103 protein-coding genes and 1 tRNA gene (2 of these 104 only partly in view) are annotated in these 115,343 nt (G+C 56.8%); 69 read left to right on the top strand and 35 right to left on the bottom strand.

Annotation, left to right across the window (positions count from 1 at the left end; genetic code table 11):
• The 3 genes from araE to GVO84_RS18205 all read left to right on the top strand — a co-directional run.
• A protein-coding gene (araE, locus tag GVO84_RS18215) for an arabinose-proton symporter AraE (protein WP_159514840.1) crosses the window boundary here: on the top strand, nucleotides 1-33 show its final stretch. It extends 1,383 nt beyond the left edge of the window; 33 of the gene's 1,416 nt are visible here — the last part of the coding sequence; its start codon lies off the left edge, out of view; the stop codon is at nucleotides 31-33.
• A gap of 217 nt (nucleotides 34-250) precedes the next feature.
• Nucleotides 251-1,375 (top strand): LPS O-antigen length regulator Wzz(fepE), encoded by a 1,125-nt coding sequence (gene wzz(fepE), locus GVO84_RS18210; RefSeq protein WP_159514839.1) that lies wholly within the window; start codon nucleotides 251-253, stop codon nucleotides 1,373-1,375.
• Between the two features lie 90 nt (nucleotides 1,376-1,465).
• Nucleotides 1,466-2,158, top strand: coding sequence for an aspartate/glutamate racemase (locus GVO84_RS18205; protein WP_159515664.1), 693 nt, complete (start codon nucleotides 1,466-1,468; stop codon nucleotides 2,156-2,158).
• Here the strand turns inward: GVO84_RS18205 and GVO84_RS18200 are convergent.
• Complete coding sequence (locus tag GVO84_RS18200) at nucleotides 2,153-3,079, bottom strand: LysR family transcriptional regulator (RefSeq protein ID WP_121424575.1); 927 nt, start codon at nucleotides 3,077-3,079, stop codon at nucleotides 2,153-2,155. The genes GVO84_RS18205 and GVO84_RS18200 overlap by 6 nt on opposite strands.
• A gap of 121 nt (nucleotides 3,080-3,200) precedes the next feature.
• Between GVO84_RS18200 and lysA the strand changes: the two genes are divergently transcribed.
• Nucleotides 3,201-4,463: a diaminopimelate decarboxylase gene (gene lysA, locus GVO84_RS18195; RefSeq protein ID WP_159514838.1), complete on the top strand. Its 1,263-nt coding sequence runs from the start codon at nucleotides 3,201-3,203 to the stop codon at nucleotides 4,461-4,463.
• On the opposite strand, the gene GVO84_RS18190 is transcribed toward lysA, so the two are convergent.
• The gene (locus GVO84_RS18190) at nucleotides 4,433-5,470 is read right to left on the bottom strand and encodes a LacI family DNA-binding transcriptional regulator (RefSeq protein WP_159514837.1); all 1,038 of its coding nucleotides are present in this window, start codon (nucleotides 5,468-5,470) and stop codon (nucleotides 4,433-4,435) included. The genes lysA and GVO84_RS18190 overlap by 31 nt on opposite strands.
• A 300-nt stretch (nucleotides 5,471-5,770) precedes the next feature.
• On the opposite strand from GVO84_RS18190, the gene GVO84_RS18185 reads away from it, so the two are divergent.
• The 4 genes from GVO84_RS18185 to GVO84_RS18170 all read left to right on the top strand — a co-directional run bounded on the left by GVO84_RS18185 (nucleotide 5,771) and on the right by GVO84_RS18170 (nucleotide 9,855).
• The gene (locus tag GVO84_RS18185) at nucleotides 5,771-7,096 is read left to right on the top strand and encodes a PTS sugar transporter subunit IIC (protein ID WP_024909305.1); all 1,326 of its coding nucleotides are present in this window, start codon (nucleotides 5,771-5,773) and stop codon (nucleotides 7,094-7,096) included.
• A gap of 7 nt (nucleotides 7,097-7,103) precedes the next feature.
• On the top strand, nucleotides 7,104-8,531 hold the full coding sequence (locus GVO84_RS18180) for a glycoside hydrolase family 1 protein (protein WP_159515663.1): 1,428 nt from the start codon (nucleotides 7,104-7,106) through the stop codon (nucleotides 8,529-8,531).
• A 77-nt stretch (nucleotides 8,532-8,608) separates the two neighbouring features.
• Entirely contained in the window at nucleotides 8,609-9,382 is a 774-nt protein-coding gene (locus tag GVO84_RS18175) for a GntR family transcriptional regulator (RefSeq protein ID WP_024909303.1), read from the top strand.
• A complete protein-coding gene (locus tag GVO84_RS18170; protein ID WP_159514836.1) occupies nucleotides 9,379-9,855 on the top strand; it encodes a GNAT family N-acetyltransferase in 477 nt (158 codons plus the stop codon). The genes GVO84_RS18175 and GVO84_RS18170 overlap by 4 nt, the downstream gene beginning before the upstream one ends.
• On the opposite strand, the gene galR is transcribed toward GVO84_RS18170, so the two are convergent.
• Nucleotides 9,816-10,832 carry an HTH-type transcriptional regulator GalR gene (galR, locus tag GVO84_RS18165; RefSeq protein ID WP_121424570.1) on the bottom strand — a complete coding sequence of 339 codons (1,017 nt, stop codon included), beginning with the start codon at nucleotides 10,830-10,832 and terminating at the stop codon, nucleotides 9,816-9,818. The two genes, GVO84_RS18170 and galR, sit on opposite strands and share 40 nt — an antisense overlap.
• A gap of 624 nt (nucleotides 10,833-11,456) precedes the next feature.
• On the opposite strand from galR, the gene aas reads away from it, so the two are divergent.
• Nucleotides 11,457-13,616 carry a bifunctional acyl-ACP--phospholipid O-acyltransferase/long-chain-fatty-acid--ACP ligase gene (gene aas, locus GVO84_RS18160; protein ID WP_159514835.1) on the top strand — a complete coding sequence of 720 codons (2,160 nt, stop codon included), beginning with the start codon at nucleotides 11,457-11,459 and terminating at the stop codon, nucleotides 13,614-13,616.
• The gene (gene lplT / locus GVO84_RS18155; RefSeq protein ID WP_159514834.1) at nucleotides 13,609-14,802 is read left to right on the top strand and encodes a lysophospholipid transporter LplT; all 1,194 of its coding nucleotides are present in this window, start codon (nucleotides 13,609-13,611) and stop codon (nucleotides 14,800-14,802) included. The genes aas and lplT overlap by 8 nt, the downstream gene beginning before the upstream one ends.
• 94 nt (nucleotides 14,803-14,896) lie before the next feature.
• Here lplT and GVO84_RS18150 read toward each other — a convergent pair whose 3' ends face one another.
• The 3 genes from GVO84_RS18150 to mutH form a co-directional block, all read right to left on the bottom strand.
• Nucleotides 14,897-15,937, bottom strand: a complete 1,041-nt coding sequence (locus GVO84_RS18150; protein ID WP_038417288.1) for an NADP(H)-dependent aldo-keto reductase — start codon at nucleotides 15,935-15,937, stop codon at nucleotides 14,897-14,899.
• 131 nt (nucleotides 15,938-16,068) lie between these two features.
• Complete coding sequence (locus GVO84_RS18145) at nucleotides 16,069-16,287, bottom strand: YgdI/YgdR family lipoprotein (RefSeq protein ID WP_008499668.1); 219 nt, start codon at nucleotides 16,285-16,287, stop codon at nucleotides 16,069-16,071.
• 128 nt (nucleotides 16,288-16,415) lie between these two features.
• Complete coding sequence (mutH, locus tag GVO84_RS18140) at nucleotides 16,416-17,108, bottom strand: DNA mismatch repair endonuclease MutH (RefSeq protein WP_159514833.1); 693 nt, start codon at nucleotides 17,106-17,108, stop codon at nucleotides 16,416-16,418.
• Nucleotides 17,109-17,791: 683 nt separating this feature from the next.
• Here mutH and rppH point away from each other — a divergent pair.
• The 12 genes from rppH to recD all read left to right on the top strand — a co-directional run bounded on the left by rppH (nucleotide 17,792) and on the right by recD (nucleotide 36,121).
• Complete coding sequence (gene rppH, locus GVO84_RS18135; RefSeq protein WP_013098553.1) at nucleotides 17,792-18,322, top strand: RNA pyrophosphohydrolase; 531 nt, start codon at nucleotides 17,792-17,794, stop codon at nucleotides 18,320-18,322.
• 12 nt (nucleotides 18,323-18,334) lie between these two features.
• A complete protein-coding gene (ptsP, locus tag GVO84_RS18130; protein WP_159514832.1) occupies nucleotides 18,335-20,581 on the top strand; it encodes a phosphoenolpyruvate--protein phosphotransferase in 2,247 nt (748 codons plus the stop codon).
• Nucleotides 20,582-20,774: 193 nt separating this feature from the next.
• A complete protein-coding gene (lgt, locus tag GVO84_RS18125) occupies nucleotides 20,775-21,650 on the top strand; it encodes a prolipoprotein diacylglyceryl transferase (protein WP_023309046.1) in 876 nt (291 codons plus the stop codon).
• Nucleotides 21,651-21,656: 6 nt separating this feature from the next.
• Nucleotides 21,657-22,451 carry a thymidylate synthase gene (gene thyA, locus GVO84_RS18120; protein WP_014885081.1) on the top strand — a complete coding sequence of 265 codons (795 nt, stop codon included), beginning with the start codon at nucleotides 21,657-21,659 and terminating at the stop codon, nucleotides 22,449-22,451.
• A gap of 184 nt (nucleotides 22,452-22,635) precedes the next feature.
• Entirely contained in the window at nucleotides 22,636-23,097 is a 462-nt protein-coding gene (locus GVO84_RS18115) for a prepilin peptidase-dependent protein (RefSeq protein WP_121424567.1), read from the top strand.
• A complete protein-coding gene (locus GVO84_RS18110; protein ID WP_159514831.1) occupies nucleotides 23,091-23,651 on the top strand; it encodes a prepilin peptidase-dependent protein in 561 nt (186 codons plus the stop codon). Before GVO84_RS18115 ends, GVO84_RS18110 begins: the two co-directional genes overlap by 7 nt.
• Nucleotides 23,648-24,049 carry a DUF2509 family protein gene (locus GVO84_RS18105; protein WP_159514830.1) on the top strand — a complete coding sequence of 134 codons (402 nt, stop codon included), beginning with the start codon at nucleotides 23,648-23,650 and terminating at the stop codon, nucleotides 24,047-24,049. Before GVO84_RS18110 ends, GVO84_RS18105 begins: the two co-directional genes overlap by 4 nt.
• Complete coding sequence (locus GVO84_RS18100) at nucleotides 24,034-24,357, top strand: prepilin-type N-terminal cleavage/methylation domain-containing protein (RefSeq protein ID WP_159514829.1); 324 nt, start codon at nucleotides 24,034-24,036, stop codon at nucleotides 24,355-24,357. Before GVO84_RS18105 ends, GVO84_RS18100 begins: the two co-directional genes overlap by 16 nt.
• A gap of 12 nt (nucleotides 24,358-24,369) precedes the next feature.
• On the top strand, nucleotides 24,370-27,744 hold the full coding sequence (recC, locus tag GVO84_RS18095; RefSeq protein WP_159514828.1) for an exodeoxyribonuclease V subunit gamma: 3,375 nt from the start codon (nucleotides 24,370-24,372) through the stop codon (nucleotides 27,742-27,744).
• 138 nt (nucleotides 27,745-27,882) lie between these two features.
• Nucleotides 27,883-30,765: a pitrilysin gene (gene ptrA / locus GVO84_RS18090; protein ID WP_159514827.1), complete on the top strand. Its 2,883-nt coding sequence runs from the start codon at nucleotides 27,883-27,885 to the stop codon at nucleotides 30,763-30,765.
• Nucleotides 30,762-34,304 carry an exodeoxyribonuclease V subunit beta gene (gene recB / locus GVO84_RS18085; RefSeq protein WP_159514826.1) on the top strand — a complete coding sequence of 1,181 codons (3,543 nt, stop codon included), beginning with the start codon at nucleotides 30,762-30,764 and terminating at the stop codon, nucleotides 34,302-34,304. The genes ptrA and recB overlap by 4 nt, the downstream gene beginning before the upstream one ends.
• A complete protein-coding gene (recD, locus tag GVO84_RS18080) occupies nucleotides 34,301-36,121 on the top strand; it encodes an exodeoxyribonuclease V subunit alpha (RefSeq protein WP_159514825.1) in 1,821 nt (606 codons plus the stop codon). The genes recB and recD overlap by 4 nt, the downstream gene beginning before the upstream one ends.
• A gap of 34 nt (nucleotides 36,122-36,155) precedes the next feature.
• Here the strand turns inward: recD and argA are convergent, their stop codons facing one another.
• A complete protein-coding gene (gene argA / locus GVO84_RS18075; RefSeq protein WP_159514824.1) occupies nucleotides 36,156-37,487 on the bottom strand; it encodes an amino-acid N-acetyltransferase in 1,332 nt (443 codons plus the stop codon).
• A gap of 227 nt (nucleotides 37,488-37,714) precedes the next feature.
• Here argA and amiC point away from each other — a divergent pair, with 227 nt between their 5' ends.
• Nucleotides 37,715-38,968 (top strand): N-acetylmuramoyl-L-alanine amidase AmiC, encoded by a 1,254-nt coding sequence (amiC, locus tag GVO84_RS18070; protein WP_029740496.1) that lies wholly within the window; start codon nucleotides 37,715-37,717, stop codon nucleotides 38,966-38,968.
• Nucleotides 38,969-39,056: 88 nt separating this feature from the next.
• Here amiC and GVO84_RS18065 read toward each other — a convergent pair.
• Nucleotides 39,057-39,133 (bottom strand) — tRNA-Met (locus GVO84_RS18065).
• A 208-nt stretch (nucleotides 39,134-39,341) separates the two neighbouring features.
• On the opposite strand from GVO84_RS18065, the gene mltA reads away from it, so the two are divergent.
• Together mltA and tcdA are read left to right on the top strand one after the other, a co-directional pair.
• Nucleotides 39,342-40,439: a murein transglycosylase A gene (mltA, locus tag GVO84_RS18060; protein WP_121424558.1), complete on the top strand. Its 1,098-nt coding sequence runs from the start codon at nucleotides 39,342-39,344 to the stop codon at nucleotides 40,437-40,439.
• Nucleotides 40,440-40,514: 75 nt separating this feature from the next.
• Nucleotides 40,515-41,321, top strand: coding sequence for a tRNA cyclic N6-threonylcarbamoyladenosine(37) synthase TcdA (gene tcdA, locus GVO84_RS18055; protein WP_008499651.1), 807 nt, complete (start codon nucleotides 40,515-40,517; stop codon nucleotides 41,319-41,321).
• On the opposite strand, the gene csdE is transcribed toward tcdA, so the two are convergent.
• On the bottom strand, nucleotides 41,312-41,758 hold the full coding sequence (gene csdE, locus GVO84_RS18050; protein WP_047060010.1) for a cysteine desulfurase sulfur acceptor subunit CsdE: 447 nt from the start codon (nucleotides 41,756-41,758) through the stop codon (nucleotides 41,312-41,314). The two genes, tcdA and csdE, sit on opposite strands and share 10 nt — an antisense overlap.
• Nucleotides 41,758-42,963 carry a cysteine desulfurase CsdA gene (gene csdA / locus GVO84_RS18045; RefSeq protein WP_159514823.1) on the bottom strand — a complete coding sequence of 402 codons (1,206 nt, stop codon included), beginning with the start codon at nucleotides 42,961-42,963 and terminating at the stop codon, nucleotides 41,758-41,760. Before csdA ends, csdE begins: the two co-directional genes overlap by 1 nt.
• 192 nt (nucleotides 42,964-43,155) lie before the next feature.
• On the opposite strand from csdA, the gene GVO84_RS18040 reads away from it, so the two are divergent.
• The 4 genes from GVO84_RS18040 to rlmM all read left to right on the top strand — a co-directional run bounded on the left by GVO84_RS18040 (nucleotide 43,156) and on the right by rlmM (nucleotide 46,178).
• A complete protein-coding gene (locus tag GVO84_RS18040; protein ID WP_008499648.1) occupies nucleotides 43,156-43,383 on the top strand; it encodes a YgdI/YgdR family lipoprotein in 228 nt (75 codons plus the stop codon).
• Between the two features lie 349 nt (nucleotides 43,384-43,732).
• On the top strand, nucleotides 43,733-44,650 hold the full coding sequence (gene gcvA / locus GVO84_RS18035; protein WP_023309032.1) for a glycine cleavage system transcriptional regulator GcvA: 918 nt from the start codon (nucleotides 43,733-43,735) through the stop codon (nucleotides 44,648-44,650).
• Between the two features lie 39 nt (nucleotides 44,651-44,689).
• Nucleotides 44,690-45,085 (top strand): DUF423 domain-containing protein, encoded by a 396-nt coding sequence (locus tag GVO84_RS18030; protein WP_023309031.1) that lies wholly within the window; start codon nucleotides 44,690-44,692, stop codon nucleotides 45,083-45,085.
• Nucleotides 45,078-46,178 carry a 23S rRNA (cytidine(2498)-2'-O)-methyltransferase RlmM gene (gene rlmM, locus GVO84_RS18025; protein WP_121424556.1) on the top strand — a complete coding sequence of 367 codons (1,101 nt, stop codon included), beginning with the start codon at nucleotides 45,078-45,080 and terminating at the stop codon, nucleotides 46,176-46,178. The genes GVO84_RS18030 and rlmM overlap by 8 nt, the downstream gene beginning before the upstream one ends.
• A gap of 109 nt (nucleotides 46,179-46,287) precedes the next feature.
• On the opposite strand, the gene xni is transcribed toward rlmM, so the two are convergent.
• The 5 genes from xni to queF all read right to left on the bottom strand — a co-directional run bounded on the left by xni (nucleotide 46,288) and on the right by queF (nucleotide 52,722).
• Complete coding sequence (gene xni, locus GVO84_RS18020) at nucleotides 46,288-47,043, bottom strand: flap endonuclease Xni (protein WP_159514822.1); 756 nt, start codon at nucleotides 47,041-47,043, stop codon at nucleotides 46,288-46,290.
• 112 nt (nucleotides 47,044-47,155) lie between these two features.
• Nucleotides 47,156-48,523 (bottom strand): L-serine ammonia-lyase, encoded by a 1,368-nt coding sequence (locus GVO84_RS18015; protein ID WP_159514821.1) that lies wholly within the window; start codon nucleotides 48,521-48,523, stop codon nucleotides 47,156-47,158.
• 65 nt (nucleotides 48,524-48,588) lie between these two features.
• A complete protein-coding gene (locus GVO84_RS18010; RefSeq protein WP_024909280.1) occupies nucleotides 48,589-49,884 on the bottom strand; it encodes an HAAAP family serine/threonine permease in 1,296 nt (431 codons plus the stop codon).
• Nucleotides 49,885-50,398: 514 nt separating this feature from the next.
• Nucleotides 50,399-51,763 (bottom strand): nucleotide 5'-monophosphate nucleosidase PpnN, encoded by a 1,365-nt coding sequence (ppnN, locus tag GVO84_RS18005; protein ID WP_159514820.1) that lies wholly within the window; start codon nucleotides 51,761-51,763, stop codon nucleotides 50,399-50,401.
• A 116-nt stretch (nucleotides 51,764-51,879) separates the two neighbouring features.
• Complete coding sequence (queF, locus tag GVO84_RS18000) at nucleotides 51,880-52,722, bottom strand: NADPH-dependent 7-cyano-7-deazaguanine reductase QueF (protein ID WP_159514819.1); 843 nt, start codon at nucleotides 52,720-52,722, stop codon at nucleotides 51,880-51,882.
• A gap of 69 nt (nucleotides 52,723-52,791) precedes the next feature.
• Between queF and syd the strand changes: the two genes are divergently transcribed.
• The 8 genes from syd to GVO84_RS17960 all read left to right on the top strand — a co-directional run bounded on the left by syd (nucleotide 52,792) and on the right by GVO84_RS17960 (nucleotide 61,144).
• Nucleotides 52,792-53,337 carry a SecY-interacting protein gene (gene syd / locus GVO84_RS17995; protein ID WP_159514818.1) on the top strand — a complete coding sequence of 182 codons (546 nt, stop codon included), beginning with the start codon at nucleotides 52,792-52,794 and terminating at the stop codon, nucleotides 53,335-53,337.
• Between the two features lie 631 nt (nucleotides 53,338-53,968).
• On the top strand, nucleotides 53,969-54,298 hold the full coding sequence (locus GVO84_RS17990) for a YqcC family protein (protein ID WP_023309024.1): 330 nt from the start codon (nucleotides 53,969-53,971) through the stop codon (nucleotides 54,296-54,298).
• Complete coding sequence (gene truC / locus GVO84_RS17985; protein WP_159514817.1) at nucleotides 54,295-55,071, top strand: tRNA pseudouridine(65) synthase TruC; 777 nt, start codon at nucleotides 54,295-54,297, stop codon at nucleotides 55,069-55,071. Before GVO84_RS17990 ends, truC begins: the two co-directional genes overlap by 4 nt.
• A gap of 24 nt (nucleotides 55,072-55,095) precedes the next feature.
• Entirely contained in the window at nucleotides 55,096-55,545 is a 450-nt protein-coding gene (locus GVO84_RS17980; RefSeq protein WP_121424550.1) for a flavodoxin, read from the top strand.
• 333 nt (nucleotides 55,546-55,878) lie between these two features.
• Nucleotides 55,879-57,234, top strand: coding sequence for a galactarate/glucarate/glycerate transporter GudP (gene gudP, locus GVO84_RS17975; RefSeq protein WP_023309021.1), 1,356 nt, complete (start codon nucleotides 55,879-55,881; stop codon nucleotides 57,232-57,234).
• Entirely contained in the window at nucleotides 57,234-58,574 is a 1,341-nt protein-coding gene (locus GVO84_RS17970) for an enolase C-terminal domain-like protein (protein ID WP_159515662.1), read from the top strand. The genes gudP and GVO84_RS17970 overlap by 1 nt, the downstream gene beginning before the upstream one ends.
• Nucleotides 58,575-58,589: 15 nt before the next feature.
• The gene (gene gudD, locus GVO84_RS17965; protein ID WP_159514816.1) at nucleotides 58,590-59,927 is read left to right on the top strand and encodes a glucarate dehydratase; all 1,338 of its coding nucleotides are present in this window, start codon (nucleotides 58,590-58,592) and stop codon (nucleotides 59,925-59,927) included.
• A gap of 77 nt (nucleotides 59,928-60,004) precedes the next feature.
• Nucleotides 60,005-61,144 (top strand): glycerate kinase, encoded by a 1,140-nt coding sequence (locus GVO84_RS17960; protein WP_159514815.1) that lies wholly within the window; start codon nucleotides 60,005-60,007, stop codon nucleotides 61,142-61,144.
• Nucleotides 61,145-61,233: 89 nt separating this feature from the next.
• On the opposite strand, the gene barA is transcribed toward GVO84_RS17960, so the two are convergent.
• Nucleotides 61,234-63,993 (bottom strand): two-component sensor histidine kinase BarA, encoded by a 2,760-nt coding sequence (gene barA / locus GVO84_RS17955; protein WP_121424547.1) that lies wholly within the window; start codon nucleotides 63,991-63,993, stop codon nucleotides 61,234-61,236.
• Between the two features lie 57 nt (nucleotides 63,994-64,050).
• Here barA and rlmD point away from each other — a divergent pair, with 57 nt between their 5' ends.
• From rlmD to eno, 5 genes are all read left to right on the top strand, one after another.
• Entirely contained in the window at nucleotides 64,051-65,349 is a 1,299-nt protein-coding gene (gene rlmD, locus GVO84_RS17950) for a 23S rRNA (uracil(1939)-C(5))-methyltransferase RlmD (protein WP_121424546.1), read from the top strand.
• A 51-nt stretch (nucleotides 65,350-65,400) separates the two neighbouring features.
• The gene (relA, locus tag GVO84_RS17945) at nucleotides 65,401-67,632 is read left to right on the top strand and encodes a GTP diphosphokinase (protein WP_023309015.1); all 2,232 of its coding nucleotides are present in this window, start codon (nucleotides 65,401-65,403) and stop codon (nucleotides 67,630-67,632) included.
• A 69-nt stretch (nucleotides 67,633-67,701) separates the two neighbouring features.
• The gene (mazG, locus tag GVO84_RS17940) at nucleotides 67,702-68,493 is read left to right on the top strand and encodes a nucleoside triphosphate pyrophosphohydrolase (protein WP_159514814.1); all 792 of its coding nucleotides are present in this window, start codon (nucleotides 67,702-67,704) and stop codon (nucleotides 68,491-68,493) included.
• A 223-nt stretch (nucleotides 68,494-68,716) separates the two neighbouring features.
• A complete protein-coding gene (gene pyrG / locus GVO84_RS17935; protein ID WP_023309013.1) occupies nucleotides 68,717-70,354 on the top strand; it encodes a glutamine hydrolyzing CTP synthase in 1,638 nt (545 codons plus the stop codon).
• Between the two features lie 82 nt (nucleotides 70,355-70,436).
• Nucleotides 70,437-71,735, top strand: coding sequence for a phosphopyruvate hydratase (gene eno, locus GVO84_RS17930; RefSeq protein WP_023309012.1), 1,299 nt, complete (start codon nucleotides 70,437-70,439; stop codon nucleotides 71,733-71,735).
• 53 nt (nucleotides 71,736-71,788) lie between these two features.
• Here the strand turns inward: eno and GVO84_RS17925 are convergent, their stop codons facing one another.
• Together GVO84_RS17925 and GVO84_RS17920 are read right to left on the bottom strand one after the other, a co-directional pair.
• Nucleotides 71,789-72,898, bottom strand: a complete 1,110-nt coding sequence (locus GVO84_RS17925; RefSeq protein WP_159514813.1) for an SDR family oxidoreductase — start codon at nucleotides 72,896-72,898, stop codon at nucleotides 71,789-71,791.
• Between the two features lie 358 nt (nucleotides 72,899-73,256).
• Nucleotides 73,257-74,081, bottom strand: a complete 825-nt coding sequence (locus GVO84_RS17920) for a MurR/RpiR family transcriptional regulator (RefSeq protein WP_159514812.1) — start codon at nucleotides 74,079-74,081, stop codon at nucleotides 73,257-73,259.
• Nucleotides 74,082-74,246: 165 nt separating this feature from the next.
• Here GVO84_RS17920 and GVO84_RS17915 point away from each other — a divergent pair, with 165 nt between their 5' ends.
• From GVO84_RS17915 to queE, 3 genes are read left to right on the top strand one after another with little or no spacing between them, the layout of a single operon-like run.
• Nucleotides 74,247-75,806 carry a PTS transporter subunit EIIC gene (locus GVO84_RS17915; RefSeq protein ID WP_033146417.1) on the top strand — a complete coding sequence of 520 codons (1,560 nt, stop codon included), beginning with the start codon at nucleotides 74,247-74,249 and terminating at the stop codon, nucleotides 75,804-75,806.
• Entirely contained in the window at nucleotides 75,806-76,513 is a 708-nt protein-coding gene (locus GVO84_RS17910) for an N-acetylmannosamine-6-phosphate 2-epimerase (protein WP_033146416.1), read from the top strand. Before GVO84_RS17915 ends, GVO84_RS17910 begins: the two co-directional genes overlap by 1 nt.
• Before the next feature lie 54 nt (nucleotides 76,514-76,567).
• Nucleotides 76,568-77,239 (top strand): 7-carboxy-7-deazaguanine synthase QueE, encoded by a 672-nt coding sequence (queE, locus tag GVO84_RS17905; protein ID WP_023309006.1) that lies wholly within the window; start codon nucleotides 76,568-76,570, stop codon nucleotides 77,237-77,239.
• Between the two features lie 28 nt (nucleotides 77,240-77,267).
• Here the strand turns inward: queE and queD are convergent, their stop codons facing one another.
• A complete protein-coding gene (gene queD, locus GVO84_RS17900; RefSeq protein WP_159514811.1) occupies nucleotides 77,268-77,630 on the bottom strand; it encodes a 6-carboxytetrahydropterin synthase QueD in 363 nt (120 codons plus the stop codon).
• A 306-nt stretch (nucleotides 77,631-77,936) separates the two neighbouring features.
• Here queD and cysJ point away from each other — a divergent pair, with 306 nt between their 5' ends.
• The 3 genes from cysJ to cysH all read left to right on the top strand — a co-directional run bounded on the left by cysJ (nucleotide 77,937) and on the right by cysH (nucleotide 82,265).
• Nucleotides 77,937-79,742: an NADPH-dependent assimilatory sulfite reductase flavoprotein subunit gene (gene cysJ / locus GVO84_RS17895; RefSeq protein WP_159514810.1), complete on the top strand. Its 1,806-nt coding sequence runs from the start codon at nucleotides 77,937-77,939 to the stop codon at nucleotides 79,740-79,742.
• Complete coding sequence (cysI, locus tag GVO84_RS17890) at nucleotides 79,742-81,454, top strand: assimilatory sulfite reductase (NADPH) hemoprotein subunit (RefSeq protein ID WP_159514809.1); 1,713 nt, start codon at nucleotides 79,742-79,744, stop codon at nucleotides 81,452-81,454. Before cysJ ends, cysI begins: the two co-directional genes overlap by 1 nt.
• A gap of 76 nt (nucleotides 81,455-81,530) precedes the next feature.
• Nucleotides 81,531-82,265, top strand: coding sequence for a phosphoadenosine phosphosulfate reductase (cysH, locus tag GVO84_RS17885; protein ID WP_121424539.1), 735 nt, complete (start codon nucleotides 81,531-81,533; stop codon nucleotides 82,263-82,265).
• Nucleotides 82,266-82,382: 117 nt separating this feature from the next.
• Here cysH and GVO84_RS17880 read toward each other — a convergent pair whose 3' ends face one another.
• Nucleotides 82,383-83,426, bottom strand: coding sequence for an aminopeptidase (locus GVO84_RS17880; protein ID WP_159514808.1), 1,044 nt, complete (start codon nucleotides 83,424-83,426; stop codon nucleotides 82,383-82,385).
• 237 nt (nucleotides 83,427-83,663) lie between these two features.
• On the opposite strand from GVO84_RS17880, the gene cysG reads away from it, so the two are divergent.
• The 13 genes from cysG (at nucleotide 83,664) to rpoS (ending at nucleotide 94,752) form a co-directional block, all read left to right on the top strand.
• A complete protein-coding gene (gene cysG, locus GVO84_RS17875) occupies nucleotides 83,664-85,022 on the top strand; it encodes a siroheme synthase CysG (protein WP_029741543.1) in 1,359 nt (452 codons plus the stop codon).
• Nucleotides 85,023-85,031: 9 nt separating this feature from the next.
• The gene (cysD, locus tag GVO84_RS17870) at nucleotides 85,032-85,940 is read left to right on the top strand and encodes a sulfate adenylyltransferase subunit CysD (protein ID WP_006811770.1); all 909 of its coding nucleotides are present in this window, start codon (nucleotides 85,032-85,034) and stop codon (nucleotides 85,938-85,940) included.
• A gap of 9 nt (nucleotides 85,941-85,949) precedes the next feature.
• Nucleotides 85,950-87,374, top strand: coding sequence for a sulfate adenylyltransferase subunit CysN (gene cysN, locus GVO84_RS17865; protein ID WP_126329619.1), 1,425 nt, complete (start codon nucleotides 85,950-85,952; stop codon nucleotides 87,372-87,374).
• Nucleotides 87,374-87,979, top strand: coding sequence for an adenylyl-sulfate kinase (gene cysC, locus GVO84_RS17860; RefSeq protein ID WP_159514807.1), 606 nt, complete (start codon nucleotides 87,374-87,376; stop codon nucleotides 87,977-87,979). The genes cysN and cysC overlap by 1 nt, the downstream gene beginning before the upstream one ends.
• A 58-nt stretch (nucleotides 87,980-88,037) precedes the next feature.
• The gene (locus tag GVO84_RS17855) at nucleotides 88,038-88,364 is read left to right on the top strand and encodes a DUF3561 family protein (RefSeq protein WP_008499610.1); all 327 of its coding nucleotides are present in this window, start codon (nucleotides 88,038-88,040) and stop codon (nucleotides 88,362-88,364) included.
• 166 nt (nucleotides 88,365-88,530) lie between these two features.
• A complete protein-coding gene (gene ftsB / locus GVO84_RS17850; RefSeq protein ID WP_008499609.1) occupies nucleotides 88,531-88,842 on the top strand; it encodes a cell division protein FtsB in 312 nt (103 codons plus the stop codon).
• Between the two features lie 19 nt (nucleotides 88,843-88,861).
• Nucleotides 88,862-89,572, top strand: a complete 711-nt coding sequence (gene ispD, locus GVO84_RS17845) for a 2-C-methyl-D-erythritol 4-phosphate cytidylyltransferase (protein WP_121424534.1) — start codon at nucleotides 88,862-88,864, stop codon at nucleotides 89,570-89,572.
• Nucleotides 89,572-90,051: a 2-C-methyl-D-erythritol 2,4-cyclodiphosphate synthase gene (gene ispF, locus GVO84_RS17840; RefSeq protein ID WP_029741541.1), complete on the top strand. Its 480-nt coding sequence runs from the start codon at nucleotides 89,572-89,574 to the stop codon at nucleotides 90,049-90,051. The genes ispD and ispF overlap by 1 nt, the downstream gene beginning before the upstream one ends.
• Complete coding sequence (gene truD, locus GVO84_RS17835; protein WP_159514806.1) at nucleotides 90,048-91,097, top strand: tRNA pseudouridine(13) synthase TruD; 1,050 nt, start codon at nucleotides 90,048-90,050, stop codon at nucleotides 91,095-91,097. Before ispF ends, truD begins: the two co-directional genes overlap by 4 nt.
• Entirely contained in the window at nucleotides 91,078-91,839 is a 762-nt protein-coding gene (gene surE / locus GVO84_RS17830) for a 5'/3'-nucleotidase SurE (protein ID WP_023308990.1), read from the top strand. Before truD ends, surE begins: the two co-directional genes overlap by 20 nt.
• Nucleotides 91,833-92,459: a protein-L-isoaspartate(D-aspartate) O-methyltransferase gene (locus GVO84_RS17825; RefSeq protein WP_023333224.1), complete on the top strand. Its 627-nt coding sequence runs from the start codon at nucleotides 91,833-91,835 to the stop codon at nucleotides 92,457-92,459. The genes surE and GVO84_RS17825 overlap by 7 nt, the downstream gene beginning before the upstream one ends.
• Before the next feature lie 116 nt (nucleotides 92,460-92,575).
• Nucleotides 92,576-93,700: a murein hydrolase activator NlpD gene (gene nlpD / locus GVO84_RS17820; RefSeq protein WP_029741538.1), complete on the top strand. Its 1,125-nt coding sequence runs from the start codon at nucleotides 92,576-92,578 to the stop codon at nucleotides 93,698-93,700.
• A 59-nt stretch (nucleotides 93,701-93,759) separates the two neighbouring features.
• On the top strand, nucleotides 93,760-94,752 hold the full coding sequence (gene rpoS, locus GVO84_RS17815; RefSeq protein WP_008499600.1) for an RNA polymerase sigma factor RpoS: 993 nt from the start codon (nucleotides 93,760-93,762) through the stop codon (nucleotides 94,750-94,752).
• 52 nt (nucleotides 94,753-94,804) lie between these two features.
• On the opposite strand, the gene GVO84_RS17810 is transcribed toward rpoS, so the two are convergent.
• Together GVO84_RS17810 and GVO84_RS17805 are read right to left on the bottom strand one after the other, a co-directional pair.
• Nucleotides 94,805-95,182, bottom strand: coding sequence for a DUF4440 domain-containing protein (locus GVO84_RS17810; protein WP_159514805.1), 378 nt, complete (start codon nucleotides 95,180-95,182; stop codon nucleotides 94,805-94,807).
• On the bottom strand, nucleotides 95,179-96,381 hold the full coding sequence (locus GVO84_RS17805) for an MFS transporter (RefSeq protein ID WP_159514804.1): 1,203 nt from the start codon (nucleotides 96,379-96,381) through the stop codon (nucleotides 95,179-95,181). Before GVO84_RS17805 ends, GVO84_RS17810 begins: the two co-directional genes overlap by 4 nt.
• A gap of 108 nt (nucleotides 96,382-96,489) precedes the next feature.
• On the opposite strand from GVO84_RS17805, the gene GVO84_RS17800 reads away from it, so the two are divergent.
• Nucleotides 96,490-97,371: a LysR family transcriptional regulator gene (locus GVO84_RS17800; protein WP_159515661.1), complete on the top strand. Its 882-nt coding sequence runs from the start codon at nucleotides 96,490-96,492 to the stop codon at nucleotides 97,369-97,371.
• A 1-nt stretch (nucleotide 97,372) separates the two neighbouring features.
• Here GVO84_RS17800 and GVO84_RS17795 read toward each other — a convergent pair whose 3' ends face one another.
• Complete coding sequence (locus GVO84_RS17795) at nucleotides 97,373-97,780, bottom strand: MarR family winged helix-turn-helix transcriptional regulator (protein WP_159514803.1); 408 nt, start codon at nucleotides 97,778-97,780, stop codon at nucleotides 97,373-97,375.
• Nucleotides 97,781-97,951: 171 nt separating this feature from the next.
• Here GVO84_RS17795 and GVO84_RS17790 point away from each other — a divergent pair, with 171 nt between their 5' ends.
• From GVO84_RS17790 to GVO84_RS17780, 3 genes are read left to right on the top strand one after another with little or no spacing between them, the layout of a single operon-like run.
• Nucleotides 97,952-98,554 carry a non-oxidative hydroxyarylic acid decarboxylases subunit B gene (locus GVO84_RS17790; protein WP_159514802.1) on the top strand — a complete coding sequence of 201 codons (603 nt, stop codon included), beginning with the start codon at nucleotides 97,952-97,954 and terminating at the stop codon, nucleotides 98,552-98,554.
• The gene (locus tag GVO84_RS17785) at nucleotides 98,544-99,971 is read left to right on the top strand and encodes a non-oxidative hydroxyarylic acid decarboxylases subunit C (protein WP_023308982.1); all 1,428 of its coding nucleotides are present in this window, start codon (nucleotides 98,544-98,546) and stop codon (nucleotides 99,969-99,971) included. The genes GVO84_RS17790 and GVO84_RS17785 overlap by 11 nt, the downstream gene beginning before the upstream one ends.
• A gap of 10 nt (nucleotides 99,972-99,981) precedes the next feature.
• Complete coding sequence (locus GVO84_RS17780; RefSeq protein ID WP_033146398.1) at nucleotides 99,982-100,203, top strand: non-oxidative hydroxyarylic acid decarboxylases subunit D; 222 nt, start codon at nucleotides 99,982-99,984, stop codon at nucleotides 100,201-100,203.
• A 140-nt stretch (nucleotides 100,204-100,343) separates the two neighbouring features.
• Here the strand turns inward: GVO84_RS17780 and mutS are convergent, their stop codons facing one another.
• Nucleotides 100,344-102,905 (bottom strand): DNA mismatch repair protein MutS, encoded by a 2,562-nt coding sequence (gene mutS / locus GVO84_RS17775; protein ID WP_159514801.1) that lies wholly within the window; start codon nucleotides 102,903-102,905, stop codon nucleotides 100,344-100,346.
• Between the two features lie 113 nt (nucleotides 102,906-103,018).
• Nucleotides 103,019-103,249, bottom strand: a complete 231-nt coding sequence (locus GVO84_RS17770) for a SymE family type I addiction module toxin (protein WP_121424526.1) — start codon at nucleotides 103,247-103,249, stop codon at nucleotides 103,019-103,021.
• Between the two features lie 175 nt (nucleotides 103,250-103,424).
• On the opposite strand from GVO84_RS17770, the gene GVO84_RS17765 reads away from it, so the two are divergent.
• Nucleotides 103,425-103,769, top strand: coding sequence for a nitrous oxide-stimulated promoter family protein (locus GVO84_RS17765; RefSeq protein ID WP_024909244.1), 345 nt, complete (start codon nucleotides 103,425-103,427; stop codon nucleotides 103,767-103,769).
• Nucleotides 103,770-103,774: 5 nt separating this feature from the next.
• Here GVO84_RS17765 and GVO84_RS17760 read toward each other — a convergent pair whose 3' ends face one another.
• The 10 genes from GVO84_RS17760 to hypA form a co-directional block, all read right to left on the bottom strand.
• Nucleotides 103,775-104,995, bottom strand: coding sequence for an MDR family MFS transporter (locus GVO84_RS17760; protein ID WP_159514800.1), 1,221 nt, complete (start codon nucleotides 104,993-104,995; stop codon nucleotides 103,775-103,777).
• Between the two features lie 16 nt (nucleotides 104,996-105,011).
• Nucleotides 105,012-105,773: an ABC transporter ATP-binding protein gene (locus GVO84_RS17755; protein ID WP_159514799.1), complete on the bottom strand. Its 762-nt coding sequence runs from the start codon at nucleotides 105,771-105,773 to the stop codon at nucleotides 105,012-105,014.
• A complete protein-coding gene (locus GVO84_RS17750) occupies nucleotides 105,773-106,810 on the bottom strand; it encodes a FecCD family ABC transporter permease (RefSeq protein ID WP_159514798.1) in 1,038 nt (345 codons plus the stop codon). Before GVO84_RS17750 ends, GVO84_RS17755 begins: the two co-directional genes overlap by 1 nt.
• A complete protein-coding gene (locus GVO84_RS17745) occupies nucleotides 106,810-107,808 on the bottom strand; it encodes an ABC transporter substrate-binding protein (RefSeq protein ID WP_159514797.1) in 999 nt (332 codons plus the stop codon). Before GVO84_RS17745 ends, GVO84_RS17750 begins: the two co-directional genes overlap by 1 nt.
• A gap of 152 nt (nucleotides 107,809-107,960) precedes the next feature.
• On the bottom strand, nucleotides 107,961-110,033 hold the full coding sequence (flhA, locus tag GVO84_RS17740) for a formate hydrogenlyase transcriptional activator FlhA (protein ID WP_159514796.1): 2,073 nt from the start codon (nucleotides 110,031-110,033) through the stop codon (nucleotides 107,961-107,963).
• Between the two features lie 63 nt (nucleotides 110,034-110,096).
• A complete protein-coding gene (gene hypE / locus GVO84_RS17735; RefSeq protein ID WP_159514795.1) occupies nucleotides 110,097-111,107 on the bottom strand; it encodes a hydrogenase expression/formation protein HypE in 1,011 nt (336 codons plus the stop codon).
• Nucleotides 111,104-112,225, bottom strand: coding sequence for a hydrogenase formation protein HypD (hypD, locus tag GVO84_RS17730; RefSeq protein WP_121424519.1), 1,122 nt, complete (start codon nucleotides 112,223-112,225; stop codon nucleotides 111,104-111,106). Before hypD ends, hypE begins: the two co-directional genes overlap by 4 nt.
• A 3-nt stretch (nucleotides 112,226-112,228) precedes the next feature.
• A complete protein-coding gene (locus GVO84_RS17725; protein ID WP_159514794.1) occupies nucleotides 112,229-112,501 on the bottom strand; it encodes a HypC/HybG/HupF family hydrogenase formation chaperone in 273 nt (90 codons plus the stop codon).
• Nucleotides 112,492-113,355 carry a hydrogenase nickel incorporation protein HypB gene (gene hypB, locus GVO84_RS17720; protein WP_159514793.1) on the bottom strand — a complete coding sequence of 288 codons (864 nt, stop codon included), beginning with the start codon at nucleotides 113,353-113,355 and terminating at the stop codon, nucleotides 112,492-112,494. Before hypB ends, GVO84_RS17725 begins: the two co-directional genes overlap by 10 nt.
• Before the next feature lie 3 nt (nucleotides 113,356-113,358).
• Nucleotides 113,359-113,709 (bottom strand): hydrogenase maturation nickel metallochaperone HypA, encoded by a 351-nt coding sequence (gene hypA / locus GVO84_RS17715; RefSeq protein WP_048979273.1) that lies wholly within the window; start codon nucleotides 113,707-113,709, stop codon nucleotides 113,359-113,361.
• A gap of 211 nt (nucleotides 113,710-113,920) precedes the next feature.
• Here hypA and hycA point away from each other — a divergent pair, with 211 nt between their 5' ends.
• The 3 genes from hycA to hycC form a co-directional block, all read left to right on the top strand.
• A complete protein-coding gene (gene hycA, locus GVO84_RS17710) occupies nucleotides 113,921-114,385 on the top strand; it encodes a formate hydrogenlyase regulator HycA (RefSeq protein WP_159514792.1) in 465 nt (154 codons plus the stop codon).
• 70 nt (nucleotides 114,386-114,455) lie between these two features.
• Entirely contained in the window at nucleotides 114,456-115,064 is a 609-nt protein-coding gene (locus GVO84_RS17705; protein ID WP_029739531.1) for a 4Fe-4S dicluster domain-containing protein, read from the top strand.
• A protein-coding gene (gene hycC, locus GVO84_RS17700; RefSeq protein WP_159514791.1) for a formate hydrogenlyase subunit 3 crosses the window boundary here: on the top strand, nucleotides 115,061-115,343 show its beginning. Its footprint extends 1,532 nt past the window's final position; 283 of the gene's 1,815 nt are visible here — the first part of the coding sequence; its start codon is at nucleotides 115,061-115,063; the stop codon falls past the right edge of the window. The genes GVO84_RS17705 and hycC overlap by 4 nt, the downstream gene beginning before the upstream one ends.

The raw sequence follows: 115,343 nt of genomic DNA, 5'->3' as shown, positions 1-115,343 counted from the left end.
GCTGGGGAAAAACTGCGGAACATCGGCGTGTGATGTTTTTGCCCGTCCGAAGGCTGGAATACATGGCGTGACTGGAAAGGGAAAGGTGGCTTAATCACAGTAATAATGTGACTGAGATCACTACTAACTCGGGTAGGGAGTAGACACAGAGAGGGTACTGGCATTAGGATTTTTCTTAGATTGTTGAATTGTCTGGCTACAGCTATCAATTGAGCAAAGGCGCGTCGCATCCGGAAAAAGAAAAATCACTATGTCAGAAATGGATTTAAAAAAAAGCACGGACCTCGACTTTCCCCGTTATGCCGTCCCGGCTGTAAGCGCAAAAGAGATAGATCTTCTGGGACTGTTTGAGGTCCTTCTGGCGGCGAAAAAACGTATCGTCGCCATTATCTTTACTTGCGCGCTGGTGGGGCTGGCCGTTTCATTTTTACTGCCGCAGAAATGGACCAGTAAAGCGGTGATCACCCCGGCAGAACAGCTGCAGTGGAACCCGCTGCGCCAGATGATGGTGGCGTTACAGGTGCTTGATGTGGACGTGAAGATTACCCGTTCGCAAGTCTTTGACCTGTTTATTAAAAAGTTCCAGTCACAGTCATTGCTCGAAGAGTATATGACAACCTCTCCTTACGTAACGTCGCAGCTGCAGGGCACCGAGGTGGATCCGCTTGAACTGCATCGGGCGATAGTGAACATTTCAGACCGAATGAAGGCGGTGAATAACGCTCAGGGAAAAGAGGCGGATAAAACACCTTACGTTTCATGGACATTGAGCTTCTCTGCGCCGACAGCAGACGATGCGCAAGCCGTCCTGGAAGGATACATCGATTATATTGCGGCTATTGTTGAAAAAGAGACGGTGCAGAATATCCGCAACCAGATTGCCCTGAAAACGAACGTCGTTGAGCAGCAGCTGGAACTGGATCGCGTCCGTCTGACCACTATTCACAATACCAACCTGCAGCGGCTGAATTATTCGCTTGAAGTGGCAAATGCCGCTGGCATAAAGAGGCCGGTTTACAGCAACGGGCAGGCCGTAAAAGATGACCCGGATTACTCCGTTGCCCTCGGAGCGGACGGTATCGCGCAGAAGCTGCAGATAGAAAAAAATCTCAAGGACGTGACCGAGCTGAATTCGGATTTCCAGAACCGGGAATACTATCTGGCGCAGCTGAAAAAGCTCTCCTTTGCCGATGTTAAGCTTGAGCCATTCAGGTACCAGCTTTCTCCCTCCATGCCGGTGAAAAAGGATGGCCCGGGCAAGGCCCTGATTGTCGTTCTGGCGGCGCTCCTGGGAGGACTGTTTGCCTGCGGTAGCGTTTTACTGCGCGAGGCGATGCTCACCCGTACTTCGCCGCCAGAGCCGGTGGCGAAATAAAAACTGCAGTTGAAAAAAGGCGCTGAACAGAGCGCCTTTTTTTATGCGCATCGGTTATGTTAAAAAAGAGACCAAAGATAAGGAGGGATGATGAAAACGATCGGCCTGTTAGGTGGAATGAGCTGGGAATCGACAATCCCTTATTACCGCCTGATTAACGAAGGGGTAAAGCAGCGTCTGGGTGGTCTGCACTCCGCAAGCCTGTTGCTGCACAGCGTTGATTTCCATGAGATCGAAGCCTGCCAGTCGAGCGGCGAGTGGGATAAAGCCGGGGAGATCCTGGCCCAGGCGGCGCTGGGGCTGGAGCGCGCCGGCGCAGAGGGTATCGTGCTCTGTACCAATACCATGCACAAAGTGGCGTCGCATATTGAGGACCGCTGCGCGCTGCCGTTTCTGCATATCGCGGACGCGACCGGGCGGGCGATTGCGGCATCCGGAATGCGCCGCGTAGCGCTTTTGGGTACACGCTACACCATGGAACAGGATTTTTATCGCGGACGTTTGCACAGTGAATTTGGGATCGAAAGCCTGATCCCTGATGAAGACGATCGGGCGCGCATCAATCAGATTATCTTTGACGAGCTCTGCCTCGGTACCTTCAGCGACTCTTCCCGGGCGTATTACGTCAGCGTCATCGATAAACTCGCGCAGCAGGGGGCCGAAGGGGTGATATTCGGCTGCACCGAGATCGGTTTGCTGGTGCCCGTCGAGCGAAGCCCCGTCCCGGTGTTCGATACCACCGCCATCCATGCCGCGGATGCCGTGGCGTTTATGCTTTCATAACGGGTTTTGCAGGTCAGGTAAGCGAAGCGCCACCTGACGCGCGTGCTCCTTTAAGTGTTCGGTGAACGCGTCCACCAGCGCGGAGGCCGGACGGTGCAGCGGGCGGATCAGGCTCACGGTGAACGGGACGGAGACGCTAAAGCGACGGATGACGATCCCGCTTCCGGCATAGTCCAGCGCCGTGAGCGGATTCACCACCGCGACGCCGACGCCTGCACGCACCATCGCGCAAATCGAAGCCGCGCTGTGCGTTTCCACCACCATTCGCCGTTTGACCTGATGCTCGGCAAACAGCGTATCCAGCAGCTGTCTGTAGCTGTCGGTCTGCGACAGGCTAATGTAGTTTTCCCCGTGGAAATCCTCCGGTGTGAGCACCGCCTTACCGGCAAGCCGATGTCCGGCGGGCAGAACGCACACTTCATCTAACGAGAGCAACTCCGTGCGCGCCGTTCCCGCTGGCGTGGAGAGGGTCTCGGTCAGGCCTAAATCATGGCGCTGAGCCGAAAGCCACTCTTCAAGCAGGGGGGATTCCTGAGGCACGATGGTGAGGTTGACCTCCGGGTATCGGGCCAGAAAGGGTTGAAGCAGCATCGGCAAAAAAGATTGCGAAAAGACGGGCAGGCAGACGATCGACAGCTCGCCCTGGCGAAACTCGCGCAGGCTTTCCGCAGCGCTCACTATTCTGTCCAGTCCGTACCAGGAGCGCTGAACTTCCTCGAACAGGCGTAACCCCTGCACCGTTGGGTGAAGCCTGCCCCGGGTGCGTTCGAACAGCTTCAGCCCCAGCACTTTCTCGAAGCGCGCCAGCTCGCGGCTCACCGTCGGCTGCGAGGTATGCAGCATCTGCGCGGCTTCGGTGAGATTGCCGGCGGTCATCACGGCGTGAAAAATCTCGATATGGCGTAAATTGACGGCGGGCATAGGGCACCTGAAAGCAGATTACTATCCATATCATTTTTGCATAGACTCGCGATAAAACGATATTTTTTATTCTCTTCGTGCTGTGGCGTAATCATGAAAACGCATTTATCCGGAGAAGACCATGCCACGCCCGCTGAACCAGACTGATACCGATTTGAACGCCGACAACCTGCTGCGCCTGCCCGCCGAGTTTGGCTGCCCGGTGTGGGTCTACGACGCGCAGATCGTTCGCGAGAAGATCGCCGCCCTGCATCAGTTTGACGTGGTGCGCTTTGCCCAGAAGGCCTGCTCCAATATCCATGTTCTGCGCCTGATGCGTGAGCAGGGCGTGAAGGTCGACTCCGTCTCACTGGGCGAAATCGAGCGTGCGCTGGCGGCCGGATTCGATCCGAAAGCCGACGGCGACGCGATCGTCTTTACCGCCGACGTGATCGACGATGCGACGCTTGCGCGCGTCCACGAGCTGCAGATCCCGGTGAACGCCGGTTCTGTGGATATGCTGGAGCAGCTGGGTCAGGTTTCTCCCGGCCATCGCGTCTGGCTGCGCGTGAATCCGGGCTTTGGTCATGGTCACAGCCAAAAAACCAATACCGGCGGCGAAAACAGCAAGCACGGGATCTGGTATGCCGATATGCCCGCCGCGTTGGAGGTATTACAGCGCTATAGCCTGAAGCTGGTGGGTATTCATATGCACATTGGATCTGGCGTCGATTACGGCCACCTGGAGCAGGTGTGCGGCGCGATGGTGCGCCAGGTTATCGACTTCGGTCAGGATCTGGAGGCGATCTCTGCCGGTGGCGGCCTCTCCATTCCCTATCGCGAAGGCGAAGAGGCGATCGATACCGATCACTATTACGGTCTGTGGAGCGCCGCGCGCGATCAAATTGCCGCGCATCTTGGTCACGCGGTGAAGCTGGAAATTGAGCCGGGTCGTTTCCTGGTGGCGGAAGCCGGTGTGCTGGTTTCGCAGGTGCGCAGCGTGAAAGATATGGGGTCTCGCCACTTCGTATTGATTGACGCAGGCTTTAACGACCTGATGCGTCCGTCCATGTACGGCAGCTATCACCACATTACCGCCCTGGCTGCCGACGGCCGCGACTTAACGCAGGCGCCGCGGGTTGAGACGGTCGTTGCGGGACCGCTGTGCGAATCGGGTGACGTGTTCACTCAGCAGGAAGGCGGCAAAGTGGAGACCCGCGCGCTGCCAGAGGTCAAACCGGGTGATTATCTTGTGCTGCATGATACCGGTGCCTACGGGGCGTCGATGTCATCTAACTACAACAGCCGCCCGCTGCTGCCGGAAGTGCTGTTTGATAACGGCAAGGCACGGCTGATCCGTCGTCGCCAGACCATTCAGGAACTGCTGGCTTTAGAACTCATCTGATGAAAGTACGGCCCCGTTGTGACCGAATCGCGTAAGACCAGCGTGCCGGTAAACGGCGGGATGGCATCGACCGGCTGGTTTTTTGCCAGCCGGATCGCCTGATCGATGGCCGTGACAATCATATTGTCGATGGGCAGATAAACCGACGAGAGCGCAGGCTCCAGCCATTTCGCGCTTGGGGCATCGTCAAAGCCGAACAGTGAAATATCCTGCGGAATTTTAAGCCCCGCCTGGTGTAACGCTTTGGACGCACCCAGCGCCATATCGTCGTTACAGGCAAACAGGGCGCTAAACGGCACGCCGTTGGCAATCAGCTCCTTGCATAGCTCGTATCCCTGCGTCATACCCGCATCACCGTACTTTATTCGACGCTCGTCCAGGCGGATGCCGTGCTTTTCCAGCGCCTTGCGATAGCCCATCAGCCTCGCTTTCCCGGTTGGGGTATGGATCGGAACGGTGATACAGGCGATCTCCCGATGTCCCTGGCCGATCAGGTAATCCACGGCCTTAAACGCGGCATCCTGCTGTTCGAAGAACACACAGCGATCCGGCGCCTGGCTCACTTCACGGTTAATGACCACCAGCGGCGTTTTCACGGTGTCCATCAGTTTGACGATCGCTTTCTCGCTCATGTAGCGCGTGTAAAGCACGATGGCATCGCACTGGCGATCGGCCAGCATCTGCACCGCCTGTTCTTCCTGCTCCGGCGCGTCGTGGCCATCGGTGACGATCAGCTGTTTCCCGTGGGTTTCGGTCTGCCGCGACGCCTGCTGGAGAAGGCGGCCAAAGTAAAAGCCGTCGAAGGTGGAGACGACCAGACCAATGCTGTTGCTGGTCTGGTTAGCCAGCGAGCGCGCGAGAAAGTTTGGGCGATAGCCCAGCTCTTCCATCGCCGCAAACACCTGCTGACGCGTGCTCTCTTTAACCTGACCCGTGCCGTTCAGCACGCGCGATACCGTGGCCTTCGACACGCCCGCACGCAGTGAGACATCCAGCATTGTTGCCATTCTACATTCCTGCTTCCACGTAATGGTCTGCAGTTTAACACAGACCTCACGGCGTATAAGCGATGCGGGAAGCGCAAAAACTCCGCCACGATCACGCTTTTTGGCAACGACCTGACAGCACGGAATTTTCGTCGTTAAGTGGCATGCCAAAATGGTCAAAAATACTCATCTGGAATACCTCTTGCTCCGTTGAGAGCTTAATCACAGAACGGAAAGCCCCATAAAGCTATTTTTGGTATGCCAATAGTATCCGGCTGTACACCTTATTCAATAAAAGCCCTTTTACTGAGGTATTACCCTATGGCATTACAGGAAAAACTGATCGACGCTCTGGGCAGTTTTGCCACCAAATTCAACAGCTATCGCTACATCATGGCGATCAAGTCTGCCTTTATTACCTTAATGCCGGTCATCATCGTTGGGGCATTCTCCGTGCTGATCTCCAACATGGTGTTGGATCCGAAAAACGGCCTGGCGAGCTTCCAGTCGCTGTCGTTTCTCGCCGCGCTAAAGCCGATCACCAGTGCGCTAAATTACGCCACGCTTAACTTCCTCAACATCGGCGCGGTGTTTTTGATTGGCGTGGAGCTGGGACGGATTAACGGGATCAAATCCTTGTTCCCCGGCCTGCTGGCGGTGATCTGCTTCATCTGCGTGACGCCGACCACGGTGGAAATGCTGGTGGACGGCGAAATGCACGTGGTGAAAGACGTGCTGCTGCGCCAGTTCTCCGACACCCGCAGCCTGTTCCTCGGCATGTTTATCGCCATTCTCTCCGTCGAGGTCTACTGCTGGCTGGAAAACCGTAAGGGGCTGAAGATTAAGATGCCGGATACCGTACCGCCTAACGTGGCGGCATCGTTCTCGGCCCTGATCCCGGCGATTATCACCACCACGGCGATTGCCACGTTTGGCTTCGTTTTCCACCAGCTTACCGGCATGTATCTCTACGACGCGGTCTACCAGGTGGTGCAGCAGCCGCTGGAGCGCGTGGTGCAAAGCCTGCCGGGCATTCTGCTGCTGATGTTTGTCGCCCAGCTATTCTGGGTGATTGGAATTCATGGCAACCAGATGATCAAGCCGATCCGCGAGCCGCTGCTGCTGGGGGCGATCACCGTTAACATGAGCGCCTTTGAGCAGGGCAAAGAGGTGCCGAACATCATCACTATGCCGTTCTGGGACGTGTATATGAGCATCGGGGGGTCAGGGCTGACCATCGGCCTGCTGATCGCGGTGATGATCGCCACCAAACGTAAAGAGATGAAGGAGATCGCCAAGCTCTCTATTGGCCCCGGCATTTTCAACATTAACGAGCCGGTGATCTTCGGTATGCCAATCATGCTCAACCCGATCCTTGCCATTCCGTTCATCATTACGCCGCTGGTTACTGGCTCTATCGGTTACTTTGCGACGGTAACCGGTTTTGCCGGCAAAGCCGTCGTGATGGTGCCGTGGACCACACCGCCGCTGATTAACGCCTGGCTTTCCACCGCAGGCTCAATGGGGGCAGTGATAACTCAGCTTATTTGCATTGTCACTGCCGTCATTATCTATCTGCCGTTTGTGAAGATTGCCTCACGCCGTGCGGATCAGGCCGCGCTGCAGCAAGCTACCGATAACGCCTGAGGTGATGATGAGCATAAAAAAGATAACCCTGCCGCAGGATTTTATTCTCGGCGCAGCGGCGTCAGCCTGGCAAACCGAAGGCTGGAGCGGCAAAAAACCGGGCCAGGATTCGTGGATCGATCTCTGGTACAAAAACGATCGTCACGTCTGGCACAACGGCTATGGGCCGGCGGTGGCGACCGATTTTATCAACCGCTTCCGCGAAGATGTAGCCCTGATGAAGCAGGCGGGGCTGACGCACTACCGGACCTCGATAAACTGGTCACGGTTTTTGACCGACTATGAAGACGTGACGATAGATGAGGAGTACGCCGCGTATTACGCCGCCCTGTTCGATGAAATGCACCGCCAGGGTATTGAACCGATGATCTGCCTGGAGCATTACGAGCTTCCAGGCGTGCTGCTTGAGAAATACGGCGGCTGGGCGTCGAAGCACGTGGTTGAACTGTTTGTCCGCTACGCGGAAAAGGTGTTTGAACGCTTTCACGGCAGCGTCACCCGCTGGTTTACCTTCAATGAGCCGATTGTGGTGCAGACCCGCGTTTATCTGGATGCGCTGCGCTGGCCGTACGAGCAGAACACCGGCACCTGGATGCAGTGGAATCACCACAAGGTGCTGGCGACGGCGAAGGTTGTGAAGCTGTTTCGGGAGAAAGGGTATGACGGTTCCGTAGGCTGTATTCTCAACCCGGAAGTAACCTATCCGCGGTCGCGTGCGCCGCACGACGTGCGGGCGGCGGAGATGTACGATCTCTTCTACAACCGTGTCTTTCTCGACCCGCTGGTGCACGGGCGCTATCCGCAGGCGCTCTTTACCCTGCTGGAGCAGCACCAGGTGCCGTGGACCTATACGGATGACGAACTGGCGCTGATTGCCGACAACACCGTCGACGAATTAGGGATCAACCTCTACTACCCGCACCGGGTGAAAGCGCCTTCCCGCGCCTGGCATCCGGAGACCCCGTTTCACCCGGCGTACTACTACGAGCCGTTTGAACTCCCGGGGCGACGGATGAACAGATCCCGCGGCTGGGAGATTTATCCGTGCATTATCTACGACATGGCGATGCGAATTAAAAAGGAGTACCGCAATATCGACTGGTTCGTGGCGGAAAGCGGAATGGGCGTTGAAAACGAAGCGCAGTTCCGCAGCCGTGACGGCGTTATCGAAGATACGTACCGGATCGATTTTATCAGCGAGCACCTCTACTACACGCTGCTGGCGCGCGAGGAGGGGGCGAACTGCCACGGCTATATGCTCTGGGCCTTTACCGACAACGTCTCGCCGATGAACGCCTTCAAAAATCGCTATGGTCTGATTGAGATTGATCTGGAGGATAACCGCGCCCGGCGCGCCAAAAAATCGGCATCCTGGTTCCGTCAGCTGCGCGATGAGCGCGTCCTGACGCTCAGCGTTGACGATGAATGGAAGTAAGCGTTCTGATAAAATAGCGTACAAACTGGCCGGGAGGACGCCCGGCCTGCGCATTAACTGAAAAAACAGGTGAAAACGTGGATAAGGCTGTCATCCTGCCGGAAAAAAAACAGTACCAGGAAATTGGCGAGGATTTACGGGCGCAAATTATCCAGGGGCATTATCCCGTTGGGTCGCGCCTGCCGCCGGAGCGCAACATTGCCGAGACCTATGGCGTAAGCCGCACTATCGTGCGCGAGGCGCTGCTGATGCTGGAGCTGCAGGGCACGGTGGATATCCGTCAGGGCTCGGGTGTTTACGTCATGCGCATCCCCGACGAACATGAAAATGAGGAAGAGCGTTTCCTTAACAGCGACGTGGGCCCGTTTGAGATTTTGCAGGCTCGCCAGCTGCTCGAAAGCAACATCGCAGCCTTTGCCGCCAAAATGGCGACGCGGGCGGATATCGATAATCTGCGCCGCATCATCGAGCAGGAGCAGCGCGCCATTGCCGCGGACGACAACAGCCAGGACAACAACAAGATGTTCCACCTGGTGCTGGCGGGCGCAACGCAAAATCAGATGCTGCTGGCAACAGTGGAAAGTATCTGGCACCACATGGACAGCAGCCCGCTGTGGCAGCAGTTTAACGTCCATATTGCCAGTCGTGCGTATCGCCTGAAGTGGCTCGGCGACCGGCAAACCATTCTTGCTGCCCTGCGCCGTCGCGACGTGATGGGGGCCTGGCAGGCCATGTTCCAGCATCTGGAAAATGTGAAAAAAAGTTTGCTGGAGCTGTCTGATGAAGATGCGCCGGATTTCGACGGTTATCTGTTTGAGTCAGTTCCTCTTTTTCAGGGGAAACTGATATGAAGATCCTCCCGCTGTACGCCGCGCCGCAGTTTGCGGAGCAGGTGATCGACTGGATCTGGCAGGCCTTCGGTGACGGCCTGCCGCGTGAATTTTTCCAGAGCGTTATCGATCACAGCCAGACGCCTGAAGCGCTGCCGATAACGTTTATTGCCGTTGAGGATGAACGGCTTCTGGGCACCGTCGGATTATGGCGCTGCGATCTCATCACGCGTCAGGATCTTTATCCCTGGCTGGCGGCGCTGTACGTGGATGAGGCGGCGCGAGGAAAAGGACTCGCGGGGAAGCTTCAGGAGCATGTTATTGCGTATGCCGCGCAGGCCGGGTACACCGAGCTGCATCTGTGGTCTGCCTGCCGCGACTTCTACGAACGTTACGGCTGGCAGTATATCGGTGATGGGCTGGAATACCCCAACACGCGGGTTCACCTCTACCGTTATTCGCTTTGCGCTTCCGCAAGAGAGGCAACGGAGTGACGGCGAACCAGCGTAGGGCTAAACAGATGCGTAATATCCGGCGGCTGGCGCTGTTCAGCCAGCGCTAACGCCAGCTCGGCGGCCTGCGTTGCCATGGTGATAATCGGGTAGCGCACGGTGGTCAGACGCGGGCGCACGTAGCGAGAGACCAGCACGTCATCGAAGCCAATCAGCGAAATTTCTGCCGGTACCTCAATCCCGTTGTCATTCAACACCCCCATTGCCCCTGCGGCCATCGAGTCGTTATAGCTGGCAACCGCCGTGAAATTCCGTCCGCGACCCAGCAGCTCGGTCATGGCCTGTTCACCGCCGCTTTCATCCGGTTCACCGTAGGCCACCAGGCGATCGTTACACGGCAGTCCGTTTTCGCGCAGAGCATCGTAGTAGCCCTGCAGGCGGTCTTCTGCATCAGAAATAGGGTGATTGGAACAGAGATAGCCAATCCGGGTGTGGCCCTGCTGAATCAGATGACGCGTCGCAAGCCACGCGCCGTAGCGGTCGTCGAGCGCCACGCAGCGTTTTTCAAATCCGGGAATTATGCGGTTGATGATGACCATCCCGGGGATCTGCTTCATCAGATGAATCAGTTCGGCATCCGGGATCATTTTGGCGTGAACCACCAGCGCCGCACAGCGGTGGCGGATCAGCTGCTCAATAGCCTGGCGTTCTTTTTGTTCATTATGATAGCCATTGCCGATCAGCAAAAAATTGCCTGTCTGATAAGAAACCTGTTCAACGGCTTTCACCATCGCGCCGAAAAAGGGATCGGAGACATCTCCCACCACCAGACCAATGGTTTCTGTGGACTGCTGGGCGAGCGCGCGGGCATTGGCATTAGGATGATAATTCAGGGATTCCATGGCGGTTTGTACCGCCTGGCGCGATGCGTCACTGGCTTTCGGTGAGTCGTTAATCACGCGGGAGACGGTTGCCACCGACACTCCTGCCAGACGGGCCACATCCTTTATTGTCGCCATTCATTACCTTCTTATTGGGGGTAAGCGTTTACACACCAATTAGTGTTGCGGAAAAGCGGCGCGCATTCAAGGGGAGCGGATTTCCGCTCTCCACAAACGTGACGCAGGACAACCCTGGCGGTGTAATCGTTACACGCGCAGTCATGTCTGAAGAATGTCAATCTGAACCTTTGGTTACACTTTGCCTCAGGCTGTTGCGATTGTCCGATGGCGGTGACGTCAAAGAGGTTGATACAGTCGAGATCCCAGAGGTATTGATAGGTGGAATCAACTCCGGTTGATTAACACGCTTTACACCAACCTGCGTTTTTACGCAGGTTTTTTTTTGCCTGACAGTTCAACCTGTAACAGCAACAGAGAATATTCACACCTGGTTGCACTTCGGCTCATTCCCTTGCGTTTTCCTGCTGGCGAAGCGCAGGGTGAACGGCCAGAATCAAGATCCCAGAGGTATTGATTGGTGAGAATTCTTAGTACGGTTTCGTACTCATCTCTTGCACCAACCTGCGCGGATGCGCAGGTTTTTTTTCGCCTCCACTTTTGCTGTCGCTCCCGTATCACTTCTCGTGTAATCTGCCACCATTTACTATCAACCCTCCACACTGGCTGGCAAAGGGAGTTGAGATGCTATTTGGGTTCTTCCGTACACTATTCCGTATTCTCTTTCGCATCCGCGTCACTGGCGATGCCCAGGCGCTTCGCGGCGAACGCGTTCTTATCACACCAAATCATGTTTCCTTTATAGATGGCATCCTGCTGGCGCTGTTTCTGCCCGTGCGCCCGGTGTTTGCGGTCTATACCTCTATTAGCCAGCAGTGGTACATGCGCTGGCTCACGCCGCTGATTGATTTTGTGCCGCTCGATCCGACAAAGCCGATGATGATTAAACATCTGGTGCGTCTGGTCGAGCAGGGACGTCCGGTGGTCATTTTCCCGGAAGGGCGTATTTCAGTGACCGGTTCGCTGATGAAAATCTACGACGGCGCGGGGTTTGTCGCGGCGAAGTCAAAAGCGACCGTGGTGCCGCTGCGCATTGAAGGCGCAGAGCTGAGCCATTTCAGCCGTCTGAAGGGGCGGGTGAAGCAGCGTCTGTTCCCAAAAATCACGCTGCACATTCTGCCGCCAACGTCGTTACCGATGCCGGACGCGCCGCGTGCCCGCGATCGCCGTAAAATCGCCGGAGAAATGCTGCACCAGATTATGATGGAAGCGCGCATGGCCGTGCGTCCGCGCGAAACGCTGTACGAATCTCTCCTTTCCGCGCAGTACCGCTATGGCGCGAAGAAAAACTGCATCGAAGACATCAACTTTACCCCGGATACGTATCGTAAACTGCTGACCAAGACCCTGTTTGTGGGCCGCATTCTTGAGAAGTACAGCAAAAAGGGCGAGAAAATTGGCCTGATGCTGCCTAACGCGGGCATCAGCGCGGCGGTGATTTTTGGTGCGGTTTCCCGGGGGCGCATCCCGGCCATGATGAACTACACGGCGGGCGTGAAAGGGCTGACCAGCGCCATCACCGCGGCCCAGATTAATACCGTCTTTACCTCTCGTCAGTTCCTGGACAAAGGCAAGCTCTGGCATCTTCCCGAGCAGCTCACCCAGGTGCGCTGGGTCTTCCTGGAGGATCTGAAAGCGGACGTCACCACCGGCGACAAGCTGTGGATTTTTGCTCACCTGCTGATGCCGCGTCTGGCCCAGGTCAAACAGCAGCCGGAAGATGACGCGATTATCCTCTTCACGTCGGGATCGGAGGGCAACCCAAAAGGCGTCGTCCACAGCCACAAGAGCATTCTGGCGAACGTTGAGCAGATTAAAAGCATCGCCGACTTTACCGCGGATGACCGTTTTATGTCTGCGCTGCCGCTGTTCCACTCCTTTGGCCTGACGGTGGGGCTGTTTACGCCGCTGCTGACCGGCGCAGAAGTGTTCCTCTATCCAAGCCCGCTGCATTACCGCATTGTGCCGGAGCTGGTGTATGACCGTAACTGCACCGTCCTGTTCGGCACCTCAACGTTCCTCGGCAACTACGCGCGTTTCGCCAATCCGTATGACTTCTATCGCGTGCGGTATGTGGTGGCCGGTGCGGAAAAACTGCAGGAGAGCACGCGTCAGATCTGGCAGGACAAGTTCGGCCTGCGCATTCTCGAAGGCTATGGCGTGACCGAGTGTGCTCCCGTGGTCTCGATTAACGTACCGATGGCGGCGAAGCCGGGTACGGTGGGCCGAATTCTGCCGGGAATGGATGCGCGTCTGCTGGCCGTGCCGGGCATTGAGGACGGTGGCCGTCTGCAGCTGAAAGGGCCAAACGTGATGAACGGTTATCTGCGCGTGGAAAACCCAGGCGTGCTGGAGGTCCCGACGGCGGAAAACGTCAACGGCGAGATTGAAACCGGCTGGTACGACACCGGTGATATTGTCCGTTTTGATGAACAAGGCTTTGTTCAGATTCAGGGACGTGCGAAACGCTTCGCCAAAATCGCCGGTGAAATGGTCTCTCTGGAAATGGTTGAGCAGCTGGCGACGGCCGTGTCCGCAGATAAGATGCATGCGACGGTGGTGAAGAGCGATGCCAGCAAAGGCGAGGCGCTGGTGCTGTTTACGACCGACGGCGAGCTTAAGCGCGACAGGTTACTGAGCTATGCGCGTGAACACGGTATCCCTGAACTGGCAGTGCCGCGCGATATTCGCTTCCTGAAGCAGCTCCCGGTGCTGGGGAGCGGGAAGCCCGATTTCGTGACCCTGAAAGGCATGGTTGAAGAGGCGGAACAGCAAAATGCGTGAGTCAGTACACACTAACACATCGCTCAGATCGAAAGGCATGATGGCCGTTATCGCCGCACAGTTTCTCTCTGCGTTTGGTGATAACGCGCTGCTGTTTGCCACTCTGGCGCTGCTGAAAGCCGAATTTTACCCCGACTGGAGCCAGCCGATCCTGCAGATGGTGTTTGTGGGCGCTTACATTATCTTTGCACCGTTCGTCGGGCAGGTGGCAGACAGCTTCCCTAAAGGCCGGGTGATGATGTTTGCCAACGGTCTCAAGCTGCTGGGTGCCGCCAGCATTTGTTTTGGCTTTAATCCGTTTATTGGCTACACGCTGGTGGGCATTGGTGCCGCCGCTTACTCCCCGGCGAAGTATGGCATTCTCGGCGAGCTGACTACGGGCGATAAGCTGGTGAAAGCCAACGGCCTGATGGAGTCGTCAACCATTGCCGCTATCCTGCTCGGCTCTGTGGCGGGAGGCGTGCTGGCGGACTGGCATGTGCTGGCGGCACTGGGCGTATGCGCGGCGGTGTATGGCGGCGCGGTCGTGGCGAACCTTTTTATTCCCAAACTGCCTGTGGCTCGCCCGGGGCAATCCTGGCGCTTTAAACCGATGACCGGCAGTTTCTTTACCGCCTGTCGCGTGCTGTGGCGTAACGGAGAAACGCGTTTCTCACTGATGGGAACCAGTATGTTCTGGGGCGCGGGCGTCACGCTGCGCTTCCTGCTGGTGCTGTGGGTGCCCGTGGCGCTGGGGATTACTGACAACGCGACGCCGACCTATCTGAATGCGATGGTGGCTATCGGCATTGTGATGGGGGCAGGCGCGGCGGCGAAGCTGGTGACGCTCGAGACGGTAGCACGCTGCATGCCCGCAGGGATCCTGATTGGCGTTGTGGTGCTGATTTTCTCGCTGCAACATGCGTTATTGCCTGCGTATGTCCTCCTCATCCTGATTGGTATTCTGGGCGGTTTCTTCGTGGTGCCGCTGAACGCGTTGCTGCAGGAGCGTGGCAAGCAGACCGTCGGGGCGGGGAATGCTGTCGCCGTACAAAACCTGGGCGAAAACCTGGCGATGCTGCTAATGCTGGGGCTCTACTCGCTGGCGGTGAAAGTTGGCGTGCCGGTGGTGGGGATTGGCGTCGGGTTTGGTGGGCTGTTCGCGCTGGCGATTGCGGGATTGTGGATCTGGCAGCGTCGGCGTTGATATATATAGCCGGGTGGCGGCTTCGCCTTACCCGGCCTACGTTTGCGCACCTGTAGGCCCGGTAAGCGCAGCGCCACCGGGCAAAAGCATCAGGTTACGGCGCAGGGTACGTATAAACCTGATGCACCGCTTCAATCTCCGCTAACACCTCTTCACTCAGGTTCAGGTGGAAACTCTCAATATTGGTTTTCAACTGTTCCATCGTGGTCGCGCCCAGCAGGGTGCTGGCAACAAACGGCTGACGACGCACGAAGGCCAGCGCCATCTGCGCAGGGTCAAGGCCGTGACGCTTTGCGATGTCCACATAGGCTGCAACGGCTTTTTGCGTCTGCTCGCCGCTGTAGCGGGTAAAGCGGCTAAAGAGAGTATTTCGCGCCCCGGCCGGCTTCGCGCCGTTCAGGTATTTCCCCGTCAGAGTGCCGAAGCCGAGACAGGAATAGGCGAGCAGTTCCACTTCTTCATATTGCGTCACTTCGGCCAGACCCACCTCATAGCTACGGTTAAGCAGGCTGTACGGGTTCTGGATGGTGACGATACGCGGCAGATCGTGTTTATCGGCAAGGTGCAGATAGCGCATTACGCCAAAGGCCGTTTCGTTAGAGACGCCAATGTAGCGGATTTTTCCCGCGCGCTGGCACTCGGTCAGCGCTTCCAGCGTTTCCAGCAGCGTTACGGCGGGGGCGCTCTCATTCCAGCTGTACCCGAGCTTACCAAAGCAGTTGGTTGGCCGCTGCGGCCAGTGCACCTGATACAGGTCGAGGTAGTCGGTTTGCAGGCGCTTCAGGCTGGCGTCCAGTGCGGCGCGGATATTCTTGCGATCGAGGATCTGATTCGGGCGGATCCCGGTATCGTTGTTGCGCGCGGGGCCACTGACTTTTGAGGCAATCACCAGCTTTTCGCGGTTGCCGTGTTTTGCCAGCCAGTTACCGACGTAGGTTTCGGTGAGTCCCTGCGTTTCCGGACGGGGAGGAACAGGGTACATCTCCGCGACATCAATCAGGTTAATCCCCTGGCTGACGGCGTAATCGAGTTGTGCATGGGCATCGGCTTCGCTGTTTTGTTCACCAAATGTCATCGTGCCCAACCCCAGTTGGCTAATTTCCAGAGCGCTGTGGGGGATACGGTGATAATGCATAGCCGGCTTCCTCAGTAGACTTATAGACCGCGTCAGGGCGTGCCCGACAAAGGAATATAAACATGGCAGAGGGGAAGCAAAAGGGGAAGAAAAAAATCAAAAAGGCCAGCAAGCGACTGACCTCTCTCTGTTTATCGCTCGATAATTTGCGACACTTCGTCGCGATTGATCTGCATTTTATTGCCTTCCTGGTCGCGGTAGCTGACCAGACCGGTATCATCGTCGACTTCGGGTTTGCCGTCGGTCAGGATCATTCGACCGTCTTTTGTCGCCATAACGTAATCGCTGCTACAGCCCGATACGGCAAACGCTAAACCGACTGCTGAAACTAACACTGCCCATTTTTTCATCGTTATCGTCCTCATCTGGCGCGTATCAAATCATAATCTAGTATTAACCCGATATGGCGACTTGAGGAAGCGGTAAAATCTTAAAAAGCAGTCGATTATGTTTGAGAGCTCGCAAAATAAGTAAAAAACTATGTTTTTAAGAGGAAATGACGTGCCAGGAGTGCGCCGGTAAAATTCTTTTTGAGATAAAAACCGCGCGGCAACGTCAGTATCGGCTCGCCCTGCGCGCCGATTGCCTCGGTAAGCGCTTTACTGTTGGCCGCTTTCGGGCGCAGTTGTAATACTTCTCCGTGTCGGGCGGTGATGCGCTCTACCTGCCCAAGCACAATCATGTCCATCAGCTCCTCCCAGTCCAGCCGCAGCTGATGCTCTTCTTCGTCGTTCGGGCTCCAGAGCAGCGGTGCGCCAACGCGACGCTCAGCCAGGGGGATCTGACGCTCACCTTCAACAGGTACCCACAGCACGCGCTTCAGCTTGTGGCGAACGTGGCTGGTTTCCCACGTCACGCCGGTGTTGCCGGTTAATGGCGCAACGCAGACGAAGGTGGTCTCAAGGGGCTTGCCCTGGCGGTCTACAGGGATGGTTTTTAACTCCACGCCAAGCGCTGCAAAATCCTGCTCGGGTTTGCTCCCTGCGCTGGCGCCCAGCCACAGTTCAAGCAGCATGCCGATCCAGCCTTTATCCCTCTTCAGATCCTTCGGGATCTGAAGCCCTGCCATTGCCGCCAGTTCGCCAAGCGAAAAGCCTGCCAGACGCTGTGCCTGCTGTAGCAACTGGCCTTCGCTGGACGGCGGTGAGAGCAAGGGTGTAAGCGGATGCATGAAGGTAACCTTTTGATTAAAAAATAAACGAAGAAATTGTCCCCTGTGGATAGAGTTTAACTATTTCTGTACCAATATTCCATGTCTATGATTTATAGGTTTTTTTATTGGTTTGAAATCGTTTCACCTGAATCAGAAAACCGGTTGTTCAAATCTGGTCACTGACAATGAACAGGATCTTACACCATGTTATCCACAGAAAAATGGGATAACTGGGCATAACCCTAACTACTGTTTCAATTTACAGCCTTGACGTGCGATGAAAATCGAATTTTCAAACAAATTGTGACTAACTTATTGGCACAATCTGTGGATAAAACCGACGCTGTTCGATCTTTCATCAGCACGACGAACCCTGATGTGACGATCGTCACGCTATTCTGTTTTGTGTTCATGGATATACATTTAACTATATGAAAATAAGTGCATTATTGAATTCAGGTAAAAGAGGGGACTCGGCGGTGTTTCAGGTTGTTCATCGGTAATCAGACACTTCTTCACAACTATATCCACAGAAAAGGTGAATAAAATTCCCTTCGCTGACGCTCATCTGTTTATAACTCAGCACTTATTTGTGAGTTATTCAAATGTTATTAGGTTGCAGCCCTGTAAGAGAGTGGTTTACCGCCTCCCTGTAGTGTGAAACAATCATTCATATATAAGGTTTAGTTTGGGGTAGTCCGGTGATTGATGACGATGGCTACCGCCCGAACGTAGGAATAGTAATTTGTAATCGTCAGGGCCAGGTAATGTGGGCCCGGCGATATGGTCAGCACTCCTGGCAGTTCCCGCAAGGCGGGATCAATCCGGGAGAGTCCCCAGAACAAGCGATGTACCGGGAGCTTTTTGAAGAGGTCGGTTTAAGCCGAAAAGATGTTCGCATCCTGGCTTCGACCCGCAACTGGTTGCGTTACAAGTTACCGAAACGTTTGGTGCGTTGGGACACAAAGCCGGTTTGTATCGGCCAGAAACAGAAGTGGTTTCTGTTGCAGTTGGTGGGCAACGATTCAGACATCAATATGCAAACCAGCAGTACGCCGGAGTTCGATGGCTGGCGCTGGGTGAGCTATTGGTATCCTGTTCGTCAGGTCGTGTCATTTAAACGCGATGTTTACCGTAGGGTGATGAAAGAGTTTGCAAGTGTGGTAATGCAGCTTCAGGAGATCCCGCCTAAGCCGCAGAGCGCACCTGCATGGCGACGTAAAAGAGGTTAAGCTACGCAAATCATGCTCACCCGCTTGCGAGAAATAGTCGAGAAGGTGGCCAGTGCTCCGCGTCTGAATGAGGCGCTGAATATTCTGGTCACTGACATCTGTCTTGCGATGGAGACCGAGGTCTGTTCGGTGTATCTGGCCGACCACGATCGGCGCTGCTATTACCTGATGGCGACCCGTGGTTTGAAAAAACCACGTGGACGCACCGTAACGCTCGCCTTTGATGAAGGTATCGTCGGTCTGGTTGGTCGGCTGGCGGAACCCATCAACCTTGCTGACGCGCAAAAACACCCCAGCTTTAAATACATCCCTTCCGTAAAAGAAGAGCGCTTCCGCGCTTTCCTTGGCGTGCCGATTATCCAGCGCCGCCAGCTGCTCGGCGTGCTGGTCGTCCAGCAGCGCGAGCTACGTCAGTACGATGAAAGCGAAGAGTCTTTCCTCGTCACGCTGGCCACGCAGATGGCGGCGATCCTCTCCCAGTCTCAGCTTGCCGCGCTTTTTGGTCAGTATCGCCATACGCGCATTCGCGCTCTTCCTGCATCGCCAGGCGTGGCGATAGCGGAAGGCTGGATGGACGCCACCCTGCCGCTAATGGAGCAGGTTTACGAAGCCTCAACGCTTGATGAAGCGCTTGAGCGCGAGCGTCTTACCGCCGCGCTGGAAGAGGCGGCGAATGAATTTCGTCGTTACAGCAAGCGCTTTGCCGCAGGCGCACAAAAAGAGACGGCGGCCATCTTCGACCTCTATTCGCACCTGCTCTCCGATGCGCGTCTGCGTCGTGAGCTTTTTGCGGAAGTGGACAAAGGCTCGGTCGCGGAATGGGCGGTTAAGAAGGTCATCGAAAAATTTGCCGATCAATTTGCGGCACTGACCGACGGTTACCTGAAAGAGCGGGCTGGCGATCTCCGCGCCCTGGGACAGCGCCTGCTGTTCCATCTCGATGACACCATTCAGGGGCCGAATGCCTGGCCAAAACGGTTTGTTCTGGTCGCCGATGAACTCTCGGCAACGACGCTGGCTGAGTTGCCTCAGGACCGGCTGGCCGGTGTGGTGGTGCGCGATGGTGCCGCCAACTCACACGCCGCCATTATGGTGCGCGCGCTGGGTATTCCAACCGTTATGGGCGCGGATATCCAGCCGTCGGTACTGCACCGCCGTACGCTGGTGGTTGACGGCTATCGCGGTGAGCTGCTGGTCGATCCTGAGCCGGTTCTGCTCCAGGAATACCAGCGTCTTATCAGCGAAGAGAATGAATTAAGCAAGCTGGCGGAAGATGACGTTAACCTCCCCGCACAGCTGAAGAGCGGTGAGCGGATCAAAGTCATGCTCAACGCCGGTTTAAGTCCCGAGCACGAAGAAAAGCTTGGCAGCCGCATCGACGGTATTGGCCTGTACCGTACTGAAATCCCGTTTATGCTGCAGAGTGGTTTCCCCTCCGAAGAGGAGCAGGTGGCGCAGTATCAGGGCATGCTGCAGATGTTTAACGACAAACCTGTCACCCTGCGAACGCTGGACGTCGGGGCGGATAAACAGCTGCCCTATATGCCGATCAGCGAAGAAAACCCGTGCCTGGGCTGGCGTGGGATCCGCATTACGCTCGACCAGCCGGAGATCTTCCTGATCCAGGTGCGTGCGATGCTGCGTGCCAACGCGGCGACGGGCAATCTCAGCATCTTACTGCCGATGGTCACCAGCATTGATGAGATCGACGAGTCCCGGCGACTGATCGAACGTGCCGGCCGTGAAGTGGAAGAGATGATCGGCTACGCGATCCCGAAACCACGTATCGGGGTGATGCTTGAAGTGCCGTCAATGGTCTTTATGCTGCCTCAGCTGGCAAACCGTGTTGATTTTATCTCTGTCGGCACGAACGACCTGACGCAATATATCCTGGCCGTCGACCGTAACAATACCCGTGTCGCCAGTATCTACGACAGCCTGCATCCGGCGATCATTCGCGCCTTAGCGATGATTGCCCGAGAAGCGGAGCAGTACGGCATTGATTTACGCCTGTGCGGCGAAATGGCGGGGGATTCAATGTGCGTTGCGATCCTGATTGGTCTGGGATTCCGCCATCTGTCGATGAACGGTCGCGCCGTCGCCCGCGTGAAGTACCTGCTGCGGCATATCGACATCAATGATGCCCGCGAGCTGGCTGAACGCAGCCTTGACGCGCAGCTGGCAGCTGAGGTTCGTCATCAGGTCGCGGCGTTTATGGAACGACGCGGTATGGGTGGACTGATCCGCGGTGGCCGCTAATCGTCTTTCGCCCTCTCCCTGTGGGTGAGGGCGCCAGCGCGCATAAAACCCTATACACATCTTTTACATCTCTGGCGCATCCTCCGCGCCCGCCTTATGCTATGATTCGCAACTTTGGAGCCTCTGCTTACAGCAGAATCGCATTTCTACCGCTGTCCACTTTCAGCGGAATAACAACATTTTGTGGTGACAGATGAACAGTGGTTATCTGCATTTTCCGGAATTTGATCCGGTCATTTTCTCAGTAGGACCTGTTTCGCTTCACTGGTACGGTCTGATGTACCTGGTGGGCTTCATTTTTGCCATGTGGCTCGCTGGTCGTCGCGCCAGCCGTCCGGGCAGCGGCTGGACTAAAAACGAAGTTGAAAACCTGCTTTATGCGGGCTTCCTCGGCGTGTTCCTCGGTGGCCGTATTGGGTATGTGCTGTTCTATAACTTCCCGGTATTCCTGAATGATCCTCTCTATCTGTTCCGCGTCTGGGACGGCGGCATGTCCTTCCACGGCGGCCTGATTGGGGTGATCCTGGTGATGGTGATTTTTGCCAAACGCACCAAACGCAACTTCTTCCAGGTTTCAGATTTTATCGCACCGCTGATCCCGTTTGGTCTCGGCGCTGGCCGTCTGGGCAACTTTATCAACGGTGAGCTGTGGGGCCGCGTCGACCCGAGCGTGCCGTATACGATGCTCTTCCCGGGCTCTCGCGCAGAAGATATCGCGCTGCTGCCATCACATCCGGAGTGGCAGTCCATTTTCGATACCTACGGCGTGCTGCCGCGCCATATGTCTCAGCTGTACGAGCTGGCGCTGGAAGGCGTGGTGCTGTTTATCATCCTCAACCTGTTTATCCGCAAACCGCGTCCGATGGGTGCTGTCTCCGGCCTGTTCCTGATCGGCTACGGCGCATTCCGTATTATCGTCGAGTTCTTCCGTCAGCCAGATGCACAGTTTACCGGCGAGTGGGTACAGTACATCAGCATGGGGCAGATCCTCTCCATTCCGATGATTGTCGCGGGTGCCATTATGATGATTTGGGCGTATCGTCGCCGTCCACAGCAACAAATTTCCTGAGGAACCATGAAACAGTATCTTGAATTGATGAAAAAAGTGCTCGATGAGGGCACGCCGAAAAACGACCGCACCGGTACCGGTACGCTCTCCATTTTTGGCCACCAGATGCGCTTCAATCTGCAAGAAGGCTTCCCGCTGGTGACGACAAAGCGCTGCCACCTGCGCTCAATCATTCATGAACTGCTCTGGTTCCTGCAAGGCGATACCAACGTTGCGTATCTGCACGAAAATAACGTCTCAATCTGGGACGAGTGGGCAGATGAAAACGGCAACCTGGGCCCGGTTTACGGCAAGCAGTGGCGCGCATGGCCAACGCCTGATGGCCGCCATATTGACCAGATCACGACCGTGATGAACCAGCTGAAAAACGATCCGGACTCGCGCCGAATCATCGTTTCCGCCTGGAACGTCGGGGAGCTGGATAAAATGGCGCTGGCACCGTGCCACGCGTTCTTCCAGTTCTATGTGGCGGATGGAAAGCTTTCCTGTCAGCTCTACCAGCGCTCTTGTGACGTGTTCCTCGGCCTGCCGTTTAACATTGCCAGCTATGCGCTGTTAGTCCACATGATGGCGCAGCAGTGCGACCTCGAAGTGGGTGATTTTGTCTGGACCGGTGGGGATACCCATCTTTACAGCAACCATATGGAACAGACGCATCTCCAGCTGACCCGCGAACCGCGAGCGCTGCCGAAGCTGATTATCAAACGCAAACCGGCATCAATCTTCGACTACCGCTTTGATGATTTCGAGATTGAGGGTTACGACCCGCACCCTGGCATCAAAGCGCCTGTCGCTATCTGATGCGATAAAGCGTGACACAACCGGTGCTGTTTAGCGCCGGTTTTTTTTTGCCTTTATCTCGTTTCCCGAAGCGCTATCCACAAAGCGTGCAACGCGCTGCAACTCTCCCAATTCTCCTGATAACGCCTCGTAAAACGAGGATCCGTCGCTCGTCATCTTCACGGCGCTTCGCCACACTTCCGGTATGAAAAAAGAGAACGGTTTTACGCTTATCGAAACGCTGGTCGCGGTTTCTCTTGTCGTTATCCTCAGCGCCTCAGGACTGTACGGCTGGGACAGCTGGCAACGGCAGCAGCGGCTGTGGCAAACCGCCAGCCAGGTGCGAGATTACCTGCTGTTTTTGCGCAACCATGCCAACCGCCACAACCGCGACCATCTAATTACCCGTCAGCGAGTGGGAGACCAGGACTGTCTGGCGAGCTCAGCCGTGCAGGGCTGTGATAAGGGCAGTCCCTTTGTGCTGATTCCGCTCTGGCCTGAGGTCGAGGTCAGTGAGGTCACGCCGTCGCTGGCGTTCTATGGATTAAGGGATACGGCATGGGCGGGGCGGATACGCGTTCAAAGCCGTGCCGGAGCATGGCTGATTGTTGTCTCAAATGGAGGACGCATCAGGATGTGTAAGGTCTCGGAGGGCGGTTCATGTTGATGAGGCAGCGCGGTTTCTCACTGACTGAAGTTTTGATTGCCACGGCGATAAGCAGCCTTTTGCTGATAAGCGCATCGCGTTTTTTACCCGGATTGCAGCGGGTAGTTTTACTGCAATCCGACCAGAGAGAGCTGGAGGAAGAGGTCTGGCAACACCTGTTTGCCCTGGGCAAGCAGCTTCAGCGTGCGGGGTACTGTGCGGGAAACTGTCAGGGACAGGCGCTGGTGACCGCGAGGACTGGAGGCTGCGTCATCGTGCGGTGGGATGCCAACAGTAACGGCAACTGGGATAACACGGCATCAGAAAATGACAGCACCGGTTTTCGTCTGGAATCTGGCGCGCTGGAAACCCAGCGTGGAGCGACGTCGTGTGAAGGAAAAGGATGGGAAAAGCTCACCGACCCGGACAGGCTTACGATCGCGCATTTTGTGGTGAGGAAAGTGGAGCATGCCGGTTTTGCGCCAGAGGTGACTATCGAACTGGCCGCGATGCGTAAAGGCGGACAAGGGGAGCCCTGGCAGGCTTCTTATACGGTTACGGGGTATAACCTGTGAATCGTCAACGCGGAATGTCTTCCCTGGCACTGGTTCTGCTTTTGCTGGTGCTCGGTACCCTGATCCTCACGGGGTTCAATCAGCAGCTCACAACGTTTAGCGCGCTCGTTGGCGGCGAGAGGCGCTCGCTTCAGCAGCAGGCGACGGTACAGTCCGCGCTTGAGTGGGGGCGGGTTCAGAGCTGGTCGTTAGAGCCACAGGTTCAGTGCAAAAAGACATCGGCGTGGCGAGTGTGTTTGCGCCAGCTGAGTGAGGCGCGCGTGCTGCTGATTGCCGGAGACAGCGGCATGCTGCTCTGGCGAGCAGGAGAGATTGTCGACGGGAAAATTCGCTTTTCACCTCACGGCTGGAGTGATTTTTGTCCCCTTAAGGAGAACGCGCTATGTCAGCTGCCGTGAGCAGAGAAAAAGGGTTTAGCATGGTGGAGGTCCTGCTGGCGATGATGCTGCTGGTGATGGTCGTGACGGCTCTGTCGGGTTATCACCGGGCGCTGGCGGCACGGTTTAGCGTGTTTAACCAGTATCGCCAGCTCTGGCACCATGCCTGGAATCAGTCTCAGCTCTCAACAAATGTTCTCCCCGCAGGCTGGCAGGCCAGTCGGGGGCAGACAACGCACGCAGGATGTGTCAGCATCACGGTTACACTTATTTCTCCTCTGGGGCGGCGCGGTGAGATAACGCGTCTGCATTGCCCGGTTAGTCAGTAGTCGGGAGCGTCTATGTTAAGGGTCTACCACTCAAATCGTCTGGACGTGCTGGAAGCACTGATGGAGTTTATCGTTGAGCGCGAGCGGCTTGACGATCCTTTTGAGCCCGAAATGGTGCTGGTGCAGAGCACCGGTATGGCACAGTGGCTGCAAATGTCGCTTTCCCGTAAATTTGGCATAGCCGCGAATATTGATTTCCCGCTGCCCGCGAGCTTTATCTGGGACATGTTCGTTCGCGTGTTGCCGGACATCCCGGAGCAGAGCGCTTTCAACAAGCAGAGCATGAGCTGGAAGCTGATGGCGCTGCTGCCGGACATGCTGCAGCGCGATGAATTCGCCATGCTGCGCCACTACCTCAATGACGATACCGATAAGCGCAAGCTGTTCCAGCTGGCGTCGCGCACCGCCGATCTCTACGACCAATACCTTGTTTACCGTTCTGACTGGTTAATTCGTTGGGAAGCGGGTGAGTTGATTGAAGGGCTACCGGAGGCGCAAATATGGCAGGCACCGCTGTGGAAAGCGCTGGTAGCGTATACGGAGAAACTTGGCCAGCCAAAGTGGCACCGTGCCAATCTTTACGATCGGTTCATCTCGATACTTGAAAATGCGTCGGAGCGCCCGGCCCGACTGCCGTCACGCGTCTTTATCTGCGGGATATCCGCATTACCCCCTGTCTACCTGAAGGCGTTACATGCGCTGGGTAAGCATATTGATATCCATATTTTGTTTACCAACCCTTGCCGACAATACTGGGGGGATATCCTCGACGAACGTTGGCTTGCGCGGCTGGTAACTCGCCAAAGAAAGCGCCTTTTTGAAGAACGTTCCATCCCGCTGTTTAAAGACGGCTCGACTGCCGGGCAGCTTTTTGATGAAGACGGTATCCAGAACCTGCCCAATCCGCTGCTTGCCTCGTGGGGGAAGCTGGGGCGTGACTACATTCACATGCTCTCAGACATCACTTCATCAGGTGAAGGCGACGTGGATGCCTTTGTCGAGATTACCCCCGATAGCCTGCTTCACCATATTCAGCTGGATATCCTGGATCTGGAAAACCGTGCCGTGATGGGCGTAACGGCGAACGAGTTCGAACGTAGCGACAGCAAGCGGAAGCTGGACGCTGACGATCGCAGCATTACGATCCATGTTTGCCATAGCCCACAGCGTGAGGTCGAAGTGCTTCACGACCAGCTGCTGGCGATGCTGCAGGACGATCCCGAACTGACGCCACGCGATATTGTGGTGATGGTGGCGGATATCGATAGCTACAGTCCCTTTATTCAGGCCGTCTTTGGCAGTGCGACGGGCGAGCGATACCTGCCTTACGCTATCTCGGACCGTCGTGCCCGCCAGTCGCATCCGGCACTGCAGGCATTTATCACTCTGCTTTCACTGCCGGATAGCCGCTTTATCTCCGAAGATGTCCTGGCGTTACTGGATGTTCCCGTGCTGGCTGCACGCTTCAACATCAATGAAGAGGGTCTGCGCTACCTTCGCCAGTGGGTGAATGAGTCCGGCGTTCGCTGGGGGATCGATGACGATAATGTTCAGGAATTCGAACTCCCCCCAACCGGGCAGCACACGTGGCGATTTGGCCTGACGCGTATGCTGCTGGGCTACGCCATGGAGAGCAGCCAGGGCGAGTGGAACGAGGTGCTGCCTTACGATGAGTCCAGCGGGTTAATTGCTGAGCTGGTGGGGCATTTAGCGTCACTCCTGATGCAGCTTAACCGCTGGCGACACGAGCTGCTGCAGCCGCGTCCGCTTGACGCGTGGCTTCCGGTTTGCAGGGCGTTGCTTAATGATTTCTTCCTGCCAGACAGTGACACCGAAGCGGCAATGGCACTGATTGAAACGCAGTGGCAGGCGATCATCGATGAAGGCGTGAATTCCCACTATCAGGAGGCCATCCCGCTGTCGCTGTTGAGGGATGAGCTGACGCAGCGGCTCGATCAGGAGCGAATCAGCCAGCGTTTCCTGGCTGGCCCCATCAATATCTGCACCCTGATGCCAATGCGTTCTATCCCGTTTAAAGTGGTCTGCCTGCTTGGCATGAACGACGGCGTTTATCCGCGCGCGCTGGCGCCGTTGGGGTTCGATTTGATGAGCGCAAATCCAAAACGGGGCGATCGTAGCCGCCGTGATGATGACCGCTACCTCTTCCTTGAGGCGCTCATTTCTGCCCAGAATAAGCTCTATATCAGCTATATCGGCCGTTCTATTCAGGACAACAGCGAGCGTTTTCCCTCCGTTCTGGTGCAGGAGCTGGTGGACTATATCGGCCAGAGCCACTATCTGCCGGGGGATGAAGAGCGCAACTGCGATGAAACCGAGCAGAGGGTGAAAGCCCATATCACCTGTTTCCACAGCCGCATGCCGTTTGACCCGGTGAACTACACGGCCAGCGAGCGCCAGAGCTATGCACAGGAGTGGCTACCGGCCGCGAAAAAGGAGGGGAATGCGCACACGGATTTCATTCAGACGCTTGACCCGCTGCCCATTAAAACCCTGACCTTCGAACAGCTTCAGCGGTTTTGGGCGCATCCGGTGCGTGCCTTCTTCCAGCAACGATTGCAGGTCAACTTCCGTTCTGAAGAGAGCGAAATTCCGGATGCAGAGCCTTTTACGCTGGAAGGGCTGGAGCGCTATCAGCTAAACCTCCAGCTGCTGAATGCGCTGGTTGAAGAGGAAGATGCTAACAAACTTTACCGCCGCTACCGTGCTGCAGGGCAGTTGCCCTATGGCGCGTTCGGGGAAATTGTCTGGGAGGCGCAGTGTCAGGAGATGACCGCCCTGGCAGAGCGGGTGAGAGCGTGTCGGCAGCCGGGCAAAAGTATTGAAATCGATCTCAACTGCAGTGGCGTAGAGCTCACGGGCTGGTTAACTCAGGTTCAGCCGGACGGGCTGCTGCGCTGGCGGCCCTCTATGCTGAGCGTTTCACAGGGGGTGCAACTCTGGCTGGAACATCTTGTCTACAGTGCGGGTGGTCATAAAGGTGAAAGCCGGATTTTCGTGCGCAAAGAGGGCGAATGGCGCTTCCCGCCGATGGAGTCTGAACAGGCGTTACGCTATCTGTCTTTGTACATTGAGGGCTACCGTCAGGGAATGAACAAACCGCTCCTGTTACTGCCGGAAAGTGGCGGAGCGTGGATAAAAGCCTGTTATGACGCGCAGAATGATGCGATGTTAACGGATGAGGCTTCGCTGCAGAAAGCACGCAGTAAATTCATGCAGGCCTACGAAGGTAACATGATGGTGCGTGGCGAAGGTGAAGATGTGTGGTATCAGCGCTTATGGCGAACCCTTGAGCCAGAGTACTTCGAGGCAATCACGGAAGAGGCGCAGCGCTACCTGCTGCCGTTGTTTAAATTTAATCAGTCCTGAGTGCTGTATAAAAATTGCGCAGCATGGGGTGTTCATTTATGATGCACTTCTTATCACGGACTGATGTACCCAATAAAGAGATGTTGGCGTGTCCAGCACGCAATGTGTTAATGATGTAGCCGTGATAAAGAGGTCGTAATGCCAGGCAGCACCTTGTTTAAAGCGTTTGTTTTGTTTGTCGCCCTCTGGGCACCTGTCACTCAGGCAGACTCCGGTTGGCAACCCGTTCAGGAAACTATTCGTAAAAGCGAAAAAGATACCCGTCAATATCAGGCTATTCGTCTTGATAACGGCATGACCGTACTGCTGGTTTCCGATCCGCAGGCGGTGAAATCCCTTTCGGCATTAGTGGTGCCGGTTGGATCGCTGGAAGATCCTGACGCTCATCCTGGGCTTGCACACTATCTGGAACATATGACGCTGATGGGGTCAAAAAAATACCCGCAGCCAGATAGCCTGTCCGAATTTCTGAAAATGCATGGCGGCAGCCACAATGCCAGCACGGCACCGTACCGCACGGCCTTTTATCTTGAAGTCGAAAATGATGCGCTGGAAGGCGCGGTCGATCGCCTTGCTGATTCCATCGCCGCCCCCTTGCTGGATAAAAAATATGCCGATCGTGAACGCAATGCGGTGAATGCCGAACTGACAATGGCCCGCACGCGAGACGGTATGCGCATGGCCCAGGTCAGCGCTGAAACCATCAACCCTGCGCACCCGGGTTCGCGTTTCTCCGGCGGTAACCTGGAGACGTTAAGCGACAAACCGAACAGCCCGGTGCTTGATGCCCTGCACGCGTTTCGCGATAAATACTACTCTGCCAACCTGATGAAAGCGGTCATCTACAGCAATAAACCGTTGCCAGAACTGGCAGGCATGGCGGCTAAAACGTTTGGCCGGGTGCCGAATAAAAATATCGATCTGCCGCAGATAGACGTACCGGTTGTCACGGACGCGCAAAAAGGGATCGTTATCCACTACGTACCGGCGCTGCCGCGCAAAGTGCTGCGCGTGGAATTCCGCATCGATAACAACACCGCACAGTTTCGCAGTAAAACCGATGAGCTGGTGACCTACCTGATAGGTAACCGTAGCCCGGGTACGCTTTCTGACTGGCTGCAAAAACAGGGGCTGGTGGAAGGTATTCGCGCCGATTCCGATCCGGTTGTGAACGGCAATAGCGGTGTGCTGGCGATCTCCGCCACCCTGACCGACAAAGGGCTGGCAAACCGTGATGAAGTGGTGGCGGCGATCTTCAGCTACCTCTCTCTACTGCGTGAAAAAGGCGTCGATAAGCGCTATTTTGATGAACTCGCCCACGTGCTGGATCTCGATTTCCGTTACCCGTCCATTACCCGCGACATGGATTACGTAGAGTGGCTGGCGGATACTATGATCCGCGTGCCGGTGGAACACACCCTCGACGCGGTGAATATTGCCGACCGGTATGACGCCGAGGCGGTAAAAACCCGCCTGGCGATGATGACGCCGGAGAATGCCCGCATCTGGTACATCAGCCCGAATGAACCGCATAACAAGACGGCGTATTTTGTCGATGCCCCCTATCAGGTGGATAAAATCAGCGCGCAGACCTTCGCCGACTGGCAGAAGAAGGCCGGGGAGATTGCGTTGAAGCTGCCGGAGCTGAACCCCTATATTCCGGATGACTTCTCGCTGACCAAAACGACTCAAGATTACCCGCACCCGGCGCTTATCATTGATGAGCCGACGCTGCGCGTGGTGTATACCCCCAGCCGCTATTTCGCAAGCGAGCCAAAGGCCGATGTCAGCGTGGTGCTGCGTAACCCGAAAGCGATGAACAGCGCCAAAAATCAGGTGATGTTCGCGCTCAATGACTATCTCGCCGGGATTGCGCTCGATCAGCTTAGCAACCAGGCGGCCGTGGGCGGCATCAGTTTCTCCACCAACGCCAACAACGGTTTGATGCTCAATGCAAACGGCTATACCCAGCGTTTGCCTCAGCTGTTCCAGGCGCTGCTGGAAGGATATTTCAGCTACACGCCGACGGAAGAGCAGCTTGAGCAGGCCAAATCGTGGTATGCGCAGATGATGGATTCTGCGGAGAAGGGTAAAGCTTACGATCTGGCGCTTATGCCGGCGCAAATGCTGTCGCAAGTTCCTTATTTCCAGCGAGAAGACCGCCGCGCGCTGTTGCCTTCGATCACCTTAAAAGACGTGCTGGCTTACCGTGACGCGCTGAAAACCAACACGCGTCCGGAATTCCTGATCGTCGGCAACATGAGTGAGGATCAGGCCAAAACCCTGGCGGAGAATGTGCGCACTCAGCTCGGTTCGAAAGGCGACGAGTGGTGCCGCAACCAGGACGTGCTGGTTGAGAAAAAACAGAACGTGATTTTTGAAAAGACAGGTAACAGCACGGATTCCGCGCTGGCCGCGGTATTTGTGCCAACGGGCTATGATGAATTCGCCAGCTCCGCGCAGAGCGCCGTTCTGGGACAGATTATTCAGCCTTGGTTCTATAACCAGCTGCGCACTGAAGAGCAGCTTGGCTATGCGGTATTTGCTTTCTCGATGAACGTGGGCCGTCAATGGGGGCTGGGTTTCCTGCTGCAAAGCAGCGATAAACAGCCGGCGTATCTCTGGCAGCGTTACCAGGCCTTCTTCCCGCAGGTGGAAGCAAAACTGCGCGCCATGAAGCCGGAAGAGTTTGCTCAGATCCAGCAGGCCGTCATCGCACAGGTGATGCAGCCGCCGCAGACGCTGGGCGAAGAAGCCTCGCAGCTGAGCAAAGATTTCGATCGCGGTAATCTGAAATTTGATTCGCGTGATAAAGTAGTGGCCGAGATAAAACAGCTGACGCCGCAGAAGGTTGCCGACTTCTTCCATCAGGCGGTCATTAAGCCGCAGGGGATCACCATCCTGTCTCAGGTTTCTGGTAGCCAGAACGGGAAAACGGAGTACGTGAACCCGAAAGGCTGGAAAGTCTGGAAGAGCGTCAGCGCGCTGCAGCAATCTATGCCCTGGAGTAAGAAAGAATGACCGATACCGCTGAGTCCCTTGATCCCTTACGTTTACCTCTGCAGGGTGAACGATTGATTGAAGCCTCAGCGGGAACGGGAAAAACCTTCACCATTGCCGCCCTCTATCTGCGTCTGCTGCTGGGGCTTGGCGGCAACGCCGCTTTTCCACGCCCTTTGAGCGTGGAAGAGCTGCTGGTGGTTACCTTCACCGAAGCTGCCACCGCTGAGCTGCGGGGCCGTATTCGTACCAATATCCACGAGCTGCGCATCGCCTGTCTGCGTCAGAGCACGGATAACCCTCTCTATGCGAGCCTGCTGGAAGAGATTGCCGATAAGCAACAGGCAGCCCAGTGGCTGCTCCTCGCCGAACGGCAGATGGATGAAGCGTCCGTCTTTACCATTCACGGTTTTTGCCAGCGCATGCTGAGCCTGAATGCGTTTGAATCCGGCATGCTGTTTGAACAGCAGCTTATAGAAGATGAATCCGTGCTTCGCTATCAGGCCTGCGCGGATTTCTGGCGTCGCCACTGCTACCCGTTACCGCGCGATATCGCCGAAGCGGTACATGCGTTGTGGAAGGGCCCGGAGGCGCTGCTGCGCGCTATCGATCGTTATCTGCAGGGGGAAGCGCCGGTCATCAAATCCCCGCCGCCTGCGGATGAAACCCTGGCCTCACGGCATGAAAAAATCATCGCGCAGATTGCCGACATCAAGCAAAAATGGATTGAGTCCGTTGGCGAGATTGACGCAATCATCGAGAATTCCGGGATTGACCGACGCAAGTTTAACCGCGGCAACCAGGGGAAATGGATCGACAAGATCAGCGCCTGGGCGCAGGAAGAGACGCGAGGCTATCAGCTCCCGGACGCGCTGGAAAAATTTTCCCGACGTTTCCTGGTTGAGCGGACCAAAGCCGACGGCATTGTGCCTGAGCATCCCCTGTTTGTGGCGATTGAAACCCTGCTGGCTGAGCCCTTAACGCTCAACGATCTGATAATCACTCGCGCCATGACCGAAATTCGCGAAGCCGTCGCGCGTGAAAAACGCCGCCGGGGTGAGCTGGGGTTCGACGATATGCTGAGCCGCCTCGATGCGGCGCTGTGCAGTGAGAACGGCGAAGCGCTTGCCGCCGCGATTCGCACCCGTTTCCCGGTGGCGATGATTGACGAATTTCAGGATACCGACCCTCAGCAATACCGCATTTTCCGCCGTATCTGGCGCCAGCAGCCCGGCACCGCGCTGTTGTTAATCGGCGATCCGAAACAGGCCATTTACGCCTTCCGCGGTGCGGATATTTTCACCTACATGAAAGCCCGCAGCGAGGTTGACGCGCACTACACGCTCGACACCAACTGGCGCTCCTCTCCCGGCATGGTGGAAAGCGTCAACGCACTCTTCAGCCGTATGGATACGGCGTTTATGTTCAGGGAGATCCCGTTTCAGCCGGTAAAATTCGCCGAGAAAAATGCCTCGTTGCGCTTCGAGTTCAACGGCGCGACGCAGCCTGCCATGAACTTCTGGCTGCTGGACGGGGAAGGCTGCGGCGTTGCCGACTATCAAAATGCCATGGCCCAGCACTGTGCCGCGCAAATCCGTGACTGGCTCAGTGCGGGCGCGCGCGGTGAAGCGCTGCTGTGGAAAGGGGATAAATCTGCCCCGGTAAAGGCATCCGATATTACGGTACTGGTGCGCAGCCGTCAGGAGGCCGCGCTCATCCGCGACGCCCTGACGTTACTGAATATCCCCTCCGTCTATCTCTCGAACCGCGACAGCGTCTTTGAAACGCTGGAAGCGCAGGAGATGCTGTGGCTGCTGCAGGCCGTGCTGGCCCCAGAGCGGGAAAGCACGCTGCGCAGCGCACTGGCCAGCGCAATGCTCGGGCTGAACGCGCGTGACATTGATGCGCTCAACAATGACGAAGCCGCGTGGGATGCCGTGGTGGAAGAGTTTGTTCGCTACCGCGAAAAATGGCAGAAGCGCGGCGTGATGGCGATGGTGCGCGAGCTCATGGCACAGCGCCACATTGCGGAGAATATGCTGGCGACAGCGGGCGGCGAGCGCCGTTTGACCGATATTTTGCACATCAGCGAGCTGCTGCAGGAGGCGGGTACGCAGTTGGAGAGCGAGCACGCCCTCGTGCGCTGGCTGGCGCAGCAGATTGCCGACCCGAACAGCAATTCGTCCAGCCAGCAGATGCGCCTTGAGAGCGATAAACATCTGGTGCAGATCGTCACCATTCACAAATCGAAAGGCCTGGAATATCCGCTGGTCTGGCTGCCGTTTATTGCCAATTACCGCGTGCAGGATCAGGCCTTTTACCACGATCGCGAGTCTTTTGAGGCGGTGCTCGATCTCAGCAACGCGGAGTCCAGCGTTGAGCTGGCAGAGGCTGAACGTCTGGCGGAAGATTTACGCCTGCTCTACGTAGCGCTGACCCGTTCGGTCTGGCACTGTAGCCTGGGCGTTGCGCCGCTTTTCCGGCGTCGGGGCGAAAAGAGCGGGGAGAGCGATTTTCATCTGAGCGCGCTGGGGCGGCTTATTCAGCACGGCGAACCCAAAGACGCGGCGGGCCTGCGCCAGTGCATCGAATCACTTTGCACAGAGCATGTTGCCCTGCATATTCCGTCGCAGCCCGACACTAGCCGCTGGCAGATGCCGGAGCTGCGTGAGTCAGCGCTCCATGCCCGCCAGGTTGTGCGTACCATTGCCGACGACTGGCGCGTCACCAGCTACTCCGGTTTACAGCAGCACGGGCAGAGCATTGCGCAGGATCTGATGCCAAAACTGGACGTGGATGCCGCAGGAGCCGGTAGCGTACCCGTTGAGCCGGTGCTTACCCCGCACCAGTTCCCGCGCGGCGCTTCGCCGGGCACGTTTTTGCACAGCCTGTTTGAAGAGCTGGATTTTACCCAGCCGGTTTCCGAAGAGTGGGTGCTGAAAATGTTACAGAGCGGCGGCTACGACGCACAGTGGCAGCCGGTTCTCACCGACTGGATCCGCGCTGTACTGCACGCGCCGCTCACAACGCAGGGGATCTCGCTGAGTCAGTTGACCGCCAAAGATAAGCAGGTGGAGATGGAGTTTTATCTCCCCATCGCCAGCCCGCTCAGAGCCGAGGCGCTTGATGCGCTGATCCGCGAGTACGATCCGTTATCCGCCGGGTGCCCGCCGCTGAACTTCCGCCAGGTACAGGGGATGCTCAAAGGCTTTATCGACCTGGTTTTCCGCCACGAAGGGCGCTACTACCTGCTGGATTACAAATCGAACTGGCTGGGTGAAAGCAGCGAAGCCTACACGCAAGACGCGATGGCCTCTGCCATGCAAATGCATCGCTACGATCTGCAGTACCAGCTTTACACTCTGGCACTGCACCGTTACCTGCGTCATCGCATGGCCGATTACCGCTACGAAGCGCATTTTGGCGGCGTCATTTACCTGTTCCTGCGCGGAGTGGATGCTAGCGACCCGCGTTCCGGCGTCTTTAGTACGCGTCCGGCTGCGGAACTGATTGAAAAAATGGATAACCTGTTTGCTGCAAGCACGGAGGAGGTGGCATGACGATGCAGGCACTACTGCTGGACGCGGTTGAACAACGATTACTGCGCCACCTGGATGTGCAGTTCGCCATGATGGTGGCAGGTGAGGAGCCTGCCGTCATGCTTGCCGCCGCCATTCTGAGCAAAGACGCGGGGGAGGGGCACGTGTGTCTGCCGCTGTCGCGTCTGGCGGTGGATGAGAAGATGCCTCCGGCTTTACGGGCGTGTTTCGCGCTGCTGGGTGACGCAGTGGACTGGCAGGAGATATTACTCGGCTCGCCTGCCGTGAGCGGAGCCGATACCGGGACGCCGATGATCCTTGTCGGCGAACGTTTGTATCTTAACCGGCTGTGGCGTAACGAACTGACGGTTGCGCGTTTTTTCAGCGAGACCAACGCCCCGCTTCCCTGCGATGAAGCACGGCTCCGGCAAACGCTGGATACGCTGTTTACCTCTGACGACGAGACAGACTGGCAGAAAGTGGCGGCAGCCGTGGCCTTAACGCGACGGATCTCGGTGATTTCTGGCGGCCCGGGCACCGGGAAAACGACCACCGTGGCAAAACTGCTTGCCGCGCTGATTCAGCTATCGGGTGAGCAAAAGTGCCGAATTCGCCTGGCGGCCCCCACCGGTAAAGCGGCGGCACGTTTGACGGAATCGTTAGGCGGCGCGCTGCAAAAACTGCCGCTAACCGGGGATCAGCTTGCGCTTTTCCCCAATGAAGCCAGCACGCTGCACCGTTTGCTTGGCGCACAGCCGGGTAGCCAGCGTTTGCGCTATCATGCCGGTAACCCGCTGCACCTTGATGTGCTGGTGGTGGATGAAGCGTCGATGATTGACCTGACGATGATGTCGCGTTTGATTGATGCGCTCCCGCCGCACGCGCGGGTTATTTTCCTCGGCGATCGCGACCAGCTTGCCTCCGTAGAGGCCGGGGCCGTGCTGGGGGATATCTGCACCTATGCCAGCCTGGGATATACAGCTGAGCGCGCTCAGGAGCTGGCCCGTCTCACCAGATGTTCGCTCACCTCTGAAAACCATTCTCTTGCAGGGGCGCTGCGCGACAGCCTGTGTCTGCTGCAAAAAAGCTACCGTTTCGGCAGCGACTCCGGCATCGGCCAGCTTGCGGCAGCGGTGAACCGGGGCGACCGGCGCACCACCGCGGCGGTATTTGACGGAACCTTTACGGATATTGAGAAAAAATCGCTGCAAAGCGGGGAAGAGTATCAGGCGATGCTTGATGACGCCCTGCAGGGGTATCAGCACTTTCTGGCGGGCGTACAACAGCAAAGTACGCCGGAGCAGGTCATTGCCGCGTTTGGTGAATACCAGCTGCTCTGTGCGCTGAGGGAAGGCCCGTTTGGTGTCCGGGGTCTGAACGACAGGCTGGAACAGCTGCTGGCGCAAAAACGCAAAATTAACCGTACCCCGCACTCGCGATGGTATGAAGGGCGACCGGTGATGATCTCCCGCAACGACAGCGCGCTGGGGTTGTTTAACGGGGATATCGGGATTGCGCTAGACTGCGGCCAGGGCCTGCGCGTCTGGTTCCAGATGCCGGACGGGAGCGTGAAGTCTTTCCAGCCCAGCCGTTTGCCCGAGCATGAAACCGCCTGGGCGATGACGGTGCATAAATCCCAGGGCTCCGAGTTTAACCATGCGGCGCTGATCCTGCCCACGCAGCTTTCACCCGTCATTACCCGCGAGCTGATCTATACCGCCATTACGCGCGCGCGTCAGCGCCTGTCTCTGTATGCCGATGAACGGGTGCTGGTGCAGGCGATCGCCACCCGAACGGAACGCCGAAGCGGGCTGAGCGCGATATTTGAGTCCCTCTGAACGAAAGCCCTCGCCGGACGGTGAGGGCGCCGTATCATCCCAGATCGGCCATCAGCACTTTTGAACGACGCTGATAGTTGTACATCTCTTTCTTCGTTTCCGGCAGAGAATCGATATCCACCGGCGTGAATCCGCGCTCCTGGAACCAGTGAATGCTGCGCGTCGTCAGGACGAACAGCTTGCTTAGCCCCATCTGGCGCGCCTGTACCGCCACGCGCTCGAGCAGCATTTCGCCGCGTGAAGAGCTGCGGTAATCAGGATGCACCGCCACGCAGGCCATTTCACCGATCTTCTCTTCCGGGAACGGATAGAGCGCGGCGCAGGCAATGGTCAGGTTATCGCGCTGAATAATGGTGAATTTGTCGATCTCCATCTCCAGCTGTTCGCGTGAGCGACGCACCAGAATACCCTGCTGTTCCAGCGGGCGGATCAGTTCCAGAATGCCGCCGATGTCGTTGATGGTGGCGCGGCGGATCTGCTCCGCACTCTCCATCACAATCTGTGTACCAATACCGTCGCGGGAGAACAGCTCCTGCAGCAGGGCCCCGTCTTCCTGATAGCTGATCAGATGGCTGCGGCGTACGCCGCTGCGGCACGCCTTCACGGCGCCACGCAGGAAGCGGACGGTGCCGGAGTGGTAATCGCCTTCGGCTTCCAGCGCCTCCACGCGAGCCTGGGCTTCGTTCGGGAAGAGTTCCGGTACGATTGTTCCTTCAGCGTTCACGACGCCCTGGGAGGAGCAGAACCCAATCATTTTTTCCGCCTTCAGCTTGATCGCCAGCTGCGTGGCAATCTCTTCGGACGTCAGGTTAAAGCTTTCGCCGGTCACGGAAACGGCAACCGGGCCCATCAGCACGATGGCACCGCTGTCCAGCTGGCGATGAATAGCTTCCTCATCAATACGACGAATGCGGCCGCTGTGGCAGTAATCCACGCCATCGTCCACGCCGAGCGGCTGGGCAATGATAAAGTTGCCGCTCACGACGTTGATATGCGCCCCCTGTAGCGGCGTATTGTTCAGGCTCATGGACAGGCGAGCAGTAATATCCAGCTGCAGCAGACCCGCCGCCTGTTTCACCAGCTCAAGGGTTTTGGCATCGGTAACGCGGGTATGCTTGTGGTAAATCGGCTCGTGGTGGTGAGCGGCCAGGTTGGCGTCGATCTGCGGACGCGCGCCATACACCACCACCAGGCGGATCCCGAGGCTGTGCAGCAGGCCAATGTCATTGACGATGCTGGAAAAATTTTCATGCTCAATGGCTTCGCCGCCAAGCATGATGACAAACGTTTTTCCCCGATGGGCGTTGATATAGGGAACAGAATGGCGGAATCCCTGGACCAGTTCGGTTCTACGTTCCTTCACCATGGCACAACCCTTAATGAATGTTTATTCGTAATTTCTGTATTTTTATTCGATTGTGGTCGCGTGTGCAAGCGCAAATTTTCTGCGACCCACAGAAATTGGTAAGTAATCCGTGCGTTAGCGTATGATTGTTTACCCTTTTATAGATGACAGTTTATGCGTCATTCGTTAAAGTTTTCGGTCAATTTGGACATTTTGTATATCAGTCAGTGTTCTTGCTCGGGAGAAGCATGTCGGGATCCAATTCAGCAATAAGCCGCCGCCGTTTGTTAAAAGGGGCCGGGGCAATGTGGTTGCTTAGCGTCAGTCAGGTCGGTCTTGCCGCCACGAGTCAGGTGGTGGCGGTGCGCGTCTGGCCGTCGTCGACCTATACGCGCGTGACGGTCGAATCCAACCGCGTGCTGAAATATAAGCAATTTGCCCTCAGCAACCCTGAACGCGTGGTGGTGGATCTCGAAGGCGTTAACCTCAACTCCGTGCTGAAGGGGATGGCGGCGCAGATCCGCGGCGACGATCCGTTTATTAAATCGGCGCGCGTCGGGCAGTTTGATCCGCAAACCGTGCGCATGGTGTTTGAGCTTAAACAGAACGTTAAGCCGCAGCTGTTCGCCCTTGCGCCCGTTGCGACGTTTAAAGAGCGTCTGGTGATGGATCTCTACCCGGCTAATGCGACGGACATTCAGGATCCGCTTCTTGCCCTGTTGGAGGATTACAACAAGGGCGATTTGCAGCGTCAGGTTCCACCTGCGCAAAGCGGTCCGCAGCCTGGGAAAGCAGGGCGCGATCGTCCGATTGTGATCATGCTCGATCCAGGTCACGGCGGCGAAGACTCCGGCGCGGTGGGGAAATACCGCACGCGTGAAAAAGACGTGGTGCTGCAAATTGCCCGTCGTCTGAAGGCGTTGATTGATAAAGAAGGCAATATGCGCGCCTATATGACGCGCAATGAAGATATCTTTATTCCGCTGAAGGTCCGGGTAGCGAAAGCGCAGAAGCAGCGCGCCGATTTGTTCGTGTCGATCCATGCGGATGCGTTTACCAGCCGCCAGCCAAGCGGCTCGTCGGTGTTTGCGCTCTCAACCAAAGGCGCGACCAGTACCGCAGCAAGATTTCTGGCTGACAGCCAGAACGCCTCTGACCTGATTGGTGGCGTGAGCAAAAGCGGCGACCGCTACGTCGACCACACTATGTTCGATATGGTGCAGTCGCTGACCATTAACGACAGCCTGAAGTTTGGTAAAGCGGTGCTGGGCAAGCTGGGCAATATCAATAAGCTGCATAAAAACAGCGTTGAACAGGCCGGATTTGCGGTACTCAAGGCACCGGATATCCCGTCGATTCTGGTCGAAACCGCGTTTATCAGTAACGTTGAAGAGGAGCGCAAGCTCAAGACGGCAAAATTCCAGCAGGAAGTGGCGGAGTCGATTCTGGCGGGGATACGGGCGTATTTCTCAGACGGGGCGACGCTGGCGCGACGCGGGTAAATCTTTCAGCCGGGTAAACGCCCGGCAAATTGACAAACGACAGATACAAAAAAACACCCTTAAGGGTGTTTATTGTTTTTAGAAGTATTGGTTGCGGGGGCCGGATTTGAACCGACGACCTTCGGGTTATGAGCCCGACGAGCTACCAGGCTGCTCCACCCCGCGTCCGTGGATGCGCACTATACTCGGATAGGTTTGTGATGCAACCCCTTTTTCACATAAATCATGATTTTGTATGCAAATTGAACGACATGGCTTTGTTTGGACTATTTTTTGCGCAAAATTTGCCAAAGGGCATGCGATCGCATTTCATTAGCCCTGGCGGTTTGTTATCTTCATCACGCGGAAATGGGCAACTTAAAGACGAGATATAATGAAAGGACGTTGGGCGAAGTATCTGATGGCGGGCGCAATGGTAGCGATTCTTGCGGCCTGTTCTTCCAAACCGACCGATCGCGGTCAACAGTATAAAGACGGGAAGTTATCCCAGCCTTTCTCTTTAGTTAATCAGCCTGATGCTGTCGGCGCACCGATTAATGCCGGTGATTTCTCCGAGCAGGTCTACCAGATCCGCAACGCGTCGCCGCGTCTGTATGGTACCCAGAGTAGCGTGTATAGCGCGGTCCAGGACTGGCTGAAAGCAGGCGGCGACACGCGCAACATGCGCCAGTTTGGTATCGATGCCTGGCAGATGGAAGGAGCCGATAACTACGGCAACGTTCAGTTTACCGGCTATTACACCCCGGTTATCCAGGCACGACACTCCCGTCAGGGCGAGTTCCAGTATCCTATTTACCGTATGCCGCCAAAACGCGGTCGTCTGCCGTCTCGTGCTGAGATCTACGCCGGTGCGCTGAGCGAAAACTACGTTCTGGCCTACAGCAACTCCCTGATGGATAACTTCATCATGGACGTTCAGGGCAGCGGCTACATTGATTTTGGCGACGGTTCGCCGCTTAACTTCTTCAGCTATTCCGGTAAAAACGGCCACGCCTATCGCAGTATTGGCAAGGTGCTGATCGACCGCGGCGAAGTGAAGAAAGAAGATATGTCGATGCAGGCTATCCGCGAGTGGGGCGAGAAACACAGCGAAGCCGAGGTGCGTGAACTGCTGGAGCAGAACCCGTCGTTCGTCTTCTTCAAACCGCAAAACTTCGCGCCGGTGAAAGGGGCGAGTGCCGTTCCGCTGATTGGCCGCGCGTCGGTAGCATCGGATCGTTCGATTATTCCTGCTGGCACCACGCTGCTGGCTGAGGTCCCTCTGCTGGACAACAACGGCAAGTTCAACGGCCAGTATGAGCTGCGCCTGATGGTGGCGCTGGACGTCGGCGGGGCGATTAAAGGCCAGCACTTCGACATCTATCAGGGTATTGGCCCTGACGCAGGCCATCGCGCGGGCTGGTATAACCACTACGGACGCGTGTGGGTACTGAAGGCGGCGCCGGGTGCTGGAAACGTATTCAGCGGCTGATTGTGGTATTCTGAGCGCAATACGGATTACTGTTCAGGGTGAGGAAAACCTCACCCTTTTTACATTTGAGGTTTTATGTCTGTGGTAATCAGCGATGCCTGGCGCCAGCGTTTTGGCGGAACGGCACGTTTATATGGTGAAAAAGCCCTGCAGCTGTTTGCGGATGCGCATGTCTGCGTCGTGGGCATTGGTGGTGTGGGGTCGTGGGCGGCAGAAGCGCTGGCGAGAACCGGTATTGGCGCAATCACGCTGATTGACATGGATGACGTTTGCGTCACCAACACCAACCGTCAAATCCACGCCCTGCGCGATAGCGTCGGTCTGGCGAAATCTGAGGTCATGGCGGAGCGTATCCGTTTGATCAACCCGGAGTGCCGCGTGACGGTGATCGACGACTTTGTGACGGCAGATAACGTCGCGGAGTACATGAGCAAAGGCTACAGCTATGTGATTGACGCCATCGACAGCGTACGGCCAAAAGCGGCGCTGATCGCCTACTGCCGTCGCTACAAGGTGCCGCTGGTCACGACGGGCGGCGCGGGCGGGCAAATCGATCCGACGCAGATCCAGGTGGCCGATCTGGCGAAAACCATTCAGGATCCGCTGGCTGCCAAGCTGCGCGAACGCCTGAAGAGCGACTTTAACGTGGTAAAGAACAGCAAAGGCAAGCTGGGCGTCGACTGCGTGTTCTCAACCGAAGCGCTGGTCTACCCGCAGGCGGATGGGTCAGTCTGCGCAATGAAGAGTACGGCGGAAGGGCCAAAACGAATGGATTGCGCCTCCGGGTTTGGTGCGGCCACCATGGTGACCGCCTCCTTCGGCTTTGTGGCGGTGTCTCACGCCCTCAAGAAAATGATGGCGAAGGCGGAACGTCAGGCCTGAGCCTGACGTGCGGCATCCAGTACCGCGTCGCTGAGCGCGATCAGCCCCTGACCGCGCGAGGCGCTGAGCTGCGCGCGCAGCCCAAGCTCATCAAATAATGCCAGCGGCGAATGTGCCAGCAATTCCGCCGCGCTTTTCCCTTCCACAGCGGTCAACAATACGGCCAGCAGGCCCCTGACGATGCGGCCTTCGCTGTCGCCGAAGAAGTGCAGCTTCTCGCCGGAGACGCTCACGCCCAGCCAGACGCGGTTTTCACAGCCTGCGATCTCTTTCGCCTGCGCTTTGAGATCGTCTGAAAGCGCAGGAAGCTGTTTACCCAGAAGGATCAGCTGTCGATATTTATCTTCCCACTGCTGGAGCGGGGCGAAGGTCTGTCTTAGGGTCTCTTCTGTGATGACCGTGCCAAACGGATGTCCGGCTAAAGCAGCGCTAGTCATTAATCCACCAGTATTTCAAGGGCGCGGTCAACGGCGGCAACCAGCGCGTCGACATCGCTTTGGGTATTATACGGCGCAAACGAGGCGCGCAGCGTACCGTTAACGCCGAGCGCCGCCAGCAGCGGCTGGGCGCAGTGCTGTCCGGCACGCAGGGCAATGCCGTACCCGGCCAGCAGCGTCACCATGTCGCTATGATGAACGCCCGCAAAATCAAAGGCGAGCAGGCTGGAGTCCTGAACGCGGAACGAGCGGAAGCCCGGGCGCTTTTTGAGTTCTTCCTCTGCCAGCGTCGCCAGCCCCCGGCTCCAGCTTTCAGCCTGGACAATGTCGGTTTCTGCCAGCCACTCCAGCGCCGCGCTTAAGCCAATCACCCCTGCCACGTTCGGCGTACCGGCCTCCAGACGATAGGGAACATCCTGCGTTTTGAATCCATCGAACGACACTTCGGTAATCATTTTGCCGCCACCGAGCCACGGCGTCATTTTTGCCAGCAGTTCTGGCTTGCCGTACAGCGCCCCTATACCGGTTGGACCGTAGAGCTTATGTCCCGAGAAGGCATAGAAGTCGATATCAAGCGCCTGCACATCAGCGGGGAAGTGCACCACGCCCTGAGCGCCGTCGACCATCACCACCATCCCGCTGGCATGGGCGATGCGAATGGCCTGAGCCAGATCCGGGCAACCACCTGTGACGTTCGACATCTGTCCGAGCGCCAGAATGCGGCTGCGGGGAGTAATCAGCTCGGGGAGACGGGCCACATCGGGCAGAAGGTCTGCACCCAGTGGGAGTTTCACCACGCGCGCACCCGTTTGCTCGGCCACCATCAGCCATGGCACCAGGTTGGCGTGATGTTCCGCTTCGCTGACGATGATCTCATCGCCTGGCTGAAGCTGCGGGCGCGCGTAGCACTGGGCCACCATATTGATGGCCTCGGTTGTGCCGCGCGTCCAGACGATGTTTTTCCCGCTTTCGGCATTGATCAGGCGCGCGACCTGATCGCGTGCGGCTTCGTAGCGCGCGGTTAAACGCTGCGCTTCGGCAAACTGGCTGCGATGCACGTTCCCGGCGCTCAGGCTGTAGAACTGCTGCGTGGCCTCAATCACCGCCTGTGGCTTAAGGGCGGTGGCGGCGCTATCCAGATAAATACCGGCATCGGCCAGGGCCGGGAACTGTGCGCGGAACTGCGCAGGACTGAAAGCGTTCATGGGATTCCTCATTTCAATATAGCGATCGTCGCGCAATTTCAGCGGCAGGGCAAGGAGGTTGATATCTATCAGAATTGTCTGCTTATCCTTACGACCTCAAAAAAGCAGGTTATGCTAAATAGTGTTAGGCGGATGTTTTAGCCTGTTATAAATCGAGGTTTGAATAGCATTAATTGCTAAAGGAGAATAATCATGAATAAGACAGCTGCAATCATTTCTGCCTGTGCGTTTACTTTTGCCCTGAGCGCGTGTTCTGGTAACAACTACGTGATGCACACCAACGATGGTCGTTCTATCGTTTCGGAAGGGAAACCGACTACCGATAATGATACCGGGATGATTTCGTACAAAGATGCTAACGGGAACAAGCAGCAGATCAACCGCACGGACGTGAAAGAGATGAAAGAGATCGAGCACTAACGGATCGCAGGCGAAAAAAAAGCACCGCAAATTGGCGGTGCTACATTAATCACTATGGACAGACAGGGTAAATGTACAGGAAGTGAAAAATTGGTAGCGTTGCTACCGTGGTCTGAATCGCAGACCAATTGCAAACACAACAACACAACATCACAACCGTAAGCCAAAAGCCCTTCAGAACACGCATTCCGAAAAAAGCTCTTCGTTCCGGCTCAGGAAGTGCCGCCACTATAGGTATTTGCTGGTAGTTCCTCAACGGACAAATTATAATGGCTCAGATAAAAAAAACTAATAGGTTAAACGTTGTTTCCTGTTTGTTAAAATCCGTTAACATCTAAGCCAGATAACCATGTCAAAGCGATTGCCACCCCTCAATGCATTACGTGTTTTTGATGCAGCAGCACGTCACCTGAGCTTTACCCGCGCAGCAGATGAGCTTTTTGTGACACAGGCCGCAGTAAGTCACCAAATCAAGTCTCTGGAGGATTTTCTGGGCCTTAAGCTGTTTCGTCGACGCAACCGTTCGTTGCTGTTGACCGAAGAGGGGCAGAGCTATTTTCAGGATATTAAAGAGATTTTTTCCCAGCTTACGGAAGCCACGCGTAAGCTGCAGGCTCGCAGTGCAAAAGGTGCCCTGACTGTCAGTTTATTGCCCAGTTTTGCCATTCATTGGCTGGTGCCCAGACTCTCAAGCTTTAACTCAGCTTATCCGGGGATCGACGTTCGAATCCAGGCGGTAGATCGCCAGGAGGACAAGCTGGCCGATGACGTGGATGTCGCCATTTTTTATGGTCGCGGTAACTGGCCGGGCTTGCGTGTTGAGAAATTATACGCAGAATATCTCCTGCCGGTCTGTTCTCCCCTGCTGTTAACAGGTGAAAAGGCGCTGAAGTCACCCGCTGACCTGGCTCAGCATACGCTTTTGCATGATGCCTCTCGCCGCGACTGGCAAACTTATACCCGTCAATTAGGTCTTACACATATAAACGTGCAGCAGGGACCCATCTTTAGCCACAGTGCGATGGTGTTACAGGCTGCCATTCACGGGCAGGGCGTGGCGTTGGCGAACAACGTCATGGCGCAGTCCGAAATTGAGGCAGGCCGCCTGGTTTGCCCTTTTAATGATGTACTGGTCAGCAAGAATGCGTTTTATCTGGTTTGTCATGACAGTCAGGCAGAACTGGGTAAAATAGCCGCTTTCCGGCAGTGGATACTGGCGAAAGCGGCAACCGAGCAAGAAAAATTCCGCTTCAGGTATGAGCAATAACGTTTGTGTGCCGGGCACGCATCAATTCAGGACTTAAACATGACCAGCCGATTCATGCTGATTTTTGCCGCGGTGAGTGGCTTTATTTTTGTTGCACTGGGCGCCTTTGGCGCACATGTATTAAGCAAGTCTTTGGGCGCAGTAGAGATGGGCTGGATCCAGACCGGCCTTGAATATCAGGCGTTCCACACGTTGGCTATTTTTGGGCTGGCGGTGGCGATGCAGCGTCGTATCAGTATCTGGTTTTACTGGAGCAGCGTGTTTATGGCGCTGGGTACCGTGTTGTTCAGCGGTAGCCTGTACTGCCTTGCGCTCTCACATCTGCGCCTGTGGGCGTTCGTTACACCTGTCGGCGGCTTCAGCTTCCTGGCGGGTTGGGTATTAATGTTTATCGGAGCTATCCGTCTGAAACGCAAGGGCGTTGTTCATGAATAAGGTTGTTTTATATTGTCGCCCGGGGTTTGAGAAAGAGTGCGCCGCGGAAATTACCGATAAAGCGGCGAAGCGCGAAGTCTTCGGCTTTGCCCGCGTAAAAGAGAACGCGGGCTATGTGGTATTTGAGTGCTATCAGCCTGAAGACGCCGACAAGCTGGCGCGCGAGCTGCCGTTCAGCTCGCTGATCTTCGCTCGCCAGATGTTTGTTGCGGGTGAGCTGCTGAAGGATCTTCCGCCGGAAGACCGCATCACGCCAATTGTCGGCATGCTGCAGGGCGTGGTGGAGAAGGGCGGCGATCTGCGCGTTGAAGTGGCGGATACCAATGAAAGTAAAGAGCTGATGAAGTTCTGCCGTAAGTTCACCGTGCCGCTGCGTGCGGCGCTGCGTGATGCGGGCGTGCTGACGAACTACGAAACGCCGAAGCGTCCGGTGGTGCATATCTTCTTTATCGCACCGGGCTGCTGCTATACAGGCTATTCGTACACCACCAACAACTCTCCCTTCTTTATGGGCATCCCGCGTTTGCGCTTCCCGTCCGATGCGCCAAGCCGTTCCACGCTCAAGCTGGAAGAGGCGTTCCACGTCTTTATCCCGGCAGATGAGTGGGATGAGCGTCTGGCAAACGGCATGTACGCCGTCGACCTTGGCGCGTGTCCGGGCGGCTGGACCTATCAGCTGGTGAAACGCAATATGTGGGTATCGTCCGTTGATAACGGTCCAATGGCGCAAAGCCTGATGGACACCGGACAGGTCACCTGGCTGCGTGAAGACGGTTTCCGCTATCGCCCGAACCGTAACAACATCTCGTGGATGGTGTGCGATATGGTTGAGAAACCGGCAAAAGTCGCCGCGCTGATGGCCTCCTGGCTGGTGAACGGCTGGTGTCGTGAGACCATTTTCAACCTCAAGCTGCCGATGAAAAAGCGCTATGAGGAAGTGTCGCAGAACCTGGCGTACATTCAGGAACAAATGGACGAAAACGGTATTAACGTGGAGATCCAGGCGCGTCAGCTGTATCACGACCGTGAAGAGGTGACGGTGCATATTCGTCGCTGGTGGGCTGCGGTCGGCGGACGTCGCGACGAGCGATAGTGCGCTGATTGCCCCTCACCCCGGCCCTCTCCCCAAAGGGGCGAGGGGGAAAAGACCGCACCGTGCAGTTCCCTCTCCCCCATGGGGAGAGGGTTAGGGTGAGGGGATATTAACGCTCTAATCTCAGCTGCTGTAAATTCCCGTCCAGCTGTAAATCCGTCTGTAGCGTTGCGATTTCCCGGCAGATAAAGGCCATCTCTTTATGCGCCTCCAGCTTCTTGCGCCACTTTTCTGGCACCTCATCCAGACGGGCGTAAATCCCTTCCAGACTCTGAAAATCGGTCAGCAGCAGTGCGGCGCTCTTCGGCCCAATACCGGCGACACCCGGCACCTTAGAGCTGCTGATGCCTGCCAGCCCCCAGTAATCCGGCAGTTGCTCAGGCGAGACGCCGAACTCGCTGGCGATAAACGGCGCGTCCAGCCAGCGTTTTTGAAAATAGTCGCGAATGCGGATAGTCGGGGAGAGCAGCTGGCAGTAGCCTTTGTCAGTTGAAACGATAGTGGCCTGATACCCGGCACTTGCCACCTTTACGGCGAGGGTGGCCGCGAGATCGTCGGCTTCGTTTCCGTGTGCGCCCCAGCAGGGGACGCCCCGCTGTTCAAATGCAGCGCGCAGCATGGGCAATTCAGCGTGAAGATCGTCCGGCATCGGTGCGCGTCCGGCTTTGTAGTCCGGCAGACGCTGGTGTCGCCAGCCCGTGTTGCGGGCTTCGTCATCAAATACCGCGACCGCGTGGGTGGGCTCACTGTGGCGAATAAGCTGTTCCAGCGCGTGCAGGCAGGTGTCTTTACAAGGCGTCCCCTGTACCGCATGGATACGGCGAATCAGGTTAAGAGCATCGACGATAAGTAAATGAACGGCCACAGATAATCTCCCTTCTATCTCATGCGTGAAGGGTAACACTGTCAGCAGCGTGAAACTATGAATGGTGGGGAAAACAGGAAGAAGCCTCGCAAAACGAGGCTTCCTGAGAGGCTTAATCGCAGGTTACGATCTTCATCGCCAGGCCGCCGCGAGAGGTTTCGCGGTATTTGGCGTTCATATCTTTACCGGTTTCGTACATGGTTTCGATAACCTTATCGAGACAGACGCGCGGCTCGCTGGTGCGGCGCAGCGCCATACGTGCCGCGTTCACCGCCTTCACGGAGGCAATCGCGTTACGTTCGATGCACGGCACCTGTACCTGTCCGGCAACCGGGTCACAGGTCAGTCCCAGGTTATGTTCCATGCCGATTTCCGCAGCAATGCACACCTGTGTCGGGCTTGCGCCCAACAGTTCGGCCAGACCCGCAGCCGCCATGGAGCACGCCACGCCGACTTCACCCTGACAGCCCACTTCCGCACCGGAAATGGACGCGTTCATCTTGTACAGCGAACCAATCGCACTGGCGACCAGCAGGTAGCGTGCCAGTGAGTTCGCGTTTACTTCACGGATAAACTTGTCGTAGTACGCCAGCACCGCCGGAACGATACCGCAGGCACCGTTAGTCGGCGCGGTGACCACACGGCCCCCTGCGGCGTTCTCTTCGTTCACCGCCAGTGCGAACATGTTGATCCAGTCTACGACGGCCATCGGGTCCGTTGTCGTTTTGTCGGTGCTCACCAGCATACGGCGCAGCGCTGCCGCACGGCGAGGTACCCGCAATTTGCCCGGCAGAACACCTTCAGTGGTGATCCCGCGCTCGATACCGCCGCGCATCACGTCCCAGACGTTTGCAAAGTGCTGTTCCAGCTCTTCTTTGCTGTGCAGCGCCAGTTCGTTTTTCATCATCAGGCCGGAAAGGGACAGGCCCGTCTCCTGGCAGTGACGCTGCAAATCCGCCGCATTTTTGTACGGATAAGGCACAGCAACAGCGGAATTGTTGGTTTGACCAAAGTGGTCTTCGTCGACAATAAAACCGCCGCCGATAGAGTAATACGTCTGGCTGTATACCGCTTTGTCGCCCGCCAGCGCGGTAATACGCATGCCGTTTTCGTGCAGCGACAGGTTGTCCGCATGGAAATTCATGCAGCGATCAACCGGAAATTCAACCTCATGCTCACCGTTCGCCAGCAGCAGGCGACCGTGGGTGTTCACATCCTGGATGAAGCCAGGGATCGCATCAATATCAACGGTATCCGGCAGATTTCCCGCCAGGCCCATGATAATGGCGATATCGGTATGGTGGCCTTTCCCGGTCAGGGAAAGCGAGCCGTATACATCGACAACCACGCGGGTAATGTCATGCAAGATGCCGCGTGCAATCAAGTCATCCGTGAACTGCTTACCAGCTTTCATTGGTCCGACGGTGTGAGAGCTGGAAGGACCAATACCGATTTTGAAGATATCGAATACGCTAATCATGATGCGTCCATTGCTTTCAGTCAGAGAGGGAGGAGTGCGCCGTCCGAAGACGGCGCGGGTGATAATCAGAACATGGTGTACAGGGAGTAGAAGATCGCAGAGATTGCGATAAGACCCATGATAACCACAAAGACGTTGCTCACATGACCGCTGTACTTGCGCATAGCAGGGACTTTCTGAATCGCGTACATCGGCATCAGGAACAGAATCATCGCGATGACCGGGCCGCCCAGGGTTTCAATCATGCCCAGGATGCTTGGGTTCAGCGTTGCTACCGCCCAGGTGGTGAGCAGCATGAACAGTGCAGTGATTTTGTTCAGCTTGTTGATTTCAATGCTCTTGCCTTTACCGCGCAGAGATTTAATCACCATACCGTTGAAGCCTTCACGTGCGCCGAGGTAGTGGCCCAGGAAGGATTTTGTGATGGCGATAATCGCGATGATAGGTGCCATCCACGCAATGACCGGTGCGTTAAAGTGGTTCGCCAGGTAAGACAGAATAGAGATGTTCTGCTCTTTCGCTGCCGCCAGATCCGCAGGGGAGAGGCTCAGTACGCAGCTGAAGACGAAGAACATCACGGTCAGTACCATCATGATGTGAGCGCGTGCCAGGATGCTGGAGCACTTCTTCTCTGCGCCATTACCGTACTCTTCACGTTTCGCAACGGCGAAAGAGGAGATGATTGGGGAGTGGTTGAAAGAGAACACCATCACCGGAATCGCCAGCCAGAGGGTCATCAGCAGGCCGTTACCGGTTGCCGATGCGCTGCTCAGGGACAGGGTTTCCAGCGCTGCGCCGTTCCACTGTGGGATCAGGTAGCAAGCCAGCACCATCAGAGCAATAACGAACGGGAAGACCAGTACGCTCATTGCTTTCACAATCATCTGCTCACCGAAGCGCACGATGGTCATCATGCCCACAATCAGGATCAGAGACAGAATCGCACGCGGAGGCGGCGTCATGTGCAGCTGGTGCATCATGAAGCTTTCAACAGTGTTGGTGATCGCCACGCTGTAGACCAGCAGAATAGGGTAAATCGCGAAGAAGTAGAGCAGGGTAATCAGTTTACCTGCGCCAACGCCGAAATGCTCTTCAACAACTTCAGTGATGTCTTCGCCCGGGTTTTTACCGGACAGCACGAAGCGGGTCAGACCGCGGTGTGCAAAGAAGGTCATCGGGAAAGCAATGATAGCCATAATGATCAGCGGGATCAGACCGCCGACGCCTGCGTTGATAGGAAGGAACAGTACACCAGCGCCGATTGCCGTGCCGTAAAGGCCAAGCATCCACATGGTATCCGTTTTGCGCCAACCACTTCGGGATTCAATCGAAGCAACGGTGCTGGTTTGAGTGGTTTCCATCTATATCTCCTGGAGGAAGCGAATTGTCAGGTTTTTTAGTCAAATCCGATGAAAAAGTGCCTGACGGTAATATGAAATTCGTTCAGTGACGGTTTTTTAATAATTTTCGCCCGTAACTATTGGCGGGCGGAAAGATACATTCTAGTTATGAATCTATCAGTGATCCTGATCCCAAATGCAATAATCCACTTATGATGTGGGCATCTTTAGACCATTTATCTGTTAAAAAAACATCAAAGAGAATTTACGGGCGCGAAGGCTACCATCAACGACATGTGAGCTGAAAGACCGGCCCGTGATATAGGTGTCTTTAGCTGTAAAGATTTGGGTTTTTAGGATTTTCTGGCGGGTAATTTGGATTAAGGCTGATAACTTACGGTTGTAAAAATGAGGTAATCGTTTGCGTTTGTGAATAGTTTGTAAAAGACATAAGTGATGCCTATGAATTGCTTCGGTAAAAAAAAACCGGGACGCGCGAGAGGGCGACCCGGTTTTGATGAGACGCTGCTAAGCGTTAGGTGCAGATTTCGTAGCAAGGAATGTAGGCGGAGCCTGGCAGCTTCATGCGGTGCTGAGCGACGAAGCCCTGCAGCATGTCGTCCATACGGCGCATCATCTCCGGGTCGCCGTGGATCTTGTACGGACCGTACTGTTCAATGGCGCGGATGCCCATCTCTTTGACGTTGCCCGCCACAATCCCGGAGAAGGCACGACGCAGATCGGCCGCCAGGACTTCCACAGGCTGGTCCGGGTAGAGTTTCAGGTTCGCCATATTTTCATGCGAAGGCTCGAACGGGATCTGCAGGTCCGGCGCAATGCGAATCGACCAGTTAAAACTGTACGCATCGCCGGTATCGCGACGGTTCTCTTTCACCAGCGGCATCGCTTTTTTCATCTGGCGCGCCACCTCTGCGGCATCGTCAATGATGATGCGATAGTGACGACGCGCGGCTTCACCCAGCGTGTGCACGATAAACTCGTCCAGCACGCGGAAGTAGTCGGCGCTCTCTTTTGGCCCGGTCAGGATCAGCGGCAGAACCTGATCTTTGTTGGCCGGATTCATCAGAATACCCAGCAGGTAGAGCAGCTCTTCCGCTGTCCCCACGCCGCCCGGGAAGATGATAATGCCGTGGGCGATACGGACAAACGCCTCAAGACGCTTCTCGATATCCGGCATGATAATCAGCTCGTTAACCAGTGGGTTAGGCGGCTCAGCGGCGATAATTGACGGCTCGGTCATGCCGATAAACCGCCCCTCTTTATAACGCTGCTGCGCGTGTCCCACTGCGGCACCTTTCATCGGCGCTTCCATCGCACCCGGACCGCAGCCGGTACAGATGTTCAGCTCGCGCAGGCCGAGCTGCGTTCCTACCCGACGGGCATAAAGGTATTCGGTTTCGTTAATGGAGTGACCGCCCCAGCAGACGACCATGTTCGGCGCTTCGCCAACGTGCAGGGCACGGGCGTTACGCAAAATAGAGAACACCAGGTTGGTAATATGGACCGAGCTTTCCAGGTCGAGATGCTGGAAACGGCCTGCGTTGTGGATCTGCCCGTTAACGAACAGAATGTCGCGCAGCACGGCAAACAGGTTAGCCTGAAGTGAACGAATGATGCGCCCGTCGACAAAGGCCTCTTCCGGCGGGTTGATGACTTCAAGCTTCACGCCACGCTCGCGGCGCAGCACGTTGATATCAAAGCTTTCGAAGCGGGACAGCAGTTCTTTACTGTTATCTGTCAGGCTTCCGGAGTTCAGTACGGCAAGTGAACAGTTACGAAACAGTTGATAAAGATCGCTGCTGGCCGTGCGCTTAAGCATGTCCACTTCCAGCTGCGACAACATATCCATTGAGCCAAGCGGGCTAATATGTGTAATCAAGTGAGCTCCTTACGGGACGATTATCGTCTTTCCCTGTTGATTACAATAGCCCTGGCGCGTGACGTTTCACAACCTAAAGCGCGGAAGATACCGCGCATATTGTGAAAATATTTATATTATTGACGCACCAGCCGTCCCGTCGCAGGCACAAAATCGGTGTTGGTGCGCCACGGGTTAATGTCCAGACCGCCGCGGCGGGTGTAGCGCGCATAAACGCTCAGTTTTTCTGGCTGGCAGAAACGCTGAATATCGCTAAAGATACGCTCCACGCACTGCTCGTGGAATTCGTTGTGATGGCGGAACGACACCAGGTAGCGCAGCAATTTTTCCCGGTCGATTTTCGGGCCGCGATACTGGATCTGCACCGAGCCCCAGTCCGGCTGGTGGGTGATCAGGCAGTTGGATTTCAGCAGATGGCTGACCAGCGTCTCTTCGACTACCTTTCCGCTCGCCGCGTTTTCGAGGTAATCGGCGCTGAATTCATAATTCTCTACCTCGATATCCTGATCGTCGATGCAGGTCCCGTTGAAGTGGGCGACCGGCTGCCCTTCCAGCTCGTGCAGGCGATACAGTGAAACGCTTACCTTTCCCTGCGCGCAGGCGCTTAAATCACGCTCCAGGGTGTGCTGAACGTCGTCCCAGCTGTTGAATTTTGTCTGGTTAAAACTGTTGAGATAAAGCTTAAAGCTTTTGGACTCGACGAGATTAACGCTGGCGTAATCCAGCTCAACGTGGCCCACCGCCACCTGCGGCAGACCGCGTGCGTTGAGCCAGGAGAGTTCGTACAGCGTCCAGATATCGCCGCCGACAAACGGCAATGCGTCCGCATGCAGACCCAGAGGATCGCGATTCAGGCTGCGCGGCACGCCCTGCAGCAGGCCTGCATCGTAGGTATCGCGGTAATCGGTCGATTTACCCAGCGTTAAGCCAGTTAACGCCTGATGATTTTCGTAAGACATGTTTCATAGCCACTTTACAGGTACACTTATGGGCTGAGTTTATCCTGTCTGACAAGAAGAGAGAAATCGGTGGACATCGAAACTGCAAATGCCCTCACTACCTTCACGACCCGCTATTGCGACGCATGGCATGAAAAGCAGGGCTCGTGGCCGCAAAGTGCTGATTTATATGGCGTACCCTCGCCGTGCATTATCTCTTCGCTCGACGACTACGTTATCTGGCAGCCGAAGCCCAATACCGGCGAGCAAAATGTAAATGCGGTTGAACGGGCAATGGACATTGTGGTACAACCAGCGGTTCACGCGTTTTATACCACGCAGTTCGCAGGGGATATGCCCGCGCGCTTTGCTGATATCACGCTGACGCTGTTGCAGACCTGGAGCGAAGACGATCTGCAGCGTGTTCAGGAAAACCTGATTGGTCATCTGGTCACGCAAAAACGCCTTAAGCTTTCTCCGACGCTCTTTATTGCCACGCTGGACAGCGAACTGGATGTGTTATCCGTCTGTAACCTGTCAGGTGAAGTGGTTAAAGAGACTATCGGAACCCGCAATCGCGAGATTCTCGCCCCCTCTCTTGCGGATTTCCTCACCCGACTTGAGCCACTTCTGTAATCCATGATGCTATCGCGCGTGTGAGAGATCTCTTACAAGGTTTGTGAGAGATCGCTGGAACATTCAGTATTACCTTATTTAATTCAGATTAATATCACTCTATTTTTCAATGAATTAGTGGTTCATTGCATCGTTTTTAGGGATTTCTTACGGCTTACAACCCTGAAAGGGTGGGTTGTAAGACGAAGCGGAATAGCGGATTCTATCTCCGTCGACAGGACGCCGACACGAGAAACGAACATCAGGATGATGGCGTATCTCACTCAGGACTCGTCAGGATGGCGCTGCAGGAAGGCTTCAGGATGAAGCGAAGTGGATAACGCAGGATGCGTAAGGGACACCTCCAGGAAGGAGAACGAGAGCCGGTCAGGATGGTCGGTGGGTCAGGAAGGCCAGGACGTTTCAGGATGAAACAAACACGTCAGGAAGATGTGTGCAGGATGCAACGGTTTACGGATGACCAGGCCTTCGGGCTTCAGGAAAAGTTGTCACGGATGAGCAGGGAGCACGAATTGTAGCTGGAATGCTGCGGAACGAACCGGGAGCACTGTTTTTACAGTGCTCCCTTTTTTTATTTCTGCCTTCCGCAATGCTATGCTGCGCGCCGTTCACTTTTTCAGTTGAGGTTACTATGACGCAACACGATAGCGTTCGTGCCCAGTTGCACGCCATCGAAGCCCTTTTGCGCCAACATCAGCTGTGGCAGGAGACCGCGCCGCAGCCAGAAGCGTTCGCGAGCACCCAGCCCTTCTGCCTGGATACGCTGGCCCCGTTTGAGTGGCTGCAGTGGGTGTTAATTCCGCGCATGCACGCCCTGCTTGAGGGCGGTCACCCGCTGCCGCAGGCGTTTGCTGTCTCTCCCTACTATGAAATGGCGCTCGAGGCGACGCACCCTGCGCGCGACGTGATGCTGGTCGAACTGGAAAAACTGGATGCCCTGTTTGCCGGTGAAGATGCATGACGCTTGAGATCATCTATCAGGACGAGTGGCTGGTGGCGGTGAATAAACCGTCAGGCTGGCTGGTGCACCGCAGCTGGCTCGATCGTGATGAGAAAGTGGTGGTGATGCAGACCGTTCGCGACCAGATTGGTCAGCATGTTTTTACCGCCCATCGTCTCGACAGGCCGACCTCCGGCGTGCTGCTGATGGGGCTTTCCAGCGAGGCGGGACGCCTGCTGTCACAGCAGTTCGAACAGCATCAGATGCAAAAGCGCTACCACGCGATCGTCCGCGGCTGGCTGACGGAAGCCGCCACGCTGGACTACCCGCTGGTGGAAGAGCTGGACAAAATCGCCGATAAATTTGCCCGCGATGACAAAGGCCCGCAGCCCGCCGTGACGGATTATCGCGGCATGGCGACGACCGAAATGCCGGTGGCAACCAGCAAGTTTCCGACCACACGCTACAGCCTGGTTGAGCTTTTGCCTAAAACCGGGCGCAAGCACCAGCTGCGACGCCACCTTGCGCACCTGCGCCACCCGATTATTGGCGACAGCAAGCACGGTGATTTGCGCCAGAACCGCAGCGCGGCCGAACACTTTGGCTGCCATCGTCTGATGCTGCACGCCAGCGAGCTGAGCCTGACGCACCCGTTTACTGGCGAGCCGCTGACTATTCGTGCTGGGCTGGACGACGTCTGGATGCAGGCGCTGTCACAGTTTGGCTGGCTGGGACAACTCCCCGAAAATGAAAGGGTTGAGTTTGTATCGGGCAACGTTCAGGATGAACGGTAAACGTATTCATTATGGGAAAATATCATGGCTGAAGTAGGCATTTTTGTCGGCACAATGTACGGCAACTCGCTGCTGGTAGCGGAAGAGGCTGAGGCAATACTCGCCAGCCAGGGCCATAAAGCCACGGTCTATGAAGACCCGGAACTGGCGGACTGGCAAAAGTATCAAGATAAGTACATTCTGGTGGTGACCTCCACCACCGGGCAGGGCGATCTGCCGGACAGCATCGTGCCGCTGTTCCAGGGCATTAAAGACCAGCTTGGCTATCAGCCGAACGTGCACTACGGCATCATTGCCCTGGGCGACAGCTCTTACGCCAACTTCTGCGGCGGCGGCAAGCAGTTCGATGCGCTCCTGCAGGAACAGAGCGCCCAGCGCGTCGGCGAGATGCTGCTGATTGATGCCGGGGAGCACCCGGAGCCAGAAAGCGAATCAAACCCGTGGGTGGAGAACTGGGCCTCACTTCTCAAATAACCCGCTGCCCGGCGGCGCTTCGCTTGCGCGGGCCTACGGGTTTTCCAGGCCGGGTCAGGCGTAGCCGCCACCCGGCAACGAAGCCGCAGCAAATCCTCAATTCCGTGAACCACCTTCCACTCCCTTGGGCTTATGCCATAAACAACCTCTCATACACTCTTCAATACTGTGTTTCTGCACGGTGAGGTGAAGAGGCACTCCTTCATATACTTTCCCGGTCACTATAAAACGGCGTCAGGCCGTACCAAAACGACAAAACTAATCTCATTCTGATTACCCTACCGGTGCTGTACAGAATGAACCTGGCGAAAGCTATGTTTCAGGAGTGCAACAATGAGTACATTAAGCCACGCAGCGAGCAGCGCTGAAAAGCGCACCAACGCCCGCTACTGGATAGTGGTGATGCTGTTTATCGTCACGTCCTTTAACTATGGTGACCGCGCCACGCTGTCGATTGCCGGTTCGGAAATGGCAAAAGATATCGGCCTTGATCCCGTGGGCATGGGTTACGTTTTCTCCGCATTCTCATGGGCCTACGTCATCGGGCAAATTCCTGGCGGCTGGCTGCTGGACCGTTTTGGATCTAAACGCGTCTATTTCTGGTCCATCTTTATCTGGTCGATGTTTACCCTGTTGCAGGGTTTCGTCGATATCTTCAGCGGCTTCGGCATTATCGTGGCGCTCTTCACGCTGCGCTTCCTGGTAGGCTTAGCGGAAGCACCTTCTTTCCCGGGCAACAGCCGAATTGTGGCGGCATGGTTCCCGGCGCAGGAGAGGGGAACGGCGGTGGCGATTTTCAACTCCGCACAGTACTTCGCAACGGTGATCTTCGCGCCAATCATGGGCTGGCTGACGCATGAGGTAGGCTGGTCACACGTCTTCTTCTTCATGGGCGGGCTTGGGATCGTCATCAGCTTCGTCTGGCTGAAAGTGATCCACGAACCCAACCAGCATCCTGGCGTGAACAAAAAAGAGCTGGAGTACATCGCGGAAGGCGGAGCGCTGATCAACATGGATCAGAAATCCGCAAAAGCAAAAGTCCCGTTCAGCCAGAAATGGGCGCAGATCAAGCAGCTCGTCGGCTCGCGCATGATGATCGGCATCTATCTGGGCCAGTACTGTATTAACGCCTTAACCTACTTCTTCATCACCTGGTTCCCGGTGTACCTGGTGCAGGCTCGCGGCATGTCGATTCTGAAAGCGGGATTTGTTGCCTCGGTCCCGGCAATCTGCGGCTTCGTCGGCGGCGTGCTCGGCGGGGTGATTTCCGACTGGCTGATGCGCCGCACGGGGTCACTGAACATCGCGCGTAAAACGCCGATTGTGCTCGGCATGCTGCTCTCCATGACCATGGTGTTCTGTAACTACGTCAATGCCGAATGGATGATTATCGGCTTTATGGCGATGGCCTTCTTCGGCAAAGGCATTGGCGCGCTGGGCTGGGCGGTAATGGCGGATACGGCACCGAAAGAGATCAGCGGCCTGAGCGGCGGTCTGTTCAACATGTTCGGCAACATCTCCGGGATTGTGACGCCAATCGCTATCGGCTACATCGTTGGCACCACCGGCTCCTTTAACGGTGCGCTGATTTATGTCGGGGTACATGCGCTGGTGGCGGTGCTGAGTTACCTGGTGCTGGTGGGGGATATCAAGCGCGTCGAACTTAAACCTGTAGCGGAGCGTGGATGATGACAACGCAATCGAGTCCAACCGTCACGGAGATGAAGGTCATCCCGGTGGCCGGGCAGGACAGCATGCTGCTCAATATTGGCGGTGCGCATAACGCCTGGTTTACCCGTAATATCGTCGTGCTGAAAGACAGCGCAGGGAATACCGGCGTGGGCGAGGCCCCCGGCGGAGAGGTGATTTACCAGACGCTGGTCGATGCCATTCCGCAGGTCGTGGGCCAGGAGATCGCCCGTCTGAACAAGGTGGTTCAGCGGGTGCATAAGGGCAATCAGTCGGCAGACTTTGATACGTTCGGTAAAGGTGCCTGGACGTTTGAACTGCGGGTCAACGCGGTCGCCGCCCTGGAGGCCGCCCTGCTCGATTTACTGGGTAAGGCGCTGAATGTTCCGGTTTGCGAGCTGCTGGGGCCCGGCAAACAGCGCGATGCGGTTACCGTGCTGGGCTATCTGTTCTACGTGGGCGATCGCAATAAAACCGATCTCCCCTATCTGGCGCGATCCACGGGCGATCACGACTGGTATCGCCTGCGCCACCAGGAAGCGCTCTCCAGCGACGCGGTGGTGCGGTTGGCCGAGGCGGCGCAGGATCGCTACGGCTTTAAGGATTTCAAGCTGAAGGGCGGCGTGCTGCCCGGCGAGCAGGAGATTGAAACGGCCCGGGCGCTGAAAAAACGCTTTGCGGATGCACGGATCACCGTCGATCCCAATGGTGCATGGCTGCTGGATGAAGCGATTAGCCTGTGCAAAGGGCTGGGGGATGTCCTGACCTATGCGGAAGACCCCTGCGGCGCGGAGCAGGGCTTCTCGGGCCGTGAAGTCATGGCCGAGTTCCGTCGCGCCACCGGGCTGCCTGTCGCGACCAATATGATCGCCACCAACTGGCGTGAAATGGGTCACGCGGTGATGCTGAACGCCGTTGACATACCGCTGGCGGACCCGCACTTCTGGACGCTTTCAGGCGCAGTGCGCGTGGCGCAGCTGTGCGATGACTGGGGGCTGACCTGGGGCTGTCACTCGAACAATCACTTTGATATTTCGCTGGCGATGTTTACCCACGTTGGCGCGGCGGCGCCGGGTAACCCGACCGCCATCGACACCCACTGGATTTGGCAGGAAGGGGAAGCCCGCCTGACGAAAAATCCGCTGGAAATTATCAACGGCAAGATTGCCGTACCGGATGCACCGGGCCTGGGCGTGGAGATTGACTGGGATCAGATCCATAAAGCCCATGAGGCGTATAAAAAGCTACCGGGCGGCGCGCGTAACGACGCGGGCCCGATGCAGTACCTGATCCCCGGCTGGACATTTGACCGTAAGCGCCCTGTTTTCGGACGTCACTGATAAAAGGATTGAACGATGAGTACTTTTTCTACCCCAGTAGTTACCGCCATGCAGATCGTTCCGGTTGCGGGCCATGACAGCATGTTGATGAACCTGAGCGGCGCGCATGCGCCATTCTTTACCCGCAACATTGTCATTATCAAAGACAATTCCGGCCATACGGGTGTGGGCGAAATTCCGGGCGGGGAGAAGATCCGCCAAACGCTGGAAGATGCCATTCCGCTGGTGGTGGGCAAAACGCTGGGTGAGTACAAAAATGTCCTCAACACCGTGCGCAACACCTTTGCCGATCGCGATGCCGGAGGGCGTGGCCTGCAGACCTTCGATCTGCGAACCACCATCCACGTGGTGACCGGGATTGAATCCGCCATGTTAGATCTGCTGGGCCAGCATCTGGGCGTTAACGTTGCGTCGCTGCTGGGCGAGGGTCAGCAGCGCAGCGAAGTGGAAATGCTGGGCTATCTGTTCTTTGTCGGCGACCGCAGGCTGACGCCGCTGCCTTATCAGAGCCAGCCGGATGAACAATGCGACTGGTACCGACTCCGCCACGACGAGGCGATGACCCCGGACGCGGTGGTGCGCCTGGCGGAAGCCGCTTATGAAAAATATGGTTTTAATGATTTCAAACTGAAAGGCGGCGTGCTGGCCGGTGAGGAAGAGGCGGAAGCCGTCACCGCGCTGGCAAAACGTTTCCCGCAGGCACGCGTGACGCTGGATCCGAACGGCGCATGGTCGCTTAAGGAGGCCATTGCGATCGGTAAACAACTGAAAGGCGTGCTGGCGTATGCGGAAGATCCGTGTGGGGCTGAGCAAGGCTTCTCAGGACGTGAAGTCATGGCGGAATTCCGCCGCGCAACGGGGCTGCCGACCGCGACCAATATGATTGCGACCGACTGGCGTCAGATGGGACACACCCTGTCCTTGCAGTCTGTTGATATTCCGCTGGCGGACCCGCACTTCTGGACGATGCAGGGGTCGGTGCGCGTGGCGCAAATGTGCCATGAGTTTGGCCTGACCTGGGGCTCGCACTCTAACAACCACTTCGACGTGTCGCTGGCGATGTTCACGCACGTTGCCGCCGCCGCGCCGGGCACGATTACCGCTATCGATACGCACTGGATCTGGCAGGAAGGTAACCAGCGTCTGACTAAGCAGCCGTTTGAGATCAAAGGTGGCATGGTGCAGGTGCCTTCTACCCCGGGGCTGGGAGTTGAGCTGGATATGGACCAGGTCATGAAGGCCAACGAGCTGTATCAGAAACACGGTCTGGGCGCGCGCGACGACGCGATGGCGATGCAGTATCTGATCCCGGACTGGACATTCGACAATAAACGCCCGTGCATGGTACGATAAACGCATTGGGACCGCTCCCACAGGCGGTCTTTTACGTGGTGTATGCTTAACGTAACGACTATGCGTAAGGATGGCTTATGAAAATTGTTATCGCACCGGACTCGTATAAGGAAAGTTTGAGTGCGCTTGAGGTTGCGACAGCGATAGAACGTGGTTTTCGCGAGATCTTCCCCGAGGCGGTTTACGTCAAACTGCCGGTCGCGGACGGTGGCGAAGGGACGGTTGAGGCGATGATCGCGGCAACGCAGGGACGCATTGTGCATGTTCCGGTGACCGGCCCGCTGGGTGAGCGCGTGGAAGGGTTTTATGGCTTATCCGGTGACGAGCAGAGTGCCTTTATTGAAATGGCGGCGGCAAGCGGCCTGGAGCTGGTCGTCCCTTCGCAGCGTAATCCCCTGAAAACCACCTCGTGGGGCACGGGCGAACTTATTCGTCACGCGCTGGATGCGGGCGTTAAGCATATCATCATCGGCATCGGCGGCAGCGCCACCAATGACGGCGGAGCAGGGATGGTGCAGGCGTTGGGGGCAAAGCTGCTGGACGACAGCGGGCAGCCCCTTGCTCTGGGCGGGGGCGAGCTGGGAAAACTTGCGCGTATCGACCTGAGCGGGCTGGACAGACGCTTGGCGGAGTGCCGGATAGAGGTCGCCTGTGATGTGACGAATCCGCTCACCGGAAAGGATGGCGCGTCAGCCGTATTTGGCCCGCAAAAGGGGGCCACGCCCGAGATGATCGTTACCCTGGACAACGCGCTGGCACAGTATGCGAGAGTCATTGCCCGGGATCTGGATATCGACGTGCTAAACCTTGCTGGTGGCGGCGCGGCGGGTGGCATGGGGGCCGCGCTGTACGCCTTTTGCGGCGCGCAGCTGCGCCAGGGCATTGAGATCGTGACCGATGCGCTACACCTGGCCGACCAGGTGGCCGATGCGGATCTGGTGATCACGGGAGAAGGCCGCATCGACAGCCAGACGATCCACGGCAAAGTCCCGGTGGGCGTGGCGAGAGTGGCAAAACGCTTTAACAAACCCGTTATCGGCATTGCAGGAAGCCTGACGGCGGACGTTGGCGTGGTACACGATCACGGCATTGATGCGGTGTTTAGCGTGATCTACACCATCTGCTCGCTGGAAGACGCGCTTGAAAATGCCAGCGAGAACGTCAGGATGGCCGCAAGGAATATCGCGGCGGTGCTGAAAGTGGGGCAGGCATTTTAGCTGTGATTGCCGGGTGGCGGCTTCGCCTTACCCGGCCTACGTCAGAGCACCTGTAGGCCCGGTAAGCGCAGCGCCACCGGGCTTTTACCTCAGCTCCCCAGCACCTTCATCGCTTCCCGCGTTACGTTATCCATCTCATCCAGCAGCTCAAGGAATTCCGGTTCAAGCTCCGATTCCGGCGTACCGGCACGCAGCTGCTGCTCCAGCAGCTGGCAAAGATTTTTCAGCCGCGGCACGCCGCTGTAACCGCAGCTACCGTGCAGCTTGTGGATTGCTTCCAGCAAATCTTCCGGGTTTTCACCCACCAGCTGCTCTTCTACCTTATTGCGAATTTCCGGCAGAAACGCGACCAGCATTTGCAGCATTTCGCGGGCCAGGTCGGGTTTACCTGCCGCCTGGCGCAGGGCAAGCTGCCAGTCAAAGGTCGCGTTCTGGTTGACGCTGATTTCAACCGGCTCGCTGGATACCGTGTACGTCCCGCCAATATGACCCGGCTTATAGCGTAACAGCAGGTTGTGAAGTTTCTCTTCATCGATTGGCTTCGCCAGATAATCATTCATTCCGGCGCTCAGCAGCTTCTCTTTCTGACCGGCCATCGCGTGCGCGGTGACCGCAATGACCGGCGTTTGCTGCTGATGCGGCAGCTGGTGGATCAGCTCGCAGGCCCGAATGCCATCCATGCCCGGCATTTGAATATCCATCAGTATCAAATCAAACTGCATCTGCTTAGCCTGTTCAACCGCCTGCGCGCCGCTGGTGCACAGCTCCACATGCTGAACCTGGTCTTCAAGCAATACACCAATGAGCTTCAGGTTGGCCGGATTATCATCCACCGCCATCACGCTCATCGGCAATTTTTGCTCATCGTCAATCAGCGGGAGGGCATGCTGGCTAAGACGGCAATACTCCGTGAGCGCGGGCAGCAGGCGGGTCGCGGTGAGCGGTTTCAGCAGACACGCGGCGGCCCCGTCATTTTTCAACTCTTCTGCATTGAGCTGGGCATGGCAGGGCAGCGCCAGCAGCAAATAGTCGGTCATTGACGCGGCTTTCGCCAGCCGCTCCTGCTGCATGGTCAGCTCGCCGGTGAAGGTGACCGGGATCCCCATCAGCAGAATGTCGTAGTGCTCAACGGCAAGCGCTGAGAAGGTTGGGCTGTAGACCACCTCCAGCGGCGTGGTGCTTAAAATATCGAGCGCGCACTGCGCTGCTGCCGCGTTAGGTTCGACGTAGGCCAGACGCTTGCCTTTCAGGCAGTCCGTCACCGGGCCGTCGGTCAATACGTTTGGATTGAGGTCCAGATTAATGTGGAACCAGAAGGTTGAGCCGCGGTTCGGCTGGCTGTGGAAGGAGATATCGCCGCCCATCTCGTTCACCAGGCGCTGCGTGATCACCAGCCCCAGGCCGGTACCGCCATGACGGCGGGAGATACTGGCGTCCGCCTGACGGAACGCCTGGAACAGACGCGACTGATCCCGCTCAGGAATCCCGATGCCGGTATCGCGGATCTGGACTTCAATCTGCACCTTATTGCTGCTGATCGAGCGTTTTTCTACCAGAATGTCGATATTACCGCTTTCGGTGAATTTAATGGCATTCCCGACAAGATTGGTAATGACCTGCTGCAGACGCAAAGGATCGCCAATAACGTTATCCGGCACGTCGTTTTTTATGTTGAGCGTCAGCTCAAGGCCTTTGTCGTGCGACGAGTGCGCGAGCAGCGTCACCACCTCATCGAGCGTACTGCGCAGCGGGAAGGGAATACTCTCCAGGATCAGCTTGCCCGCTTCCAGCTTGGAGAAGTCCAGCACGTCGTTGATGATCGCCAGCAGGTTGTTGGCCGAGCGTTCAATGGTGTGCAGGTGATCGCGCTGAGTCGGGTTGAGCTCGCTTTTCAGGGTCAGGCGGGTGAAGCCGATCACGCCATTGAGCGGCGTACGCAGCTCGTGCGACATATTGGCCAGGAATTCCGACTTAATACGTGCCGCTTCCTGAGCGCGCTTTTTCGCCAGATCCAGCTCAACGTTCTGGATCTCCATCTGCTCCAGCGTTTCGCGCAGGTCGGACGTCGCCTGGTCAACGTTGTGCTGCATCTCTTCGTGATACGCCGCCAGCGACATGGCCATCGAGTTGATGCCGTTCTTCAGCATATCCAGCTCGCCCAGCATAAACCCTTCCACCCGGCTGTCGAGCTGTCCCCGTCGGATGCGGTCAACCGTGTTAACCATGTTGCGGATGGGGCCCGTCACGTCGCGCATCAGGCGCCAGCCGAAGATCAGCGCAATGCCAATGCAGAACAGCATCATCACGCCAGAGATGAAGATTTCTTTATACTGCTGTAGCCGGACCGACTTGAGATCCAGCTCCAGCGCTACATATCCCAGCATATTGTTGCTGGATTTGGCGTCGGACTGCGCAGACTCATCGGGTGAATAGCTTTCAGATACGATCGGCGTGCGCAGGATCATGATATCGCCGCGCCGCAATACGGTGAGATGGCGAGGGAACGGCGTACCGTCCGGGATCTTCAGGGCCGCAGGATCGAGATGAAAATTCGAGGTGACAAACAGGCGGTTATGTTCGTCGTAAACGGAAATGGCGCGTACGATGTCCGAGTGGCGGCGGTGGAGTACGCTGATTAACTGACCAATGGATTCGCGGTTTTGCAGGTTCATGCCGTACTCGCTGGAAACGGCAAGCGGTTCGATAATGCTGGCGCCTGCATCCTCCAGCTGTCGCTGCAAATCGTTATAGCGGTGCACCACAAAGAAGATACTCAGCAGCAAACCGATGAGAACGGTGGGGGCGAGGATCAAAATCATCATGCGCGCGCGCAGGCTGTAGTTGGTCATGGCGTTCCGTTATGGGACAATTAAGATAATTATGTTTATGTGAGAAAAATCTCGGCGATGGCGCAATTCTACTCTGCAAAGCGACGCGTGACGACGCGTCAAATCATCACTGTTGAAGCCACGGACCTCGATCCGTTTGGGCAGGGAGTGGCACGTCACAATGGTAAGGCTCTGTTTATAACAGGTTTACTGCCAACAGAACGAGCAGAAATTACGCTGACGGAAGATAAACGCCAGTTCGCGCGCGGACAGGTTAAGCGTCGTCTCAACGATAGCCCGGAGCGCGTGAAGCCCCGCTGCCCACATTTTGGCGTTTGCGGGGGCTGCCAGCAACAGCATGCGAGCACAGAATTACAGCAAAAAAGCAAAAGCCGCGCGCTGGCGCGTCAGCTTAAACACGACGTTAACGAAATTCTCGCCGATGAGCCCTGGGGCTACCGTCGGCGCGCCCGCCTGAGCCTCAGCTATCAGCCAAAAACGGCGCGGCTGGAGATGGGGTTTCGCAAGGCCGGCTCCAGTGACATCGTCGATGTGCAGCAATGCCCCATTTTGGTGCCCCATCTTGAGGCGTTGCTTCCGGATGTGCGCACCTGTCTCTCCGGGCTGGACGGCGTTCGCCACCTTGGGCATGTCGAACTGGTCATGGCAAACAATGGACCGCTGATGGTGCTGCGCCATACCGCGCCGCTGTCGAAAAAAGATCGCGAAAAACTGGAACGCTTTTCGCATTCCCACGACCTGGCGCTTTTTCTTGCACCACAAAGCGAGATACTTGAGCAGGTTACCGGTGAGGCGCCCTGGTATGCGTCAAACGGGCTACGCTTAACGTTCAGCCCGCGGGATTTCATTCAGGTGAATGATGGCGTAAACCAGCAGATGGTTGAGAAAGCGCTGACGTGGCTGGATGTTCAGAAAAGCGATCGAGTGCTCGATCTGTTCTGCGGAATGGGCAACTTCACGCTGCCGTTGGCGCGAAAAGCGGCCAGCGTCGTCGGCGTGGAAGGCGTTGAGGCGCTGGTGGCTAAAGGGCAGGAGAACGCACAACAGAACGGCTTGCAAAATGTGACATTCTTTCATCAAAATCTTGAGGAAGATGTCACCCAACAGCCGTGGGCAAAACAGGGCTTTGATAAAATTTTGCTCGACCCGGCGCGTGCCGGTGCCCCGGGTGTGATGGCACATATTATTAAACTCGCGCCGAAGCGTGTGGTCTATGTTTCCTGTAATCCGGCAACGCTTGCCCGGGACAGTGAGGCATTAATCAGCGCGGGTTACCAGATTCAGCGTCTGGCAATGCTGGACATGTTCCCGCACACTGGTCATCTGGAATCGATGGTGTTGTTCGAGCACATCTAATTTGTTTGGCTTGTCGACTTCGACAGGCCCTGGTCCCTAAAGGAGAGGACAATGGTTGCGGTAAGAAGTGCACATCTCAATAAAGCTGGGGAATTTGACCCACAAAAATGGATCGCAAGTCTGGGAATTTCCAGCCAGCAGTCGTGTGAACGCTTAACCGAAACCTGGGCCTATTGTCTGCGCACCACGCAGGGGCATCCGGATGCCGATCTTCTCCTGTGGCGCGGCGTGGAGATGGTTGAAATCTTATCCATGCTGAACATGGACATCGAAACGCTGCAGGCCGCGCTTCTCTTCCCCCTCGCGGATGCGGACGTGGTCAGCGAAGACGTGCTGCGCGACAGCGTCGGGAAATCCGTCGTCGCGCTGATCCACGGCGTGCGGGATATGGCGGCCATCCGCCAGCTTAAAGCTGCCCATACCGATTCCGTCTCTTCAGAACAGGTTGATAACGTTCGCCGGATGCTGCTGGCCATGGTGGATGATTTCCGCTGCGTGGTCATCAAGCTTGCCGAACGTATTGCCCACCTGCGTGAGGTGAAGGATGCGCCGGAAGACGAGCGCGTGCTGGCCGCCAAAGAGTGTACAAACATCTATGCGCCGCTGGCGAACCGCTTAGGGATTGGTCAGCTGAAATGGGAGCTGGAAGATTACTGCTTCCGCTATCTGCACCCGGCGGAATATAAACGTATTGCCAAACTCCTGCATGAGCGCCGTATCGACCGCGAGCACTATATCGAGGAGTTTGTCGGCGGGCTGCGCCAGGCGATGAAAGAAGAGAACGTGCGCGCCGAAGTCTACGGTCGGCCCAAGCATATCTACAGCATCTGGCGCAAAATGCAGAAGAAACACCTCGCCTTTGACGAGCTGTTTGACGTGCGCGCCGTGCGGATCGTGGCGGAGCGTCTGCAGGACTGCTACGCCGCGCTGGGGATAGTACACACTCACTTCCGTCATCTGCCCGATGAGTTCGATGACTATGTCGCCAACCCCAAACCGAACGGCTATCAGTCTATCCACACCGTTGTGCTTGGCCCTGGCGGCAAAACGGTCGAGATTCAGATCCGCACTAAGCAGATGCACGAAGACGCCGAGCTGGGCGTAGCCGCGCACTGGAAATACAAAGAAGGCACCTCCGGCGGGGCGCGTTCAGGACATGAAGACCGCATTGCCTGGCTGCGCAAGCTGATTGCGTGGCAGGAAGAGATGGCTGACTCCGGCGAGATGCTCGACGAAGTGCGTAGCCAGGTCTTTGATGACCGCGTCTATGTCTTTACCCCGAAAGGGGACGTTGTCGACCTGCCTGCGGGCTCTACGCCGCTCGATTTTGCCTACCACATCCACAGCGATGTGGGACACCGCTGCATCGGGGCGAAAATCGGCGGACGAATCGTACCGTTCACCTATCAACTGCAGATGGGTGACCAGATTGAAATCATTACCCAGAAACAGCCCAACCCGAGCCGTGACTGGCTTAACCCTAACCTGGGCTACGTCACCACCAGCCGCGGGCGCTCGAAAATTCACGCCTGGTTCCGTAAACAGGACCGCGACAAGAACATCCTTGCCGGTCGCCAGATCCTCGACGACGAGCTGGAGCATATCGGGATAAGCCTGAAAGAGGCGGAGAAATTCCTGCTGCCGCGCTACAACTTCAACGAGCTTGACGAGCTGCTAGCGGCCATTGGCGGCGGTGATATCCGTCTGAATCAGATGGTGAACTTCCTGCAGGCGCAGTTCAATAAGCCAAGCGCGGCAGAGCAGGACGCGGCGGCGCTGAAGCAGCTGCAGCAGAAAACCTATGCGCCGCAGCAGCGCAGCAAAGACAATGGCCGCGTGGTGGTCGAGGGCGTGGGCAATCTGATGCACCACATTGCCCGCTGCTGCCAGCCGATCCCAGGCGACGATATCGTCGGCTTTATCACCCAGGGGCGTGGGATTTCGATTCACCGTTCCGACTGCGATCAGCTTGCCGAGCTGCAGTCGCATGCGCCGGAGCGCATCGTGGAAGCCGTCTGGGGTGAGAGCTATTCCGCCGGCTATTCGCTGGTGGTGCGCGTCACCGCCAACGACCGCAGCGGCCTGCTGCGCGACATCACCACCATTCTCGCCAACGAGAAGGTCAACGTGCTGGGCGTTGCCAGCCGCAGCGATACCCGCGAGCAGCTTGCCACCATCGATATGACTATCGAAATCTACAACCTGCAGGTGCTGGGCCGCGTGCTCGGCAAACTGAACCAGGTGCCGGATGTGATTGACGCGCGTCGTCTGCACGGCGGATAAGATTTCCCTCTTTTGTAGGCCGGGTAAGGCGTTAGCCGCCACCCGGCATTTTTTTATCAGGACAGAACCATGACTCAAATTGACCGCCTGCTCGGCATCATGAAACGCCTGCGCGACCCGGAAAACGGCTGTCCGTGGGACAAAGAGCAGACTTTCGCCACCATCGCCCCTTACACCCTTGAAGAGACCTATGAGGTGCTGGACGCGATTTCCCGCGAAGATTTTGACGACCTGCGCGGCGAGCTGGGCGATCTGCTGTTCCAGGTGGTGTTCTACGCGCAAATGGCGCAGGAAGAAGGGCGCTTTGACTTTGATGATATCTGCGCTGCTATAAGCGACAAGCTGGAGCGCCGTCATCCCCATATCTTTGGCGATGCCACCGCAGGCAACAGCGCGGAGGTGCTGGCCCGCTGGGAACAGATCAAAAGCGCCGAGCGGGCGGAAAAATCTCAGCACTCGGCGCTGGATGATATTCCGCTGAGCCTGCCCGCGCTGATGCGCGCGCATAAAATCCAGAAACGCTGCTCCGCGGTGGGGTTTGACTGGACCTCCCTCGGCCCGGTGCTGGATAAAGTGCACGAAGAGATTGATGAAGTCATGCACGAAGCGCAGCAGGCGGTGGTGGATGAAGCAAAGCTTGAGGAAGAGATGGGCGACCTGCTGTTTGCGACCGTCAACCTTTCTCGCCACCTGGGTGTAAAAGCGGAAACCGCCCTGCAAAAAGCCAACATAAAATTCGAACGACGCTTTCGCGAAGTTGAGCGGATTGTCGCCTCGCGAGGCCTGGAAATGAGCGGAATTGACCTCGAGGCAATGGAAGAAGTCTGGCAGGAAGTAAAGCGCCAGGAACATGATCTCTAACGAGATTTTGCGATCAAGCGCAATTTGTGTGATTTTTTAAATGACAAGCGCTTGATTTGCGTCAAAAACATTTACCCAAAAGGGGCTATTTTCTCACTCCTTATGTTTGTCATGGCCTGGAATGGAGACGGAGAATGAAAGTTTGTGGCGCTCGCCGTGTTCGGGTATACTACTTTCCCGTCCTGGTTATTCCATCGTTTCACCCTAACTTCTCAGGTTCAGCATGACAACGAACTATATTTTTGTGACCGGCGGGGTCGTATCCTCTCTGGGTAAAGGCATTGCCGCAGCCTCCCTCGCAGCCATTCTTGAAGCCCGTGGCCTCAATGTGACCATGATGAAACTGGATCCGTACATCAACGTCGATCCGGGCACCATGAGCCCAATCCAACACGGGGAAGTGTTCGTTACTGAAGACGGCGCTGAAACCGATCTGGATCTTGGCCACTACGAGCGTTTCATCCGCACCAAAATGACCCGTCGTAACAACTTCACGACTGGCCGCATCTATTCCGACGTTCTGCGTAAAGAGCGCCGTGGTGACTACCTGGGTGCAACCGTTCAGGTTATCCCGCACATCACTAACGCAATCAAAGAACGCATTGTTGCGGGTGGCGAAGGCCACGACGTGGTGCTGGTTGAAATCGGCGGTACCGTGGGTGATATCGAATCCCTGCCATTCCTGGAAGCGATTCGTCAGCTGGCGGTAGATATTGGCCGTGAACACGCGCTGTTCATGCACCTGACCCTGGTGCCGTACATGGCCGCTGCAGGCGAAGTGAAAACCAAGCCGACTCAGCACTCTGTGAAAGAGCTGCTCTCTATTGGTATTCAGCCAGATATCCTGGTTTGCCGCTCCGATCGCGCGGTTCCGGCGAACGAACGTGCGAAAATTGCATTGTTCTGTAACGTGCCTGAAAAAGCCGTTATTTCAATGAAAGATGTCGATTCCATTTATAAAATCCCGGGCCTGTTGAAATCTCAGGGCCTGGACGATTATATTTGTAAACGATTCAGCTTGAACTGTCCGGAAGCTAACCTGTCTGAATGGGAACAGGTTATTTATGAAGAAGCCAACCCGGCAGGCGAAGTGACTATCGGTATGGTCGGCAAGTACATTGAACTGCCGGATGCCTATAAGTCAGTGATCGAAGCGCTGAAACACGGTGGTCTGAAGAACCGTGTCTCTGTGAACATCAAGCTGATTGATTCGCAGGATGTTGAAACGCGTGGCGTTGAAATCCTGAAAGATCTGGATGCTATCCTTATCCCTGGCGGCTTCGGCTACCGTGGTGTAGAAGGCAAGATCGCTACCGCGCGCTATGCGCGTGAAAACAATATTCCATACCTCGGCATCTGCCTGGGTATGCAGGTTGCGCTGATCGAATTTGCGCGCAACGTAGCGGGAATGGAAAACGCGAACTCTACGGAATTTGTGCCAGACTGTAAGTACCCTGTGGTGGCGCTTATCACTGAATGGCGTGACGAAGAAGGTAACGTCGAAGTCCGTACCGAGAAGAGCGATCTGGGTGGCACCATGCGTCTTGGCGCACAGGCCTGCCAGCTGTCTGACGATAGCGTGGTTCGCAAGCTGTATGGCGAGCCGGTCATCACCGAGCGCCATCGTCACCGCTATGAAGTCAACAACATGTTGTTGAAACCTATTGAAGCCGCGGGCCTGCGTGTTGCGGGCCGCTCCGGGGATGATCAGTTAGTCGAGATCATTGAAGTGCCAAACCATCCGTGGTTTGTCGCCTGCCAGTTCCACCCGGAATTTACTTCAACGCCGCGTGACGGGCATCCGCTGTTTGCAGGCTTCGTGAAGGCCGCCAGCGACTACCAGAAGCGTCAGGCGAAGTAAGAAAAGTTAGAACGGCAACGCGTACCTTTGGTACGCGTTGTTTGTCTGGAGTTTTAGTTTAACTTGTACTGAGGAAAATCTAATGTCCAAAATCGTTAAAGTCATCGGTCGTGAAATCATCGACTCCCGTGGTAACCCGACCGTTGAAGCCGAAGTTCACCTGGAAGGTGGTTTCGTTGGTATGGCTGCTGCTCCATCAGGTGCTTCTACTGGTTCTCGCGAAGCGCTGGAACTGCGCGATGGCGACAAATCCCGCTTCCTGGGCAAAGGCGTACTGAAAGCGGTTGGCGCTGTAAACGGTCCGATTGCTCAGGCAATCCTTGGCAAAGACGCCAAAGACCAGGCTGGCATCGACAAGATCATGATCGATCTGGACGGTACTGAAAACAAATCTAACTTCGGTGCGAACGCAATCCTGGCTGTTTCCCTGGCGAACGCCAAAGCGGCTGCTGCAGCGAAAGGTATGCCACTGTTCGAGCACATCGCTGAACTGAACGGCACCCCAGGCAAATACTCCATGCCTGTACCAATGATGAACATCATCAACGGTGGTGAGCACGCAGACAACAACGTTGATATTCAGGAATTCATGATTCAGCCAGTTGGCGCGAAATCCCTGAAAGAAGCGGTTCGTATGGGTTCTGAAGTGTTCCACAACCTGGCTAAAGTTCTGAAAGCTAAAGGTATGAACACTGCTGTTGGTGACGAAGGTGGCTATGCGCCAAACCTGGGTTCTAACGCAGAAGCACTGGCTGTTATCGCAGAAGCAGTAAAAGCTGCGGGCTACGAGCTGGGCAAAGACATCACCCTGGCGATGGACTGTGCAGCATCTGAATTCTACAAAGACGGTAAATACGTTCTGGCTGGCGAAGGCAACAAAGCATTCACCTCCGAAGAGTTCACTCACTTCCTGGAAGACCTGACCAAACAGTACCCAATCGTGTCTATCGAAGACGGTCTGGACGAGTCTGACTGGGCTGGCTTCGCATACCAGACTAAAGTACTGGGCGACAAAATCCAGCTGGTTGGTGACGACCTGTTCGTAACCAACACCAAGATCCTGAAAGAAGGCATCGAGAAAGGCATCGTTAACTCCATCCTGATCAAATTCAACCAGATCGGTTCTCTGACCGAAACTCTGGCTGCGATCAAAATGGCGAAAGACGCTGGCTACACCGCTGTTATCTCTCACCGTTCTGGCGAAACTGAAGACGCTACCATTGCCGACCTGGCTGTGGGTACCGCTGCAGGCCAGATCAAAACCGGTTCTATGAGCCGTTCTGACCGTGTTGCTAAATACAACCAGCTGATTCGTATCGAAGAAGCGCTGGGCGAAAAAGCACCATACAACGGTCTGAAAGAGATCAAAGGCCAGGCATAATTGCTTAAGCCTTAAAATGAAAATGCCAGTCGAATGACTGGCATTTTTTTTGGCTATTTAAAATCGACCGCCATTTGCTCCGGAATGGTCAGCCCCTGGGTGGTCTGCACGCAGCGGGCGATGTAGTCCGTAAACCGGGGTGGCTTCGGCATCCCCATGCTCAGCAGCTTATCGTTGCTGAAGCGCACGTTAAGCGTGGCAAACGCACCGTATAAACGCATGGCTTTCAGCATCAGACGTTCGTTGCACGGCCCAAAAATATGTTTCAACTCGCGGCGCATTCTGACCAGCGTTTCGTAGCTGACCTGCGCATATTTATCCCCGACGGGGGCTTTCTCCAGCGCCTGCGCCATTGCCTGATCGATATCCGCAAAGCGAACGCTGTTCTCTTCTCCCGCAGAAATGTGTACCACTTCTCCCGGACGAGCGTTGCTGTTGAGCAGCATTAACATCGCGTCGGCGCAATAATCCACCGGAACAACGTCGATCCGGTCTTCCATTGAGCACATAAACTTTTGCAGCATCAGGCCCATGCTAAAGACCCAGAAAATGCTGCTCGAGGGTGTGCAGCCGTGACGGGTATGGCCGACGACGATGGACGGACGGGCGATAAGCAGCGGCAGGTTCGGACACTCCTGGCGCATCAGCTGTTCGATGGTTGACTTCGAAAAGGTGTATTCCACCAGGTGTTCAGCATTCTCTCTGAATTCAGCGCTTTCGGCGACCAGTGAATCCTGCTCAGGCGTGCATGACATCGCGGTGCCAACGTGGAGGAAACGCTGCAGTCCTGTGACCTGCTCCATACGGCGCGCCAGCGCGAGCGTACCTTCAACGTTGACCTTCCAGATCAGCGGGTTATTACCAAATGAGGCGACGGCCGCACAGTTAACGACATGCGTGACCCGATCCAGACGGGGATCGTGCAGAAAGGCTTCAGGCTGGCTGAGGTCGCCAATCAGGATATTATCCACCTTCAGGGAGGCCAGTTTGTCCTCAGGAACGTTGAACTTGCGCATATTCTCCAGCACCCGCTCCAGCCCGCTCTGCGGATCGCCGGCGCGCGCAAGCAAAAGGAGTTCTACGGACTGATCGTTGGTCAGGATTTTTTCAAGAACTGCACCGCCCAGAAATCCGGTTACGCCTGTAATCAATAACATCTTCATTAATACCGTCTCATTATGATTGATGAGGCGGATTGTAGGCGCGCAAAAGTAAACGGCATTTAAATAATAAATCGCCGAAACCGACAGCATCTTAAGCTTATTTTAAGGAAAGGAAATCGGGTGGATATATTGGACATTAGCGGAAGGGTAAAAATTCACTCTATTAAAATTTAAATTTTAACCTATTGAATTTAATGTTTTTTATGGTGGATCGCCCGAATAGTAAACTTAATTCAAAATGTAATAAATATAATAATTTGTTACACCAAACATTTACCAAATAAATGATTTAAACACCACTTAACTAAAATCAGACGACGTAGCTCGCAGGCTATTTTATTTAGCCTGCGAAGGATTTTTAGAGTAACAGCGGAAGCGTGGCGCTGGCGGTTTGTTGGCTAACGTCGCCGTAATGACCATCCAGCGCAATCATGGACGTGGTCAGCAGCTCGATCAGCAGCATCACCCCAACCTTAGCATTGAGTGCGCCTGCGCTAAGGGGTCCCTCTGGTTTGGCGGCAACCAGCTGCATGTCGCTCAGAGACGCCAGCGGGCTGCGGGGCGTATTGCTGAGTGCCAGAACCTTAACGCCGCGCTTGCGGGCAAGCTTCACCACGTGGAGTAAATCCCGCGTTGAACCCGAACTGGAGATGGCCACAACCAGCGTCTCTTTCGAAAGCGTTGTCGCATTCATGGCTGCGCGGTGCATATCGCTAAACAGCTGGGCGGGTTTGCCCAGCCGCAACAGCTTGTAATGCAGATACTCCCCGAGGATCGCGCTGGCCGCAACGCCATAAATCTGCACGGATTGCGCCTGGTGCAACGCCAGCGCCGCTTTTTCAAGCAGCGTGCGGTCGAGGAGTCGGGCGGTATCCTGCAAAGCCTGCACCGACTCATCCACGACGTTATCAATCTCATCCCCCGCCTGACGCGCGGGCTGGCCCTGCTGAATATCCAGCGCAAGCGCCATTTTAAATTCGTTATAGCCCTTGCAGCCCAGCGTCCGGCAAAGGCGCGTGACGCTGGCCTCGCTGGTGTGGCTCTCGCGCGCCAGTTCAGTGATCGTCAGGTAGAGCACCCGGGCAGGATCGCTGAGGACAAACTCGCCGAGTTTTTGTTGCGTTGGGCTGTACCCGGAAGCCTCCTGGCGGAGCTTCAGCAGCAGATTTTCATGGTCCGACATGCCACGTCCTTAATGTGTTTCGCTGCGACTAGTGTGGCGGAAAGGAGGGGAAAGATGCCAGTCATTTTGAAAAAGTATGATCGGCTTCCTGGTTTTTGATGATAATTTTCACGTAATAATATTTGTGTGGTAAAAATTTTCATCAATTAACGGGGAGATGAAAAAATGATGCAAATGTTCAGTGGCGCTTCTTCGGGGGGATGGTTTGAAAAAGCGCAGCGCTTTGGTAAATCCTTTATGTTGCCCATCGCCGTGCTGCCCGCGGCGGGTCTGCTGCTCGGGATAGGCGGCGCGTTATCCAATCCCAATACGCTGGCGGCTTATCCGTTTTTAGACGTGGGCTGGCTTCAGGCCATTTTCACCATCATGAGCAGCGCTGGTTCAATCGTGTTTGCAAACCTCTCGGTGCTGTTTGCAGTTGGGGTTGCCGTCGGGTTGGCAAAAAGCGATAAGGGCACGGCTGGGCTGGCAGCGCTGCTCGCGTTTCTGGTGATGAATGCCACCATCAACGCGCTGCTGATCCTCACCGGCAAACTGGCGCACGAGAACCCGGGCGCTGTGGGGCAGGGCATGACGCTGGGGATCCAGACGCTGGAAACCGGCGTGTTTGGCGGCGTGGTGATTGGTCTGGTGACCTGCACGCTCCATCATCGGTTTAATAAAATTGCGCTTCCGCAGTTCCTCGGGTTCTTTGGCGGCTCGCGCTTTGTTCCCATAATCAGCTCGCTGGCGGCGATACTTGTCGGCGCGCTCATGACCGTGGTCTGGCCGCATTTCCAGAAACTGATTTTTGGTCTCGGCGGGCTGGTGGATGCCACCGGTTATCTGGGCACCCTGCTGTACGGCTTCATTTTACGCATGCTGGGCCCGTTTGGTTTGCACCACATCTTCTATCTGCCGTTCTGGACCACCGCGCTCGGCGGCAGTGAGATTGTCAACGGTCACCTGGTTGAGGGCACACAGCGGATCTTCTTCGCCCAGCTGGCCGACCCGAACACGCAGCATTTCTATGAGGGCACGTCGCGCTTCATGTCCGGGCGCTTTATTACGATGATGTTTGGCCTGCTCGGCGCGTGTCTGGCGATGTACCACACGGCAAAACCGGAGAACAAAAAGCGCGTTGCCGGGCTGCTGCTCTCTGCGGCGTTAACCTCGTTCCTGACCGGGATTACCGAGCCTATCGAGTTCTCCTTCCTGTTTATTGCGCCGGTGCTTTACGTCATTCATGCGCTGTTTGACGGGCTGGCGTTCATGCTCGCACACATGCTGCATATCACCATCGGGCAAACCTTCTCCGGCGGTTTTATCGACTTCGTGCTGTTCGGCATTTTGCAGGGGGAGGCCAAAACCAACTGGATGTTCGTTCCGCTGGTTGGCGTGCCGTGGTTCTTCCTTTACTACTTCACCTTCCGCTACCTGATTAACCGCTTCGATTTTGCCACGCCGGGCCGGGAAAAGGAGGCGATGGCCAATGAGGTGACCTTCTCGCAGAGCGAGCGCGCCGTTGCGGTGATCGCTGGATTAGGCGGAAAAGAGAATCTGGAAGAGGTGGACTGCTGCGCCACGCGGCTTCGCGTCACGGTGAAGGACGGCAGCAAAGTGAATGACGCGGCGCTGAAAGCCACCGGCGCGCGCGGCGTTATCGTGCGCGGGAACGGTGTTCAGGTCATTTATGGCCCGCACGTCACGATTATCAAAAACGAAGTGGAAGAGATCTTATCGTAATGAAAACTGTACTGGATAACCTGAAGGGAAAACTGGTCGTCTCCTGTCAGGCGCTGGAGAATGAACCGCTGCACAGCCCGTTTATTATGTCGCGGATGGCGCTGGCGGCGGCGCAGGGCGGAGCCGCTGCCATTCGTGCCAACAGCGTGGTGGATATCGAGGCCATTAAACAGCAGGTCTCTTTGCCTGTTATCGGCATCATCAAACGGGATTACCCGGAAAGCGAGGTGTTTATCACCGCCACGATGAAAGAGGTGGATGAGCTGATGGCCGTCTCTCCGGAAATCATTGCGCTTGATGCGACGGCGCGGGAGCGTCCCGGTGGGGAATCCCTGGAAACGCTGGTTGCGCGCATCCGCTCACGCTACCCCTCGGTACTGCTGATGGCGGATATTTCCACCGTGGGCGAAGCCGTGACGGCGCAGGCGCTTGGCTTTGACTGCGTCGGTACCACGCTTTACGGCTATACGGCGGAAACGGCGGGCCATTCGCTTCCGGAGAACGACTGCGCGTTCCTGAAGGCCGTGCTGGCCGCCGTGACGGTTCCCGTGGTGGCCGAAGGCAACGTGGATACGCCTGAACGCGCGGCCAGATGCCTGGCGCTGGGCGCGCATACGGTCGTCGTCGGCGGCGCGATCACCCGTCCACAGCAAATTACCGAGCGTTTTATGGCGGCGATTGGCGCGCAAAGCACCGATGGAGCATGACCATCCGGCGGGGATCTGCGATACTTATCGTTTATCCCCTTTACTGAGATGACTATGCAGTACCCGATTAACGAGATGTTCCAGACCCTGCAAGGCGAGGGTTACTTTACCGGCGTTCCCGCTATTTTCATTCGTTTACAGGGATGCCCGGTTGGCTGTGCCTGGTGTGATACCAAACATACGTGGGATAAGCTCGCAGATCGGGAAGTGTCGCTGTTTAGCATACTGGCGAAAACCAAAGAGAGCGATAAGTGGGGCGCGGGCAGTTCAGAAGATCTGCTGGCCATTATTGGCCGTCAGGGCTGGACGGCGCGCCACGTCGTGATCACCGGCGGTGAACCCTGCATCCACGATCTGACGCCGCTGACCGAGCTGCTCGAAAAGAACGGCTACAGCTGCCAGATCGAGACCAGCGGCACCCATGAAGTGCGCTGCTCGCACACCACCTGGGTGACGGTATCGCCAAAAGTGAATATGCGCGGCGGATATGACGTGCTGTCTCAGGCGCTGGAGCGCGCGGATGAAATCAAGCACCCGGTAGGGCGCGTGCGTGATATCGAAGCGCTGGATGAACTGCTGGCAACGCTGACGGATGAGAAGCAGCGGGTGATTGCCCTGCAGCCGATCAGCCAGAAAGAGGATGCGACGCGCCTGTGCATTGAAACCTGCATTGCGCGCAACTGGCGCCTGTCGATGCAGACGCACAAGTACCTGAATATTGCCTAAAAAAAAGCCCGGTTTGCCGGGCTATTTTTTACTCTCCGCGATACACGCAGCCTGCCGTGCAGGTCTCTTTGATCATCACCGCGCTCAGCAGCGGTACCAGCGGCTTCATCTGATCCCAAATCCATTTCGCCAGCACTTCGCTGGTCGGGTTTTCAAGGCCCGGGATATCATTCAGGTAGTAATGATCCAGACGATTGTAGGTCGGCTTAAACGCCGCCTTCAGCTCGGCAAAATCCATGATCCAACCGGTATGCGGATCAACTTCACCGGTGATCTCAAGACGCACCATGAACGAATGCCCGTGCAGACGGCCGCATTTATGCCCTTCTGGGACATGCGGAAGGTGGTGGGCGGCTTCGAAGGTGAAATCTTTAAACAGTGTGGTGGACATGATCGCTCTCAGTAATGCGGAAAAAACCGCCGCATAGTACCGGAAAGCACAATTTTTAGCATTAACTAAAACGGCTCTGAAGCCTGGCGTCTCGTTAATGGGCATTTTTTGATGTTTTTATCGATAATTTTCAGAGGGTTAATTAATCGGTTTTATCGCTAAGTATGACAACTAAAACAGGTTAGTCCATTTGGTTATTTATTATTTCCATCCCTTCTTTAATTGTTATTATCCTCGCCGTTAACCTTATCTTCAGTTTGGATTTATTCGCTTAAAGTCCGCTTGGCTACTGGAACATAACGACGCATGACAACACAGGCCCCACCTTCAAATTTGCTTCCCCTGAACCCGGAGCAACTGGCGCGCCTTCAGGCTGCCACCTCTGATTTTTCTCCCACTCAGCTTGCCTGGGTCTCCGGTTATTTCTGGGGAATGCTCAATCAGCAGCCTGGCGCTGTGGCGGGTGCACCGGTAACGGCCGTTGAAATTCCGGCCATTACCCTGATTTCCGCCTCGCAGACGGGCAATGCGCGCCGCGTGGCCGAAGCGCTGCGTGACGACCTGTTGGCCGCCAAACTGAACGTGAACCTGGTCAACGCCGGGGATTATAAATTTAAGCAAATCGCGTCAGAAAAACTGCTGGTGGTGGTTGCCTCTACGCAGGGTGAAGGTGAACCCGCTGAAGAAGCGGTGGCGCTGCACAAGTTCCTGTTCTCGAAAAAAGCGCCGAAGCTGGATGGCACGGCGTTTGCCGTCTTTGGCCTGGGCGATACCTCCTATGAATTCTTCTGCCAGTCCGGTAAAGACTTCGACAGCAGGCTGGCGGAGCTGGGCGCGGAGCGCCTGCTGGACCGCGTTGACGCGGATGTTGAATACCAGACCGCCGCCGCCGAATGGCGTGCCCGCATCGTTGAGGTGCTGAAAGCGCGCGTGCCGAAAGAGACGTCGGCGCAGGCCGCGTTCACCGCGACGGGTGCCGTCAACGACATTCACACCAGCCCGTACACCAAAGAGGCGCCGCTGACGGCGAGCCTGTCGGTGAACCAGAAAATTACCGGCCGCGACTCGGAAAAAGACGTGCGCCATATCGAAATCGATCTCGGCGACTCTGGCCTGCGCTATCAGCCGGGCGATGCGCTGGGTATCTGGTATCAAAACGATCCGGCGCTGGTGAAAGAGCTGGTTGAGCTGCTGTGGCTGAAGGGTGACGAGCCTGTCACCGTTGACGGCAAAACCCTGCCGCTTTCAGAGGCGCTGCAGTGGCATTTCGAGCTGACGGTGAACACCCCGAATATCGTCGAAAATTATGCCACCTTAACGCGCAGCGAATCCTTGCTGCCGCTGGTGGGCGACAAAGCGAAACTGCAGCATTACGCCGCGACGACGCCAATTGTCGATATGGTGCGTTTCTCTCCGGCTCAGCTGGATGCCGATGCGCTGATCGGCCTGCTGCGTCCGCTGACCCCGCGCCTGTACTCTATCGCCTCTTCGCAGGCCGAAGTGGAGAGTGAAGTGCATGTTACCGTCGGCGTGGTGCGCTACGACATCGAAGGCCGCGCCCGCGCGGGTGGGGCATCAAGCTTCCTGGCCGATCGCGTGGAAGAAGAGGGCGAAGTGCGCGTCTTTATCGAGCACAACGACAACTTCCGCCTGCCTGCGAATCCGGAAACCCCGGTTATCATGATTGGCCCTGGCACCGGCATCGCGCCGTTCCGTGCCTTTATGCAGCAGCGCGCGGCAGATGAAGCGCCGGGTAAAAACTGGCTGTTCTTCGGCAACCCGCACTTTACCGAAGATTTCCTCTACCAGGTTGAGTGGCAGCGCTATGTTAAAGAAGGCGTACTGACCCGCATCGATCTGGCCTGGTCCCGCGACCAGAAAGAAAAAGTATACGTACAAGACAAACTGCGCGAACAGGGCGCAGAGCTGTGGCGCTGGATCAATGACGGTGCCCACATTTATGTCTGCGGCGACGCCAATCGCATGGCGAAAGACGTTGAGCAGGCGCTGCTGGAAGTGATTGCCGAATTCGGCGGTATGGATGCCGAAACGGCGGATGAATTTTTAAGTGAGCTGCGCGTTGAGCGCCGTTATCAGCGAGATGTCTACTAATGAGCGAAAAACATCCTGGCCCACTGGTGGTCGAAGGCAAACTGACTGATGCCGAGCGCATGAAGGTAGAGAGCAACTACCTGCGCGGTACCATTGCCGAAGATTTGAATGACGGTCTGACCGGCGGTTTCAAAGGCGACAACTTCCTGCTGATCCGCTTCCACGGTATGTACCAGCAGGACGATCGCGATATCCGCGCCGAACGCGCTGAACAAAAGCTGGAGCCGCGTCATGCGATGCTGCTGCGCTGCCGTCTGCCGGGCGGGGTAATCACCACCAAACAGTGGCAGGCGATCGACAAGTTCGCGGGTGAAAACACGATTTACGGCAGCATCCGCCTGACCAACCGTCAGACCTTCCAGTTCCACGGCATTCTGAAGAAGAACGTGAAGCCGGTGCACCAGATGCTCCACTCCGTCGGGCTGGACGCGCTGGCGACCGCCAACGACATGAACCGTAACGTGCTCTGCACCTCGAACCCGTATGAATCCGAACTGCACGCCGAAGCGTACGAGTGGGCGAAGAAGATATCTGAGCACCTGCTGCCGCGCACGCGCGCCTATGCAGAGATTTGGCTCGATCAGGAAAAAGTCGCGACCACGGACGAAGAACCGATCCTTGGCCAGACCTATCTGCCGCGCAAGTTTAAAACTACTGTCGTGATCCCGCCGCAGAACGATATCGATCTGCACGCCAACGACATGAACTTCGTGGCGATTGCCGAAAACGGCAAGCTGGTCGGCTTTAACCTGCTGGTGGGCGGCGGCCTGTCCATTGAGCACGGTAACAAGAAAACCTATGCCCGCACCGCGAGCGAGTTCGGCTTCCTGCCGCTGGAGCACACGCTGGCCGTGGCGGAAGCGGTAGTGACCACCCAGCGCGACTGGGGTAACCGTACCGACCGTAAAAACGCGAAAACCAAATACACCCTGGAGCGCGTGGGCGTTGAGACGTTCAAAGAGGAAGTGGAGCGTCGTGCAGGCATCAAGTTTGAGCCGATCCGCCCTTACGAATTCACCGGTCGCGGCGATCGCATCGGCTGGGTGAAGGGTATCGATAATAAATGGCACCTGACGCTGTTTATCGAAAACGGCCGTATTCTGGATTATCCGGGCCGTCCGCTGAAAACCGGTCTGCTGGAAATTGCTAAGATCCATAAAGGCGAGTTCCGCATTACCGCTAACCAGAATCTCATCATTGCCGGCGTGCCGGAGAGCCAGAAGGCGAAGATCGAGAAGCTGGCGCGCGATCACGGGTTAATGGATGCCGTTAAACCGCAGCGTGAGAACTCGATGGCCTGCGTGTCGTTCCCGACCTGCCCGCTGGCGATGGCCGAAGCGGAACGTTTCCTGCCGTCATTCACTGACAAAGTGGAAGCAATTCTGGAAAAACACGGCATTCCGGACGAGCATATTGTTATGCGCGTCACCGGCTGCCCGAACGGCTGCGGTCGCGCGATGCTGGCCGAGCTGGGTCTGGTCGGGAAAGCGCCGGGTCGCTATAACCTGCACCTGGGCGGTAACCGTATCGGCACGCGTATTCCGCGTATGTTCCGCGAGAACATTACCGAGCCGGAAATTCTTGATTCCATTGACGAGCTTGTCGGGCGCTGGGCGAAAGAGCGCGAAGCGGGTGAAGGCTTCGGCGACTTTACGGTGCGTGCGGGCATCATTCGCCCGGTGCTCGATCCCGCAAGGGATTTCTGGGAGTAACATCCCGACGGTTTTACAGATTTTGTAGGCCGGGCAAACGCAGTGCCGCCCGGCAAAACAGGCAAACGAGGTTCTTATGTCCGTACTCGATCTAAACGCCCTTAATGACCTGCCAAAAGTCGAACGCATTCTTCAGCTTTCAGAAACCAATGCCCACCTTGAAAAGCTGGACGCCGAAGGGCGCGTGGCGTGGGCGCTGGAAAACCTGCCGGGAGACTATGTGCTGTCGTCGAGCTTTGGTATTCAGGCGGCGGTCAGCCTGCATCTGGTGAATCAGATCCGTCCGGACATTCCGGTGATCCTCACCGATACCGGCTACCTGTTCCCGGAAACCTACCAGTTTATTGACGAGCTGACGGACAAGCTCAAGCTGAACCTCAAAGTTTACCGCGCGACGGAAAGCGCGGCCTGGCAGGAAGCGCGCTACGGTAAGCTTTGGGAGCAGGGCGTTGAGGGCATTGAGAAATACAATGAGATCAACAAAGTTGAGCCGATGAACCGGGCGCTGAAAGAGCTCAATGCGCAGACGTGGTTTGCGGGCCTGCGCCGCGAGCAGTCCGGCAGCCGTGCAACCTTGCCGGTGCTGGCGGTCCAGCGCGGGGTGTTTAAAGTGCTGCCGATTATCGACTGGGATAACCGGACGGTGTATCAGTACCTGCAAAAACACGGGCTGAAGTACCATCCGCTGTGGGACCAGGGCTATCTGTCGGTGGGCGACACCCACACCACGCGCAAATGGGAACCGGGAATGGCGGAAGAAGAGACGCGATTCTTTGGGCTGAAACGCGAGTGCGGACTGCACGAAGGATAATCCTTTATCCTCCCCCTCACCCTAACCCTCTCCCCAAAGGGGAGAGGGGATTGCTCGGAGCCGTCTTTTCTCCCTCGCCCCTTTGGGGAGAGGGCAGGGGTGAGGGGAAAATAAGCACTAGGCTTTCCCCGCTTTCGCCAGCTCCTTCACCAGCGGCAGCATCACCTTCACCACATCACGGCTGCGGTGCTCAATCCGCTGCGGCAGCGCGCTATCAATGTGCTGCTGATTATCCAGCATCACGTTGTGCCAGCTTGTCCCGTCCGGGAAGGCCTTCGATTTAGCCCGCTGCTGATAGCCATCTTTCTTGCCCAGTGCCCAGTTTGTCGCTTCCACGTACAGCACCGGAATGCCTGCCTTATCGAACACTTCCCCGTCGTTGCAGCAGCCTGTTCCTCGCGGATAACCCGGGTTACCGCCGGGGTTGCTGGTGGCATAAACGCCATGGCTGCGGGCAATCGCCAGCGCGCGGTCGCGCGTCAGTTTCCGCACGGTACCCGGCGTACTCTGCCCGCTGTTGAAATAAAGCTTATCGCCGACGATCAGGTTGTCGAGGTTGATCACCAGCAGCGTATTTTTCTTCTCCTCAGCGCTCATACGTTTAAGGAGATTCTCAGCGCCGAGTTTGCCCTCTTCTTCACCGCTGGTGGCCACGAAACGAATGCCATACTGGGTTGGAATATCCTTCATCCGCTCGGCCAGTTCGAGCATCACGCCCAGGCCCGCCGCGTTGTCGTCCATGCCCTGCAGCGTCAGCCCGCCGAGGTTGTTATCCGTATCGGCATCGCTCAACGGGGCGTAGGTATCAAGGTGCGCCATAATAATAATCTGTTCAGCCGCGCTACCTTCATGCGCCGCGATAACCGTACTGCCGGTCACGTTATGCCAGTTTTTCGTTTTATTTCGTGAGGTATAGACGTAGCGGCTGTGAAACGCGCGGATATCGCTCTGGTAGCCCATGTCGGCAAACTGCTGGCGAAGATAGTCCGCGGAGAGCATTTCCGCAGGCGAACCGGTCATGCGGCCAGGAAAGACAGTGGCAATATGCCGCGCCTGCAGAGTGGCGATTTCACCATAAGGTTGGTTTTTTGCCTGAGCCGGAAGAATAAAGCAAACGCCGAGCGCCAGGGCAGCAATACGGTGGCGCGTTGCGGAAAACATAGTGAGTCCTTAAAAACTGAGCAAAATAATAACCCGCTTAGTATGAAACTGTGATCGTCCATACACAATTTGAATTGCTCTTAAATGCCCGAAATTTCGCGTGTTAAGCACTTTTTGGTATTAGCTTTTTCGCGGCGTTATTCCATTGAGTAACTACTCATTCCAATTCGTAATTTCATTCGGTCTAAGCCGCCCCCTATAGTCCCTTTATTCCTCGTTGTTAGTGAGTTGTTGCTTGTGGACTATCTGCCCTTATTTGCCGCGATAAAAGAGAAGCCGGTGCTGGTTGTAGGCACGGGTGAAATTGCCGATCGCAAAATCGCGTTTCTGCAACGCGCAGGGGCGCAGGTGCGGGTAGTAGCAGAAGCGGACTTTGACGAATCACAAATTGACAGCGTAGTGCTGGTGATTGCGGCGACCGAAGATCGCGACCTGAACCGACGGATTTCCGACGCCGCTCAGGCCCGTTACCGCCTGGTGAACGTGGTGGACGACCAGCCATTATGCTCGTTTATCTTCCCGTCGATCGTTGACCGTTCGCCGCTGCTGGTGGCGATCTCCTCCGGCGGTACCGCACCGGTGCTGGCGCGCGTGCTGCGTGAAAAAATCGAAGCGTTGCTGCCGACCAGCCTCGGGCGCATGGCGGAAAAAGCCAGCTTCTGGCGTAACCACCTGAAAACGCGCCTGACCAGCGTGACGGAACGCCGTCGCTTCTGGGAACGCGTGTTTCGCGGCCGCTTTGCCAGCCTGATGCATGCCGGCAATGAGACGGCGGCGCAGAAAATCCTCGAGGACGAACTGGATAACCCCGGCAGCACGGGCGGGGAGATCATTCTGGTAGGGGCAGGGCCGGGCGATGCCGGGCTTCTGACGCTGCGCGGCCTGCAGGTGCTGCAGGACGCGGACGTGGTGTTCTACGACCATCTGGTCACCGACGGCGTGCGCGAGCTGATCCGTCGCGACGCGGAGCAAATCTGCGTCGGCAAACGGGCTGGCGAGCACTCGGTGCCGCAGCACGACACCAACCAGATGCTGGTTGACGCCGCCAAAGCGGGTAAAACCGTGGTGCGCCTGAAAGGGGGCGATCCGTTTATCTTCGGTCGCGGCGGCGAAGAGCTGCAGGCGGCAGCCGAAGCGGGCGTACCGTTCCAGGTGGTGCCCGGCATTACGGCGGCCTCTGCGGTAACGGCCTACGCCGGTATCCCGCTCACCCACCGCGATTATGCCCAGAGCGTGACCTTTGTGACCGGCCACTACAAGGCCGACAGCACGCCGTTCGACTGGTCGCATCTCGCCCAGAGCCGCCAGACGCTGGCGATCTACATGGGAACGATGAAGGCGGCGGACATCAGCGAACAGCTTATTCAGCACGGTCGCGAGGCGACGACGCCCGTTGCCGTCATTTCTCGCGGCACGCGCGTCGATCAGCACGTTGCGACGGGCACGCTGGAACATCTTGCAACCCTGGCGAAAGACGCCCCGATGCCCGCCCTGATCGTGGTGGGAGAAGTGGTGCAGCTGCACAGCACGCTCGCCTGGTTCCAACACACAACCGATACAGAAGGCTTTGGTTCTTCTGTTGTAAATTTGGCTTAAGGAACGGTTATGGACCAAAAACGTCTTACACACCTGCGGCAGCTCGAAGCGGAGAGTATCCATATCATCCGCGAAGTGGCCGCCGAGTTTTCTAACCCGGTGATGATGTATTCCATCGGTAAAGATTCCAGCGTCATGCTGCATCTGGCGCGTAAAGCGTTTTATCCGGGCACGCTGCCGTTCCCGCTGCTGCACGTGGATACCGGCTGGAAATTCCGCGAAATGTACGAGTTCCGCGACCGTACTGCGAAGGCCTACGGCTGCGAGCTGCTGGTGCATAAAAACCCGGAAGGGGTGGCGATGGGCATTAACCCGTTCGTGCACGGTAGCGCCAAGCACACCGATATCATGAAAACTGAAGGACTGAAGCAGGCGCTGAATAAATACGGTTTTGACGCGGCCTTCGGCGGCGCGCGCCGTGACGAAGAGAAATCCCGCGCCAAAGAGCGTATCTACTCCTTCCGCGACCGCTTCCACCGCTGGGATCCGAAAAACCAGCGTCCGGAGCTGTGGCACAACTACAACGGTCAGATCAACAAAGGCGAAAGCATTCGCGTCTTCCCGCTCTCCAACTGGACCGAGCTGGATATCTGGCAGTACATCTATCTGGAAAACATCGAAATCGTTCCGCTGTATCTGGCCGCCGAGCGCCCGGTGCTGGAGCGTGACGGCATGCTGATGATGATCGACGACGATCGCATCGACCTGCAGCCGGGTGAAGTGATCAAAAAACAGATGGTGCGTTTCCGTACCCTCGGCTGCTGGCCGTTGACCGGCGCGGTGGAGTCCAGCGCGCAGACGCTGCCGGAGATCATCGAAGAGATGCTGGTGTCCACCACCAGCGAGCGACAGGGGCGCGTGATTGACCGCGACCAGGCAGGCTCCATGGAGCTGAAGAAACGTCAGGGTTATTTCTAAGGAGCCGCCATGAATACCACTATTGCTCAACAAATTGCCAACGAAGGCGGCGTGGAAGCGTATCTGCACGCGCAACAACACAAAAGCCTGCTGCGTTTTCTGACCTGCGGCAGCGTGGATGACGGGAAAAGTACCCTGATTGGCCGCCTGCTGCACGATACGCGCCAGATTTATGAAGATCAGCTCTCTTCCCTGCATAACGACAGCAAGCGCCACGGCACCCAGGGCGAAAAACTCGACCTGGCCCTGCTGGTGGACGGCCTGCAGGCGGAGCGCGAGCAGGGCATCACCATCGACGTGGCCTACCGCTACTTCTCTACCGAGAAGCGCAAATTTATTATTGCCGACACCCCGGGGCACGAGCAGTACACCCGTAATATGGCGACCGGCGCGTCCACCTGCGACCTGGCGATCCTGCTGATGGACGCGCGTAAAGGCGTGCTGGATCAGACCCGTCGTCACAGCTTTATCTCGACGCTGCTGGGGATCAAACACCTGGTGGTGGCGGTCAACAAGATGGATCTGGTGAACTTCAGCGAAGAGAAGTTCGAGGAGATCCGCCAGAGCTACCTGACCTTTGCCGAACAGCTGCCGGGCAACCTGGATATTCGCTTTGTACCGCTCTCGGCGCTGGAAGGGGATAACGTCGCCTCCCAGAGTGCGAACATGCCGTGGTACAGCGGCCCGACGCTGCTGGAGGTGCTGGAAACCGTTGAAATTCAGCGCGTGGTCGATACCCAGCCGATGCGCTTCCCGGTGCAGTACGTGAACCGTCCAAACCTCGATTTCCGCGGCTTCTCCGGCACCCTCGCGTCAGGATCCGTGAAGGTGGGTCAGCGCGTCAAGGTGCTGCCATCCGGCGTGGAATCGACTATCGCCCGCATCGTCACCTTCGACGGTGACCTGCAGGACGCGGGCGCCGGTGAAGCCGTAACGCTGGTGCTGAAAGACGAAATTGATATCAGCCGCGGCGACCTGCTGGTCGACGCGCAGGAAACGCTGGCGGCAGTGCAGGGCGCGTCCGTGGACGTGGTGTGGATGGCCGAACAGCCGCTGACCGCAGGCCAAAGCTATGACATCAAAATTGCCGGTAAGAAAACCCGCGCCCGCGTGGACGGTATTCAGTTCCAGGTAGATATCAACAACCTGACCCAGCGTGACGTCACCGAGCTGCCGCTGAACGGCATTGGTCTGGTCGATCTGACCTTCGACGAACCGCTGGTGCTGGATCCGTATCAGCAGAACCCGGTCACGGGAGGGCTGATCTTTATCGACAGGCTGACCAACGTTACCGTCGGGGCCGGTATGGTACGCGAACCAATTAAACAGGCTGCCGCGACGTCTGAATTCAGCGCCTTCGAGCTGGAACTGAACGCGCTGGTGCGTAAACACTTCCCGCACTGGGGCGCACGCGATCTGCTGGGAGGCAAGTAATGGCAGCCCATGATGATAACGTCGTCTGGCATCCTCATCCGGTGACCGTCGCCCAGCGCGAACGGCTCCACGGTCACCGTGGGGTTGTGCTGTGGTTTACCGGGCTGTCCGGCTCGGGTAAATCAACGGTGGCGGGTGCGCTGGAAGAGGCGTTGCATCAGCAGGGCGTAAGCACGTACCTGCTGGATGGCGACAACGTGCGTCACGGCCTGTGCAGCGATTTAGGGTTTAGCGACGATGACCGCAAAGAGAACATCCGCCGGGTGGGCGAAGTCGCCAGCCTGATGGCTGACGCCGGGCTGGTGGTGCTGACCGCGTTTATCTCTCCGCACCGCGCCGAGCGCCAGATGGTGCGCGAACGCGTGGGCCAGGATCGCTTTATCGAGGTGTTTGTCGATACGCCGCTGGAGATTTGCGAAGCGCGCGACCCGAAAGGGCTGTACAAGAAAGCGCGTGCCGGAGAACTGCGCAACTTCACCGGAATTGACGCGGTCTACGAAGCGCCTGAATCGCCTGAGATTCACCTGGAAGGTCAACAATTGGTAACAAATTTAGTAAGCCAATTATTAGACCTGCTCAGACGGGACGATATTATCAGATCCTGAGACGGTATCGTTCGGGAGCTGTCTTCCCGAACGATGAGTCACGGTCACAGGATTAGCTATGCGCAACAGTGAACATTACATCACCACCACCGGGTCGGAGCCGCTCGCGACCGACGACGAAACGACCTGGTCATTTCCTGGGGCCATCATTGGCTTCGTCTCATGGCTGCTGGCGCTTGGCATTCCGTTTCTCATCTACGGCGGCAACACGCTGTTCTTCTTTCTTTACACCTGGCCTTTCTTTCTGGCGTTGATGCCCGTGGCGGTTGTCGTCGGGATTGCGCTGCACTCTCTGCTCAACGGTAAGCTCCTCTACAGCACCGTGGTCACGATTGTGACGGTGGTTCTGATGTTTGGTCTGTTATTTTTGTGGCTCATGGGCTAACTTCAGCCATAATTCAAACCGTAACCAACTGTGTAACGATATTGTGCAGGACGATTCTGCGGAAAAAATGTGGTACATTTGCCCGCGATGTTGCGGCATCTCTGTTACCCCGGCGTAGTGCTCTGGGGAAGTCTTGGGATGATGATGCCGTTTTTCAGGGGGCAGGATGGGTAAACTAACGCTGCTGTTGCTGGCTTTGCTAATCTGGCTGCAATATTCGCTGTGGTTCGGTAAGAACGGACTGCACGACTATAGCCGGGTGAGCGATGACGTCGCGGCTCAGCAGGCAACAAACGCCAAACTTAAGGCGCGAAACGATCAACTCTTTGCTGAAATTGATGACCTCAATGGCGGGCAAGAGGCGATTGAGGAACGCGCACGCAATGAACTCAGTATGACTAAGCCGGGCGAAACCTTTTATCGTCTGGTTCCGGATGCGTCTAAACGCAATCAGGGCTCAGCACAAAACAATCGATAATCAGGCCCAGGATTACGACATGGCAGTAACTTTTTCGGACGTATGCGCCGTGGTGCCGGCCGCAGGTTTTGGCCGGCGCATGCAGACAGAATGTCCCAAGCAGTACCTCTCTATTGGCGATAAAACGATCCTCGAGCACGCCGTGGCGGCGCTGCTGGCGCACCCGCGGGTGACGCGAGCGATCATCGCTATCAGCCCTGGCGATGCGCGCTTCGCGCAGCTGCCGCTGGCAAATCATCCGCAGATTACCGTCGTTGACGGTGGCGCCGAGCGCGCCGATTCCGTGCTGGCGGGCATTCAGGCCGCCGGAAACGCGCCGTGGGTGCTGGTGCATGACGCGGCGCGTCCTTGTCTGCATCAGGACGATCTTGCGCGCCTGCTGGCCCTGAGCGAAACAAGCAAGGTTGGCGGGATTCTGGCCGCGCCGGTGCGCGACACCATGAAGCGCGCCGAGCCGGGCAAACAGGCTATCGCCCACACCGTCGATCGCGTCGATTTATGGCACGCGCTGACGCCACAATTTTTCCCCCGCGAATTACTCCACGACTGCTTAACGCGTGCGCTTAAAGAAGGTGCGACCATCACGGACGAAGCCTCTGCGCTGGAATATTGCGGTTTCCACCCTGAGCTTGTTGAAGGACGCGCTGATAATATTAAAGTGACGCGTCCGGAAGATTTACAGCTCGCGGAATTCTATCTTACCCGTTCGACCCATCAGGAGAAGGCATAATGCGAATTGGACACGGTTTTGATGTACACGCCTTTGGCGGAGAAGGCCCAATTATCATTGGCGGCGTGCGCATTCCTTATGAAAAAGGACTGCTGGCGCATTCTGATGGCGACGTGGCACTGCATGCGCTGACCGACGCGCTGTTGGGCGCTGCCGCGCTGGGTGATATCGGCAAGCTGTTCCCGGACACTGACCCGGCATTTAAAGGGGCGGACAGCCGCGAGCTGCTGCGCGAAGCGTGGCGCCGCATTCAGGCGAAAGGCTACACCCTCGGCAACGTCGACGTGACGATTATTGCCCAGGCCCCGAAAATGCTGCCGCACATTCCGCAGATGCGCGTGTTTATTGCAGAAGATCTGGGCTGCCATATGGACGACGTGAACGTCAAAGCGACGACGACCGAGAAGCTGGGCTTTACCGGGCGTGGTGAAGGGATTGCCTGTGAAGCCGTAGCGCTGCTGCTGAAGGCGAGCAAATGACGGACTTCGACAACCTGACATACCTGCACGGTAAACCGCAGGGGAACGGGGTGCTAAAAGCCAGCCCGGAAGATTTCCTCGTGGTGGAGGATCTGGGCTTTGAGCCGGATGGCGAAGGTGAACATATCCTGGTGCGTATTCTGAAAAATGGCTGCAATACCCGCTTTGTGGCCGATGCGCTGGCAAAATTCCTCAAAATTCATGCCCGCGAAGTGAGCTTTGCCGGGCAGAAAGATAAACACGCCGTCACTGAACAGTGGCTCTGCGCGCGCGTTCCCGGCAATACGATGCCTGATTTAAGCAAATTTGAGCTTGAAGGCTGTAAGGTACTGGAGTTCGCCCGCCACAAGCGCAAGCTGCGTCTGGGGGCACTGAAGGGGAACGACTTTACGCTGGTGCTGCGTGAAGTGACCGATCGCGATGACGTTGAGAAGCGTCTGAGCGCGATTCAAGAGCTGGGCGTACCGAACTACTTTGGCGCGCAGCGCTTTGGCATTGGCGGCAGCAACCTGCAGGGGGCGCTGCGCTGGGCGCAAAGCGATGCACCGGTGCGCGACAGGAATAAACGCAGTTTTTGGTTGTCGGCGGCCCGCAGCGCGTTGTTTAATCAGATTGTGAGCGAAAGGCTGAAAAAACCGGACGCGAATCAAGTTGTTGTTGGCGATGCGCTACAATTAGCGGGACGCGGAAGCTGGTTTGTGGCAACGGCCGAAGAAATGGCCGATGTGCAATCGCGCGTGGACGCAAAAGCGCTGATGATTACCGCCGCGCTGCCCGGTACGGGCGACTGGGGAGCACAGGGCGACGCGCTGGCCGCCGAGCAGTCAGCCGTAGCGGATGCGCCAGAATTGCAATCCTTGCTGGTGCGGGAAAAAGTCGAAGCGGCACGCCGCGCGATGCTGCTCTATCCGCAGCAGTTAAGCTGGAACTGGTGGGATGACGTAACCGTCGAGTTACGCTTCTGGCTACCGGCAGGTAGCTTTGCCACCAGTGTTGTCAGGGAACTTATCAACACCTCGGGTGATTATGCGAATATTGCTGAGTAACGATGACGGGATCCACGCGCCGGGTATTCAGACCCTGGCGAAACACCTCCGTGAATTTGCGGATGTGCAGGTCGTGGCACCCGATCGTAACCGCAGTGGAGCGTCTAACTCTCTGACGCTGGAGTCGTCGCTTCGCACCTTTACCTTTGAAAATGGCGATATTGCCGTGCAGATGGGTACGCCAACCGACTGCGTTTTTCTGGGCGTGAACGCGCTGATGCGTCCGCGTCCGGATATCGTCGTCTCCGGCATTAACGCCGGTCCTAACCTCGGCGATGACGTGATTTATTCCGGTACCGTGGCGGCCGCAATGGAAGGGCGCCATCTGGGGTTCCCGGCGCTGGCGGTCTCGTTAAACGGCCACACGCACTACGACACCGCCGCCGCGGTGACCTGCTCGATCCTGCGGGCGCTCGGCCGCGAGCCGTTGCGTACCGGGCGCATCCTCAACATCAACGTGCCGGATCTTCCTCTTGATGAAATTAAAGGCATTCGCGTCACCCGTTGCGGAAGCCGACATCCTGCCGATCAGGTGATCCCGCAGCAGGATCCTCGCGGCAACACGCTTTACTGGATTGGCCCTCCCGGCGATAAGTGCGATGCGGGTCCGGATACCGACTTTGCCGCCGTAGATGAAGGCTATGTTTCGGTTACCCCGCTGCACGTAGATTTAACCGCGTATAGCGCGCATGATGTGGTGTCGGGCTGGCTGGATCGCGCAGGAGTGAACGCGCAATGGTAAACAAACGTGTACAAACTCTTCTGGAACAACTCCGCGCGCAGGGGATCCGCGACGAGCACGTGCTTGAAGCGCTTGCTCAGGTTCCGCGTGAGAAATTTGTAGACGAGGCGTTTGAACACAAAGCGTGGGAAAACGTAGCGCTGCCCATCGGGCAGGGGCAGACGATTTCGCAGCCTTACATGGTGGCGCGCATGACGGAGCTGCTGGAGCTGACGCCCGACTCCCGCGTGCTGGAGATCGGCACCGGGTCGGGGTATCAAACCGCAATCCTGGCGCATCTGGTTCATCATGTATGCTCCGTTGAACGGATTAAAGGTTTACAGTGGCAGGCGCGTCGTCGCCTGAAACAACTTGATTTACATAATGTTTCGACACGACACGGTGATGGATGGCAGGGTTGGAAGGCGCGCGCGCCGTTTGACGCGATCATCGTGACGGCGGCCCCGCCTGAAATTCCTGCAGCCCTGTTGTCGCAGCTGGATGAGGGGGGCATTCTTGTTCTGCCTGTCGGGGACGAGCAGCAGCTTTTGAAGCGCGTTCGTCGGCGCGGCGGCGAGTTTATTATCGACACCGTGGAAGCCGTGCGCTTTGTGCCTCTGGTAAAGGGGGAGTTGGCCTGAGACTCGGAATTATCCAGGGTTATTAAGGCAAATTCAGCGTATGGTGTGGCGCGAAAGATTCGTGCCATCACGGTAAATTTTAAGTCACTGGTAGTTAACACATTCCTGGGGGATAAATGAGCGCGGGAAGCCCTAAATTCACCATCAGCCGTGTTGCGGCATTATCACTGGTTTCGCTCTGGCTGGCAGGCTGTACAAGTTCTAACAACGCGCCTGCGCCCGTCAGTTCTGTCGGCGGAAACAGCGGCTCGGGTAACACGTCCAGCGGAATGTTGATCACACCTCCGCCTAAAATGGGTACCTCTACGGCGCAACAAAATCCGCCAATTCAGCCGGTTCAGCGTCCAATGACGCAGCCGACTCAAATTCAGCCAGTGGAACAGCCTGTTCAGACCCAAAATGGCCGCATAGTCTATAACCGTCAGTATGGGAACATTCCGAAAGGCAGCTATACCGGTGGCAGCACCTATACCGTGAAACGCGGCGATACGCTGTTCTATATTGCGTGGATCACCGGGAACGATTTCCGTGACCTCGCGCAGCGCAATAACGTCCAGGCCCCGTATGGTCTGGAAGTTGGGCAAACGCTCCAGGTGGGCAACGCAACGGGTACGCCGCTTACGCCTGGCAACACCGTTTCAGCGGCCGATGTGACGGCTCAAAATAACAGCGTTAAGCCTGCACAAAAATCCACCACGGTGGTTGCTTCACAACCTGTAATTACGTATTCTGAGGATTCAGGTGATCAGACTGCTAACAAAATGTTGCCGAATAATAAAGGGACTGCGACTGTTGTCACAGCACCGGTAACGGCACCTGTGGTTAGCTCTACTGAACCGACTGCCAGCAGTATGACCTCCAGTTCGCCAATCTCTGCATGGCGCTGGCCAACTGACGGCAAGGTTATCGAGAACTTCTCTTCCTCCGAGGGGGGAAATAAAGGGATCGATATCGCAGGGAGTAAAGGACAGGCTATCATCGCGACCGCAGACGGACGCGTTGTGTATGCCGGTAACGCTCTGCGCGGTTACGGTAATCTTATTATCATCAAACATAACGATGATTACCTGAGTGCCTACGCCCATAACGACACAATGCTGGTCCGGGAACAACAAGAAGTTAAGGCGGGGCAAAAAATCGCTACCATGGGTAGCACCGGAACCAGTTCTACACGCTTGCATTTTGAAATTCGTTACAAGGGGAAATCCGTAAACCCGCTGCAGTATTTGCCGCAGCGATAATTTGACGGGGCATGCCAGCCAGGGTGTCTCGTTCAGGGATCACGGGTAGGAGCCACCTTATGAGTCAGAATACGCTGAAAGTTCATGATTTAAATGAAGACGCGGAATTTGATGAGAACGGAGTAGAGGCTTTTGACGAAAAAGCCTTAGTAGAAGAGGAACCCAGTGATAACGATTTGGCTGAAGAAGAGCTGTTATCGCAGGGCGCCACACAGCGTGTACTGGACGCGACTCAGCTTTACCTTGGGGAGATTGGTTACTCCCCACTGCTAACGGCCGAAGAAGAAGTCTATTTCGCACGTCGTGCTTTGCGTGGTGATGTGGCCTCGCGTCGTCGCATGATTGAAAGTAACCTGCGACTGGTCGTGAAAATTGCCCGCCGTTACGGCAATCGTGGTCTGGCTCTGCTGGATCTGATTGAAGAGGGCAACTTAGGTCTCATCCGCGCAGTTGAGAAGTTTGACCCGGAACGCGGGTTCCGTTTCTCAACCTACGCGACCTGGTGGATTCGTCAGACCATCGAACGGGCTATTATGAACCAGACCCGTACGATCCGCCTGCCGATTCACATCGTCAAAGAGTTGAACGTTTATCTGCGCACCGCGCGCGAGTTGTCCCATAAACTGGACCACGAGCCAAGCGCAGAAGAAATTGCCGAACAACTCGATAAACCGGTTGATGACGTAAGCCGTATGCTGCGTCTCAACGAGCGCATTACCTCCGTTGACACCCCGCTGGGTGGCGACTCCGAAAAAGCGCTGCTGGACATCCTGGCCGATGAAAAAGACAACGGCCCGGAAGACACCACGCAGGACGATGACATGAAGCAGAGCATCGTCAAATGGCTGTTCGAACTGAACGCCAAACAGCGTGAAGTGCTGGCACGTCGTTTCGGTTTACTGGGGTATGAAGCTGCGACACTGGAAGACGTCGGCCGCGAAATTGGCCTGACCCGTGAACGTGTTCGTCAGATTCAGGTTGAAGGTCTGCGCCGCCTGCGTGAAATCCTGCAGGGGCAAGGTCTGAATATCGAAGCGCTGTTCCGCGAATAAGCAACCTTTCGTCAAAAAAGGCCCGTCGTGAGACGGGCCTTTTTCTTTTGCGCTACGGCTGCGCCGTTTCGTGCAGCAGGCGCCACACTATCCGATCGCCTTCCTGATTGAGCACCGCGGTTGACCAGCGCACGTTGTCAGGCAGGTCTGGCCGGGTTTGCGTCTCCCGGTAGTGCAGCACCGCGCCACGATCCCAGCGCTCGATCGTGGATAATTCGTCAATGACGATCTTCAGTCCGGGACGGCTTCCGCGCTGTTTTTCCAGAAAACTGACCAGACCGACATAGTCGATATGAACGCCGCCCGGTGGGATCATCAGGAAATCTGGACGGAAGCGGGTGAGCAGGGCGTCGGAATCACCTTCACCTTTGCCTAACCAGTCTTCGAGCGCAATGTGGAGGTCGATAATGTCGTGTTCGAAAGGCGTCATGAATTCTCCTGTCGCAGCTGGGTGAGCACCTGCGTATTGTTAAGACGAAAAGCGTACAGTACAGGCAGCAAGGTCATGCCTGCGGCAAAAATAAACATCCCGTGCCAGGCGGCGAGCGGTGGCAGCCAGGTCTGCGCCAGGTTCAGCGCCTGCGCCAGCAGCAGGGCTCCGGCAAAAAAGCTCAGCTGACGATTAAGGTTCCACAGCGCGCTGGCATCCGGCATCTCTTCCCGGCGCGTCGACAGGAAAGCGCTGCTCTGAGCCGTACTGCTGCACAGGCTTCCCCCCGCGCCCATCAGGGTAAACGCCGCGGCAGGCAGCAGCGTAGCCGAACTGACGTTAATCAAAAGCAGGATACCCGTCGCCTGCAACAGGCAGCCGATGACGATCAGCGGTCGGGGGCCGATACGGTTAAAATAGCGTCCCGTTGCCGTGATGGCGATAAACGATGCCACGGACCACGGCAGCATGAGCATCCCCGTTGCGGCGGGGCTCATGTTCGCCACGTGCTGAAGATAAAACATGCCCGTGACGTTCACCCCGATAAATACGCCAGGAACGCATAAATAGACAAGCATGGAAAAACGCAAAAGCGGGTCCGCAAGCAGCGACAGGTTTAACAGTCTGGCCGCTTTCATCGCGGGCATTTCGTGTTTAAGCCACAGGCAGGCTAAAACAAAGGTCACGATAGCGACCGGTAGCGTGGCGAAAAATATCCATCGCCAGCTTAGCGTCTGCACCAGCAGCCCCCCGATAGCCGGGGAGCAGGCCGGGGCAAGCAGCGCGACCAGCATCACCGCCGAGGAGAGTCGGGCCCGCTCGTGAGGCTTAAACTGTTGCCAGGTCAGCGCCTGTCCGACGGGGATCAGTAAGCCTCCTCCCACGCCCTGGAGTACTCGCCAGGCGATCAGACCCTCAAGTGTTGCAGACAAGCCCGCCGCTGCGGAGGCTGCGCTGAACAGAAAAAGCGAGAGCAGGATGACGCGCTTTGGCCCGATGCGTCGCGTGAGCACGCTGCTGAACGGGATCACCAGCGTTAGGCCGGCAATGTACCCGTTACTGACCCAGGCAAGAGCTGAAGGCGTGGTGTTAAACGTGTGAGCCATTGCCGGGAACGCGACGCTGGCAATGAACATATTGATCAAATCAAGAAAAAAGCCCAGCAGATAAACAACGGCGACTTTGCTGCGATACGTCATGGTGGATCCTCCGGTGAGGTGGCGTATCGTATCGACCCCGGAAGCACGGATAAACCTGACAAAGCGCGATATACTGTCAAAAATATTTTGACAGTAAAGGGCGTGATGATGATTAACCTGCAGCGGGCGCAGATGTTTGTCGCGGTGGCGGATACCGGCAGTTTCACTGCTGCAGCCGAGGCGATGGGGCTGACAAAAGCCGTGGTCAGCTTCAATATTCGCCAGCTTGAAGATGAGCTGGGCGTTACGCTGCTGCTGCGCTCCACCCGCCGCCTGACGTTAACCGAGGCGGGCGTGCTTTTTCATCAGCGCAGCGTGGCGCTTCTGAAGGATGCAGAACGGCTCCAGGATGATGTCCGCGCGAATCATGCGGGACTCACGGGCGAACTGCGGATCACCACTACGCCCGAGTATGGCTCACAGGTGGTGGTGCCGCTGCTGGCCAGGTTTAGCCAGCAGCACCCGGATCTTCGCGTGCGGCATGTTTCATCGTCCCTGCACGCCGACCTTATCTCGGAGCGCTTTGACGTGGCCATCCGGCTGGGAACGCTTGCCGATTCGCGCAACCACGCCGCGCTGATTTCGCACTTCTCCATTCTCCCCGTCGCGACGCCCGGGTGGCTCGTTAACCATCCGATCGAAACGCTTGCGCAGCTGGCCCACGCGGACTGGATTATTCACGAGCGTCTGGCCTCGCCGCTGCGCTGGCAGGTGAGAGATGCCAGCGGTGCGCCTGAAATGCTGGAGATAAAAAAAGCGCCGCGCCTGTTTGCCGACAGCGCTCAGGCTCTTATGGCTTTTGCGCTCGCTGGCGGAGGCGTGGCGTTACTGCCGGAATGGCTGGCGCGCGATGCGCTTGATGCGGGAAAACTGGTCCCGGTTTTACCGGAATATACCTTTGCGCAGCAGGGCATCTATGCGGTTTATCCCGATGCCCGGCATGTGTCAGCGAAAGTGCGCACCTTTATCGATTTTATGCGCACCGCGTGAATTAATCGTGCATCATCTTTTTGATGAGCACAGAGAACTGCTCCCGCTCGGCCTTGTTAAGACGTCCTAAAAACGCCTCATCCACCTCGTTGCCAACCGGTTTACAGCCCGCAAGCAGGGCTTCACCTTCTGGCGTCAGGAAGACAAACCGGCGGCGCTTATCGGCCGGATCGTGCTCGCGTTTGACCAGACCGCGCGCCTCCATGCGGCTGAGCATCTCCGCCAGGGTCGCTTTCGTGCTGACCGCCACTTCGGTCAGTGCCACCTGTTCAATACCCGGATGCTCGGCAATGGAGCGCATAACCGCATACTGTGGCTTGGTTAGTTCCGGTAAGGCATGTTGCCACTGCGCGGTATGCTGTTGAAAAAGCTGACGTAACAGGTGGAACGTCTCTTGTCTTAGTTCCATGAACACTCCGACGGAAAAAATCTCCCCCTATGATAGCCGCTATTGCTCTCAATTTTAACGCGGCATTTTTTAGCCATTCGTGTGATCGTATGCGAACGATCTTGTCAGGAAAACAATCCTGGAGTAGCTTATTTATAATGTTCGTATACGAACAAGTTATTGAGGTGATGAATGAGATTGATAGTAGGAATGACGGGAGCAACGGGCGCGCCGCTGGGCGTGGCAATGCTACAGGCGCTGCGGGAAATGCCGGAGGTGGAAACCCATCTGGTGATGTCGAAGTGGGCAAAAACCACCATTGAGCTGGAAACGCCTTACACCGCGCAGGACGTTGCTGCCCTGGCTGACGTTGTCCACAGTCCGGCTGACCAGGCCGCCACCATCTCCTCCGGCTCGTTTCGCACCGACGGCATGATCGTCATTCCCTGCAGCATGAAAACGCTGGCGGGTATCCGCGCGGGCTACGCCGAAGGTTTGGTGGGACGTGCGGCGGACGTGGTGCTGAAAGAGGGGCGCAAGCTGGTGCTGGTGCCCCGTGAAACGCCGCTCAGCACCATTCATCTGGAGAACATGCTTGCCCTTTCCCGCATGGGCGTGGCGATGGTGCCGCCCATGCCTGCCTATTACAACCACCCGCAAACCGCCGATGACATCACCCAGCATATCGTGACCCGCGTGCTCGACCAGTTCGGTCTGGAGCATAAAAAGGCGTGCCGCTGGAACGGGCTGCGGGAGGCGAAACATTTTTCACAGGAGAATAAAGATGGCATTTGATGATTTGAGAAGCTTCCTGCAGGCACTCGATGAGCAAGGGCAGTTGCTGAAAATTGAGGAAGAGGTAAACGCCGAGCCCGATCTGGCGGCGGCAGCCAACGCGACCGGCCGCATTGGCGACGGCGCGCCCGCGCTGTGGTTCGACAACATTCGTGGCTTTACCGATGCCCGCGTGGTGATGAACACCATCGGCTCCTGGCAGAACCACGCCATTTCGATGGGGCTGCCTGCGAACACCCCGGTAAAAAAACAGATCGACGAGTTTATCCGCCGCTGGGATAAATTCCCCGTCACACCGGAGCGCCGCGCCAACCCGGCCTGGGCGCAGAATACGGTGGATGGTGAAGACATTAACCTGTTCGATATCCTGCCGCTGTTTCGCCTGAACGACGGTGACGGCGGGTTTTATCTCGATAAAGCGTGCGTTGTCTCGCGCGATCCGCTCGACCCGGACCACTTCGGCAAGCAGAACGTCGGGATCTACCGCATGGAAGTGAAGGGCAAGCGCAAGCTCGGCCTCCAGCCGGTTCCGATGCACGATATCGCTCTGCATCTGCATAAAGCGGAAGAGCGCGGTGAAGACCTGCCGATTGCGATTACGCTGGGCAACGACCCTATCATCACCCTGATGGGCGCCACGCCGCTGAAATACGATCAGTCCGAGTATGAAATGGCCGGCGCGCTGCGTGAAAGCCCGTACCCGATTGCCACCGCGCCGCTGACCGGCTTCGATGTGCCCTGGGGTTCTGAAGTGATCCTGGAAGGGGTGATTGAGGGCCGCAAGCGTGAAATCGAGGGGCCGTTCGGCGAGTTTACCGGACACTATTCCGGTGGCCGTAACATGACGGTGGTCCGTATCGACAAAGTCTCTTACCGCACCAAACCGATTTTCGAATCCCTTTACCTCGGCATGCCGTGGACCGAGATTGACTATCTGATGGGACCGGCTACCTGCGTGCCGCTCTACCAGCAGCTGAAAGCGGAATTCCCGGAAGTGCAGGCGGTGAACGCGATGTATACCCACGGTCTGCTGGCGATTATTTCCACCAAAAAACGCTACGGCGGTTTTGCCCGCGCGGTCGGTTTACGCGCCATGACCACGCCGCACGGTCTGGGCTACGTGAAGATGGTAATCATGGTGGATGAGGATGTCGATCCGTTCAACCTCCCGCAGGTGATGTGGGCGCTGTCGTCGAAAGTGAACCCGGCAGGGGATCTGGTGCAGCTGCCGAACATGTCGGTCCTTGAGCTTGACCCTGGCTCCAGCCCGGCGGGCATTACCGACAAGCTGATTATCGATGCCACCACCCCGGTTGCACCGGACACCCGAGGCCACTACAGCCAGCCGGTACAGGATCTGCCTGAAACCAAAGCTTGGGCCGAAAAATTGACCGCGATGCTGGCAGCACGCCAATAAGGAGGAAAAGATGATTTGTCCACGTTGTGCCGATGAGCATATTGAAGTGATGGCGACGTCGCCGGTGAAAGGGGTCTGGACCGTTTACCAGTGCCAGCATTGTTTGTATACCTGGCGCAATACTGAACCGCTGCGCCGTACCAGCCGCGAGCATTACCCGGAAGCGTTCCGCATGACGCAGAAGGATATTGACGAGGCACCGCAGGTGCCGACGATCCCGCCGCTGTTGTAAAAAAAAAGCCCAGTGGCGCTGCGCTTACCGGGCGATAATATTGTGCGGTCTTTTGCCCGGTGGCGCTGCGCTTACCGGGCCTACGGTTTTGTAGGTCGGGTAAGGCGAAGCCGCCACCCGACAAAACAGACCGCAGAAAACTAAACCAGACTCTTCAACCGATAAATCCACTCCAGCGCCTGACGCGGCGTCAGTGAATCCGGGTCGAGGTTCTCCAGTGCTTCCACCGCTGGCGACGTCTCTTCCGCAGGCACCAGCAGCGACATCTGGGTGCCATCAATCTGCGTCGCCGCCGCATTCGGTGACAGACTTTCCAGCTCACGCAGTTTCTGACGCGCGCGCTTGATCACGTCCTTCGGCACACCTGCCAGCGCCGCGACGGCCAGGCCATAGCTCTTGCTCGCCGCGCCATCCTGCACCGTGTGCATGAAGGCAATGGTATCGCCGTGCTCCAGCGCATCCAGATGAACGTTCGCAACCCCTTCCATTTTCTCCGGCAGCTGCGTCAGTTCGAAATAGTGGGTGGCGAACAGCGTCATGGCCTTGATTTTATTCGCGAGGCTTTCCGCACAGGCCCATGCCAGCGACAGACCATCATAGGTTGACGTTCCGCGTCCGACTTCGTCCATCAGCACCAGGCTGTGCTCCGTCGCGTTATGCAGAATGTTTGCCGTTTCGGTCATCTCGACCATGAAGGTTGAGCGGCCGCTCGCCAGATCGTCCGCTGCCCCGACGCGGGTAAAGATGCGGTCGATTGGGCCAATCTCCACGTTTTGCGCCGGGACGTAGCTGCCGATATACGCGAGCAGCGCAATCAGCGCCGTCTGACGCATATAGGTACTCTTACCGCCCATGTTCGGACCGGTAATGATCAACATTCTTCTCTGCGGTGAGAGGCTCAGCGGGTTGGCGATGAACGGTTCATTCAGCACCTGCTCTACCACCGGGTGACGGCCTTCTGTGATACGAATGCCGGGTTTGTCGGTAAAGGTCGGGCAGGTATAGTTCAGCGTTTCAGCGCGTTCAGCCAGATTCACCAGCACGTCCAGCTCCGCCAGCGCGCTGGCGCTCAGCTGCAGGTCGGCCAGGTGCGGCATCAGCATGTCGAACAGCTCGTCATACAGCTGTTTTTCCAGCGCCAGCGCCTTACCTTTCGAGGTGAGGACTTTGTCTTCGTACTCTTTCAGCTCAGGAATGATGTAGCGTTCGGCATTTTTCAACGTCTGGCGACGCACGTAGTGAATCGGCGCCAGGTGGCTCTGCCCGCGGCTGATCTGAATATAGTAGCCGTGTACCGCGTTATACCCCACTTTCAGGGTGTCGAGCCCAAGACGTTCGCGCTCGCGGATTTCCAGCTTGTCGAGGTAGTCCGTCGCACCGTCGGCCAGCGCGCGCCATTCGTCCAGTTCGTCGTTGTAACCTGGGGCAATCACGCCGCCATCACGCACCAGAACCGGAGGCGCATCGATAATGGCGCGCTCCAGCAGTTCGCGAAGCTCGGTAAACTCGCCCATGGTTTCGCGGAGTTTCTGCACCGGCGCGCTGTCAACGTCACTCAGCTGCGCGCGCAGTTCCGGCAGCTGCTGGAAAGCATGACGCATCCGTGCGAGGTCGCGTGGTCGAGCTGTTCGCAGTGCCAGACGAGCAAGGATACGCTCCAGATCGCCCACCTGGCGCAGGACCGGCTGCAGCTCGGTATAGCGATCCTGCAGCGCAGCAATCGTCTGCTGACGGCAAACCAGCGTATCGGTATCGCGGATCGGCATATGCAGCCAGCGTTTCAGCATGCGGCTGCCCATTGGCGTCACCGTACTGTCGAGGACCGACGCGAGCGTATTGTCTACTCCACCCGCCAGGTTCTGCGTGATCTCCAGGTTACGGCGCGTGGCGGCATCCATGATGATACTGTCCTGCTGGCGCTCCATGGTGATTGAGCGGATATGCGGCAGGGAGGTGCGCTGGGTATCTTTTACATACTGCAGGAGACACCCTGCCGCACACAGCCCACGCGGGGCATTTTCAACGCCAAAGCCAATCAGATCGCGGGTGCCAAACTGCAGATTCAGCTGCTGGCGCGCGGTATCAATTTCGAATTCCCACAGCGGACGGCGACGCAGCCCGCGACGGCCTTCAATCAGCGCCATTTCGGCGAAATCTTCGGCATAGAGCAATTCTGCCGGGTTGGTGCGCTGCAGTTCGGCTGCCATCGTTTCACGGTCAGCCGGTTCACTCAGGCGAAAACGTCCGGAGCTGATATCCAGCGTCGCGTAGCCAAACCCTTTACCGTCCTGCCACAGCGCTGCCAGCAGGTTATCCTGGCGTTCCTGTAACAGGGCTTCATCACTGATGGTGCCAGGCGTGACGATGCGCACGACTTTGCGTTCCACCGGGCCTTTTGAGGTCGCTGGATCGCCGATCTGTTCGCAGATGGCGACGGACTCACCCTGATTCACCAGCTTCGCCAGGTAGTTTTCTACCGCGTGGTGCGGGATACCTGCCATAGGGATGGGTTCGCCTGCCGATGCGCCACGTTTGGTCAGCGAGATGTCGAGCAGCTGTGATGCACGCTTAGCATCGTCATAAAACAGCTCGTAAAAATCACCCATACGGTAAAACAGCAGGATTTCCGGATGCTGTGCTTTCAGCTTCAGATACTGCTGCATCATCGGCGTATGTGCGTCGAAATTGTCGATTGTGCTCATGGAGTTATGATGTCCATTTCTTTGAAAATAAACTGTTTTGATGGGCTCAGTGGCCGTTTGTTCCTTCTATTGTCGCATGAAAAAAAGGTCCGGCGCAGAAAAATGTCGTGGCTTTACGAGGCGCCTTCCGACATTAATTCGATGACAATTTTTCCATGCTCTACGCCCACTCTGACTCTGGAATGGGTCGTAAACCCCGCCTTTTCAAGCCAGTCACCTTTTAAGCTCAGCGCCGCATGCACGCTGTAGCGCTTCGGTATCTTGGTATTGCGGTCTTCATGGCGCTTTCTAAAATATCCCACTGTTAAATGGCGATAGGGTTTGCCGATCGTGAGCTCTTGCATAGGGTCTCCAGACAACACTGACAAAGATCATTTCTGATGCCTGTATAAAATACCAGTGATTATCGGTCGGTGCAGGGCGAAAACTGGAATCAGGCTTCAGGAAACGAAATGCAACCGCTGAAATCCAGCGTTGTAAGGTGTATCATTAATGCACCTTATTATTTGGTAAGCCGTTATGTCCGGTAAACGTATCTCACGAGAAAAAGAGACCATCGCAAAAATGATCGCGCTGTATGAAAAGCAGTGCCCGCAGGCATCTCAGGAGGAAGGGCACTATCAGGCGCTCAACGCGTATGCCGATAAGCGCCTGGATAAGTGCGTTTTCGGTGAAGACAAGCCTGCCTGCAAGCAGTGTCCGGTACACTGCTACCAGCCTGCCAGACGTGAAGAGATGAAGCAGGTTATGCGCTGGGCGGGTCCGCGTATGTTATGGCGTCATCCCATTCTGACCGTTCGTCATCTGATAGATGACCGTCGTCCCGTACCGGAACTGCCGGAGAAGTACCGTCCGAAAAAATGATCGGTTCAGCGTTTCAGCGGGCGGCAAATCACGTTCAGGGCCAGCGCGCTGCAGAGTGGGAAAAGGGCCAGCAGCAGCCAGGGATACATTGCCTGCGTTGAGGGCACCAGCGCGCGATCCAACAGGTTGCCAAACACCAGGTTTCCTGCCAGTACAGCAATACCTCCGGCGGTGGCGAGTGCGCCGTAGTGCGCGCCAAGCGTGGATTCCTCCGCAAACCGGGGGATCAGATCTTTAGCCGATGGTACCAGCAGCATTTGCCCCAGCGTCAACAGCGTCACAAAACAGACTGAAGGCAGCAGGCGCAGCCAGCCCTCTGGCGATGCCGTCGGGGCAAACATGGCCACGCTCGCAAAGGCGGCGGAGAGCAGCAAAAAGCCCACCGGCAGGATCCTCACCGCGCCCACGCGTCGGGCGAAACGCGCCAGCGGCAGCTGTAAGGTGATGATCAGAACGGAGGCCAGCATAAAAAGCGGACCGAGATCTTTCTCGCTACCGCCAGAACGCTGGATCTCTACCGGCAGCGCCAGATAGAGCTGGTTATAGCTTAACAGCCACGAGCTGTAGGCAATGATAAAGGCGACAAAGCGCGGCTGACGAAACGTCGTCCACCATGGCTGTATTTTCAGCGTCTGTGAACGATGGCCAGCAGCAGGCAGGCAAAAGTAGAGCACCACTAGCGCAATGACAAAGACGCCTGCGCCTGCCAGCGCCACCTGACGAAAACCCAGCCCGGTGAGCAGGGCGCCAGCAACCGGGCCCAGTACCGCGCCGAGTTCTCCACAGACGGCAAAGAGTGCAAACCACTCCGCCCGGCTTCGTTTGCCTTTTGCCTCGCTATGAGTGCCCGCTTTTGCAAGCAGTGCCTCAATCGAGGGAGAGAACAATGCGCCGCCAACGCCCGTCAGACACGCGCCCAAAATAATCGGCCACAGTGATTCCCCGAAGGCCAGCAGCAGATAGCCTGAAACACGAACAATACAGCCGCTCAGGATAATCACTTTCGCGCCAAACCGGTCCGAGAGCGCACCACCGACGATAAACATACCCTGTTGAGAGAACGTGCGCAGGCCCAGGATCAGCCCGATCAGCCCGCCGGAGAGCAGCATATCGTCGCGCAGGAATATCGCCAGGAAGGGTACGACGGCGTAAAAGCCAATGTTGAAAACAAACTGGCTACCCAGTAAGACGGGCGGCCAGAGCGTAGTGGCAGGGCGAAGGGGCATCGTTGTTCACTCGTCCCTAAACGATAAAGTGGATGTGCTTTTTGCCATGGAACGGCGAGATCTCGATTTTGGTTTTGACCCGGAAGACATCCCACAACAGCGACTCGGATAAGATGTCCTGCGGTGTCCCCGTCGCCACAATTTGCCCTTTCTGCATTACAATCAGCGAGTCGCAGAACATCGCGGCGTGGTTGAGATCGTGGATAGCGACGATGCTGGTGACCGGTAATTCGCTGATCAACTGCATCAGCTGCATCTGATGATGAATGTCGAGGTGGTTGGTCGGTTCGTCCAGCAGGATTTCCGTTGGGGTCTGGGCCAGCGCGCGGGCAATATGCACGCGCTGGCGCTCACCGCCGGAGAGGCTCAGCCAGCCCTGGTCGCTTTTATCCAGCATATCCACGCGCTGCAGGGCGGCGGTGACGGTTTCGTCATCGTGGTTGCTCCAGTTGGAAAAAGCGGAGTGGTGCGGAATACGCCCAAGTTTCACCACGTCGCGCACGCGCATGTTGGCGTCCGTCATCCCGTGCTGTTCCACAAAGGCGACCCGGCGGGCAAGCTGCTTTTTGGCGATGCGGGAGATGTCCTGCCTGTCCAGGGTAACACACCCAGCATCCGGGCGACGAAGCCCCGCGAGGATCCGTAAAAGAGACGATTTACCGCAGCCGTTAGGGCCAAGCAGTCCTACCGTTTCGCCGCGTGACACCTTCAGCGAGACGTTATTAACGATGACTTTTTTGCCGACCTTCCAGGTAATATTTTCAGCGCAGATACTCATCACTTATTCCTTGAACGGTAGATAATCACGGCAAAGAACGGCACGCCAACCAGCGCGGTGACTACGCCGACGGGCAGGCTTTGCGGCGCAATCAGCATGCGCGAGGCAATGTCTGCCAGCACCATCAGGATCGCCCCTGCCAGCGCGCTGGTAATCAGCAGCGTGCGGTGCAGCGGCCCGAACAGGAAACGCATCACGTGCGGCACCACCAGCCCGACAAAGCCGATTGAGCCCGCCATGCTGACAATCGTCGCGGTAATCAGCGCGGTAGTGGTAAAGAGCGTCAGGCGAACCCACGGGACGGCAATACCTAAAGAGGCAGCAGCGTCATCACCGAACGTGAAGGCATCCAGCGCCCGGGAATAGTAAAGACAGACGGCAAGGCCCGCCAGCACGACCACCAGCGCCAGCTGGAATTCCGGCCAGCGAACGCCGCTGAAGCTGCCCAGCAGCCAGAACATCACGTCGCGCGCCTGCTGGGCGCTGGCGGAGGTGCTGATGGTGTAGGCGGTAATGGCGTTGAACAGCTGAGAGGCGGCGACCCCTGCCAGAATGGTACGTTCATTCCCCCCGCGCGCGCCGTTCGTCAGAAACGCGACAAACGCAAAGGCGGCGAACGCCCCGGCAAAGGCCCCGGCAGACAACGACACCGCACCGGTACCGATCCCCAGCACCACGACAGAAACCGCCCCCGTAGACGCGCCGGCAGACACGCCGAGCACGTAAGGCTCAGCCAGCGCGTTCTTCAGCAGGCTCTGCAATACGGCACCGCAGATGGCCAGCCCCGCGCCGCAGCAGGCCGCCACCAGCGCGCGGCTCAGGCGAAAGTCCCAGATCACGCTCTCATAGATGCGGGTGAGCGGAACCTCGGTGAGCCCCATTTTATTGCTGATGGCGTAAAACACGTTATCCAGGGGAATGGACAGCTCGCCGACGCTGACGCTCAGCGCGATCGTCAGAAATAGCAGTACCAGGGCGAGCAAAGCCGAGGTCGTCAGAACCAGGCTCTGCCGGACCTGAAGAACGGCGGTTGTCATCAGTTCAGCCCCAGCTTTCTGAGCTGTTCGCCGACCTGCTCAGCCCCGTAAATCGTACGGATCGTCGGGTTCATCGCCTGGCCGTCCATCACCACGATATGGCCTTTTTTCACCGCGTCCAGCTGGCTGACGGCGGGATCGCTTTTCAGAAATTTGATTTTCTCTTCCGCGTTATCCAGCGCCCAGCGGTTACGATCCAGGCTGGAGACGACGATCACGTCCGGGTTGGCGGCAATAATGCTTTCCCAACCCACGGTTGGCCATTCGGTCTCCGACGTAATGGCGTTATGACCGCCCATCAGGCTGGCGATAAACCCGGAGGGGCTATTTTTACCGCCGACGTAGGCGTCCGCAGAAGGGGATGAACTGGAGAACCAGAAGACAAACGAAAGGTCTTTTTTATTCTTGCCGAATTCCTTACGCAGGTCAGCCTCGCGTTTTTTGAAATCGGCAATAACGAGCTGACCGCGATCTTCAACGTTAAAAATTTTGGCGAAATCCTCAATCTCTTTATAGAGATAGGTCATATCCCACAGTTTCTGGCGGCTGCCGTACATATCGCCGGTGGCTTTTTTGGTCGCACACATGCCCGGGGACACGTAGCTGTTCACGCCCAGGGTCATCAGATCGTCACGTTTTGCGACCTTACTTTCCGGCCCCAGCAGCAGGGGTGACTGCGCCGGGACAAAGTCAGGATTTTGCGCAAGAACGGATTCAAGGGTCGGGATTTCGACCGTCAGGGTTTTGATTTTTGCGTTCTGTTCCGCCAGCTGCGGCAGCACTTTTGTCGGCCAGAAGGCGCTGGCTTTGACCTTATCTTCCAGACCCAGCAGAAGCAGGATCTCAACGGTATTCTGACCCAGGGCCACGACGCGTTCCGGCGCTTTGGTGAATGTCTCTTTGTAGCCACAGTTTTCAATCGTCAGGGGATAGGTGGTTGCCAGAGCAGAACCGACCGACGCAATCGCCAGGCCTAACGCGCAGATGACCTTTTTCATGAAACGCTACCCTTCATTAAAATTATTATTGATGCAAATGAAACTCATTATTAAGGCGGAATTTTATACAGAGGAAACGATTTTGTGTCAATGAGGGACAATTACGCAGGGGAACAAAAGGCGGTGTCAGAAAAACACCGCCGGATAAGGCCTTAAATGAGGCTCTCTTTATCAATCCCGAGACGCTTCATGCGTGACAGCAGGGTGGTGCGTTTTAACCCCAGGCGCTGGGCGGCACCTTTTGGCCCGGCAACCACGCCGTTGGTCTCTTTCAGCACGCGCATAATGAGCTGATATTCATCTTCTCCCTCTTTTGCGGTCTCGGCGGCGGGCGCGGTTGCGTCAGGAAGCGTGACCTCAGGCAGGGAGAGTTGCAGCACGTTACCGCGCGTCAGCAGCACCGCGCGTTCGATGACGTTTTCCAGCTCGCGTACGTTGCCGGGCCATTCCATCGATGAAAGGGTACGCAACGTCTCGGCAGGAATACTGTCGATGTTTCGCCCCATCCGGCGCGCGATCTTCGCGGTAAAGGCTTTGACCAGCAGGGGGATATCCTCCGGGCGTTCGCGCAGCGGCGGCAGGAAGATCGGGAAGACGTTCAGGCGATAGTAAAGGTCGCTGCGAAACTCGCGGTCGGCGACCATTTTTTTCAGGTCACGGTTGGTCGCGGCAATCAGCCGCACGTCGGTCTGGATAAGCTTGTTGCTGCCAAGGCGCTCAAACTCCTGCTCCTGCAGGACGCGCAGCAGTTTCGGCTGTAGCTCCAGCGGCATATCGCCCACTTCGTCGAGGAACAGCGAGCTTTTGTCCGCCAGCTCAAAACGGCCCAGCCGCTGGCTGCTGGCCCCGGTGAATGCGCCGCGCTCGTGGCCGAACAGATCGCTTTCCAGCAGGCCCGCAGGCATCGCGGCGCAGTTCATCTTCACCATCCGGCGGCTGTTGCGGTTGCTCAGGTTGTGGATGGCGCGGGCAATCAGCTCTTTACCCGTCCCGGTTTCGCCGAGGATCAGCACCGTGCTGTCGCTTTGCGCCACCATCTCAACCTGCTTGAGCACGCTGTACATGGCGTCGCTGCGCCCGATGATTTCACCAAACTCGCTGTCCACGTTGTTGAGCTGTTCGGTCAGGGCCAGGTTCTCATCCACCAGTCGCTCTTTCAGGCGATGGATCTCCTGATAGGCGAGGGCGTTATCCAGGGCAATAGAGATACGCTCGGCGATCTGGCGCAGCAGCTTGAGGTTGGCGGTGGTGAACACGCCTTCCTCACACTGCGCCAGCTTCAGCACGCCCAGCATGGTGTTGCCGGACATCAGCGGCAGCAGGCACAGGGTCTGAATTTTATTGCCCCAGGTGTTGAACAGCATTCGCTCGTACGGCGCGACCGGATCCTGTTCGTTCAGGTTAAGCAGCAGGATCTCTTTGCTTTTGAAGACCCGCTCAGAAAGGGTGCCCGCTTCGTCCACTTCGCTCTGCTCGTGCGCCGGGTTGGCTTCATCGAGATAATGCGTGGAGTAGATGTTCAGCTTGCCCTTGCGATGGCCGCGAAGCGCAATGCTGATGGCGTCGATTTTGAAATAGTGGTGGATCTCTTTTGAGACTTCGCTGACCAGCTCATCCATGTCGAGCCGTGACAGCACGGCGTTGGTGATGGCGACCAGAATGCGGAAGTTGTCGCGCTCGCGACTCAGCAGGTCGTAATCGACGTTATTGGTGACGCGGCTTTGGATCTGCTCCGCGACGACGGCCACAATCTGGGTAAAGGTGTGCAGGCGCTCGTATTCCGCCTCGCTCCAGGGCTGGTTGGTCGTGCGGATAAACTCGCATCCCCCAAAAATCTGGCCCTCTGCCGCCAGCGGTAACATGCAGTAATGCCCGAAAGGCTGATAGAGGTTGCTCTGTGCCAGCCTCGGCCACGCCTGGCGGAATTCCGCAAAGTTGCAGTGCAGCACTTCAGGCCGGGAGAGGATGCGGCGCACCGGGCCATGCGCCAGATACGTTTCGTCTTCGTATTCAAACGTTTTGCCATTATCACGCGTTGAGTAGTAGCTCGCGCGGTGCGTTCCGCTATGCCAGAGCACAATCGCGGCGCTGTCCGCCAGCGCCGATTGCCTGACCAGCCGCGTCAGGGCATCGCTCAGCGCACCGAGGTCGGGCTGCTGTAAAAGTGTGCGCGTGATGTCAAACAGGCCCTGCTGTCCAAGATCGCTCATCGGTGTATACGGCATATTGCTTTCCAATAGAAACTGGCAAAAAAGAGACATTCAGTGCTGACCGCTTTTGGCGCGGTTCTAGCAAATTCGGGGTAAGGGTTCCGCGTGCGGCAGATCAAGCGTCCGCTTTACGCCATAAAGCCCGGTCAGGCGCACCCCTTTGCGCTCAACCACTTCACCAATCATCGCCGCCTCTTTTCCTGACGGATGAGCCCGCAGCTGTTCAAGAACGGCTTCCGCGGCCGCGCGTTCAACGCCAATCACCAGTTTGCCTTCGTTGGCGAAGTTAAGCGGGTCAAGGCCCAGCAGCTCGCAAAGGCCGCGAACGGCAGGCTTAACGGGCAGGCTGCGCTCGGTGAGTTCAATCCCGTACCCGCAGCTTGCCGCAAATTCGTGTGCCACGGCATTCACGCCGCCTCGCGTGGCGTCCCGCAGGGCTTTCACGCCGGGAATACCCCGCAGCGTCTGAATCAGCGGGGTGAGCACCGCGCAGTCGCTGCGCAGTTCCCCGTCCAGCCCCAGACCTTCGCGCAGGTTAAGGATGGTCGCCCCGTGGCAGCCCAGCGTTCCGGTCACGATCAGCACGTCGCCCACGCTAAGATGCTGCGCGCCCCAGTGAATATCGGCGGGGATCGCCCCCATGCCGGCGGTGTTGATAAACAGCTTGTCGGCCGCGCCGCGCTGCACCACTTTGGTATCGCCGGTGACGATCGCTATCCCCGCCTCGCGCGCGGTCTGCGCCATGCTGTTGACCACTGTCGTGAGCGTCTCCATCGGTAATCCCTCTTCGAGGATAAACCCGCAGGAGAGGTAGCGCGGAACGGCACCGCTGACCGCCACGTCGTTGGCCGTGCCGCAGACGGCGAGCTTGCCGATATCGCCACCGGGGAAGAACAGCGGGTCGATGACGTAACTGTCGGTCGAAAACGCCAGCCTGTCGCCCTGGGCGGTGAGCGTTGACAGGTCAATGCGCGCCTGGTCTTCCTGCTCGGCAAGCCAGGGGTTGTTGAATGCGTCCATAAACAGCTGATTAATGAGCTGCTGCATCGCCAGCCCGCCGCTGCCGTGCGCCATTTCAACCGTATTCATGCTTCACTCTCCTGGTTGCGATACTGATACCACGCGGCACACGCCCCTTCGGAGGAGACCATCAGCGCGCCAAACGCCGTTTGCGGGTTACAGGTATTGCCAAATAACGGGCATTGATGAGGTTTGCATTTGCCGGTGAGCACGTCGCCGCAGCGGGCCCGGGGATCGTCGCAAACCTGCTGTGGCTGCGGGCGGAAATGCGCTTCGGCGTCGAACGCGCGATAGGCTGACGTCAGGTGCACGCCGGATTCGGCAATCAGCCCCAGACCACGCCATTCGCTGTCGCCTTCGACGCAAAACACGTCGGCTATCGCCTGCTGCGCCCGTTCATTTCCCGCATCCGGCACCACGCGGCGGTACTGGTTTTCCACTGCACTCAGGGCCGCTATTTTCTGCTCAACCAGCATGGTCACACCTTGCAGTAGATCAAGTGGTTCGAAACCAGCGACCACTAACGGACGATTGTACTGTTCAGCGATAAAACCGTAGGCGTCTGTGCCAATCACCATGCTGACATGCCCCGGTGCCAGAAAGGCGTCTATCCCGTTTCCCGGCTCTTCCAGCAGGCTGCGCAGCGTGGGAATGAGCGTAATGTGCTGGCAGAAGAAGAAAAAATTCCCGACGCCGCGCGCTTTCGCCTGCTGCAGCGTGATGGCGGTGGCGGGCATGGTGGTTTCAAACCCCAGGCCAAAAAACACCACCTTGCGCGCGGGGTTATTCTCTGCCAGCGTCAGGGCATCCATCGGCGAGTAGACGATCCGGATGTCGGCTCCGCGCGCTTTTGCCTGCAGCAGCGAGCCGTTTTTCCCCGGCACGCGCATCGCGTCGCCAAAGGTGCAGAAAATGACGTCGGGCTGGCTGGCAATTTCAATACAGCTGTCGATGCGTCCCATCGGCAGCACGCACACCGGGCAGCCGGGGCCGTGGATAAACTCGATGTTCTCCGGCAGCAGCTGGTCGAGGCCAAATTTGAAGATGGCGTGCGTGTGTCCGCCGCACACTTCCATGATCCGCAGCGGTCTTTCTTTGGTGTAGTCCAGCAGCGCCGCGCGCGTTTTCAGGTGCCCGATAAGCTGTAGCACCTGCTCCGGCGCGCGGTATTCATCAACGTAACGCATAGACTAGTACTCCTCGCCGTACAGGATCGCGCCCACGTCCGGCTCCACGTCGAACATGTTTTGCAATGCATCCAGCGTGTCGCGGGCTTCCGCTTCGTTAATGACGCTCATGGCAAACCCCACGTGGACCAGCACCCACTGGCCGAGGCGCGAGGCGCCCGTTTCATCGCTGCTGCCCACCAGCGTCAGGTCGACGTCGCGCAGGATGCCGCAGACCTCGACTTTGGCCTGATTCCCGTCAATGGAATGGATTTGTCCCGGTACGCCTATGCACATCGTTCGTTCTCCAGCCACTGTAGCCAGCCGTCCATGCCGTCGCCGCGCGTGGCGGAGATCAGCAGGATCTCAATCTCCGGATTCACTTCACGGGCATACGCCAGACACTTATCCACGTCGAAATTCAGGTACGGCAGCAGGTCGACTTTGTTCAGCAGCATGATGGACGCGGCGGCAAACATATGCGGGTACTTCAGCGGTTTGTCTTCGCCTTCGGTCACCGAAAGCACCGCCACCTTGTGGCGTTCGCCAAGATCGAAGCTCGCCGGGCAGACCAGGTTGCCGACGTTTTCAATAAACAGAATGCCGTTATCCGCCAGCGGCAGGCGCGGTGCCGCATCGGCAATCATCTGCGCATCCAGGTGGCAGCCTTTGCCGGTATTAACCTGAATCGCCGGGGTGCCGGTCTCGCGAATGCGCGCCGCGTCGTTAACGGTTTGCTGGTCGCCTTCGATCACCGCGCAGGAGACGCGCCCGTTCAGGCGTTTGAGCGTTTCCGTTAACAGCGTGGTTTTGCCGGAGCCGGGGCTGGAGACCAGGTTCAGCACCAGCTGTTTGCGGGCGGCAAAGCGCGCGCGGTTGCGGGCGGCGATCTGGTTATTTTTGTCCAGCACGTTGATTTCCACCTCCAGCATCTGGCGCTGGCTGATGCCCGGCGCGTGGGTACCCGCCTCTCCGTGGCCGTAGTGCAGATCGCCCGCATCGGAGCGCTGTGGAGCGAAGGTGATACCGGTCAGTGCCGCAGAAGGGCGCGGGGCAGGTGAAAAGGGCGCGGAGCGAAACGCGGAATGGGGGCGATGTTCATCCCCTTCTATATACAGGTTGCCTTCGGCGCAACCGCAGGTGCTACACATACTTTACTCCTTCTCGATTTCGAGGCGTTGGATCTGCATGCCGTCATCCGCCACGATGCGAAGACCGGTGCTCTGACACTGCGGACAGCGCTGAACCTTCGATGACAGCAGGGTCACGTACTGCTGGCACTGCTCGCACCAGCACTCCGCCTGCTGCTCTTCAATATGGAGCTCGCAGCCTTCCGCCAGCGTGCCGCGGCACACCAGCTCAAAGCAGAAATGCAGGGCGCTGGTCTCGACGCAGGAAAATGCTCCGACCTTCAGCCAGACGCCGGTGACGCGCTTCGCGTGGTTTTGCACTGCCTGCTGTTCGATAAGTTCCAGAGCCCGCTGGCAGAGGGTGATTTCGTGCATGACGCCTCCTCAATGAATTGCGCCATTGAATGCAATAACGGTGCCAGCTTGTTTTTTGTTAAGGCGTGACGATGTCAACGCTGTCGAAATGACACGTCGACACCGCGGCGTTGACAGCGGTTTTACAATTAAACCCATTTAAAATCATTAAGATAAAAACTGGCATGGAATCTGCTTAACAGCCGATATCTCCATTAAACGGATACCTTCTATGACTATTCGGGAAATCAGCGAAAAAGCGGATTACATCGCGCAGCGTCATCAGCAGCTGCAGGACCAGTGGCACCTCTACTGTAACTCTCTGGTTCAGGGCATAACCCTCTCGAAAGCGCGTCTTCACCACGCGATGAGCTGCGCGGCGCAGGGCGACATGCGCTTCGTCCTGTTCGGCCATTTCACGATCAACGTTACCCTGGCGGATAACTTCAACAGCCACACCATTGAGTACCACCTCGAGACAAAAGACGGCGAAAAACAGTGTATTGCGAAGGCGCAGCTGATGGCTGACGGCATGGTGGACGGCCACGTCAGCAACCGCGATCGCCAGCAGGTGCTGGAGCACTATCTGGAAAAAATCGCGCCGGTCTATAACGGCCTGTACGCCGCCGTTGAGCACGATCTCCCGGTCAACCTGAAGCAGCTGATGGATGGAAACGCCTCAGCGAACGTGGCCTGACTCCTGCGTGTCGAGAAGTGTCGACAAGACAGTTTTTCGTCAAAAATGACTATCACCAGAGGAAAACCCGGTGAACCGTTTTGTAATTGCCGACTCGACGGTCTGTATTGGCTGTCGAACCTGTGAGGCAGCGTGTTCGGAAACGCATCGCCTGCATGGGCTGCAGTCCATGCCGCGCCTGCACGTCATGCGTAATGAAAAAGAGTCTGCCCCGCAGCTCTGCCATCACTGTGAAGACGCCCCCTGCGCGGGCGTCTGCCCTGTGAATGCCATCACCCGAATTGATGGCGCTGTCCAGCTGAACGAAAGCCTGTGCGTTAGCTGCAAGCTGTGCGGCATTGCCTGCCCGTTCGGCGCGATTGAATTTTCCGGCAGCCGTCCGCTGCACATTCCGGCGAACGCCAACTCGCCAAAAGCCCCGCCCGCGCCACCGGCTCCGGCACGCGTAAGCACGCTGCTGGACTGGGTGCCCGGCATCCGTGCCGTTGCGGTGAAATGCGACCTGTGCAGCTTCGATGAGCAGGGCCCGGCCTGCGTGCGCACCTGCCCGACTAAGGCATTGATTCTGGTTAACATTCGCGACATTGCCCGTACCAGCAAGCGTAAACGCGAGCTGACCATCAACAGTGATTTTGGCGACCTTTCTCTGCTACAGGCGCTTAACGAGGGGGCGAAATGAACGCGGCGATGATGATTACCAGCGCGGTAGCCTGTTTTGCTGCCGCCGCTGTTCTGGCGCTGATCTTCTCATTCCATAAAGCCCTGAGCGGCGCGATCGCCGGGATCGGCGGAGCGGTCGCTAGCCTGATGACGCTGGCAGCAGGCGGCGTTGTCCTGCTCGGCGGACAGTCCGCAGAAACCGTGATGCCGCTGATTCGCCACACGGTTGAGATCACGCCGCTGAACGCCATCTGGCTGGTGACGTTTGGCCTGTGCGGGGTGTTTATCAGCCTGTTCA

Source organism: Enterobacter sp. SM3 (assembly GCF_009811935.2).
Classification (GTDB): Bacteria; Pseudomonadota; Gammaproteobacteria; order Enterobacterales; family Enterobacteriaceae; genus Enterobacter; species Enterobacter asburiae_D.
This window is presented reverse-complemented; position numbering and strand designations above follow the sequence as displayed.

Coding starts and splice junctions, on each gene's coding strand:
- hypE (WP_159514795.1), bottom strand. CDS start 111,107: ATGAATACGGTTGAAATGGCGCACGGCAGCGGCGGGCTGGCGATGCAG.
- pyrG (WP_023309013.1), top strand. CDS start 68,717: ATGACAACGAACTATATTTTTGTGACCGGCGGGGTCGTATCCTCTCTG.
- GVO84_RS17750 (WP_159514798.1), bottom strand. CDS start 106,810: ATGACAACCGCCGTTCTTCAGGTCCGGCAGAGCCTGGTTCTGACGACC.
- GVO84_RS18015 (WP_159514821.1), bottom strand. CDS start 48,523: ATGATTAGCGTATTCGATATCTTCAAAATCGGTATTGGTCCTTCCAGC.
- cysH (WP_121424539.1), top strand. CDS start 81,531: ATGTCCGTACTCGATCTAAACGCCCTTAATGACCTGCCAAAAGTCGAA.
- GVO84_RS17780 (WP_033146398.1), top strand. CDS start 99,982: ATGATTTGTCCACGTTGTGCCGATGAGCATATTGAAGTGATGGCGACG.
- GVO84_RS18185 (WP_024909305.1), top strand. CDS start 5,771: ATGGCATTACAGGAAAAACTGATCGACGCTCTGGGCAGTTTTGCCACC.
- GVO84_RS17805 (WP_159514804.1), bottom strand. CDS start 96,381: ATGACGTATCGCAGCAAAGTCGCCGTTGTTTATCTGCTGGGCTTTTTT.
- ispD (WP_121424534.1), top strand. CDS start 88,862: ATGGCAGTAACTTTTTCGGACGTATGCGCCGTGGTGCCGGCCGCAGGT.
- ftsB (WP_008499609.1), top strand. CDS start 88,531: ATGGGTAAACTAACGCTGCTGTTGCTGGCTTTGCTAATCTGGCTGCAA.
- GVO84_RS17795 (WP_159514803.1), bottom strand. CDS start 97,780: ATGGAACTAAGACAAGAGACGTTCCACCTGTTACGTCAGCTTTTTCAA.
- gudP (WP_023309021.1), top strand. CDS start 55,879: ATGAGTACATTAAGCCACGCAGCGAGCAGCGCTGAAAAGCGCACCAAC.
- rlmM (WP_121424556.1), top strand. CDS start 45,078: ATGAATAAGGTTGTTTTATATTGTCGCCCGGGGTTTGAGAAAGAGTGC.
- GVO84_RS17745 (WP_159514797.1), bottom strand. CDS start 107,808: ATGAAAAAGGTCATCTGCGCGTTAGGCCTGGCGATTGCGTCGGTCGGT.
- GVO84_RS17915 (WP_033146417.1), top strand. CDS start 74,247: ATGATGCAAATGTTCAGTGGCGCTTCTTCGGGGGGATGGTTTGAAAAA.
- GVO84_RS17785 (WP_023308982.1), top strand. CDS start 98,544: ATGGCATTTGATGATTTGAGAAGCTTCCTGCAGGCACTCGATGAGCAA.
- barA (WP_121424547.1), bottom strand. CDS start 63,993: ATGACCAACTACAGCCTGCGCGCGCGCATGATGATTTTGATCCTCGCC.
- GVO84_RS18150 (WP_038417288.1), bottom strand. CDS start 15,937: ATGCATTATCACCGTATCCCCCACAGCGCTCTGGAAATTAGCCAACTG.
- GVO84_RS17760 (WP_159514800.1), bottom strand. CDS start 104,995: ATGCCCCTTCGCCCTGCCACTACGCTCTGGCCGCCCGTCTTACTGGGT.
- queF (WP_159514819.1), bottom strand. CDS start 52,722: ATGTCTTACGAAAATCATCAGGCGTTAACTGGCTTAACGCTGGGTAAA.
- GVO84_RS17990 (WP_023309024.1), top strand. CDS start 53,969: ATGACGCAACACGATAGCGTTCGTGCCCAGTTGCACGCCATCGAAGCC.
- recC (WP_159514828.1), top strand. CDS start 24,370: ATGTTAAGGGTCTACCACTCAAATCGTCTGGACGTGCTGGAAGCACTG.
- amiC (WP_029740496.1), top strand. CDS start 37,715: ATGTCGGGATCCAATTCAGCAATAAGCCGCCGCCGTTTGTTAAAAGGG.
- argA (WP_159514824.1), bottom strand. CDS start 37,487: ATGGTGAAGGAACGTAGAACCGAACTGGTCCAGGGATTCCGCCATTCT.
- hypA (WP_048979273.1), bottom strand. CDS start 113,709: ATGCACGAAATCACCCTCTGCCAGCGGGCTCTGGAACTTATCGAACAG.
- eno (WP_023309012.1), top strand. CDS start 70,437: ATGTCCAAAATCGTTAAAGTCATCGGTCGTGAAATCATCGACTCCCGT.
- aas (WP_159514835.1), top strand. CDS start 11,457: ATGCTATTTGGGTTCTTCCGTACACTATTCCGTATTCTCTTTCGCATC.
- lplT (WP_159514834.1), top strand. CDS start 13,609: ATGCGTGAGTCAGTACACACTAACACATCGCTCAGATCGAAAGGCATG.
- truC (WP_159514817.1), top strand. CDS start 54,295: ATGACGCTTGAGATCATCTATCAGGACGAGTGGCTGGTGGCGGTGAAT.
- csdA (WP_159514823.1), bottom strand. CDS start 42,963: ATGAACGCTTTCAGTCCTGCGCAGTTCCGCGCACAGTTCCCGGCCCTG.
- GVO84_RS17825 (WP_023333224.1), top strand. CDS start 91,833: ATGGTAAACAAACGTGTACAAACTCTTCTGGAACAACTCCGCGCGCAG.
- rpoS (WP_008499600.1), top strand. CDS start 93,760: ATGAGTCAGAATACGCTGAAAGTTCATGATTTAAATGAAGACGCGGAA.
- hycA (WP_159514792.1), top strand. CDS start 113,921: ATGACTATTCGGGAAATCAGCGAAAAAGCGGATTACATCGCGCAGCGT.
- GVO84_RS17880 (WP_159514808.1), bottom strand. CDS start 83,426: ATGTTTTCCGCAACGCGCCACCGTATTGCTGCCCTGGCGCTCGGCGTT.
- ptsP (WP_159514832.1), top strand. CDS start 18,335: ATGCTCACCCGCTTGCGAGAAATAGTCGAGAAGGTGGCCAGTGCTCCG.
- cysC (WP_159514807.1), top strand. CDS start 87,374: ATGGCAGCCCATGATGATAACGTCGTCTGGCATCCTCATCCGGTGACC.
- GVO84_RS17855 (WP_008499610.1), top strand. CDS start 88,038: ATGCGCAACAGTGAACATTACATCACCACCACCGGGTCGGAGCCGCTC.
- GVO84_RS18170 (WP_159514836.1), top strand. CDS start 9,379: ATGAAGATCCTCCCGCTGTACGCCGCGCCGCAGTTTGCGGAGCAGGTG.
- queD (WP_159514811.1), bottom strand. CDS start 77,630: ATGTCCACCACACTGTTTAAAGATTTCACCTTCGAAGCCGCCCACCAC.
- GVO84_RS18010 (WP_024909280.1), bottom strand. CDS start 49,884: ATGGAAACCACTCAAACCAGCACCGTTGCTTCGATTGAATCCCGAAGT.
- gcvA (WP_023309032.1), top strand. CDS start 43,733: ATGTCAAAGCGATTGCCACCCCTCAATGCATTACGTGTTTTTGATGCA.
- relA (WP_023309015.1), top strand. CDS start 65,401: ATGGTTGCGGTAAGAAGTGCACATCTCAATAAAGCTGGGGAATTTGAC.
- GVO84_RS17755 (WP_159514799.1), bottom strand. CDS start 105,773: ATGAGTATCTGCGCTGAAAATATTACCTGGAAGGTCGGCAAAAAAGTC.
- cysI (WP_159514809.1), top strand. CDS start 79,742: ATGAGCGAAAAACATCCTGGCCCACTGGTGGTCGAAGGCAAACTGACT.
- GVO84_RS17970 (WP_159515662.1), top strand. CDS start 57,234: ATGACAACGCAATCGAGTCCAACCGTCACGGAGATGAAGGTCATCCCG.
- flhA (WP_159514796.1), bottom strand. CDS start 110,033: ATGCCGTATACACCGATGAGCGATCTTGGACAGCAGGGCCTGTTTGAC.
- GVO84_RS17960 (WP_159514815.1), top strand. CDS start 60,005: ATGAAAATTGTTATCGCACCGGACTCGTATAAGGAAAGTTTGAGTGCG.
- ispF (WP_029741541.1), top strand. CDS start 89,572: ATGCGAATTGGACACGGTTTTGATGTACACGCCTTTGGCGGAGAAGGC.
- GVO84_RS17925 (WP_159514813.1), bottom strand. CDS start 72,898: ATGAAGATGTTATTGATTACAGGCGTAACCGGATTTCTGGGCGGTGCA.
- GVO84_RS17980 (WP_121424550.1), top strand. CDS start 55,096: ATGGCTGAAGTAGGCATTTTTGTCGGCACAATGTACGGCAACTCGCTG.
- GVO84_RS18190 (WP_159514837.1), bottom strand. CDS start 5,470: ATGGCAACAATGCTGGATGTCTCACTGCGTGCGGGCGTGTCGAAGGCC.
- GVO84_RS17790 (WP_159514802.1), top strand. CDS start 97,952: ATGAGATTGATAGTAGGAATGACGGGAGCAACGGGCGCGCCGCTGGGC.
- lgt (WP_023309046.1), top strand. CDS start 20,775: ATGAACAGTGGTTATCTGCATTTTCCGGAATTTGATCCGGTCATTTTC.
- recB (WP_159514826.1), top strand. CDS start 30,762: ATGACCGATACCGCTGAGTCCCTTGATCCCTTACGTTTACCTCTGCAG.
- GVO84_RS18040 (WP_008499648.1), top strand. CDS start 43,156: ATGAATAAGACAGCTGCAATCATTTCTGCCTGTGCGTTTACTTTTGCC.
- GVO84_RS17810 (WP_159514805.1), bottom strand. CDS start 95,182: ATGACGCCTTTCGAACACGACATTATCGACCTCCACATTGCGCTCGAA.
- GVO84_RS18030 (WP_023309031.1), top strand. CDS start 44,690: ATGACCAGCCGATTCATGCTGATTTTTGCCGCGGTGAGTGGCTTTATT.
- GVO84_RS18180 (WP_159515663.1), top strand. CDS start 7,104: ATGAGCATAAAAAAGATAACCCTGCCGCAGGATTTTATTCTCGGCGCA.
- GVO84_RS17920 (WP_159514812.1), bottom strand. CDS start 74,081: ATGTCGGACCATGAAAATCTGCTGCTGAAGCTCCGCCAGGAGGCTTCC.
- thyA (WP_014885081.1), top strand. CDS start 21,657: ATGAAACAGTATCTTGAATTGATGAAAAAAGTGCTCGATGAGGGCACG.
- GVO84_RS18100 (WP_159514829.1), top strand. CDS start 24,034: ATGTCAGCTGCCGTGAGCAGAGAAAAAGGGTTTAGCATGGTGGAGGTC.
- csdE (WP_047060010.1), bottom strand. CDS start 41,758: ATGACTAGCGCTGCTTTAGCCGGACATCCGTTTGGCACGGTCATCACA.
- cysN (WP_126329619.1), top strand. CDS start 85,950: ATGAATACCACTATTGCTCAACAAATTGCCAACGAAGGCGGCGTGGAA.
- GVO84_RS18110 (WP_159514831.1), top strand. CDS start 23,091: ATGTTGATGAGGCAGCGCGGTTTCTCACTGACTGAAGTTTTGATTGCC.
- GVO84_RS17725 (WP_159514794.1), bottom strand. CDS start 112,501: ATGTGCATAGGCGTACCGGGACAAATCCATTCCATTGACGGGAATCAG.
- nlpD (WP_029741538.1), top strand. CDS start 92,576: ATGAGCGCGGGAAGCCCTAAATTCACCATCAGCCGTGTTGCGGCATTA.
- mazG (WP_159514814.1), top strand. CDS start 67,702: ATGACTCAAATTGACCGCCTGCTCGGCATCATGAAACGCCTGCGCGAC.
- GVO84_RS17770 (WP_121424526.1), bottom strand. CDS start 103,249: ATGCAAGAGCTCACGATCGGCAAACCCTATCGCCATTTAACAGTGGGA.
- hypB (WP_159514793.1), bottom strand. CDS start 113,355: ATGTGTAGCACCTGCGGTTGCGCCGAAGGCAACCTGTATATAGAAGGG.
- hypD (WP_121424519.1), bottom strand. CDS start 112,225: ATGCGTTACGTTGATGAATACCGCGCGCCGGAGCAGGTGCTACAGCTT.
- recD (WP_159514825.1), top strand. CDS start 34,301: ATGACGATGCAGGCACTACTGCTGGACGCGGTTGAACAACGATTACTG.
- tcdA (WP_008499651.1), top strand. CDS start 40,515: ATGTCTGTGGTAATCAGCGATGCCTGGCGCCAGCGTTTTGGCGGAACG.
- mutS (WP_159514801.1), bottom strand. CDS start 102,905: ATGAGCACAATCGACAATTTCGACGCACATACGCCGATGATGCAGCAG.
- GVO84_RS17765 (WP_024909244.1), top strand. CDS start 103,425: ATGTCCGGTAAACGTATCTCACGAGAAAAAGAGACCATCGCAAAAATG.
- mutH (WP_159514833.1), bottom strand. CDS start 17,108: ATGCATCCGCTTACACCCTTGCTCTCACCGCCGTCCAGCGAAGGCCAG.
- truD (WP_159514806.1), top strand. CDS start 90,048: ATGACGGACTTCGACAACCTGACATACCTGCACGGTAAACCGCAGGGG.
- lysA (WP_159514838.1), top strand. CDS start 3,201: ATGCCACGCCCGCTGAACCAGACTGATACCGATTTGAACGCCGACAAC.
- mltA (WP_121424558.1), top strand. CDS start 39,342: ATGAAAGGACGTTGGGCGAAGTATCTGATGGCGGGCGCAATGGTAGCG.
- cysD (WP_006811770.1), top strand. CDS start 85,032: ATGGACCAAAAACGTCTTACACACCTGCGGCAGCTCGAAGCGGAGAGT.
- surE (WP_023308990.1), top strand. CDS start 91,078: ATGCGAATATTGCTGAGTAACGATGACGGGATCCACGCGCCGGGTATT.
- GVO84_RS17800 (WP_159515661.1), top strand. CDS start 96,490: ATGATTAACCTGCAGCGGGCGCAGATGTTTGTCGCGGTGGCGGATACC.
- gudD (WP_159514816.1), top strand. CDS start 58,590: ATGAGTACTTTTTCTACCCCAGTAGTTACCGCCATGCAGATCGTTCCG.
- queE (WP_023309006.1), top strand. CDS start 76,568: ATGCAGTACCCGATTAACGAGATGTTCCAGACCCTGCAAGGCGAGGGT.
- ptrA (WP_159514827.1), top strand. CDS start 27,883: ATGCCAGGCAGCACCTTGTTTAAAGCGTTTGTTTTGTTTGTCGCCCTC.
- GVO84_RS18205 (WP_159515664.1), top strand. CDS start 1,466: ATGAAAACGATCGGCCTGTTAGGTGGAATGAGCTGGGAATCGACAATC.
- rlmD (WP_121424546.1), top strand. CDS start 64,051: ATGGCGCAATTCTACTCTGCAAAGCGACGCGTGACGACGCGTCAAATC.
- GVO84_RS18115 (WP_121424567.1), top strand. CDS start 22,636: ATGAAAAAAGAGAACGGTTTTACGCTTATCGAAACGCTGGTCGCGGTT.
- galR (WP_121424570.1), bottom strand. CDS start 10,832: ATGGCGACAATAAAGGATGTGGCCCGTCTGGCAGGAGTGTCGGTGGCA.
- GVO84_RS18200 (WP_121424575.1), bottom strand. CDS start 3,079: ATGCCCGCCGTCAATTTACGCCATATCGAGATTTTTCACGCCGTGATG.
- GVO84_RS18145 (WP_008499668.1), bottom strand. CDS start 16,287: ATGAAAAAATGGGCAGTGTTAGTTTCAGCAGTCGGTTTAGCGTTTGCC.
- GVO84_RS17910 (WP_033146416.1), top strand. CDS start 75,806: ATGAAAACTGTACTGGATAACCTGAAGGGAAAACTGGTCGTCTCCTGT.
- cysJ (WP_159514810.1), top strand. CDS start 77,937: ATGACAACACAGGCCCCACCTTCAAATTTGCTTCCCCTGAACCCGGAG.